This is a genomic window from Pseudomonas sp. GL-RE-29, assembly GCF_019947275.1.
GTDB lineage: Bacteria > Pseudomonadota > Gammaproteobacteria > Pseudomonadales > Pseudomonadaceae > Aquipseudomonas > Aquipseudomonas fluorescens_A.
The window spans coordinates 1-114388 of the sequence record NZ_JAGYGD010000020.1; the positions used below are offsets into that span (position 1 = coordinate 1).

Annotated in this window: 106 protein-coding genes, 4 tRNA genes and 1 pseudogene (1 of these 111 cut by a window edge); 57 read left to right on the forward strand and 54 right to left on the reverse strand. The window is 59.1% G+C overall.

Features of this window, described 5'->3' with window-relative positions:
• Positions 1 to 495 precede the first annotated feature (495 nt).
• Both KGB21_RS17300 and KGB21_RS17305 read right to left on the reverse strand, forming a co-directional pair.
• Positions 496 to 837 carry a carbohydrate-binding protein gene (locus KGB21_RS17300; RefSeq protein ID WP_223505958.1) on the reverse strand — a complete coding sequence of 114 codons (342 nt, stop codon included), beginning with the start codon at positions 835 to 837 and terminating at the stop codon, positions 496 to 498.
• Entirely contained in the window at positions 806 to 1852 is a 1047-nt protein-coding gene (locus tag KGB21_RS17305) for a lytic polysaccharide monooxygenase (protein ID WP_223505960.1), read from the reverse strand. The genes KGB21_RS17300 and KGB21_RS17305 overlap by 32 nt, the downstream gene beginning before the upstream one ends.
• 352 nt (positions 1853 to 2204) lie before the next feature.
• Between KGB21_RS17305 and KGB21_RS17310 the strand changes: the two genes are divergently transcribed.
• Genes KGB21_RS17310 through KGB21_RS17320 form a run of 3 tightly spaced genes read left to right on the forward strand, consistent with a single transcriptional unit; the run spans position 2205 to position 7680 of the window.
• Positions 2205 to 3449 carry an exonuclease SbcCD subunit D C-terminal domain-containing protein gene (locus KGB21_RS17310; protein WP_223505962.1) on the forward strand — a complete coding sequence of 415 codons (1245 nt, stop codon included), beginning with the start codon at positions 2205 to 2207 and terminating at the stop codon, positions 3447 to 3449.
• Positions 3446 to 7087, forward strand: coding sequence for an AAA family ATPase (locus KGB21_RS17315; protein ID WP_223505964.1), 3642 nt, complete (start codon positions 3446 to 3448; stop codon positions 7085 to 7087). The genes KGB21_RS17310 and KGB21_RS17315 overlap by 4 nt, the downstream gene beginning before the upstream one ends.
• Complete coding sequence (locus KGB21_RS17320; protein WP_223505966.1) at positions 7084 to 7680, forward strand: glutathione S-transferase; 597 nt, start codon at positions 7084 to 7086, stop codon at positions 7678 to 7680. Before KGB21_RS17315 ends, KGB21_RS17320 begins: the two co-directional genes overlap by 4 nt.
• A 115-nt stretch (positions 7681 to 7795) precedes the next feature.
• On the opposite strand, the gene KGB21_RS17325 is transcribed toward KGB21_RS17320, so the two are convergent.
• From KGB21_RS17325 to KGB21_RS17345, 6 genes are all read right to left on the reverse strand, one after another.
• Positions 7796 to 8053, reverse strand: a complete 258-nt coding sequence (locus KGB21_RS17325; RefSeq protein WP_223505968.1) for a hypothetical protein — start codon at positions 8051 to 8053, stop codon at positions 7796 to 7798.
• Positions 8050 to 8262, reverse strand: coding sequence for a hypothetical protein (locus tag KGB21_RS17330; protein ID WP_034146693.1), 213 nt, complete (start codon positions 8260 to 8262; stop codon positions 8050 to 8052). The genes KGB21_RS17325 and KGB21_RS17330 overlap by 4 nt, the downstream gene beginning before the upstream one ends.
• A gap of 115 nt (positions 8263 to 8377) precedes the next feature.
• Entirely contained in the window at positions 8378 to 8503 is a 126-nt protein-coding gene (locus tag KGB21_RS29395) for a hypothetical protein (protein ID WP_263386248.1), read from the reverse strand.
• Positions 8504 to 8710: 207 nt separating this feature from the next.
• Positions 8711 to 8890, reverse strand: a complete 180-nt coding sequence (locus KGB21_RS17335; protein ID WP_034146694.1) for a hypothetical protein — start codon at positions 8888 to 8890, stop codon at positions 8711 to 8713.
• Between the two features lie 156 nt (positions 8891 to 9046).
• Positions 9047 to 10216, reverse strand: a complete 1170-nt coding sequence (locus KGB21_RS17340) for a lactonase family protein (protein WP_223505970.1) — start codon at positions 10214 to 10216, stop codon at positions 9047 to 9049.
• A complete protein-coding gene (locus KGB21_RS17345; protein WP_223505971.1) occupies positions 10209 to 10547 on the reverse strand; it encodes a DUF5629 family protein in 339 nt (112 codons plus the stop codon). The genes KGB21_RS17340 and KGB21_RS17345 overlap by 8 nt, the downstream gene beginning before the upstream one ends.
• A 215-nt stretch (positions 10548 to 10762) precedes the next feature.
• On the opposite strand from KGB21_RS17345, the gene KGB21_RS17350 reads away from it, so the two are divergent.
• From KGB21_RS17350 to KGB21_RS17360, 3 genes are all read left to right on the forward strand, one after another.
• Positions 10763 to 11293, forward strand: a complete 531-nt coding sequence (locus KGB21_RS17350; protein ID WP_223505972.1) for a tetratricopeptide repeat protein — start codon at positions 10763 to 10765, stop codon at positions 11291 to 11293.
• Between the two features lie 66 nt (positions 11294 to 11359).
• Complete coding sequence (locus KGB21_RS17355) at positions 11360 to 11845, forward strand: sigma-70 family RNA polymerase sigma factor (RefSeq protein WP_223506066.1); 486 nt, start codon at positions 11360 to 11362, stop codon at positions 11843 to 11845.
• Positions 11842 to 12603, forward strand: a complete 762-nt coding sequence (locus KGB21_RS17360; RefSeq protein ID WP_223505973.1) for an anti-sigma factor family protein — start codon at positions 11842 to 11844, stop codon at positions 12601 to 12603. The genes KGB21_RS17355 and KGB21_RS17360 overlap by 4 nt, the downstream gene beginning before the upstream one ends.
• Before the next feature lie 1461 nt (positions 12604 to 14064).
• Here KGB21_RS17360 and KGB21_RS17365 read toward each other — a convergent pair.
• From KGB21_RS17365 to KGB21_RS17375, 3 genes are all read right to left on the reverse strand, one after another.
• The gene (locus tag KGB21_RS17365; protein ID WP_223505974.1) at positions 14065 to 14325 is read right to left on the reverse strand and encodes a hypothetical protein; all 261 of its coding nucleotides are present in this window, start codon (positions 14323 to 14325) and stop codon (positions 14065 to 14067) included.
• A 110-nt stretch (positions 14326 to 14435) separates the two neighbouring features.
• Positions 14436 to 15734 (reverse strand): ATP-binding protein, encoded by a 1299-nt coding sequence (locus tag KGB21_RS17370; protein ID WP_034151187.1) that lies wholly within the window; start codon positions 15732 to 15734, stop codon positions 14436 to 14438.
• 4 nt (positions 15735 to 15738) lie between these two features.
• Positions 15739 to 16440: a response regulator transcription factor gene (locus KGB21_RS17375; RefSeq protein ID WP_034151186.1), complete on the reverse strand. Its 702-nt coding sequence runs from the start codon at positions 16438 to 16440 to the stop codon at positions 15739 to 15741.
• A gap of 276 nt (positions 16441 to 16716) precedes the next feature.
• On the opposite strand from KGB21_RS17375, the gene KGB21_RS17380 reads away from it, so the two are divergent.
• The 10 genes from KGB21_RS17380 to KGB21_RS17425 all read left to right on the forward strand — a co-directional run bounded on the left by KGB21_RS17380 (position 16717) and on the right by KGB21_RS17425 (position 28862).
• Positions 16717 to 17874 (forward strand): efflux RND transporter periplasmic adaptor subunit, encoded by a 1158-nt coding sequence (locus KGB21_RS17380; RefSeq protein ID WP_223505975.1) that lies wholly within the window; start codon positions 16717 to 16719, stop codon positions 17872 to 17874.
• A gap of 15 nt (positions 17875 to 17889) precedes the next feature.
• Positions 17890 to 20988 (forward strand): efflux RND transporter permease subunit, encoded by a 3099-nt coding sequence (locus tag KGB21_RS17385; protein ID WP_223505976.1) that lies wholly within the window; start codon positions 17890 to 17892, stop codon positions 20986 to 20988.
• Between the two features lie 182 nt (positions 20989 to 21170).
• Positions 21171 to 21812, forward strand: coding sequence for a DUF1345 domain-containing protein (locus KGB21_RS17390; protein ID WP_223505977.1), 642 nt, complete (start codon positions 21171 to 21173; stop codon positions 21810 to 21812).
• A gap of 77 nt (positions 21813 to 21889) precedes the next feature.
• Complete coding sequence (locus KGB21_RS17395) at positions 21890 to 22729, forward strand: AraC family transcriptional regulator (protein ID WP_223505978.1); 840 nt, start codon at positions 21890 to 21892, stop codon at positions 22727 to 22729.
• A 53-nt stretch (positions 22730 to 22782) separates the two neighbouring features.
• The gene (locus tag KGB21_RS17400) at positions 22783 to 23391 is read left to right on the forward strand and encodes a LysE family translocator (RefSeq protein ID WP_223505979.1); all 609 of its coding nucleotides are present in this window, start codon (positions 22783 to 22785) and stop codon (positions 23389 to 23391) included.
• 140 nt (positions 23392 to 23531) lie between these two features.
• Complete coding sequence (locus KGB21_RS17405) at positions 23532 to 24557, forward strand: LacI family DNA-binding transcriptional regulator (RefSeq protein ID WP_317846733.1); 1026 nt, start codon at positions 23532 to 23534, stop codon at positions 24555 to 24557.
• A 166-nt stretch (positions 24558 to 24723) separates the two neighbouring features.
• The gene (locus tag KGB21_RS17410) at positions 24724 to 25506 is read left to right on the forward strand and encodes a sugar phosphate isomerase/epimerase family protein (RefSeq protein ID WP_223505980.1); all 783 of its coding nucleotides are present in this window, start codon (positions 24724 to 24726) and stop codon (positions 25504 to 25506) included.
• On the forward strand, positions 25499 to 26506 hold the full coding sequence (locus tag KGB21_RS17415) for a sugar kinase (RefSeq protein ID WP_223505981.1): 1008 nt from the start codon (positions 25499 to 25501) through the stop codon (positions 26504 to 26506). The genes KGB21_RS17410 and KGB21_RS17415 overlap by 8 nt, the downstream gene beginning before the upstream one ends.
• 68 nt (positions 26507 to 26574) lie before the next feature.
• Positions 26575 to 27870: an MFS transporter gene (locus tag KGB21_RS17420; RefSeq protein ID WP_223505982.1), complete on the forward strand. Its 1296-nt coding sequence runs from the start codon at positions 26575 to 26577 to the stop codon at positions 27868 to 27870.
• 14 nt (positions 27871 to 27884) lie between these two features.
• On the forward strand, positions 27885 to 28862 hold the full coding sequence (locus tag KGB21_RS17425) for a 2-hydroxyacid dehydrogenase (protein WP_223505983.1): 978 nt from the start codon (positions 27885 to 27887) through the stop codon (positions 28860 to 28862).
• Positions 28863 to 28943: 81 nt separating this feature from the next.
• On the opposite strand, the gene KGB21_RS17430 is transcribed toward KGB21_RS17425, so the two are convergent.
• Complete coding sequence (locus KGB21_RS17430; RefSeq protein ID WP_223505984.1) at positions 28944 to 30131, reverse strand: pyridoxal phosphate-dependent aminotransferase; 1188 nt, start codon at positions 30129 to 30131, stop codon at positions 28944 to 28946.
• Between the two features lie 243 nt (positions 30132 to 30374).
• On the opposite strand from KGB21_RS17430, the gene KGB21_RS17435 reads away from it, so the two are divergent.
• Positions 30375 to 30659 carry a helix-turn-helix transcriptional regulator gene (locus tag KGB21_RS17435; RefSeq protein WP_223505985.1) on the forward strand — a complete coding sequence of 95 codons (285 nt, stop codon included), beginning with the start codon at positions 30375 to 30377 and terminating at the stop codon, positions 30657 to 30659.
• 572 nt (positions 30660 to 31231) lie between these two features.
• On the opposite strand, the gene KGB21_RS29465 is transcribed toward KGB21_RS17435, so the two are convergent.
• Both KGB21_RS29465 and KGB21_RS17445 read right to left on the reverse strand, forming a co-directional pair.
• Positions 31232 to 32518, reverse strand: a complete 1287-nt coding sequence (locus KGB21_RS29465; protein WP_223505986.1) for a hypothetical protein — start codon at positions 32516 to 32518, stop codon at positions 31232 to 31234.
• Between the two features lie 62 nt (positions 32519 to 32580).
• Positions 32581 to 33009: a hypothetical protein gene (locus KGB21_RS17445; protein WP_223505987.1), complete on the reverse strand. Its 429-nt coding sequence runs from the start codon at positions 33007 to 33009 to the stop codon at positions 32581 to 32583.
• A gap of 552 nt (positions 33010 to 33561) precedes the next feature.
• On the opposite strand from KGB21_RS17445, the gene KGB21_RS17450 reads away from it, so the two are divergent.
• Positions 33562 to 33921 (forward strand): DUF6124 family protein, encoded by a 360-nt coding sequence (locus KGB21_RS17450; RefSeq protein WP_223505988.1) that lies wholly within the window; start codon positions 33562 to 33564, stop codon positions 33919 to 33921.
• A 118-nt stretch (positions 33922 to 34039) separates the two neighbouring features.
• On the opposite strand, the gene KGB21_RS17455 is transcribed toward KGB21_RS17450, so the two are convergent.
• Positions 34040 to 35182: a glycerate kinase gene (locus KGB21_RS17455; RefSeq protein ID WP_223505989.1), complete on the reverse strand. Its 1143-nt coding sequence runs from the start codon at positions 35180 to 35182 to the stop codon at positions 34040 to 34042.
• 203 nt (positions 35183 to 35385) lie between these two features.
• Positions 35386 to 36510, reverse strand: coding sequence for a sugar diacid recognition domain-containing protein (locus KGB21_RS17460; RefSeq protein ID WP_223505990.1), 1125 nt, complete (start codon positions 36508 to 36510; stop codon positions 35386 to 35388).
• A gap of 168 nt (positions 36511 to 36678) precedes the next feature.
• On the opposite strand from KGB21_RS17460, the gene KGB21_RS17465 reads away from it, so the two are divergent.
• The 3 genes from KGB21_RS17465 (at position 36679) to rarD (ending at position 40429) form a co-directional block, all read left to right on the forward strand.
• Positions 36679 to 37989, forward strand: a complete 1311-nt coding sequence (locus KGB21_RS17465; RefSeq protein WP_223505991.1) for an MFS transporter — start codon at positions 36679 to 36681, stop codon at positions 37987 to 37989.
• A gap of 195 nt (positions 37990 to 38184) precedes the next feature.
• Positions 38185 to 39198, forward strand: coding sequence for an aldo/keto reductase (locus KGB21_RS17470; RefSeq protein ID WP_223505992.1), 1014 nt, complete (start codon positions 38185 to 38187; stop codon positions 39196 to 39198).
• Positions 39199 to 39547: 349 nt separating this feature from the next.
• Positions 39548 to 40429 (forward strand): EamA family transporter RarD, encoded by an 882-nt coding sequence (gene rarD / locus KGB21_RS17475; RefSeq protein WP_223505993.1) that lies wholly within the window; start codon positions 39548 to 39550, stop codon positions 40427 to 40429.
• A gap of 96 nt (positions 40430 to 40525) precedes the next feature.
• Here the strand turns inward: rarD and hppD are convergent, their stop codons facing one another.
• A complete protein-coding gene (gene hppD, locus KGB21_RS17480) occupies positions 40526 to 41602 on the reverse strand; it encodes a 4-hydroxyphenylpyruvate dioxygenase (RefSeq protein WP_034147117.1) in 1077 nt (358 codons plus the stop codon).
• Positions 41603 to 42109: 507 nt separating this feature from the next.
• Here hppD and KGB21_RS17485 point away from each other — a divergent pair.
• Both KGB21_RS17485 and KGB21_RS17490 read left to right on the forward strand, forming a co-directional pair.
• The gene (locus KGB21_RS17485; protein WP_223505995.1) at positions 42110 to 43642 is read left to right on the forward strand and encodes an EAL domain-containing protein; all 1533 of its coding nucleotides are present in this window, start codon (positions 42110 to 42112) and stop codon (positions 43640 to 43642) included.
• Between the two features lie 232 nt (positions 43643 to 43874).
• Complete coding sequence (locus tag KGB21_RS17490; protein ID WP_008075430.1) at positions 43875 to 44240, forward strand: histone-like nucleoid-structuring protein, MvaT/MvaU family; 366 nt, start codon at positions 43875 to 43877, stop codon at positions 44238 to 44240.
• Between the two features lie 176 nt (positions 44241 to 44416).
• Here KGB21_RS17490 and KGB21_RS17495 read toward each other — a convergent pair whose 3' ends face one another.
• Positions 44417 to 44941, reverse strand: coding sequence for a DUF4946 domain-containing protein (locus KGB21_RS17495; RefSeq protein WP_223505997.1), 525 nt, complete (start codon positions 44939 to 44941; stop codon positions 44417 to 44419).
• 145 nt (positions 44942 to 45086) lie between these two features.
• Between KGB21_RS17495 and gloA the strand changes: the two genes are divergently transcribed.
• The 15 genes from gloA to KGB21_RS17570 all read left to right on the forward strand — a co-directional run bounded on the left by gloA (position 45087) and on the right by KGB21_RS17570 (position 65677).
• Positions 45087 to 45608 (forward strand): lactoylglutathione lyase, encoded by a 522-nt coding sequence (gene gloA / locus KGB21_RS17500; RefSeq protein ID WP_034147119.1) that lies wholly within the window; start codon positions 45087 to 45089, stop codon positions 45606 to 45608.
• 100 nt (positions 45609 to 45708) lie between these two features.
• Positions 45709 to 46605: a tRNA glutamyl-Q(34) synthetase GluQRS gene (gene gluQRS, locus KGB21_RS17505; RefSeq protein ID WP_223505999.1), complete on the forward strand. Its 897-nt coding sequence runs from the start codon at positions 45709 to 45711 to the stop codon at positions 46603 to 46605.
• A 77-nt stretch (positions 46606 to 46682) separates the two neighbouring features.
• Positions 46683 to 46859 (forward strand): hypothetical protein, encoded by a 177-nt coding sequence (locus KGB21_RS17510; protein ID WP_003176118.1) that lies wholly within the window; start codon positions 46683 to 46685, stop codon positions 46857 to 46859.
• Positions 46843 to 49797 (forward strand): sensor histidine kinase, encoded by a 2955-nt coding sequence (locus KGB21_RS17515; RefSeq protein WP_223506001.1) that lies wholly within the window; start codon positions 46843 to 46845, stop codon positions 49795 to 49797. Before KGB21_RS17510 ends, KGB21_RS17515 begins: the two co-directional genes overlap by 17 nt.
• Positions 49798 to 49819: 22 nt before the next feature.
• On the forward strand, positions 49820 to 51253 hold the full coding sequence (locus KGB21_RS17520; RefSeq protein WP_223506003.1) for a sigma-54-dependent transcriptional regulator: 1434 nt from the start codon (positions 49820 to 49822) through the stop codon (positions 51251 to 51253).
• A 736-nt stretch (positions 51254 to 51989) separates the two neighbouring features.
• On the forward strand, positions 51990 to 53390 hold the full coding sequence (locus KGB21_RS17525; protein WP_034148267.1) for a polynucleotide adenylyltransferase PcnB: 1401 nt from the start codon (positions 51990 to 51992) through the stop codon (positions 53388 to 53390).
• 2 nt (positions 53391 to 53392) lie between these two features.
• The gene (folK, locus tag KGB21_RS17530; RefSeq protein ID WP_034148266.1) at positions 53393 to 53878 is read left to right on the forward strand and encodes a 2-amino-4-hydroxy-6-hydroxymethyldihydropteridine diphosphokinase; all 486 of its coding nucleotides are present in this window, start codon (positions 53393 to 53395) and stop codon (positions 53876 to 53878) included.
• Positions 53879 to 54260: 382 nt separating this feature from the next.
• Positions 54261 to 55061, forward strand: coding sequence for a 3-methyl-2-oxobutanoate hydroxymethyltransferase (gene panB, locus KGB21_RS17535; protein ID WP_034148265.1), 801 nt, complete (start codon positions 54261 to 54263; stop codon positions 55059 to 55061).
• Positions 55058 to 55918 (forward strand): pantoate--beta-alanine ligase, encoded by an 861-nt coding sequence (gene panC / locus KGB21_RS17540; RefSeq protein ID WP_223506005.1) that lies wholly within the window; start codon positions 55058 to 55060, stop codon positions 55916 to 55918. Before panB ends, panC begins: the two co-directional genes overlap by 4 nt.
• Before the next feature lie 137 nt (positions 55919 to 56055).
• On the forward strand, positions 56056 to 56436 hold the full coding sequence (gene panD / locus KGB21_RS17545; RefSeq protein ID WP_003228271.1) for an aspartate 1-decarboxylase: 381 nt from the start codon (positions 56056 to 56058) through the stop codon (positions 56434 to 56436).
• A gap of 247 nt (positions 56437 to 56683) precedes the next feature.
• Complete coding sequence (gene pgi / locus KGB21_RS17550) at positions 56684 to 58348, forward strand: glucose-6-phosphate isomerase (protein WP_034148263.1); 1665 nt, start codon at positions 56684 to 56686, stop codon at positions 58346 to 58348.
• Positions 58349 to 58519: 171 nt separating this feature from the next.
• Positions 58520 to 60457, forward strand: coding sequence for an acetate--CoA ligase (gene acs / locus KGB21_RS17555; RefSeq protein ID WP_034148262.1), 1938 nt, complete (start codon positions 58520 to 58522; stop codon positions 60455 to 60457).
• A gap of 106 nt (positions 60458 to 60563) precedes the next feature.
• Complete coding sequence (locus tag KGB21_RS17560) at positions 60564 to 61436, forward strand: oxygenase MpaB family protein (protein ID WP_223506008.1); 873 nt, start codon at positions 60564 to 60566, stop codon at positions 61434 to 61436.
• A 176-nt stretch (positions 61437 to 61612) separates the two neighbouring features.
• Entirely contained in the window at positions 61613 to 62629 is a 1017-nt protein-coding gene (locus tag KGB21_RS17565) for a class I SAM-dependent rRNA methyltransferase (protein WP_223506010.1), read from the forward strand.
• 93 nt (positions 62630 to 62722) lie between these two features.
• Entirely contained in the window at positions 62723 to 65677 is a 2955-nt protein-coding gene (locus KGB21_RS17570; protein WP_223506012.1) for a DUF748 domain-containing protein, read from the forward strand.
• Between the two features lie 310 nt (positions 65678 to 65987).
• Here KGB21_RS17570 and KGB21_RS17575 read toward each other — a convergent pair whose 3' ends face one another.
• Entirely contained in the window at positions 65988 to 66341 is a 354-nt protein-coding gene (locus tag KGB21_RS17575) for a BON domain-containing protein (RefSeq protein ID WP_034148258.1), read from the reverse strand.
• Positions 66342 to 66649: 308 nt separating this feature from the next.
• Entirely contained in the window at positions 66650 to 67069 is a 420-nt protein-coding gene (locus tag KGB21_RS17580; RefSeq protein WP_034148257.1) for a pilin, read from the reverse strand.
• Positions 67070 to 67294: 225 nt separating this feature from the next.
• Between KGB21_RS17580 and pilB the strand changes: the two genes are divergently transcribed.
• From pilB to yacG, 5 genes are read left to right on the forward strand one after another with little or no spacing between them, the layout of a single operon-like run.
• On the forward strand, positions 67295 to 68995 hold the full coding sequence (gene pilB, locus KGB21_RS17585; protein ID WP_223506014.1) for a type IV-A pilus assembly ATPase PilB: 1701 nt from the start codon (positions 67295 to 67297) through the stop codon (positions 68993 to 68995).
• 2 nt (positions 68996 to 68997) lie between these two features.
• Positions 68998 to 70215, forward strand: a complete 1218-nt coding sequence (locus KGB21_RS17590) for a type II secretion system F family protein (RefSeq protein ID WP_223506016.1) — start codon at positions 68998 to 69000, stop codon at positions 70213 to 70215.
• Position 70216: 1 nt separating this feature from the next.
• A complete protein-coding gene (locus KGB21_RS17595; RefSeq protein ID WP_223506018.1) occupies positions 70217 to 71089 on the forward strand; it encodes a prepilin peptidase in 873 nt (290 codons plus the stop codon).
• Positions 71086 to 71709, forward strand: coding sequence for a dephospho-CoA kinase (gene coaE, locus KGB21_RS17600; RefSeq protein ID WP_034148253.1), 624 nt, complete (start codon positions 71086 to 71088; stop codon positions 71707 to 71709). The genes KGB21_RS17595 and coaE overlap by 4 nt, the downstream gene beginning before the upstream one ends.
• A complete protein-coding gene (yacG, locus tag KGB21_RS17605; RefSeq protein WP_034148252.1) occupies positions 71706 to 71906 on the forward strand; it encodes a DNA gyrase inhibitor YacG in 201 nt (66 codons plus the stop codon). The genes coaE and yacG overlap by 4 nt, the downstream gene beginning before the upstream one ends.
• Before the next feature lie 25 nt (positions 71907 to 71931).
• On the opposite strand, the gene KGB21_RS17610 is transcribed toward yacG, so the two are convergent.
• Positions 71932 to 72621, reverse strand: a complete 690-nt coding sequence (locus KGB21_RS17610) for an energy-coupling factor ABC transporter permease (protein WP_034148251.1) — start codon at positions 72619 to 72621, stop codon at positions 71932 to 71934.
• Positions 72618 to 73085 (reverse strand): FAD/FMN-containing dehydrogenase, encoded by a 468-nt coding sequence (locus KGB21_RS17615; RefSeq protein ID WP_223506020.1) that lies wholly within the window; start codon positions 73083 to 73085, stop codon positions 72618 to 72620. Before KGB21_RS17615 ends, KGB21_RS17610 begins: the two co-directional genes overlap by 4 nt.
• Before the next feature lie 128 nt (positions 73086 to 73213).
• On the opposite strand from KGB21_RS17615, the gene KGB21_RS17620 reads away from it, so the two are divergent.
• The 4 genes from KGB21_RS17620 to KGB21_RS17635 are packed head-to-tail and all read left to right on the forward strand — an operon-like array spanning position 73214 to position 75948.
• Positions 73214 to 73840, forward strand: a complete 627-nt coding sequence (locus tag KGB21_RS17620; protein WP_007970534.1) for a DUF1780 domain-containing protein — start codon at positions 73214 to 73216, stop codon at positions 73838 to 73840.
• Positions 73837 to 74364 carry an MOSC domain-containing protein gene (locus KGB21_RS17625; protein ID WP_223506021.1) on the forward strand — a complete coding sequence of 176 codons (528 nt, stop codon included), beginning with the start codon at positions 73837 to 73839 and terminating at the stop codon, positions 74362 to 74364. The genes KGB21_RS17620 and KGB21_RS17625 overlap by 4 nt, the downstream gene beginning before the upstream one ends.
• 51 nt (positions 74365 to 74415) lie before the next feature.
• Positions 74416 to 74589 carry a DUF3094 domain-containing protein gene (locus KGB21_RS17630; RefSeq protein ID WP_007970531.1) on the forward strand — a complete coding sequence of 58 codons (174 nt, stop codon included), beginning with the start codon at positions 74416 to 74418 and terminating at the stop codon, positions 74587 to 74589.
• 60 nt (positions 74590 to 74649) lie between these two features.
• Positions 74650 to 75948, forward strand: coding sequence for an NAD(P)/FAD-dependent oxidoreductase (locus tag KGB21_RS17635; protein ID WP_223506023.1), 1299 nt, complete (start codon positions 74650 to 74652; stop codon positions 75946 to 75948).
• Between the two features lie 99 nt (positions 75949 to 76047).
• On the opposite strand, the gene KGB21_RS29635 is transcribed toward KGB21_RS17635, so the two are convergent.
• From KGB21_RS29635 to rluD, 9 genes and pseudogenes are all read right to left on the reverse strand, one after another.
• Positions 76048 to 76911 (reverse strand): methyl-accepting chemotaxis protein, encoded by an 864-nt coding sequence (locus KGB21_RS29635; RefSeq protein ID WP_411741402.1) that lies wholly within the window; start codon positions 76909 to 76911, stop codon positions 76048 to 76050.
• Positions 76903 to 77673, reverse strand: a pseudogene (locus KGB21_RS29640) (MCP four helix bundle domain-containing protein); the annotation flags it as partial. The gene KGB21_RS29635 and the pseudogene KGB21_RS29640, both read right to left, overlap by 9 nt.
• A 419-nt stretch (positions 77674 to 78092) precedes the next feature.
• Positions 78093 to 78169, reverse strand: a tRNA-Pro gene (locus tag KGB21_RS17645).
• 96 nt (positions 78170 to 78265) lie between these two features.
• A tRNA-Lys gene (locus tag KGB21_RS17650) sits at positions 78266 to 78341 on the reverse strand.
• A 5-nt stretch (positions 78342 to 78346) separates the two neighbouring features.
• Positions 78347 to 78423 (reverse strand) — tRNA-Pro (locus KGB21_RS17655).
• Between the two features lie 9 nt (positions 78424 to 78432).
• Positions 78433 to 78508, reverse strand: a tRNA-Asn gene (locus KGB21_RS17660).
• 300 nt (positions 78509 to 78808) lie between these two features.
• Positions 78809 to 81373 carry an ATP-dependent chaperone ClpB gene (gene clpB / locus KGB21_RS17665; RefSeq protein ID WP_034148246.1) on the reverse strand — a complete coding sequence of 855 codons (2565 nt, stop codon included), beginning with the start codon at positions 81371 to 81373 and terminating at the stop codon, positions 78809 to 78811.
• 130 nt (positions 81374 to 81503) lie between these two features.
• Positions 81504 to 82229 carry a peptidoglycan editing factor PgeF gene (gene pgeF / locus KGB21_RS17670; RefSeq protein ID WP_034148245.1) on the reverse strand — a complete coding sequence of 242 codons (726 nt, stop codon included), beginning with the start codon at positions 82227 to 82229 and terminating at the stop codon, positions 81504 to 81506.
• Positions 82226 to 83188 carry a 23S rRNA pseudouridine(1911/1915/1917) synthase RluD gene (gene rluD / locus KGB21_RS17675; RefSeq protein ID WP_034148244.1) on the reverse strand — a complete coding sequence of 321 codons (963 nt, stop codon included), beginning with the start codon at positions 83186 to 83188 and terminating at the stop codon, positions 82226 to 82228. Before rluD ends, pgeF begins: the two co-directional genes overlap by 4 nt.
• Before the next feature lie 151 nt (positions 83189 to 83339).
• On the opposite strand from rluD, the gene KGB21_RS17680 reads away from it, so the two are divergent.
• The 4 genes from KGB21_RS17680 (at position 83340) to KGB21_RS17695 (ending at position 87642) form a co-directional block, all read left to right on the forward strand.
• Positions 83340 to 84362 carry an outer membrane protein assembly factor BamD gene (locus KGB21_RS17680; RefSeq protein ID WP_223506028.1) on the forward strand — a complete coding sequence of 341 codons (1023 nt, stop codon included), beginning with the start codon at positions 83340 to 83342 and terminating at the stop codon, positions 84360 to 84362.
• A 136-nt stretch (positions 84363 to 84498) separates the two neighbouring features.
• Positions 84499 to 84732: a PP0621 family protein gene (locus tag KGB21_RS17685; RefSeq protein ID WP_034148242.1), complete on the forward strand. Its 234-nt coding sequence runs from the start codon at positions 84499 to 84501 to the stop codon at positions 84730 to 84732.
• Complete coding sequence (locus KGB21_RS17690) at positions 84722 to 86311, forward strand: sensor histidine kinase (RefSeq protein ID WP_223506069.1); 1590 nt, start codon at positions 84722 to 84724, stop codon at positions 86309 to 86311. The genes KGB21_RS17685 and KGB21_RS17690 overlap by 11 nt, the downstream gene beginning before the upstream one ends.
• A 2-nt stretch (positions 86312 to 86313) precedes the next feature.
• Positions 86314 to 87642: a sigma-54-dependent transcriptional regulator gene (locus KGB21_RS17695; RefSeq protein ID WP_223506030.1), complete on the forward strand. Its 1329-nt coding sequence runs from the start codon at positions 86314 to 86316 to the stop codon at positions 87640 to 87642.
• A 186-nt stretch (positions 87643 to 87828) separates the two neighbouring features.
• Here the strand turns inward: KGB21_RS17695 and thiO are convergent, their stop codons facing one another.
• Genes thiO through KGB21_RS17730 form a run of 7 tightly spaced genes read right to left on the reverse strand, consistent with a single transcriptional unit; the run spans position 87829 to position 94579 of the window.
• Positions 87829 to 88929: a glycine oxidase ThiO gene (gene thiO / locus KGB21_RS17700; protein ID WP_223506033.1), complete on the reverse strand. Its 1101-nt coding sequence runs from the start codon at positions 88927 to 88929 to the stop codon at positions 87829 to 87831.
• 58 nt (positions 88930 to 88987) lie between these two features.
• Positions 88988 to 89389 (reverse strand): type IV pilin protein, encoded by a 402-nt coding sequence (locus KGB21_RS17705; protein WP_034148238.1) that lies wholly within the window; start codon positions 89387 to 89389, stop codon positions 88988 to 88990.
• 14 nt (positions 89390 to 89403) lie between these two features.
• On the reverse strand, positions 89404 to 92487 hold the full coding sequence (locus KGB21_RS17710) for a pilus assembly protein (RefSeq protein WP_223506035.1): 3084 nt from the start codon (positions 92485 to 92487) through the stop codon (positions 89404 to 89406).
• Entirely contained in the window at positions 92474 to 92938 is a 465-nt protein-coding gene (locus KGB21_RS17715) for a PilX N-terminal domain-containing pilus assembly protein (protein WP_172668663.1), read from the reverse strand. The genes KGB21_RS17710 and KGB21_RS17715 overlap by 14 nt, the downstream gene beginning before the upstream one ends.
• Before the next feature lie 11 nt (positions 92939 to 92949).
• Complete coding sequence (locus tag KGB21_RS17720; RefSeq protein ID WP_223506037.1) at positions 92950 to 93663, reverse strand: prepilin-type N-terminal cleavage/methylation domain-containing protein; 714 nt, start codon at positions 93661 to 93663, stop codon at positions 92950 to 92952.
• Entirely contained in the window at positions 93660 to 94109 is a 450-nt protein-coding gene (gene pilV, locus KGB21_RS17725; RefSeq protein WP_034148234.1) for a type IV pilus modification protein PilV, read from the reverse strand. The genes KGB21_RS17720 and pilV overlap by 4 nt, the downstream gene beginning before the upstream one ends.
• Positions 94106 to 94579 carry a GspH/FimT family pseudopilin gene (locus tag KGB21_RS17730; RefSeq protein WP_034148233.1) on the reverse strand — a complete coding sequence of 158 codons (474 nt, stop codon included), beginning with the start codon at positions 94577 to 94579 and terminating at the stop codon, positions 94106 to 94108. The genes pilV and KGB21_RS17730 overlap by 4 nt, the downstream gene beginning before the upstream one ends.
• A gap of 127 nt (positions 94580 to 94706) precedes the next feature.
• On the opposite strand from KGB21_RS17730, the gene KGB21_RS17735 reads away from it, so the two are divergent.
• Positions 94707 to 95264 carry a GspH/FimT family pseudopilin gene (locus KGB21_RS17735; RefSeq protein ID WP_223506039.1) on the forward strand — a complete coding sequence of 186 codons (558 nt, stop codon included), beginning with the start codon at positions 94707 to 94709 and terminating at the stop codon, positions 95262 to 95264.
• On the opposite strand, the gene ispH is transcribed toward KGB21_RS17735, so the two are convergent.
• The 6 genes from ispH to murJ all read right to left on the reverse strand — a co-directional run bounded on the left by ispH (position 95233) and on the right by murJ (position 102722).
• Entirely contained in the window at positions 95233 to 96180 is a 948-nt protein-coding gene (gene ispH / locus KGB21_RS17740; RefSeq protein WP_223506041.1) for a 4-hydroxy-3-methylbut-2-enyl diphosphate reductase, read from the reverse strand. The genes KGB21_RS17735 and ispH overlap by 32 nt on opposite strands.
• 141 nt (positions 96181 to 96321) lie before the next feature.
• Positions 96322 to 96759: an FKBP-type peptidyl-prolyl cis-trans isomerase gene (gene fkpB / locus KGB21_RS17745; protein ID WP_172668667.1), complete on the reverse strand. Its 438-nt coding sequence runs from the start codon at positions 96757 to 96759 to the stop codon at positions 96322 to 96324.
• Positions 96760 to 96766: 7 nt separating this feature from the next.
• On the reverse strand, positions 96767 to 97279 hold the full coding sequence (lspA, locus tag KGB21_RS17750; protein WP_034148230.1) for a signal peptidase II: 513 nt from the start codon (positions 97277 to 97279) through the stop codon (positions 96767 to 96769).
• Positions 97272 to 100103, reverse strand: coding sequence for an isoleucine--tRNA ligase (ileS, locus tag KGB21_RS17755; RefSeq protein ID WP_223506043.1), 2832 nt, complete (start codon positions 100101 to 100103; stop codon positions 97272 to 97274). Before ileS ends, lspA begins: the two co-directional genes overlap by 8 nt.
• Positions 100104 to 101054, reverse strand: a complete 951-nt coding sequence (gene ribF, locus KGB21_RS17760) for a bifunctional riboflavin kinase/FAD synthetase (protein ID WP_034148228.1) — start codon at positions 101052 to 101054, stop codon at positions 100104 to 100106.
• 129 nt (positions 101055 to 101183) lie between these two features.
• Entirely contained in the window at positions 101184 to 102722 is a 1539-nt protein-coding gene (gene murJ, locus KGB21_RS17765; RefSeq protein ID WP_223506045.1) for a murein biosynthesis integral membrane protein MurJ, read from the reverse strand.
• A 252-nt stretch (positions 102723 to 102974) separates the two neighbouring features.
• Between murJ and rpsT the strand changes: the two genes are divergently transcribed.
• The gene (rpsT, locus tag KGB21_RS17770) at positions 102975 to 103253 is read left to right on the forward strand and encodes a 30S ribosomal protein S20 (protein WP_020798646.1); all 279 of its coding nucleotides are present in this window, start codon (positions 102975 to 102977) and stop codon (positions 103251 to 103253) included.
• Positions 103254 to 103432: 179 nt separating this feature from the next.
• Here rpsT and KGB21_RS17775 read toward each other — a convergent pair whose 3' ends face one another.
• From KGB21_RS17775 to rplU, 5 genes are all read right to left on the reverse strand, one after another.
• The gene (locus tag KGB21_RS17775) at positions 103433 to 103900 is read right to left on the reverse strand and encodes a CreA family protein (protein ID WP_223506047.1); all 468 of its coding nucleotides are present in this window, start codon (positions 103898 to 103900) and stop codon (positions 103433 to 103435) included.
• A 12-nt stretch (positions 103901 to 103912) separates the two neighbouring features.
• Positions 103913 to 105031 carry a glutamate 5-kinase gene (gene proB / locus KGB21_RS17780; RefSeq protein ID WP_034148225.1) on the reverse strand — a complete coding sequence of 373 codons (1119 nt, stop codon included), beginning with the start codon at positions 105029 to 105031 and terminating at the stop codon, positions 103913 to 103915.
• 137 nt (positions 105032 to 105168) lie between these two features.
• Positions 105169 to 106392 carry an Obg family GTPase CgtA gene (gene cgtA, locus KGB21_RS17785; protein ID WP_034148224.1) on the reverse strand — a complete coding sequence of 408 codons (1224 nt, stop codon included), beginning with the start codon at positions 106390 to 106392 and terminating at the stop codon, positions 105169 to 105171.
• Positions 106393 to 106587: 195 nt separating this feature from the next.
• Positions 106588 to 106845 carry a 50S ribosomal protein L27 gene (gene rpmA, locus KGB21_RS17790; RefSeq protein WP_003281574.1) on the reverse strand — a complete coding sequence of 86 codons (258 nt, stop codon included), beginning with the start codon at positions 106843 to 106845 and terminating at the stop codon, positions 106588 to 106590.
• A gap of 35 nt (positions 106846 to 106880) precedes the next feature.
• Complete coding sequence (gene rplU / locus KGB21_RS17795; protein WP_003176051.1) at positions 106881 to 107195, reverse strand: 50S ribosomal protein L21; 315 nt, start codon at positions 107193 to 107195, stop codon at positions 106881 to 106883.
• A gap of 240 nt (positions 107196 to 107435) precedes the next feature.
• Here rplU and KGB21_RS17800 point away from each other — a divergent pair, with 240 nt between their 5' ends.
• The 3 genes from KGB21_RS17800 to KGB21_RS17810 all read left to right on the forward strand — a co-directional run bounded on the left by KGB21_RS17800 (position 107436) and on the right by KGB21_RS17810 (position 109379).
• Positions 107436 to 108404: a polyprenyl synthetase family protein gene (locus KGB21_RS17800; RefSeq protein WP_015096895.1), complete on the forward strand. Its 969-nt coding sequence runs from the start codon at positions 107436 to 107438 to the stop codon at positions 108402 to 108404.
• Positions 108405 to 108572: 168 nt separating this feature from the next.
• On the forward strand, positions 108573 to 108914 hold the full coding sequence (locus KGB21_RS17805) for a zinc ribbon domain-containing protein YjdM (RefSeq protein WP_034148223.1): 342 nt from the start codon (positions 108573 to 108575) through the stop codon (positions 108912 to 108914).
• 207 nt (positions 108915 to 109121) lie between these two features.
• Positions 109122 to 109379, forward strand: a complete 258-nt coding sequence (locus KGB21_RS17810; protein WP_034148222.1) for a hypothetical protein — start codon at positions 109122 to 109124, stop codon at positions 109377 to 109379.
• A 111-nt stretch (positions 109380 to 109490) separates the two neighbouring features.
• Here the strand turns inward: KGB21_RS17810 and KGB21_RS17815 are convergent, their stop codons facing one another.
• From KGB21_RS17815 to KGB21_RS17825, 3 genes are all read right to left on the reverse strand, one after another.
• Positions 109491 to 110108, reverse strand: a complete 618-nt coding sequence (locus tag KGB21_RS17815; RefSeq protein WP_034148221.1) for an FKBP-type peptidyl-prolyl cis-trans isomerase — start codon at positions 110106 to 110108, stop codon at positions 109491 to 109493.
• Positions 110109 to 110229: 121 nt separating this feature from the next.
• Entirely contained in the window at positions 110230 to 110538 is a 309-nt protein-coding gene (locus KGB21_RS17820) for a DUF6482 family protein (RefSeq protein WP_223506049.1), read from the reverse strand.
• Positions 110539 to 110751: 213 nt separating this feature from the next.
• Positions 110752 to 111240, reverse strand: a complete 489-nt coding sequence (locus tag KGB21_RS17825; protein WP_034148219.1) for a TIGR00645 family protein — start codon at positions 111238 to 111240, stop codon at positions 110752 to 110754.
• A 171-nt stretch (positions 111241 to 111411) separates the two neighbouring features.
• On the opposite strand from KGB21_RS17825, the gene KGB21_RS17830 reads away from it, so the two are divergent.
• Complete coding sequence (locus KGB21_RS17830) at positions 111412 to 113241, forward strand: hypothetical protein (protein WP_223506052.1); 1830 nt, start codon at positions 111412 to 111414, stop codon at positions 113239 to 113241.
• Positions 113242 to 113246: 5 nt separating this feature from the next.
• Here KGB21_RS17830 and KGB21_RS17835 read toward each other — a convergent pair whose 3' ends face one another.
• Both KGB21_RS17835 and KGB21_RS17840 read right to left on the reverse strand, forming a co-directional pair.
• Positions 113247 to 113588 carry a hypothetical protein gene (locus KGB21_RS17835; RefSeq protein WP_223506054.1) on the reverse strand — a complete coding sequence of 114 codons (342 nt, stop codon included), beginning with the start codon at positions 113586 to 113588 and terminating at the stop codon, positions 113247 to 113249.
• A 314-nt stretch (positions 113589 to 113902) separates the two neighbouring features.
• On the reverse strand, positions 113903 to 114388 hold the final stretch of the coding sequence (locus tag KGB21_RS17840) for a Lon protease family protein (RefSeq protein WP_034148216.1). The gene runs 1953 nt beyond the window's last position; only the last 486 of its 2439 coding nucleotides appear in the window; its start codon lies off the right edge, out of view — the gene reads right to left on this strand; it ends in the stop codon at positions 113903 to 113905.

A 114388-nucleotide genomic window follows, 5' to 3' on the forward strand; every position in this document is an offset into this window, starting at 1 on the left:
TGAAAAACGGGTATCCGAATGAGGGGCCGCTTCGCAGCCCAGCGGGAGCGAGCTCCCTCGCCACAGGTTAAGTGGTGTGATCGTATCTATCGGCGATTCGGAAGACGCCAATAGCTTGCCGCCGCTGAACCCCAATTAACCCGCGATATTCCGGGCAGCGCTATTTGTGGCGAGGGAGCTTGCTCCCGCTCGGGTGCGAAGCAGCCGTAGACAAGTGACCCGGTGCCCTTGAAAAACGGGTATCCGAATGAGGGGCCGCTTCGCAGCCCAGCGGGAGCGAGCTCCCTCGCCACAGGTTAGTGGTGTGATCGTATCTATTGCGCGAATCGGACGATGCCGACTGTAGAACGAGTTCAGGACCCGACGGGTGATAGCAGCTTTCCGCCGCTTCATCCGAAGTAAGATCGAAGAGCGAATGGCAGACCAAACGGTCCGCCATTCATTTGTTGCTAAGCTGGAATGTTCATCCTCAAGATAAATAGTCCAGTCGCTTGCTCAAGTATGTTCAACCCAAAGCGTCACACTTGATTCCTTACCTGGCTCCCAATCAACCGTGTACGACGTGTGCAGCTGCAAGCAGCGCCAATGCTTGCCAATGTTACTCACCAGTACCCCGGTCGCATAGAGCGTGTTGAGCGTCCATGCCGGATACGATTCACTTCCTTGAGTCTTGACGCTCAGCACGTTGCTCGGTAACGACAACTTACCGTCCAGGTCGCGTGCTTTCACAAAGTAGCTGTAACGGGTATTTGCCATTAGTCCCGTATCGTTGAAAGAGGTCTGATTAGCACTCACAGATGCAATTTCAATACCGTCGCGATAGATCAGGAAATTCACAATCGGCGCCGTGCCTGTGGCCCCCCCCCCACATCAGCCTGATACTTCGATCAGTCTCGTCCATGCTGTGCAAGTTAGTCGGGGCAGTAGGTCCCACTCCACCTTCGGGCAACGTATGCACTTGAATAGGACGGCTCGTTGCTGAGACATTGCCCCGATCATCGACTGCGCAGATGGCAAAGGTGTACTGCGTGTCAAACGCCACGCTGTTATCGGTAACCGTAAGATTCGGCGAATCTACCTCGACAAAAAAGGCTCCATTTCGCCAAATACGGTAGGACTTAATCGGATGCGGACCGGATGCTGCATTCCATTTCAGCACGACCTGTTTGTCAGTGACTGTTTCGGCGGCCAGCCCGGTCGGTGTATCAGGAAGCTCGCCGCCCCCATCCGGTGGCACAAAATTCAGATCAATCACCTGATAGAAAGCCATCGATGTATTGGCAACTTCCCATACGGCCAGGCATACATGGTATCCGTCACGCTTAGGCAGTGGGACGCTATGGATGGTGGGTGAAGCGGGCAGCATCTGCTCGCCGTGGGCCCAATGCGGTTGCAGATTAATTTGCACTGTATAAAACGGCTCAGCTTCAAACTGCGCGCGCGACAACACTTCGTCAGGGTTCCAACCGTCCTTCGTCAAGAAATAGTTCCAGCGCCGAGAGGCGTGCTTCGCGCTGAAAAACCAGGAAAAATCCAGTATTTCGCCACTACGCACATCATGCTTTTGCCAGTGACTCCCTGGTGCATCCAGCCGAGCACCGGTCAGTTGATTTGCACTGGCAATTTTGCCATCTGGAGGCGGCGGGACGTTGGCATCGTCATCTTTGGCAAAGGCATCTCTGATTCCGCCGGCAGTCAGAGGAAAAAATTTACCGGACTCGCGTTGATTCAAGGCTCCTTCGTCGAGCCTCCCGGCCAGCCATTCAAAATGCGCCCGCGAAGAGGGTGAAAAAACATGGCCATGACGCGGGTTGTTGCTTCGACTGATAGTGTTCGGACGACGTTGTGACATGATCATTCTCCATTAAAAATCGTTGCAGCTTCGATAGTCCCTAAATCACATGTGACGCCCCAACCACATCAGTCACTGCTCGACTTGCCTCGCCCTTTCGATTGAGCGGCACATTCCGTCGCTTGCACTGTAAGGCTCCATGCTCACATTCATTAGATACCCGGTCTGCGAGAGTGACCACTGACAGAACTGACAGGAAGGGACAGACGGTCGCAAGTTTTTCTCACTGTTTGCCGTCGTGGTGACCGACAAAGGTGTTCAGCAACCACAGTCGTTTGCCAGTAAACTCTCTGCCCTTTCGCCGCTGTCATCTTTCCTCGCGGCCATCACCTTTTATGTAGCGGAGTTGCCCTTGCGTCTGTTTCACACCTCCGACTGGCACCTCGGGCAGAACCTGCACGGCCAGGATCGCGATTTCGAGCACGGTTGCTTTCTCGACTGGCTGTTGCGTCAGCTCAAACTGGATCAGCCCGATGTGCTGCTGATCGCCGGCGACATCTTCGACACGGTCAACCCGCCGGTCAAAGCCCAGGAACGCCTCTACGATTTCATCGTCAGCGCCCACGAACAACAGCCGTTGCTGACCATCGTGATGATTGCCGGCAACCACGATTCCGGCTCGCGAATCGAACTGCCCGCGCCCTTGATGCGCCGTTTGCGCACCCATGCGCTGGGTCGCGTGCTGTGGCTGGATGACGGGCAACTGGACGCCGAACGCCTGTTGCTGCCACTGCCCGACGCCCAAGGCGAAATTGCCGCGTGGTGCCTGGCGCTGCCGTTCCTGCGCCCGGCCGAAGTGACCGGCGCACATTTGGGCGACAACTACCTGCGCGGCATCGGCCAGGTTCACGAATGGCTGATTGAAGCGGCCAATGCCAAACGCCAACCGGGTCAGGCGCTGATTGCCATCAGCCATGCGCACATGGCCGGCGGTTCGGTGTCGGAAGACTCCGAGCGCAGCCTGATCATCGGCAACGCCGAAGCCCTGCCCGCCAGCCTGTTCGGGCCAACGATCAGCTACGTTGCCCTGGGCCATCTGCACAAGCCACAGAAGGTCAACGGCGAAGAACGCATTCGCTACAGTGGTTCGCCGATTCCGTTGTCGTTCTCCGAGATCGGCTATCAGCACCAGATTCTCGACATCACCCTCGACGGCGAAACCCTGCTCAGCGTCGAACCGAAACTGATTCCCCGCGCAGTTAATCTGCAACGGATCGGCCCTGCGCCATTGGCGGACATCTTGTTGCAACTGGCCGACCTCCCGAACATCGATCTGCTGGCCGACTACCAGCGCCAACCCTGGCTGGAAGTCCGTGTGCGCCTCGACGAGCCGCAGCCCGACTTGCGCCATCAAGTGGAAACTGCCCTGCAAGGCAAGGCCGTGCGTCTGGTGCGCATCGCCGCCGAATACGCGGGCAACGGCAGCCGCGAAGGCGCCGATGACGGTGCTGCATTGGTCGAACTGGACCAGCTCACGCCCCAAGAACTGTTCAGCCGCGCCTGGCAGGACAACTACGGCAGCGAGGTCGACGAGCAAACCCTCAAGGACTTTTCCGAGCTTTTGCAGGACGTACAGATGGAGAGCGAACAGCCATGAAAATCCTCGCGATCCGCCTGAAAAACCTCGCGTCCCTGGCCGGGCCGTTTGAAATCGACTTCACCGCCGAACCCTTGGCCAGCGCCGGGTTGTTCGCCATTACCGGGCCGACCGGCGCGGGCAAAAGCACCTTGCTCGACGCCCTGTGCCTAGCGCTGTTCGGTGCCGTGCCGCGTCTGAATAACACCGGGCGCGACGCCAAGGTCCCGGACGCCGATGGCGAAATCGGCACCGGCGACCCCCGCACCTTGCTGCGGCGCGGTACCGGTGAAGGCTATGCCGAAGTGGATTTCGTTGGTGTGGATGGCCGCCGCTATCGAGCACGCTGGGAAGCCAACCGCGCCCGGGAAAAGGCCGGTGGCAAACTGCAAGCCAGTCGCCAGAGCCTGCGCGATATCGATCAGGATCAACTGCTGGCGAGCCAGAAAGGTGAATACAAAGCTCAACTCGAAACCGCACTGGGCCTGAACTTCGAACAGTTCACCCGCGCCGTGCTGCTCGCGCAAAGCGAGTTCAGCGCGTTCCTCAAGGCGGACGACAACGACCGTAGCGAACTGCTGGAAAAACTCACTGATACCGCGCTTTACACACGACTGGGTCGCCGCGCCTTCGACAAGACCAAAGAAGCCCGCGAAGCCCACAAGCTGTTGCAGGATCAGGCCAGCGGTGTCACACCGCTGCCGCCCGAGGCCCGCGCCGAGCTCGACGAACGCTTCAACGCCGCGCAACAACAACAGAAGTTACAACAGGCGCAACTCAAGCAGCTTGAGCTTCAGGACGCCTGGCTGAAAGAACTGCGCCGTTTGCATGACGCGCAACTGGCCGCCGCCGAACAACTGCACGGTGCCCAACAAACCTGGGAAAGCTTGTCCGGCGAGCGCTTGAAACTGACCCGCCTCGAACAACTCGCCCCGCAACGGCACCAGTTCGCCCGCAAGGCCGAGGTCGATTCGCTACTGACGCCCCTGGCAGCGCGAATTGCCCAACATACCCGGCAGCATGGCGAACTCAGCGAACGTCAGGCACAACTGGAGCAACAGCTCAGCGTAACCCGGCTCGCCTTGAGCGAAACGCAGCAACAGCAAACCGAATGCGCGCCGTTGTTGCGTCAGGCCTTTGAGGAACAAAGCACCCTCGCCCGCCTGGCCAAAGACGCCACCCTCAGCGCTGAAGCCAGGCACAACGCCGAACAGGCTTGCACCCAGGGCCAGAGCGCGATCCAGACCTTGCACGAGCAACAGACCCGAGCTGCCGAACACTTGCAGCGCATGGCGGCGGAGCTTGCACAAAGCGCTCATCTGGCGCCGTTGAGCGATGCCTGGAATGCTTACCGTGATCGTCTGCAACAGCTGATGTTGATCGGCAATCGTCTGAACAAAGGTCAGGCCGAACTGGCGGGCCTGGAGCAAAATGCCACGCGAAGCGCTGAAGCGTTCACCGCGCAGAAACAGCAACTGGAAGTGCTGTTCAAAGAGGCCGGCGCCGAACCGGATGCTGTCGCCGAGCAGATTGGCATTCTCGGCAGCCTGTTGCAGGACAACCGCAAGCAACTGCGCGCCATCGAGGACCTGACACGCCTCTGGGACCGCCAGCAAGACCTCGACAAACGTGGCGCCGAGCTGCAGCAACGCCAGATCGCCGCGCAACTGGAACGTGAGCGCCTGACGCAGGAAGGGGTAAAAGCCAAGGCTGAACTCGCCGTGGCTGAGCAGACCCTGACCGTCACCCGCGAACTGCTGGAGCGCCAGCGTCTGGCCCGCAGCGCCAGTGTCGAAGAGCTGCGCGCGCAGCTACAGGATGACCAGCCTTGCCCGGTCTGTGGCAGCAACGAGCATCCTTATCATCAGCCCGAAGCGCTGTTGCAAAGCCTTGGCCGCCACGATGAAGGCGAACAGGCCACGGCACAAAAAGCGGTCGATCAGCTCAAGGAAAAGCTCACCGAACTGCGTGCGGAAGTGGGCGGACTGATCGCTCAGCAAAAGGAACTGCTGCAACAGCAGGAACACCTGGCGACCCAGCAGCAAGCGCTTGCGCCGAGCCTTGCAGCACATCCGTCAGCCGCTCAGCTACTGAATCAGGACACCGAACAACGCAGCGCCTGGCTCAGCCAGCAAAACAGTCAGTTGAACCAAAGCATCAGCCAGGATGAACAACGACAAACCGCCCTGCTCACCCTGCAACAGGATGCGGCGCGCCTGACCCAACAATTGCGTCACGCCGAAACCGCGCACCAGCAAGCGGCCCAGCAGCTGGACAATCAACAGCGCGAGCTGGGCAACGATCGTCAGCGCCTGGACGAAGAACTCTGCGCGTTCGCCAGCCTTTTGCCGGCGGACACATTGGAAGCGCTTCGCGTTGAGCCCGCCGCGACCTTCATGCAGCTTGATCGACAGATCGCCGAGCGTCTGGCTCAACTTGATCAACAAAAGGAAGAGCTGACCGAACAGCAGCAGCGTCAGCAAAACCTGGAGAAGGAACAGGATCGGCAGCAGACCCGCGTGCAGCAACTGCAATCCGCCGAGCAGCAGTTCAATGCCCTGGCCGAGCAACAACAGGCATGCCAACACGCACTCGAACAATTACTCGGCTCCCACAGCAACGCCGAGCAATGGCAGCAGCAACTGGAACTGGCCGTGGAACAGGCGCGCAATGCCGAAACCACCACGGCCACGGAACTGCAAAACGTACTCACACAACTCGTACGAATCGCCGCCGAGCTGAAGGCACAGCAAGAACGCTTGCAAGCATTGGAAAACGAGAACGGCGAGCTCGCCGACAAAATCACCGACTGGCGCGCCCGCCATCCGGAGTTGGATGACGGTGGTCTTGAAGACCTGCTACGGATTGACGACCCCCAGGTCAGCGACCTGCGCCAACGCTTGCAGCACAGCGAAAAGGCCATTGAACAGGCCAGTGTCCTGGTACAAGAGCGCGACAAGCGTTTGCTCGATCATCAGGCGCAACATAACGGCAATCTGGACGACGAACAGCTTGTCAGCGCCCTCGCCGAGTTGCAGAACCAGTTCAACGTCAGCGAGCATCTATGCGCCGAACTGCGCGCCGAGCAGGCTGAAGACCAGCGCCGGCAGAACGCCAATCAGGCCCTCGCGCAACAAATCGCCGACGCTTACTCCGAGTACCAGCGCTGGGCGCGCTTGAACGCGTTGATCGGTTCGGCCACCGGCGACACTTTCCGCAAGATCGCCCAGGCCTACAACCTCGACCTGCTGGTGCACCACGCCAACGTGCAGTTGCGGCAACTGGTGCGACGTTATCGCCTGAAACGCGGCGGCAGCATGTTGGGGTTGCTGGTGATGGACACCGAGATGGGCGACGAACTGCGCTCGGTGCATTCGTTGTCCGGCGGCGAGACGTTCCTGGTGTCGCTGGCCCTGGCTTTGGGGCTGGCGTCGATGGCGTCGAGCACGCTGAAAATCGAATCGCTGTTCATCGACGAAGGCTTCGGCAGCCTAGATCCGGAATCCCTGCAACTGGCCATGGACGCCCTCGACGGCTTGCAGGCTCAGGGACGCAAGGTCGCGGTGATTTCCCACGTGCAGGAAATGCATGAGCGAATTCCCGTGCAGATCCAGGTGCGCCGTCAGGGCAACGGCCTGAGCACGCTGGAGGTGAAATGACCACGCTGTATTCCTTCCGTCGCTGCCCGTACGCCATGCGGGCGCGCATGGCCCTGCGCTATTCGGGTGTCGCCGTGGATATCGTCGAAGTCAGTCTGAAGGCCAAGCCCGCCGAGATGCTTGCGCTGTCGAGCAAGGGCACGGTGCCGGTGCTGAGCGTTGACGGTCAGGTGATCGATGAAAGCCTGGCGATCATACGCTGGGCACTGGCCCGGCATGATCCTCAGGATTGGTTGCTCAAGGATGATCCGCAGGCACAGCAGGCCATTGCCGACCTGATCGACGAGAACGACCAGGTCTTCAAGGTGCATTTGAATCGCTACAAATATGCCGAACGCTATCCAGAGCAGCCGATGACGTTTTACCGGGCCGAGGGCGAGGTGTTTTTGCGGCGGCTTGATGAACTGTTGGAGGGTCGCGATTACTTACTGGCGCAACACCCGAGTCTGGCGGATGTGGCATTGATGCCGTTCGTACGGCAATTCGCCCATGTTGATCGCGAGTGGTTTGCGCAGACGCCCTATCGGCGGTTGCAGGCCTGGTTGCAAAGGTTTCTGGAGTCTGAATTGTTCACATCAATCATGAAGAAATAACACGGCTTTCGTGGCGAGGGAGCTTGCTCCCGCTCGGCTGCGCAGCAGTCGTAGATTTTTTAGGGCCGCTTCGCGGCCCAGCGGGAGCAAGCTCCCTCGCCACAATGGTTAGTGCTTACGCCAGGACTTCGCACATGCCCAAGGCCGAGCAATCGACCTGGAACGGGCCAAAAAAACCTTCCTCAGGCTTGAGCGGCGGATTACCGGCCAGCATCCCCATGGCCTTGGCGGTCTCAATGCTGCGCGCGATGTTGTGGTTGGCCTCCATCGCCCGTGCCACCCCACCTATCGAACCTTGCCCGATCCCCAGCAACGAAAATCCATTGGTGATGAAGGCCAGGAAGGCGATGATCAAAAGCTTGCATCTGTTCATGCTCCGCCGACTCCTGCGAGTTCAGCCTGATCAACCATCGCGTTTTGCGCGCGGTGTTCAAACTGGATGCCAGGATGTGCGACTTGAATAGGCGCTTCGACAGATTGCCGCGACTGCGGCGAGAGGCTGATAACCAGCACCATGACCAGGTAAAGACCAATAGCCACATAGGCGCCGTGTTTGGCAGAAGTGATGATTGCGCGGGCCATGATGAACTCCGTGGACATGTTTCAGAGTCCACAGGATCGTTCAAAAAAGCATCAGTCACCAACAACGCTTGTCTATAGCGATTATCAGCGGCGTTGATCATTAAGCCGCGCTATCTCAGTCTTCGATAAAACTCATCAAGCGCTCACGGGTAGCCTCAGGCTCACCGGAAATGGGCTCCGCTGCGGACAAAATCGGGGTGGAATAGAGAAACAGAAGTACCACAGCCAGACGCATTGCCATATTGTCGATCCTTTTCTAGTGAAGGAGTCAATAAATCCGCGTCAAATTTAAACGCGAGGCAATGTGATATCAAGCAATGGATTGATGGCAATATGATGCTGTCGTAAATGCGTTATGCAGGAGCGACATCACTTTAGTGCTTATCCACCGTTAACGGTTGATCGGCAAGTGACTTCGCTCCTGCATAAAAGGTGCAGGGATAAACTTTCAGTGCTGGGTTTTGTGGTCCAGCGCGGCGTAGAAGTTGGCGCTCTGTTGCAGGTATTTCTGGGTGTAGCTCTGGGTGTGGGATTTTTTGTCGCTGATTTCAACGCTGGCACTGGCAGGCAGGGCAACGGTGGCAGAGATGGCGGACGCGGCAATTACGGAGAAGAGATTGAAGTTCATGTGGGTATTCCTCGGAGTCAGTTGGCTTGCTTGCCCGGTGGGGCCGTGAAGCAAACTTAACCCTCGAGGAACGAGGCCTTGAAATGCTTTGTAGCATTACCACATATCAGCCTCATTGATAGAAAGCTACAGGCCCCAAGAACCGGGGCCTGCGGTCTATTGTCGCAGGAGAAACTTGAGGTCGCTCGGCGCGTCCATGGGCAGTTTCTGTACGGTTTTACCCAGCAAACCGGTCTTGGCATCGCGTTCGACGACGACAATCTGGTTGCTCTTCTGGTTGGCGATCAACAGAAACTTGCCACTCGGATCGAGGCTGAATTCCCGTGGATGGTCGCCTTCTACCGCGCGTCGTTGCAATTCCTTGAGATGGCCGGTCGCCGGATCGATAGCAAATGTCAGCAACTGATTGGCGGTGCCACGGTTGCTGACGTAGAGGAACTTGCCATCGGTTGATGCGTGCAGCGCGGCCGCCGCCTTGTCGGAAACCGGCTGACCAGCCGCCAGATCGACCATCTGCGTTTGCTCAAGCGTGCCGTCGCGGTAATCGAATACCGCCACTTGCGCGCTCATTTCCATGGTCAGCCAGGCATGCTTGCCATCGGCACTGAACAGCAAATGACGTGGTCCGCTGCCCGGTGGTAACTGCACGAATGCCGGTGTGGCCGGGGTCAATGGCAGATCGGGATTGGCCTTGGGATCGAAGCGGTAGACAAAAATCTTGTCTGCCCCCAAATCATTGGAGAACACGTATTTGCCGTCCGGCGAAGGGATCGTCGAATGCACATGCGCCGACATCTGCCGCTCGGGGTTGACCCTGCTGGCCGGGTGGCTGCTCATCTGCACCACCGGTTTGAGCGTGCCATCCGCGCCCACCGGCAACACCGCCAGGGTGCCACCCGGATCTTCAGCCACCGAATAATTGCTGACAAACAAATGGCTGGCATCGGTACTGAGGCTGGAATGGGTCGGCTCGTTGCCTAGGCTCTGGACCTGATTGATCAGACTCAGCTCATGGGTCTTGGGATCGATCGCATAACTGCTCACGCGCCCTACTGGATCGGCCTGGCCCGGACCGTTTTCATTGACCACGAACAACCGGCGCTGATCCATGGACAGGGTCAGCCAGGACGGGTTTTCGCTGTTGATCACTTGCAAGGGTTTGCCGTTGATCTGGCCGGTGGTGCTGTCGAAGTTCAGGCGATAGATGCCCTGGCTTTGACCGGCGGTGTAAGAACCCACGAGCAATTGATAGTCGTCGGCGGATGCGGACTGAACGCCCATTGCGCCGATGCTGCCAGCGATCAACAGTGGCCAGAGGTTACGCATCGTGTTGGTCATCGTCGTCGTTGTCACCGCTGATGACGTCGCCGAGGCAGACCAAGCGGTGTTCGCCGGACTCACCGGTGATCAACCAGCTTTGCAACGCACTGTCGAAGGTTGCGGCCTGAACCTGCGCCGGGGTGAACTCCCAGTGCTTGGCCGCCCGGCCGTCCATGCATTCGATGTGCAGATTATCGAACTCATCAAGTGAGAACTCGAAAGCGTGCAGGCCATCGATTTCCACCATTCCACAGTGTTCGAGGACGTTAAGCAGAGTGTCTGTTTCAGCAGTCATGGCCGTAAATCTTTGAATGGGAAAGACGCAATGATAGCTCATGCCCCCATTGATCGTTTACCTCCCGCAACAGCGGGTTTGCAGCAAGCCTCACGCTGGCTCCACAAGCGTAAACCCTCGAAATGAGCTTCTTATAAAGAACAGCCGAAACAAATGAATAATTGTCCACGCTGTGGTGTTCATGTTCGCTGGGCACCAAAAAGATCTTTTGCGACCCGTTCGACGTCCCAAGCCCGATGACCTGTGGAGCCTTTTCCATGAATTGCCGATTTTCAATTTTCGCCGCGCCACTGGCGCTTTTCGTCGCGTTGTCCAGCACGTTGGCCCTGGCCAATGGGGAGGAAGACACACCCGCCAAACCCCAGTGCCCCAAAGGTCAGGTTTTCGACAGCAAGGCGCGCAAATGCGTCTTGCAGACCAGCAAACGGGTACCGGACGCCGACCGGACCGATTACGCCTATCAATTGGCCAAGGACGGGCGGTACGAGGAAGCCCTGGCCCTGCTTGATACACTCCAGCAACCCAACACCGCCGAAGCCCTGAACTATCGCGGCTACGCCACGCGTAAACTGGGGCGCACCGATGAAGGCATCGGTTATTACCTGGAATCGGTCAAACTCGATCCGCAGTACGCCAAAGTCCGCGAATACCTGGGTGAAGCCTACGTCATCAAGGGTCGGCTGGACCTGGCCAAGGAACAGTTGCAGCGCATCGAATCCATTTGCGGCAACACGTGCGAGGAGTATCAAGACCTCGCCGAAGCCATCAACGACTCATCGAAAACCTGACACCCCGAGCGGACGGAGGTCCCTATCGCCAGCGATCAGGCAATACGCACAGAACTGAGTCAGCACCTGGCGTGTTTATGGCGCTACGGCCTGCTGTTGTCTCGACAACGGCATGTCGCCGAAGACCTGGTGCAGGCGACCTGCGTACGGGCGCTGGAACGTGCCGGGCAGTTTGTGGCGGGCACCCGCATGGATCGCTGGCTGATGAGCATTCTGCATTCGATCTGGATCAACGAAGTGCGCGCACGACGGGTGCGCCACGGCCAGGGCAGCATCGATGGAGAGGAAGTCTTGTCGTTCGACGGTGAACAGGTAGCGCAAACCCATGTCCTCGCGGCGCAGGTCATTCGCCGCGTCGACGCGTTGCCCGAAGCCCAGCGTGAAACGGTGTTTCTGGCTTATGTCGAAGGCCTGTCCTACCGCGAAGTGGCCGACGTGTTGCAAGTGCCCATTGGCACCGTCATGAGTCGCTTGGCAGCGGCCCGGGTCAAACTGGCCGAATACCCGCCGTTGCAAGCCGTGCCCAACCCTTTCACCGGAGAACGTCGATGAACGCGAAACTCTCGGATGAGCAACTGGTGGCCTACCTCGATAACCAGCTCGATACCGAACAGCGCCAGCGCATCGACGCCGCCATTGCCGAGGACCCGATGCTCGGTCTGCGCCTGCAATGGCTGAACCGCAGCAGCTTGCCGTTCAAGGATGCCTACAAGGATTTGAGTCGGCAGGCACCGGTCGATCGCCTGCAAGCCATGCTCGACACCCTGCCCTCGCCCGCCCGTCCGCAGCTCAGTCGACGCAGATTCCTCGCGGTCGCCGCCGGATTGGTGGTCAGTGGCGTCCTCGCGGACCGTCTTTTCCTCGGCTGGCAAGCCAGCCAGGAAGACAGCAACTGGCGCGGACTGGTCGCTGATTACATGGTGCTCTACGTGCCGCAAACCCTGGATCACTTGCCCAACGATGAAACCGCGCAACAGTCGCAACTGCGCACCATCGATACGCTCCTGGGCTTGAACCTGAAACCGGCGCAACTGACCCTGCCACGGGCAGAATTCAAACGCGCGCAAATCCTCGAATACGACGGCGTGCCGATTGCCCAGATCACTTATCTGGACCCGGTCCACGGGCCTATGGCGTTGTGTGTGACGCTGTCCGACACGGGCAGTCGGCATTTTGCCCGGGAACGTCGGCACGGGATGAACATTGTCCATTGGGCGGACATGCAGCATGCGTGGATGCTGATCGGGCACAACCCGGTGACAGAACTGGAGGCCATGGCCAAGACATTGCGCGGCCGCCTGAGTGCATGATCAATCGACCCCTGTGGCGAGGGAGCTTGCTCCCGCTCGGCTGCGCAGCAGTCGTAAATCCTGCAAACCGGATGTGATTGTAAAAACGCCGGGGCCCGCTTCGCGACCCAGCGCGAGCAAGCTCGCTCGCCACGGAACAGTCGGCCAGATCTGCTGTGGTTAACCCGCCACCTGTGGCGAGGGAGCTTGCTCCCGCTCGGCTGCGCAGCAGTCGCAAATCCTGCAAACCGGATGTGATTGTAAAAACACCGGGGGCCGCTTCGCGACCCAGCGCGAGCAAGCTCGCTCGCCACGGAACAGTCGGCCAGATCTGCCGTGGTTAACCCGCCACCTGTGGCGAGGGAGCTTGCTCCCGCTCGGCTGCGCAGCAGTCGTAAATCCTGTGAACTCGATGTGATTGAAAGAATGCCAAGGGCCGCTTCGCGACCCAGCGCGAGCAAGCTCGCTCGCCACGGAACAGTCGGCCAGATCTGCCGTGGTTAACCCGCCACCTGTGGCGAGGGAGCTTGCTCTCGCTCGGCTGTGGTTAACCCGCCACCTGTGGCGAGGGAGCTTGCTCCCGCTCGGCTGCGCAGCAGTCGTAAAACCTATGAACCGGATGTGATTGGAAGGACGCCGAGGCCGCTTCGCGAGCAAACTCGCTCGCCACGGAACAGTCGGCCAGATCTGCTGTGGTTAACCCGCCACCTGTGGCGAGGGAGCTTGCTCACGCTCGGCTGCGCAGCAGTCGTAAATCCTGCAAACCGGATGTGATTGTAAAAACGCTGGGGCCCGCTTCGCGACCCAGCGCGAGCAAGCTCGCTCGCCACGGAACAGTCGGCCAGATCTGCTGTGGTTAACCCGCCACCTGTGGCGAGGGAGCTTGCTCCCGCTCGGCTGCGCAGCAGTCGTAAATCCTGCAAACCGGATGCGATTGTAAAAACACCGGGGGCCGCTTCGCGACCCAGCGCGAGCAAGCTCGCTCGCCACGGAACAGTCGGCCAGATCTGCTGTGGTTAACCCGCCACCTGTGGCGAGGGAGCTTGCTCCCGCTCGGCTGCGCAGCAGTCGTAAATCCTGCAAACCGGATGCGATTGTAAAAACACCGGGGGCCGCTTCGCGACCCAGCGCGAGCAAGCTCGCTCGCCACGGAACAGTCGGCCAGATCTGCTGTGGTTAACCCGCCACCTGTGGCGAGGGAGCTTGCTCCCGCTCGGCTGCGCAGCAGTCGTAAATCCTGTGAACTCGATGTGATTGAAAGAATGCCAAGGGCCGCTTCGCGACCCAGCGCGAGCAAGCTCGCTCGCCACGGAACAGTCGGCCAGATCTGCTGTGGTTAACCCGCCACCTGTGGCGAGGGAGCTTGCTCCCGCTCGGCTGCGCAGCAGTCGCAAATCCTGTGAACTCGATGTGATTGAAAGAATGCCAAGGGCCGCTTCGCGACCCAGCGCGAGCAAGCTCGCTCGCCACATCGGTGATCGGCTATCCCCCGAACTTCACAAGTTCCTGCGCCTTTGGCAACTCTCCCGCCGGCCCCATCAGCACGGTGTATTTCACCTTGTCGCCGACCCGAAACCAGTCACGGCCGTCCGCGGTGAGATTAGGCCCGATGCGGATGGCCAGCCTGGCACAACCGTCATCCGGCAGAACCATCGCGAACTGGGTCGACGTTGCGTCGACCCAGACTTTCCTGATCGCGTTGATCGTGCCGTTGCCCGTTCTTTTTATTGTCGGTGCTCCCATCATTCGCCTCCAGTCTTCAGTGCATGGCGCGACAACCTGACTGCGTGGGGTCAATGAAACGCCGGATTGGCAAGGGTGGCTACTGTCAGGTTTGACAGGTGCGCGAGGTGTCAAACCGGCGTTGGCAACCACAACCGAAACCGCGCGCCGCCCAACGGCGACGCTTCGACCGTCAAGGTACCGCCCTGCGCTTCCAGGGCTCGGCGACTGATCGCCAATCCCAAGCCAAACCCACCGGTTGCGCGATCACGGCTACGATCGAGCCGATAGAACGGTTCAAAAATCCGTTCACGCTCATCCTCCGGAATACCGATCCCGTCATCATCAACCCAAATCTCGCAACCTTTCGGGCACACCCGCACGCCAATCTGAATGCGCTTTTCGCAGTAGCGCATGGCATTGCGCAACAGGTTTTGCAGGGCGCGGGCGGTCAGGCGCGGGTCGAGGCTGAAGCGTTCGAGTTGGCCGTGGAGCAGCACGTCGATGACGATGTCCGGAGATTGTTCTTCATCGACGCTGCCCAAAATGCTGTCGATGAATTCATCCAGCGACACCTCGACCTGTTCCGGCACCCGCGCCGGGTTTTGCAAGCGGCTGTAAGACAGCAACTCCAGCACCAGCTCATCGAGTTCACGGATGTGGTCGACCAGCCCTTGCAGACGCTCGCGGCTGGTGGCCGGCAAGTCGTCGGACAGCGCGAGGGCCAGGCCGAAATCCAGACGCGTCAGCGGTGTGCGCAGCTCATGGGAAACCGCGTTGAGCAGGTCCCGCTGCTGGTTCAGCAGGTTCTCGATGTCGCCGGCCATGGTGTCGAAAACGTTGGCCAGGCTGCCGATGTTGGAGCTGGCGGCGATTTGCGTGCGCTCGCTCAGGTTGCCCTTGCCGAAGCGTTCAGCCGCACGCTTCAGGCGCTCCAGGTCGCGCCAGTGCGGACGTAGCCACAGCAACAGGCACGCGAGCATGGTCGCGCCGATCAGCACGTTGATGCTCCAGTACAACAGGTTGACGTCCATCGGGTCCGGCGGCACCACCATTTGCACCACCGTATGCTCATTCAACGGCGCCACTGCCAGGGTGCGCCAGCCCCAGTCACCGATGCGTACGATGTTCTCGCCACGTTGCAAACGTTGCTGCTCGTCCAGAGAAAAGTCGGCGTCGTCATTGCCGCTGAGGACGATGTGCAGCGGATGAAAATCCTTGTCCATTTCCGCGGCCAGCGCCGGCCATTGCTCGGTGGGAACGGCCTTGAACTGCTTGACCATAAGGGTTTGCAGGCCGCGGGAATAGTCGAGGTTGTAGGTGACGAAGCGCTCCTGGAAGACCTTGACCACCAGATCCGGCACCAGATAGATCGCCGCGCTGTACGAAACGATGGTCACCACATACAGGCGAAAGAGGATTCTGAACATCGCTTCAGCATTCCCACTCGGAACGGCTGAACAGGTAACCCTTGCCCCACACGGTCTTGATCTTGCGCGCCTCGCCCGCGTTGTCGTCGAACTTGCGTCGCAGCTTGGAGATCGCCACGTCCACCGAGCGGTCGGTGCCGTTGAATTCGATGCCGCGCAGGCGTTGCAGAATCTGGTCGCGGCTGAGTACTTCGCCGGCATGTCGGGCCAGCACCACCAGCAAATTGTATTCGCCGCTGGAGAGTTCCACTGGATGACCGCGCCAGGTCACTGTGCGTTCGGACAGGTCGATGCACAGGTTACCCATCAGGATACGATCATTGGCGGTCTGCGGTTCGCCGAGGCTGCTGCGCCGCAGCAAAGTGCGCACCCGAGCGAGCAGCACACGCGGCTCGCAAGGCTTGGTGACGTAGTCGTCGGCGCCCATTTCCAGGCCCAGTACCTGATCGTGGCTGTCGTCGCGGGCGGTGAGCATCAGGATCGGCAGCGTCGCCGAATCGGCGCGCAGCAAGCGGCAAACCTGCAGGCCATCAAGCCCCGGCAGCATCAGGTCGAGGATCACCAGGTCCGGCGGATTGAGCCGCGCCCTGTCGCGCACCTGATCACCGCGACTGATGACGCTGACGGAATAACCGTTGCGTTCCAGATAACTGGCGATCAGCTCGGCGAGTGCGGTGTCGTCTTCGACCAGGAGGATGTTGGGCATGGGGTGTTTCCAGCAAATGCAGTGGTGACCAGTTGATCGCTATCGCTGGCAAGCCAGCTCCCACAGGGTTCTGATGCGAACACACATTGCGTGAACGCCACCAACCACTGTGGGAGCTGGCTTGCCAGCGATCAAGCGCGAAGCGGTTGTCAGGATATACGCCCGCACGCGAGTCTGAGTAAAACCCTTACACAATTTCACACAGCACCAACAAAGCTTCACCGCTACCCTCGCCGACGCCCAGTAGGATGCTGGGAGTCATTATCGGGGTCATTCATGTCAAAAAATCTGCTTGCCAGGCTCAGCCTGATCGCACTGGCGTTGACGCTGAGCGCGTGCGACAAGGCTCCCACCGCCGAAGAACAGGCGCCTCTGGCCACCGTGCGCATCGAAACCATCGAAGCCCGACCGCTGGCCATCAGCAGCGAACTGAGCGGGCGGATCGCCGCGCCGCGCATCGCCGAAGTGCGTGCACGGGTTGCAGGCGTGGTGTTGCAACGGACCTTCCGCGAAGGCAGCGACGTGAAAAAAGGTGATGTTCTATTCCGCATCGACCCGGCACCGTTCAAGGCTGACCTGGACAGCGCCGAAGCCGCACTGCGCAAGTCCGAGGCCAATGCGTTTCAGGCGAAGCTGCTGGAACAGCGTTACGCCCAATTGATCGAAGGCAACGCCATCAGCGGCCAGGACTACGACAACGCCCGGGTCGCCGTACGGCACACCACCGCCGATGTCGCCGCCAACAAAGCCGCTGTCGACCGGGCGAAACTGAACCTGGGCTACGCCACCGTCACCGCGCCGATTTCCGGGCGCATCGGGCGCGCATTGGTCACCGAAGGCGCGCTGGTCGGGCAGAACGAAACCACGCCGCTGGCATTGATTCAGCAACTCAATCCCATCCACGCCGACCTGACCCAATCGACCCGCGAACTCAACGACCTGCGCCGGGCGTTCCGTTCCGGTCAGCTAAAAGAAGTCGGTCAAGGCCAGGCCAACGTCACGTTGATTCAGGATGACGGCAGCCTCTATCCGTTGCCGGGCAAGTTGCTGTTCACCGACATCACCGTCGATCCGGGCACCGGCCAGATCATTCTGCGCAGTGAATTCCCCAACCCGAACCTCGACCTGCTGCCCGGCAGTTTCGTCCGCGTGCGCCTGGAGCAAGCGGTCAATCAGCAAGGCATCAGCGTGCCGCAACGGGCTATCCAGCGTGACAGCGCCGGCATCGCCCAAGTGTTATTGCTCGATGACCAACAGCGCGTCGGCCAGCAACCGGTCGAACTAGGCCCGGTGCAAAACGATCGCTGGGTCGTCACCGGCGGCCTCAAGCCCGGCGACCGCATCGTCATCGAAGGCCTGCAACACGCCCGTCCCGGCGAGAAAGTGCAGATCGACGACACCCCTCTTCCACTCGCCCAGGTTTCTGGTCAGTAAGCAGGACGCTTGTTTATGCCGCAGTTCTTTATCGACCGCCCGGTGTTTGCCTGGGTGGTCGCGTTGTTCATCCTGCTGGCCGGTGCCTTGGCCATTCCGCAATTGCCGGTGGCGCAATACCCCGACGTCGCCCCGCCGCAAATCGAAATCTATGCCGTGTACCCCGGCGCTTCGGCGCAGACCGTAGACGAGAGCGTGGTCAGCCTGATCGAGGAAGAACTCAACGGCGCCGATCATCTGCTGTACTTCGAATCGCAAAGCAGCCTCGGCAGTGCCACGATCAAAGCCACTTTCCAACCGGGCACCGACCCGGAAATGGCCCAGGTTGACGTGCAGAACCGCCTGAAAGTCGTGGAGTCGCGCCTGCCACAAGCGGTGAACCAGCAAGGTTTGCAGGTGGAAAAAGTCTCCGCCGGTTTCCTGCTGCTGATTACCCTCACCTCCAGTGACGGCAAACTCGACGATGTAGCGCTCAGCGATTACCTGGCGCGCAACGTGATGAACGAGATCAAGCGTCTGGACGGCGTCGGCAAGGCGCAGTTGTACGGCGCGGAACGGGCGATGCGCATCTGGATCGACCCGCAAAAACTCATCGGCTTCAACCTCCCCCCCGCCGACGTCAACGCCGCTATCGTCGCGCAAAACGCCCAGGTCTCGGCCGGCAGCATCGGCGATCTGCCGAGCCGCACCACCCAGGAAATCACCGCGACCATTCTGGTCAAAGGCCAGTTGTCGACGCCGGAAGAGTTCGCCGACATCGTGCTCAAAGCCAATCCCGATGGCTCCACGGTGCGCATCGGCGATGTCGCCCGGGTCGAGATCGGTAGTCAGGACTATCAGTTTTCCACGCGTCTGAACGGCAAGCCGTCCACCGCTGTCGGTGTGCAATTGTCGCCGGGCGCCAATGCCCTGAGCACCGCGACACTGGTGCGGGCGAAAATGGATGAACTGTCGCGCTACTTCCCGGCCGGCGTGGAATACAAAATCCCGTACGACACTTCACCGTTCGTCAAAGTCTCGATCACCAAAGTGGTCTACACCCTCGGCGAGGCAATGCTGCTGGTGTTTGCGGTGATGTTTCTGTTCCTGCAAAACATCCGCTACACCCTGATTCCGACGCTGGTGGTGCCAGTCGCGTTGATGGGCACCTTCGCGACCATGCTGGCGTTGGGTTTCTCGATCAACGTGCTGACCATGTTCGGCATGGTGCTGGCCATCGGCATTCTGGTGGACGACGCGATTGTGGTGGTGGAGAACGTCGAGCGGATCATGGCTGCTGAGGGCCTGTCGCCCAAGGACGCAACGCGCAAGGCGATGAAGCAGATCACCGGCGCCATCATCGGCATCACGTTGGTACTGGTGGCGGTGTTTATTCCGATGGCGTTCATGCAGGGTTCGGTCGGGGTGATTTACCAGCAGTTTTCGCTGTCGATGGCCACCTCGATTCTGTTCTCGGCGTTCCTCGCCCTGACCTTGACCCCGGCGCTGTGCGCGACGTTGCTCAAGCCGATTGCCAAGGGCGAGCACCACGAAAAGACCGGTTTCTTCGGTTGGTTCAATCGCCGCTTCGAGCAACTGACTGACCGCTATCAGGGTTGGGTTGCTTATGCGTTGAAACGCAGCGGTCGCTACCTGTTGATCTACGGCGTGCTGTTGATCGGTCTGGGGGTTTGTTTCAGTCGCCTGCCCTCTTCGTTCCTGCCGGTTGAGGATCAGGGCTACACCATCACCGACATTCAACTGCCACCGGGCGCGAGCAAGAACCGCACGGTGCAGGTGGTCGAGCAGATCGAAGCGCACAACGCCACGGAACCGGGCGTCGGCGACAGTACGGTGATCCTCGGTTTCAGTTTCTCCGGCAGCGGCCAGAACGCGGCGTTGGCGTTTACCACGTTGAAAGACTGGTCCGAACGCGGCAGCGATGACTCGGCGAGTTCAATTGCCGACCGCGCCAACATCGCCCTGAGTCAGATCAAGGACGCGGTGACCTTCGCGGTCCTGCCGCCACCGGTGGACGGCCTCGGAACGTCCAGCGGTTTCGAGTTCCGTTTGCAGGACCGCGGCGGCCTCGGTCATGCCACGCTGATGCAAGCCCGCACCGAGTTGCTGGCCGCCGCCGAGAGCAGCCCGATCCTGATGAACGTGCGCGAAAGCGCCTTGGCCGAAGCGCCGCAGGTACAGTTGATCGTCGACCGTAAACAGGCGAATGCGCTGGGCGTGTCCTTCGCCGACATCGGCAGCGTGCTGTCCACGGCCGTCGGTTCGGCCTACATCAACGACTTCCCCAACCAGGGGCGGATGCAGCGGGTGGTGGTGCAGGCGGAAGGCGATCAACGCAGTCAGGTTGAGGATCTGCTGAAGATCCACGTGCGCAATAACGCCGGAAAAATGGTCCCGCTGTCGGCGTTTGTGCAGGCCAAATGGACCCAGGGTCCGGCGCAGTTGACCCGCTACAACGGTTATCCGGCAGTCAGTATTTCCGGAGAGCCGAAACCCGGCCACAGCACCGGCGAAGCCATGGCGGAAATCGAACGGCTGGTGGCGCAAGGTCCATCGGGACTGGGTCAGGAATGGACCGGCCTGTCGTTGCAGGAACGTTTGTCCGGCAGTCAGGCGCCAATATTGCTCGGTTTGTCGCTGCTGATCGTGTTCCTGTGCCTGGCGGCGTTGTACGAGAGCTGGTCGATTCCGACCTCGGTGCTGCTGGTGGTGCCGCTGGGCGTGCTCGGTGCGGTATTGGCCGTGACCTTGCGCGGGATGCCTAACGATGTGTTCTTCAAGGTCGGGCTGATCACCATCATCGGCCTGTCGGCGAAGAACGCGATCCTGATCATCGAGTTCGCCAAGAGCCTGTACGACGAAGGCCATGACTTGATCGACGCCACGCTGCAAGCGGCGCGCCTGCGTCTTCGCCCGATCGTGATGACGTCGCTGGCGTTCATCCTCGGCGTGGTGCCACTGGCCATCGCCACCGGTGCCAGCTCGGCGAGCCAGCAAGCCATCGGTACCGGGGTGATTGGCGGGATGATCACGGCGACCCTGGCCGTTGTGTTCGTGCCGGTGTTTTTTGTGGTGGTGATGAAGCTGGTACGCAAGCGCCACAAAAACATCTAGGCAACACATCCCCCTGTAGGAGCCCGGCTTGCCGGCGATGGCGGTCTTAAGAACGGTGCAATGTTCGAAGCCCAATCGCTGGCAAGCCAGCTCCTACAAGGTAAGTGCTGGCCTGATGGTTGTGGTCACACCTCGCCACCCTGGGCTAAGGTGTTTGCAATACCCTGGCCGATCGAGCGCTCATGCCCTACCTCACCCACACCCACCCGCGCCTGTCCGCCGCCACGACGCTCGGTATCGCCGCGGGCATCCTGATTCCAGCGGACTCGGTCATCAGCAAAATACTCATCGGCTGGAACGTCGGGGTCTGGACTTATCTGTTCCTGATGGCCTGGCTCGTGGTGCGCTCGAAAGCGGCGGATGTGAAGCGCATTGCCGAAATCGAAGACGAAAACGCCGGGCTGGTGCTGTTGGTGGTGTGCATTGCGGCGATGGCTAGTTTGGCGACCATCACCTTCGAACTGGCCGGCAGCAAAGACCTGGAAACCACCCGCAAGCTTATGCATTACGGTTTCACTGCGCTGACAGTGTTCAGTTCTTGGCTACTGATCGGGGTGATTTTCAGCGTGCATTACGCGCGGTTGTTTTACACCTGGGAAGGCAAAGACCCGGCGCTGCGTTTTTCTGAGGGCCTGACAACGCCCAATTACTGGGACTTCCTGTACTTCTCGTTCACCATTGGCGTGGCGGTGCAAACTTCGGATGTTGGTGTGGCCACCCGTGATTTGCGCAAGATCGTGCTGGCGCAGTCGCTGATCGGGTTTCTGTTCAACACGGCCATTCTCGGGTTTTCGATCAACATCGCCGCCGGGCTGTTTAACTGACGTCTGCACAAACGTTCTAGCCATGGCCCTTGGCGCGGGCGTTAAATGGCTCGGTAAATCCGCCGTTCAGGTGCTGCATGACTTCTCACAACTGGCTCGATCTGGCCCAGGACGCCGACACCGGCATCGAGACCTTGCGCGCGCATTTCGAGGGCCATGCCTACGATCCGCACTGGCATGACAGCTATCTGGTGGGTGTCACCGAGCAAGGCGTGCAGCAATTCAATTGTCGGCGGGCAAAGCATCAAAGCACGCCGGGCAAGGTGTTTTTGTTGGAGCCGGGGGACATTCACGACGGCGAAGCGCCGACCGCGGACGGTTTCACCTACCGCATGCTGTACCTCGACCCGCAGTGGTTGAAACGCGAACTCGGCGCCATGTTTGACAAGGCCCCGGACAACAGCGAATTGAGTTTCGCCAACACCTTGGCCAGTGATGAGCGTTTAGCTCAGGCCACCAGCCTGGCCTTTGAAACCCTGCATCGCGGCGAACTGAAAATCGTCCGGCAAACCGCTCTCGACCATTTGCTTGAACGCCTGACCAGTCACCTGCACTGGCGCGAACGCTATGGCGAAGATCCACGACTGCCACGGGTGGCGCAAAAGGCCCGAGAATATCTGCACGCCAACGCGCAATACGACATCGGCCTCGATCAACTCGCCGCCGTTACGGGGGTCGACCGCTTTCGCCTGACCCGCGCGTTCAAGGCCGCATACGGCATCGCGCCCCACGCGTATCTGGTGCAACTTCGTCTGGCCACGGCCCGGCGCCTGCTGGCCCGAGGCGAACAACCGGCGTCAGTGGCCATGACCCTCGGCTTCGCCGACCAGAGCCATCTGGGCCGCTGGTTCGTGCGCGCTTACGGCCTGACGCCGGCGCTGTACCGCAAGCGTTGCTCAAACGTTCCAGACAGGTAACGTCGGGGCTTGTGAAGATCGGGTTCACTGATCTTTACCGGAGTTTGCCCGCGATGCTCTCTTCTTTCCCGACGTTGTTGCCCTTCCTGCTCTTCGCCTTCGTGGCTTCGATCACTCCCGGTCCGACCAACATTCTGGTGCTCAGCAACAGTGCCCGCTACGGCTTGGGCGCCGCCGTGCCAATTATCTTCGGCGCCTGCGCCAGTGCCGCGATTCTGGTGTTGCTGGTGGGCGCAGGCGTCGGTTCGTCACTGACGAGCTGGCCCGCGTTGCAAACCGTCATGCAATGGTTCGGCGTGATGTGGCTGAGTTATCTGGCCTGGCAGATTTTCCGCGCCCCGGCCGAAGCCATCAGCACCCGGAAACCCGAGGCTCGACTGGGCTGGATGGGCGCTGCCAGCCTGCAATGGATCAACCCGAAAACCTGGATGATGGCGCTGGCCGTGGTCAGCGTTTTCGCCGGAGCGGGCGAAGATCGGTTCGCCCATGTGATTCATCTCTCAGTGGTGTTTTTCCTGATTTCCTTGCCTTGCCTGGGTGTTTGGGCGCTGCTCGGAGCAGGCTCAAGTCGCTGGTTGCGCTCGCCCCAGGCCATGCAACGTTTCAATCGTTGCATGGCCTTGTTGTTACTGGGTTCGGCGTGGTTGAGCGTGTTGGCTTGAGCGCCACCCGTCGGTGATTGTTCGACAATCCACAATCCGGGGCTTGACGGCGAATTGGCTTTTGGTGTCTTCTGAAACCGGTTTCAGTGCTGTCTCACGAAGCACTCGACCTTATAAATCCAATAAGAAGGTTTCAGACCGTGAACGATTTTTCCGCCGCCCAGCGCAGCCGCGTGACCATGCTCGACGTGGCCGAACACGCCAAGGTCTCCAAGGCCAGCGTTTCGCGGTTCATTGGCGATGACCGCGCCTTGCTTTCCGATGCCATTGCCCAGCGCATCGAACAGTCGATTGCAGAATTGGGCTATCGCCCGAACCAGATGGCCCGTGGCCTGAAACGCGGGCGTACCCGCCTGATCGGCATGCTGGTGGCCGATATCCGTAACCCTTATTCGATTGCCGTGATGCACGGCGTGGAAACCGCCTGCCGTCAGCACGGCTACAGCCTGGTGGTGTGCAACACCGACCGCGACGACGAGCAGGAGCGCCAACACCTGGCCCTGCTGCGCTCGTACAACATCGAAGGCTTGATCGTGAACACCCTCGGCCATCACCGCGACGAGTTGCACGAACTGCACCGGGAAATGCCCTTGGTGCTAGTGGATCGCAAGGTCGCGAACCTCAATAGCGACTTGGTCGGTCTGAACAACGCGCAGGCCATCGACATGGCACTCACCCACCTTGAGGAGCGCGGTTATCGCGACGTGTTGCTGGTCACCGAACCTCTTGACGGCACCAGTTCGCGGGTCGAGCGGGTCAGCAACTTCAAGGCGCAAATCGAACAGCGCCCCTCTCTTCGCGGCGCGCACATCGAAACCGGCAGCGATCTGACGGCACGACTGAAGACCTTCCTCGACACGCCGGGCCCTGGCCCGAAAGCGCTGTTTTGCGCCAACGGGATCGCGGCGCTGTCCAGCACCCATGCGTTGCGTGAACTCGAATGCAAACTGTTTGAAGACGTGGGCCTGATCGCCCTCGATGACCTGGATTGGTACCCGCTGGTAGGCAGCGGCATCACCGCCCTCGCCCAACCGACCACCGAGATTGGCGCCAGCGCCTTCGAGTGTTTGCTCAAGCGTTTGCGGGGTGATGACGGGCCGGTGCGGACGCTGGATTTTCCGGCGCGGTTGATTGTTAGAGGGTCAACCCTGGGAATTTTCGAGTGACTCTACTGGCCCCATCGCTGGCAAGCCAGCTCCCACAGGGATCTGATGTGAACAAAAATCTTGTGAACACCACCGATACTGTAGGAGCTGCCTTGCCAGCGATGAGGCCCTAATGGTCACCCTTTTTTTGAACAAAAATGAAACCGGTTTCAGAGGTAGAAAAACAATGAAAAAACCAGCCGTTTCCATCAGCCTCTCCAGCTACGGCGCCGACCTTGTGCGCCAACGCGGCCAGGGCAGTTTCATCGACATCCTGGCTGCCGCCGGCGCCACGTGCATTGAATGGCGTGAAGAGCTGCTGACCGACGAAGACCCTGCCCGGTTATCCGATGCCACCCAAGCGGAAGGCCTGGAGAGCGTGTATTCCTCGCCAATGGAGCTGTGGCTGGCCGGTCAGTCCAAACCCAACTCCGAACTGATCACCGCCCTGCAGCGAGCGCAGGCTTTCGGCGCCAAATGGCTGAAAGTCTCGCTGGGTTACTTCACCGACAACAGCGACCTGCACACCCTCGCCCGCGTTCTGAGCGAAAGCCCCGTGCAACTGTTGGTGGAAAATGACCAGACCTTGCACGGCGGCCGTATCGAACCGTTCCAGCGTTTTTTCGCCGACATCGAGCAACACAAACTGCCAATCAAAATGACCTTCGATATCGGCAACTGGCACTGGCAAGACCAGTCCGCCGCCAGCGCCGCGCGACTGCTCGGGCGCCACGTCGGCTACGTGCATTGCAAAGCGGTGACACGCCGCGCGGACGGCAAACTGGTCGCCATCCCGCCAACAGCCATTGACTTGCAAGCGTGGGAACAGCTGCTGCGGCACATGGCCCAAGGCGTTATGCGCGCAGCGGAATATCCGCTGCAAGGCGATGACCTGGTGCAACTGACCCGCGAGCATATCTCCGCCCTCGCCCACCTCGGCCAATCGCAACTGGAGAAAGCTCATGTCTGAGATCGATATCCTGTCGTTCGGCGAAACCATGGCGATGTTTGTCGCCGAGCAGGCTGGCGATCTGGCCAGTGTCAGCGCGTTTCACAAACGCATTGCCGGGGCGGACAGCAACGTCGCCATCGGCTTGTCGCGCCTGGGCTTCAAGGTCGCGTGGCTGAGCCGGGTTGGTGCCGATTCACTGGGCCGGTTCGTAGTCGATACCTTGGAGAAAGAAGGCCTGGATTGCCGTCACGTCGACATCGATACGGCCCACCCCACCGGTTTTCAGTTCAAGTCGCGCACCGACGATGGCAGCGATCCAGTGGTCGAGTATTTCCGTCGCGGTTCCGCGGCCAGCCATCTGTCACCGCATTCAATCGTCCCCGAATTGCTCAAGGCCCGGCACCTGCATGCCACCGGAATTCCGCCGGCGCTGTCGGAAACGGCGCGGCAGATGTCGTTCGAATTGATGACGCGCATGCGCGAGGCTGGCCGCAGCGTGTCATTCGACCCGAACCTGCGCCCGAGCCTATGGGCCAGCGAACAGCAGATGATCACCGAGATCAACCGCCTCGCCGCCCTCGCCCATTGGGTGTTACCGGGGTTGAGCGAAGGTCGCTTGCTCACCGGTTTCGAAGACCCGGCCGACATCGCCGCGTTCTACCTCGACCAGGGCGCCGAAGCGGTGGCAATCAAGCTGGGGCCGCACGGTGCTTACTACCGCACTCATCTTGACCAGGGTTTCGTCGCTGGCGTGCCGGTGGCAACGGTGGTCGATACGGTGGGTGCCGGCGATGGTTTTGCCGTCGGCATGATCAGCGCACTGCTGGAAAACCACAGCTTTGCCGACGCCGTGCAGCGGGCCAACTGGATTGGCAGTCGGGCGGTGCAGAGTCGGGGGGATATGGAGGGGTTGCCCACTCGATCTGAAATGGTCGGCGAATTTGAGGCCGCCATCGCGGGCAAGCCCGCTCCCACAGGTACTGCATCGCCTATGTTGGAGCGGGCTTGCCCGCGATGAGGCCAGCACAGTCAATGAAGATCTAAACACCTGCTGCGACAAAAACAACAAGCTCAGGAGCATCACCCATGAAAACCGCAACGCTCGCCACCCGCCGCTGGTGGTACATCATGCCCATTGTGTTCATCACCTATAGCCTGGCGTACCTCGATCGCGCCAACTACGGTTTCGCCGCCGCCTCCGGCATGGCGGCGGATTTGATGATCACCCCGGGCCTGTCATCGATGCTCGGCGCTTTGTTTTTCCTCGGCTACTTTTTCTTCCAGGTGCCCGGCGCGATCTACGCGCAAAAGCACAGCGTGAAGAAGCTGATCTTCGTCAGCCTGATCCTCTGGGGCAGCCTGGCGACCTTGACCGGGATCGTCTCCAACGCCTACTGGCTGATCGTCATTCGCTTCATGCTCGGCGTGGTCGAGGCGGCGGTGATGCCGGCGATGCTGATCTACCTGTGCCACTGGTTCACCCGCGCCGAACGCTCGCGGGCCAACACCTTCCTGATCCTCGGCAACCCGGTGACCATGCTCTGGATGTCGGTGGTGTCGGGATACCTGGTGCAGCATTACAGCTGGCGCTGGATGTTCATTGTCGAAGGTTTGCCGGCGGTGCTCTGGGCGTTTATCTGGTGGCGTCTGGCCGATGATCGGCCGGCGCAAGCCAAGTGGCTCAGCGATCAGGAAAAACAGGATCTGGAAAGCGCACTGGCCGCCGAACAGGTTGGCATCAAGGCAGTGAAAAACTACGCCGAAGCTTTCCGCTCGCCGAAAGTGATCATCCTCGCCTTGCAGTTTTTCTGCTGGAGCATTGGCGTCTACGGCTTCGTGCTGTGGCTGCCTTCGATCCTCAAGGCTGGCGCAAAAATGGACATGATCGAAGCCGGCTGGCTCTCGGCGCTGCCGTACCTGGCGGCGGTGATCGGTATGCTGTTGGTGTCCTGGGGCTCGGACAAACTGCAAAAACGCAAACGTTTCGTCTGGCCGCCCCTGCTGATTGCCTCGATTGCTTTCTACGGTTCTTACGCCTTGGGCGCTGAACATTTCTGGTGGTCCTACACCTTGCTGGTGATTGCCGGCGCCTGCATGTACGCACCTTACGGACCGTTCTTCGCGATCATTCCGGAGATCCTCCCGGCCAACGTCGCCGGTGGCGCCATGGCGCTGATCAACAGCATGGGCGCGCTCGGTTCGTTCGGCGGTTCCTATCTGGTCGGTTACCTCAACAGCTCCACCGGTTCGCCCGGCGCGTCGTACCTGTTGATGAGCGGCGCGTTGATGCTCTCGGTCGTACTGACGATTTTCCTCAAGCCCGGTGCCAGTGATCGGGAGCGGCCCACGGTCGCCCTAAAGCGCACCGCTGCCCATTCCTGATTGAGATGATGACCATGAAAAAGCAGGTTGTTCTGTACAAGAAACTCTCGCCGCAGCTGATGGCTCGCCTGCACGATCAGGCTGAAGTGACGCTGATCGAAAGCCTGGATGCCGAGGGCCTGGGCAAACTGCGCGACGCCCTGCCCCGCGCCCAAGGCTTGCTCGGCGCCAGCCTGAAACTGGATGCCGGACTGCTGGATCTGGCGCCCCAGCTGGAAGCCATCGCCAGCGTTTCGGTGGGCGTCGATAACTACGACATCGACTACCTCACCGAGCGGCGCATCCTGCTCAGCAACACGCCGGATGTGCTCACCGAAACCACCGCCGATACCGGTTTCGCGCTGATCCTGGCAACCGCCCGCCGCGTCGTGGAACTGGCCAACATGATTCGCCAGGGCCAGTGGACCCGCAACATCGGCCCGGCGCATTTCGGCAGCGATGTGCACGGTAAAACCCTGGGCATCATTGGCATGGGCCGCATTGGCGAGGCCTTGGCCCAGCGCGGGCATTTCGGTTTCGGCATGCCGGTGATCTACCACAGCCACTCGCCGAAACCGGCGGTGGAACAACGGTTCAACGCGCAATACCGAAGCCTGACCGAGCTGTTACAGCAAGCGGATTTCATTTGCCTGACCTTGCCGCTGACGGCCGAAACCGAAGGGCTGATCGGCGCCGAGGAGTTCGCCACGATGCGCCCAGAAAGTATCTTTATCAATATTTCCCGGGGCAAAGTGGTCGATGAGGCGGCGCTGATTGAAGCCTTGCGCACCGGCCAGATTCGCGCGGCGGGGCTGGATGTGTTTGAGCGTGAACCGTTGAATCTGGATTCGCCGTTGTTGCAGTTGAACAACGTGGTGGCGACCCCGCACATCGGCTCGGCCACCCATGAGACTCGGGAGGCCATGGCCACGTGTGCGGTGGACAATCTGCTGGCGGCGCTGGCGGGTGAGCGGCCGCCTAATCTGGTGAATGGGGTTGCCTGGAAGGGTTGAAGATCAAAAATCGCAGTCTACGGCAGCTCCTACAGGGGAACGCATTTCAATGTAGGAGCTGCCGCAGGCTGCGATCTTTTTTCAGGCCCGCCGCGCCTCAAGCAAATCTGTCGCGCACAACGCAATCCGCCGACACGCATCCGCCAGCTGCACCTGATCCACCACCAAGCCGATCCGGATATGTCCCGCCGCACTCGGCCCGAACGCCTCCCCCGCCAACACCGACACGCCATAACCTTCCAGCAGCCGCTCGGCGAAGCGTTGCGCCGTCAGCCCGGTCTGGCGGACATCGGCCATCACGAACATGCCGCCATCCGGGCGAATGGCGCGGATGCCCGGGCATTGGTTCAGGCTGGTACACACCAGGTCGCGACGCTGGCGATACTCCTCACGCATCAACGCCACTTCTGGCAGGTTTTCATCAAGGGCCAATTGCGCGGCGTTCTGGATGAACTCCGGAATGCCAAACAACATGCACAACGACAGATGTTCGAGGTGGTCAGCCATGGTTTTCGGCCCGATCACCCAGCCCACTCGCCAACCGCTCATGGCGTGGGATTTGGACAGGCTGTTGATCGTCGCGGTGCGCTCCCCCATACCCGGCAGGCTTGCCGGACTGATGTGTTCACCCTCGTACAACAAGTCGCTGTACACCTCGTCACTGATCAGCCACAGGTCGTGGCGAATGCACAGTGATGCCAATTCCTGCCAGATCTTCAGCGACAAACTGGCGCCGGAAGGATTGTTCGGACTGTTGAGCAGAATCGCCCGTGTTTTAGGCGTGATACAGGCCGCGACATCCAGCGGATCGACGCGAAAGCCGTTCTCGGGCCGCACCGGCACCGGCACCACTTTCGCCCCGCAGGCGCCGATCACGCCTTCATAGGTCACGTACATCGGTTCGGCAACAATCACCTCATCGCCTGGATCCAGCAGGCATTGCGCAACCGAATACACCGCGCATTGCGCGCCGGGCATGACGATCACGTGGTCAACATCGACCGCCTGACCACTGCGCTGCCGATGTTGACGGGCAATGCTGTTGCGCAGCCCTCGACTGCCGCGCACTTCTGGATAGTGGGTGTCGCCGGCCAACAAACTGGCAATGGCGGCCTGAACGATGGGCGCCGGCGTATCGAAATCCGGATCGCCAATCGACAACAGCAGCACATCGACACCCTGTTCGCGCAATTGCAGCGCTCGATCATGAATCTGCCAGGCCGCCGCTCCGTCACCGGCGATTCGTTGGGTCAAGGCTGAATAGCGCATGTGGTTCTCCTGTCGCGCGGGTATCCAAGCCTCAACCCTATCTCAAATCAACCAATACGCCACCATCAGGCGTGCAAAACCGTGCCGGATTTTCACTGCAAAACTGGTACTTCTAACAGGTCTCAAGGCGCGGGAACCACGCTATAAACGGGGCTGAGCCTATTCGCTGGACGCTGGAACCAAGCCCCCACCAGGAAGGAACCGCCGCGCCCGCCTTATCGATTGAAAATGGGAGTGCCTGTCATGAACCCTCGGACCCCGAACACCGCTAACGCCCGTTCAACCCAACCTGAATACCCCGCCATAACCGCAAAAACGCAGCCAGGCATCGCACTGACTACCCGGGAAAAAGAAGCACTGCTTTGGAGTGCCAAAGGCAAATCGTCCTGGGAAATCAGCCGGATTTTCAATTGCACGGAAGCCGGGGTGAATTATCACTTCAGTAATATCCGGCGCAAGTTTGGGGTGAGTTCGAGGTGGGCGGCGGTGATGATGGCGTTGGAGTTGGGGTTGATTCAGTTGCATTAAGGCGATACCCATCACTCCAACTCATGCAAATCAATAAACAGTCTGGTAACACGCGAGCGTCTCATCGTGTTACCAGAGATTGTTGCTAGTACGAAATGGCGCTCCTTATGTCATTGACCCTTTGTTCTGCCATTTGCGCAGCTCTCGCTTTTGTCTTATCTCGGTAATATTCAACAGGTTTGCCTGCTCGGCGTGGGCGCTGGGAATTCGATACATTTACTCCTCTGGTTGGAGCACTTTGTACGGGGCTTGGGCTTTGAGGATACGGTTTGATTTCCTCGTATGTATGCCCGGCTATAGAGTTGCGTCTACTGGAGGATATGGATGAAGTGTCATCAAGGAAATTGAACGCCTTCATCGCTTTATCACTAGGCGAAGTTGAAGGAAGGCTATCCTGGCGTTGAACTAACGATGATCTTCCGCCACTCGCACGCCAGACGGGTTCCCACTTTTTATATCCGAAATCGCCACCCACTTTTTCGCCCCCTGCCCCTTGCAACTCTATTCTCTTTTGAAGCACCCAATTGTTAGTGACGTCAACATTTCTCGATGCCGCAGTCTTGGCCGGAGCTTTAGCTACGCCCGTGGAAAACACCCTTGAGATCCTCGATGCCAATTTCATGAGCCATCCAAAGCCGCAGGGGATCGTAGCTGTAACTTCCCGGGGTTTCCCCGGGTGCAGCGCTGACGCTGATCAACCGACCCAGCGCGTCATATTCCAGCGTGCGTTGTTCTTCGTCGCTGATCAGGTGACCGTCCAGGTTGTAGTCCAGTGTGATCTCTTTGGGGTAATCCGCATGGGTGTTGGCCACTTTGCGCAGTTGCGTCGGGTCAACGGTGTCATAGGTATAGGTCGCCCGATTGTTGCCCCCTGCGAACGTAGTGAGCACGATCCGCATGTTGTCCAGCTCGCTGAAAGTAAACGCCTGGCTGATGATGGCTTTGTTATAGGGATCAACGGGCGGCTGGGTGCCTGTGCAGTCGTAGCGGGTCAAACGCCCGCGCGGGTCATACCTATAGGTTTCGTCACGCAGTACCACGCCCCCTTCCTCCAGTGTTCGCTGGTCCAGGCCGTCGACATCGTTGTAGACCTGACTCAGTTGTTGCTTGACGCCATTGAGGTCGAATTCGCGCAAGGTTTCCCGATCGAACTCATCGTAAGTCAGGGTGATGCCCACACTCTGCACGCTGGCACTGTCGCTGGTGCGAATCGTTGCAGTGCGCCCCAACGAGTCGTAGGTAAACGTCGAAGTGGTGGTGCCCAGTTGCGTGTGCTCCAGACGCCCCTTGGCATCGTATCGATAGGTTTGTTTCTGGCCCAGGACATCGATGTAACCCGACAAACGACCGAGGCGGCTGTACTCGTAGTTCATGGTGTATTCAGTGCCCTCCACCGTGCGCGTCTCGCTTTTCGGCTCGCCGGTACTGAAATAATCGCGCTTGAGCTGAATGCCCTGCTCCTGGCAAGAAAGTAGACGCGCGTTGTCCTTGTCGTATTCATAGGTGGCCTCGTCGAACAACCCCTCGGCTGCAAACCGGGGAAGCCGGCGCATGACAGGCTCGCTACCCAGTTGCGGCATATACCTGTATTCAATGACCTTACCGCCAGGGGTGGTGACGGTCTTGGGCTCGGTTTGCCCGGGCTCGTAGTCGAACACTTGCTCGCGACCGCCGGTGATCGCCTTGGTTCGACGATCCAGACCGTCGAAAACCTGTTCCCCGAGCACGATGTTGTTGACGCTGATCAGCGTCGGCAAATCTTCGCGACTGTGAGAGGCAAAGTTGCGCCGAACCACGGCGTTGTCCGGCAGGGTGTTTTCGATCAGCCGATCAAAAACGTCGTAGCCGTAGAGCGTCACGCGTTGAACCTGGTCGAATCCAACGGTCTCTTTTTGAGTGCGGCCCAGTCCGTCAAAAAGATTCAGCTGGGCACCCGAGCGGAGTGGTCCGTCACAAAGTTATAGTTCTCATGTTCGTACCTGAGGTCAAATCCGCCTTCGTTCTCCGGCTCCAGCATGAACGTGCTGGGCAAGGTGAATAGCAGTGGCTGCCAGGAAGTACCACCGGTATACGTGCGCTCGGGAAGTAACGTCTCCCACTCGTTGCTCCCCTTGCGGGCGATCTGCAGTCTGAATTTATCTGTTTCGCCGTCGGGCGGATTGCCGCCGAACCACGCGGCAAGGGTGATGGTTTGATCGGTATCGAGTTTTGCCCTGAGAATAAGCCCGGATGCGTCCCCGTCAATCACAATATGCTTCACGTCCGGGGGCTGGACGTCCAGCGGCGTTGCCCCGCCGGAGGGGGTTTGGCCTGTCGCAAGCTGCTGCTCTTTTTTATCTGAACCAGCCATGTTGTCGCTCTCCGTATTCAAAAACCTGGCGCCATGAATTGCCATGGGGCTTGGGCCGGAAAAGCAGACCGAATACAAACCGGGCACTACCCAAACGCATCCCGTCGTTCTGCGCTTGGGAGGAGTAAACCGTGTTTTACGAAAGTGCGTAACTGTCAAAGTTGACAGGTAGCGCTACTTTTTTTGCGCGTTGGGGAGGACTGCGATGCGCCCGTTTAAAGGCGTTTAAGGATACTTCCTGAAAGCCACAAGACCTTGCGCCGTTGCCTACGGGTACGCCAGAATCCGCCGGCTTGTGCGCTCTGGGGGTCATCGGTAACTTGATTCGTGTCACTGATTGTCAGTGATCGGGTTTAGCAGCCCGGTGGTTTTCTAGTGAAATGCACAAGCACTATCAGTCAGGCATTCCCGTGTCTGCACTCGATGGTAGCTGTGCGCAGGGCGCCTTCGGGCGCGCCGGTTTACTAGATCCCCGGTCTGCTAACCTGCGTACAGCTGCCACCCCTTCCGTTTAGCAGCAAAAGGGATAGCACTCCATGTAAGGATCTAGTTATGTTCAAAGTAACGCCGAACCCGCCCGAAACCGATCCAACCTCCCCGTACGAATCCGACTCAACAAAACTCAACGAAGCCGCCGAACGCGCCCTCGACTTCCACTTCCCCTCGATTGCCGACATCAAAGCCACACCGCGCACGGTCAGCACGCTGTTCACCGTCGACCCCGAAGCCTCGTGCGAAACCCTGATGGTGTACCTGGTGGAAACGCTGGCCTCGGTGGACGTGATGGTTCATCAGTTGGTCGATCATCTGGACGGCGGCTCACGCAATGCGCTGCTGGGCATTTCCAACAGTGTGATGCTGGCGGAGATCACGGCGAACCGAGTGCTGGATCAGATTGATCCACCGGAATAGTCAACGTTAACGGAGCTTTTGTGGCGAGGGAGCTTGCTCCCGCTCGGTTGCGCAGCAGCCGCTGATTGTAGGGCCGCTTCGCAGCCCAGCGGGAGCAAGCTCCCTCGCCACAGTTGAGTCAGCGTTGGCGGACAGCCACTTGCCAGACTCGAGCAATGTCCGTCGCTCGCTCACGCAGCAAACGCGGCGCGTCGGCACAGGCCTGTTCCAACGTCATCGGCCCGCTCGCCAGGGCAAACGCGGCATCGATGCCGTGGGCATACAGTTGCTGATAGCCATCGCCCAACGTCCCGGCGATGACAATGACCGGCACGCCATGTTGCCGAGCAATGCGCGCCACACCAAACGGTGTCTTGCCGCGCAGGGTTTGCGCATCGAAACGCCCTTCCCCGGTGATCACCAGATCGGCATTTTTTACCGCACCCGCCAGGCCCACCAATTCGGCCACCACCTCAACCCCGGCCGTGAAATGCGCGCCCAAAAACGCCTTGGCGCCAAACCCCAATCCGCCCGCCGCACCGCTGCCGGGTTCGTCGCGCAGGTCTTTTTCCAACACCTTGGCGCAGTGATCGGCAAAGTGCCCCAGCGCCTGATCCAGTTGCTGAACCTGCTCGGGGGACGCACCTTTTTGCGGACCAAAAATCGCCGAAGCGCCGTGAGGGCCGCACAGTGGATTGTTCACATCCGCCGCGATGTCGAAGCGCACGGCGGCCACGCGTGAATCGAACTCGCTGAGATCAATGCGCACCAATTGCGCCAGCGCCAAGCCGCCCGGCGCCAAAGACTCACCTTGTGCATCCAGCAGCTTCACGCCCAACGCCTGCATCGCGCCGGCGCCGCCGTCATTGGTCGCACTGCCACCAATGGCCAGAATCACCCGTTGTGCGCCAGCGTCCAGCGCCGCGCGAATCAACTCACCCGTGCCGAACGTGCTGCCAATGCGCGCATCGCGCTGCCCCAACGGCACCAACTGCAAACCGCTGGCTTCGGCCATTTCGATGATGGCGGTGTGGCTGTCGGGCAACCAGCCCCACGCGGCATTCACCGGCGCGCCCAATGGCCCGCGAACCACAGTGCGGCGCAATTCGCCATTGCACGCCGCCAGCACCGACTCGACCGTCCCCTCCCCGCCGTCAGCCATTGGGCATTTGATCAGTTGCGCGTCGGGCCAGACGTCGGCGAGTCCAAGGGCGATGGCATCAGCAACGCCTTGCGCACTCAGGCTGTCCTTGAACGAGTCGGGGGCGATGACGATTTTCATGGGTACTCTCCGGTTGTTATGGAGATCATGCTGCCAGTCGACCCGAACAATAACGCCGGGCTGCTGCACAAGCCGCACAGAGGATTATTGTTCATTCCCACAAAAACGACGTAATACCCGTGGGAGCCGGCTTGCTGGCGATGGCGTCGGAACCTTCAACATCAACGTTGTCTGACCCACCGCTATCGCCAGCAAGCCGGCTCCTACAAGGGAATTGTGTCGGTTTGCGGGAGGAGCTGTACGCCAAGATACAGCGCCAGCATCCCGTCCAGCTTCAACGGATCAACGCCGCTAAGCTCAGCAATCCGCTCCATCCGATAACGCAAGCTGTTGCGATGAATGCCCAGCGCTTCAGCACAGGCCTGACTTTGGCCGTCGTGTTCGCACCAACTGCGCAAGGTCGCCAACAACTGACCGTTGTTGTCCTTGGCGATGACCTTGCGCAACGGGTTGAGCAATTCGTCCAGCGCATCGTCGTTGCGATGCCGCCAGAGCATCACCGGCAGTCGATAACGGGTCAGCGTCAATAAGCGCGATTGGGGCAAGACATCGCGCCCATAGGCCAGCAAGTCGCCGACCCGACGATAACAACGGCGCAATCCCGTCAACCCATCAGCCTGCCCGCCCACGGCAATGCGCAGGATGTTCCAGCCGAGGCCGTCGAGTTTTTCCAGCAACCGATCATTTTCGATGTTCTGATTGGCCGGCCGGCACCAGAGCAACGAAGACTTGGCCGAACTCACGCACCAGCTGTCCGGGTAGCGCGAGGTCAGCCAGGCACTGAGTGCTTCGACGGTTTGCCCCGGGCCGTGTTCCAGGCCTAATTCAAACAGGTACGGCACCCGCGTCATTTGCGGTTTGAGGCCAAGTTGTTGCGCTTCGTCGATCAATCGCGGAGAACTGCCGGCATCGCTGAGCAGCAACGCCAGCAGATCATCGCAACGCTGGCGTCGCCATTGTTGCTCGGCCTGCTGATTGCGCTGGCCCACCAGCATCTCGGCGGTCATGCGCACCAGTTCGGCGTAGGTGCGCAATTGCTCGGGTTCGCCGGTGATGCCGAGTACGCCGATCAAACGCTGGTCGAGCATCAGCGGCAGGTTGATGCCCGGCTGCACGCCTTTAAGGTGGATTGCGGTTTGCGCATCGATTTCCACCACGCGGCCGTTGGCCAACACCAGTTGCGCGCCCTCATGCCGGGTGTTGACCCGCTCCGGCTCGCCGCTGCCGAGGATCAGGCCCTGGCTGTCCATGACGTTAACGTTGTACGGCAGGATGGCCATCGCCCGGTCGACGATGTCCTGGGCCAGGTCGTGATCGAGTTCGAACATAGCGGGTTCCTTGAAACGGATGTGGAACGGGTTGTTCAGCCGCACAGGCCTTGGTGGCAAACCCTGTGCTCAGGCACAAAGACAGCAGCCCCGAGGGTGGTCGAGACTCTCTGGGCGATCAACGTTACCCTTTGCATCGCAAAAAATCATAATAAAGAGAGAGCCGCCATGTCACAGAGCGCCGTAGCGTCCCAGGCCATCGCTGACGATAAAAACGCCGTCTACAAGCGCATTACCTTGCGTTTGATCCCCTTCATCTTCATCTGCTACCTGTTCAACTACCTCGACCGGGTGAACGTTGGATTTGCCAAGCTGCAGATGCTCGACGCACTGAAATTCAGCGAAACCGTATACGGCCTCGGGGCCGGAATCTTCTTCATCGGCTACGTGCTGTGCGGCGTACCGAGCAACCTGGCGTTAACCAAATTCGGTCCTCGGCGCTGGATTGCGCTGATGATGATCACCTGGGGCACGCTGTCGACCTGCCTGCTGTTCGTCACCACGCCAACCGAGTTCTACACCTTGCGCCTGTTCACCGGCGCGGCCGAAGCCGGGTTCTTCCCGGGCGTGGTGTTGTACCTCTCGCAGTGGTTCCCGACCTTCCGCCGTGGCCGCATCATGGCGCTGTTCATGTCGGCGATCCCGGTGTCCGGCCTGCTCGGCAGCCCGTTCTCTGGCTGGATTCTGAATCACTTCGCGGCGGGTCAAGGTGGTTTGGCCGGTTGGCAGTGGATGTTCCTGCTGCAAGGTATTCCGACGGTGATCCTCGGTGCGCTGGCGTATTTCCTGCTCAGTGACAGTTACGCCAATGCCAAATGGCTCACGCCGTTCGAGCGCTCGGTGCTGGAAGCGGACCACGCTGAAGATCTGGCCAACAAGCCGAAAACCACCACCGACTCGCTACTGGCGGTGTTCAAGAACCCGGCGATCTGGGCGTTCGGTTTGATCTATTTCTGCATCCAGAGCGGTGTCTACGCGATCAACTTCTGGCTGCCGTCGATCATCAAGAACCTGGGCTTCGGCGATAACCTGGTGATCGGTTGGTTGAGTGCGATTCCGTATCTGCTGGCCGCGCTGTTCATGTTGTTTGTCGGTCGCTCGGCCGACCTGCGCAAAGAACGCCGCTGGCACTTGGTGGTGCCGATGCTGATGGGCGCTTTGGGCTTGCTGATTGCGGTGAACTTCGCCGCCAACCCGGCCATCGCCATCCTCGGTCTGACCATCGCCACCATGGGCGCCCTCACCGGCCTGCCGATGTTCTGGCCGGTGCCGACGGCGCTGCTCAGTGCTGGCGCTGCTGCGGGCGGCCTGGCGTTGATCAACTCCATGGGGCAAATGGCCGGGTTCCTCAGCCCGTACCTGGTGGGTTGGGTCAAGGACAGCACCGGTTCGACCGATGCGGCGTTATATCTGCTGGCGGGTGTGATTGTTTGCGGGAGTTTGTTGGCGTTGCGCATGACCCGTACCCTGCGCGCCTGATCAACACAAATCCCTGTGAGAGCGAGCTTGCTTGCGATTGCGGTTTAACATTCAACATCTTTGTTGACTGACACTGCGCCATCGCGAGCAAACTCGCTCCCACAGTTTGATCTGCGGTGCTTGATATTTCTGTTTGATACCCGCGATTGTTCTGGTATTTGATTGAGCCTTTCCCTCCGGCAAAAGGATTTCCTCATGAGCTACCGCACGCTGGGTCATTCGGGTTTGCAGGTGTCCACCCTGACCCTGGGCACCATGATGTTCGGCGAACAGACCAGCACCGAAGATTCCCTGCGGATCATCGACAAGGCCTGGGATCAGGGCATCAATTTCATCGACACTGCCGACGTTTACACCAACGGCCACTCCGAAGAAATCGTCGGCGAAGCCATCGCCAGTCGCCGCCACGAATGGGTGCTGGCGACCAAGGTCGGTTTCGGTCCGGTGGACGGCGTGCCGAACCGCAGCGGCTTGAGCCGCAAGCACATCTTCAACGGCATCGACGCCAGCCTGACGCGCCTGGGTACCGACTATCTCGACATCTACTACCTGCACCGCGAAGACCACAACACGCCGCTGGAAGTGACGGTGTCGGCCATCGGCGATCTGATTCGCCAAGGCAAAATCCGCTATTGGGGCTTGTCGAATTACCGTGGCTGGCGCATCGCCGAGGTGATTCGCATCGCCGACAAACTCGGTGTCGACCGTCCCGTCATCAGCCAGCCGCTGTACAACATCGTCAATCGCCAGGCTGAAACCGAACAGATCACCGCCGCGCAAAACTACGGACTCGGCGTCGTGCCTTACAGCCCGTTGGCGCGCGGTGTGCTCAGCGGCAAGTACGCGCCCGATGTAAAACCGGACGCCAATAGCCGAGCTGGTCGAGCCGACAAGCGCATCCTGGAAACCGAATGGCGTGTGGAGTCACTGCGCATTGCTCAGCAGATTCAGCAATACACCCAAGAGCGTGGCGTCGGCATTGTTGAATTCGCGATCGCGTGGGTTCTCAACAACAGCGCCGTCACCTCGGCCATCGTCGGCCCGCGCACCGAACAACAGTGGGATGCCTACACTAAGGCGCAGGCGGTGAAGATTACGGCTGAGGATGAAGCGTTTATCGATTCGCTGGTGACACCGGGGCATGCCTCGACACCGGGATTCAACGACGTGAGTCATTTTGTGTCTGGCCGTAAACCACGCGCTAACTGAAGCAACACAAAACCCACTGTAGGAGCGAGCCTGCTCGCGATGGCGGTACTACATTCAACAGAGATGTTGATTGGAAGATCGCTATCGCGAGCAGGCTCGCTCCCACAAGGTCCGTGTTGATTGATCGTTCAATACTCGTCTGAAATCTGTGGGAGCTAGCCTGCTCGCGATAGCAGATTCACATTCAACATCAATGTTGGCTGATTCACCGCCATCGCGAGCAGGCTCACTCCTACAGGGTTTTGAGTCCTGGCAGCAATGTTGAAAATATCGATCAACCGGCCAATATTCAGCACAAAAACCACGTATCCTCCGCAGCCCGTTTTACCGTCTACTTCGCGAGGACAGTTTGTCTAAAGGTATCGCTTTATCGGTCACAGCCTCGGTGCTGTTTGCCGTCATGTATTACTACACATCGCTGCTCACCCCGTTGAGTGGCGTGGAAATTTTTGGCTGGCGGATGTTGCTGACCGTGCCGTGCATGACGGTGTTCATGGTCGTGTCCGGGGAATGGAAACGGGTGGCCGAGATTGTGCGACGCGTCATGGCCAAGCCAAAACTGATGGCCGCGCTGATCGCCTCCTCTGCGCTGCTCGGCGTGCAACTCTGGCTGTTCATGTGGGCGCCGCTCAATGGCTACAGCCTGGATGTGTCGCTGGGTTATTTCCTGTTGCCGCTGACCATGGTCCTGACGGGCCGGCTCGCCTATGGCGAACGCCTGTCTTACCTGCAAAAGATCGCGGTGTTTTTCGCCTGTCTCGGGGTTATCAATGAGCTGTACCAGGTCGGCGGTTTTTCCTGGGCGACCTTGCTGGTGTGCATTGGCTATCCAACCTATTTCGTCCTGCGCAAGCGTCTGGCAACGGACAACCTCGGCGGGTTATGGATGGACATGGCCCTGACGCTGCCCGTGGCATTCTGGTTCGTGCAGAGTGGCGAACAAGGCTTCAATGTGTTTGATCAGCACCCGTGGCTGTCGCTGCTGATCCCGTTGCTTGGCGTGATCAGCGCCTCGGCGATGGTGGTCTACATCATCGCCAGTCGCTTGCTGCCGTTCAGCCTGTTCGGGTTGTTGAGCTACGTCGAACCGGTGTTGTTACTCGGCGTCGCGTTGTTGCTGGGGGAAAGTATCAAGGCAGGAGAATGGCTGACCTACATTCCGATCTGGATGGCGGTGCTGGTGTTAGTGTTTGAAGGGTTCAAGCATTTGATGCGGCAGCGCAGGCCTTAAAAACAAAAGATCGCAGCCTGCGGCAGCTCCTACATGGGTTTTACATTCCCCTGTAGGAGCTGCCGCAGGCTGCGATCTTTTGATCTTTACCAAGAATCAGTCGGTGGAAAGAACACCACGACGAACCTGGTCACGTTCAATCGACTCGAACAACGCCTTGAAATTGCCCTCACCGAAACCATCGTCGCCTTTGCGCTGGATGAATTCGAAGAACACCGGCCCCATTAGGGTTTCCGAGAAGATCTGCAGCAGCAGGCGCTTGTCGCCCGACTCGGACGAACCGTCCAGCAAAATGCCCCGCGCTTGCAGTTCGCCCACTGGCTCGCCGTGGTTCGGCAAACGGCCTTCGAGCATTTCGTAGTAGGTGTCCGGCGGCGCGGTCATGAAGCGCATGCCGATGCTTTTCAGGTGATCCCAGGTCTTGATCAGGTCATCGGCCAGGAAAGCAACGTGCTGGATGCCCTCGCCGTTGAACTGCATCAGGAACTCTTCGATCTGCCCGGCGCCCTTGGACGACTCTTCGTTTAACGGGATGCGGATCATGCCGTCCGGCGCGGTCATCGCCTTGGAGGTCAGGCCGGTGTATTCGCCCTTGATGTCGAAGTAGCGGATCTCGCGGAAGTTGAACAGCTTCTCGTAGAAGTTCGCCCAGTAGGCCATGCGCCCACGGTACACGTTGTGGGTCAGGTGATCGATGATCTTCAGACCGGCACCGACCGGGTTGCGGTCAACGCCTTCAATGAACACGAAATCGATGTCGTAGATCGAGCTGCCTTCACCGAAACGGTCGATCAGGTACAGCGGCGCGCCGCCAATGCCTTTGATCGCCGGCAGGTGCAGCTCCATCGGGCCGGTTTCGATGTGGATCGGCTGGGCGCCGAGTTCCAGGGCACGCTTGTAGGCTTTTTGCGAATCCTTGACGCGGAACGCCATGCCACACACCGACGGACCATGCTCGGCGGCGAAGTACGAGGCGACGCTGTTCGGTTCGTTGTTGAGGATCAGGTTGATCGCGCCCTGGCGATACAGGTGCACGTCTTTGGAGCGGTGGGTCGCCACCTTGGTGAAGCCCATGATCTCGAAGATCGGCTCCAGGGTGTTCGGGGTTGGCGATGCGAATTCGATGAACTCAAAGCCCATCAAGCCCATTGGGTTTTCGTATAAATCTGCCATTTTGGCGCCTCATCATGCTTTTAGAATTAACAAATGTCAGTTGCTAGCAATGCTGAGACCGGTGGGTGGCGCGCAGGAGATGCCCCGCACGCTGCGGGCGAGGAAGTCACCGTAGATCAATTGGAACCCAAATATCTTCATTGTCGACCCAAGGCTCTTGCGGGCGAGGCTTCTGCTGCCAGAAGACGATTATTCTTGTATGCGTAACCTGATTCTACACAGCGTAACTTGGTTTGTCCGCCTTCTGTATCAAATCCCCTTTTTCACTGCCTGCGCAAGGGGTTTGTTGCAGAGGAAAATCCCCACCAGGATCAGCCCTCCTTCCAGGCATATCGGCAGCGTCAGCGCTGCCGCTTGCTTTCATCTACCTCGCCGAGCGCTTATGCTCCGGATGAACGGCACAAGTGCCAAGCGCCAACTATCATGGCCCGTACTTGAACTCTTTTTGGGAGGCGTCGTGACCTGCCAGCATTTGAGAGCCCGACTTCATTTACACAGGTTTCGCAAATGCCACTGAAATCCACACGCCGAAAACACAGCACAAAGGTGGCTATCACGCTGTTGAGCGGCTTGCTCCCGGTGATGCTCGGATTTGCCATCCTTTATATGCAGGCCGAACGCGTACTCGACCACAGCACTCGACACACCGCTGAAGAAGCCATACGCCAGTTCGACCTGATGCTCGACAATACGGCCCAGGCTGCGCGTGAATTACTGCCGTTGGCGGGGCAAAGTTGCCTCGACGTCAACCTGGCCTTGCGCGAACAAGTCACCCGTCGCCCCTTTGTGCGCTCGACCAATCTGGTCTGGGACAACACCATCTACTGCAGTTCCTTGTTCGGCGACATCGACGAAAAGATCACCCCCGGTGACTACACCCAAGGCCAGTTGCTGCTGATGAAGGGCAACCCGGTCACGCCCGATACCGCGCTGCTGGTCTATCGGCTCAGCGAAGGCAAACAAGGCGCGATGAGCGCGCTGGATGGTTACCACCTGAGCAATGTTTTGCGCTTGATAGGTCGCCAGACATTGCTGGTATTGGAAGTCGGCCCCCATTGGTTGAGCGCCGACGGCAAGTTCCACGAAGACGCCCTGCCTACGTTTGCGGTCGCACAAAACAACCTCGCCTCTTCACGCTATGCCTTCAGCGTGGCGGCCGGTTTTCCCGACGGGGAAATCTGGCGTTACATGAGCCGTGAGTATCCGCCACTGTTCAGTTTGTTGATCTTTTTCGGCGTGCTTGCCGGATCGATCGGATACTTTTTACAGAAACGCACCTCGTCCCCCAGCCATGAAATGCAGCGGGCGCTGGAAGCAGCGGAATTCATTCCGTATTTTCAACCGGTTGTGCACGGCGACAGCAAAAAGTGGTCGGGCATGGAAGTGTTGATGCGCTGGAAGCATCCGCAAGAAGGCCTGGTTCGCGCCGATCTGTTCATTCCATTTGCCGAACACTCCGGTCTGATCGTGCCAATGACTCGCTCGATCATGCAGCAAACCGCCCGCTTGTTTGCACCGCTGTCCGCGTCTTTCGAAGAACCCTTTCATATCGGGATCAACATCACTGCCAGTCATTGCCAGAACCTGGAACTGCTGAAGGATTGCCGGGCGTTTCTCGATGCGTTTGCCCCCGGTTCTATCCATCTGGTGCTGGAATTGACCGAGCGCGAACTGATTGAGCCCACGGCCCTCACCCATCAACTCTTCGAGCAACTTCATGAAATGGGCGTGAAGATCGCCATCGACGACTTCGGCACCGGTCATTCCAGCCTTGGCTACTTGCGTCAGTTCAATGTCGACTTCCTGAAAATCGACCAGACCTTCGTCGCCATGATCGGCATCGATACCCTGTCCAGCCATATTCTGGACAGCATCATCGAACTCGCGGCCAAGCTTGACCTGGCAATGGTTGCCGAAGGTGTGGAAACCCAAGAGCAAAGTGATTACCTGTCCGCTCATAACGTTAATTTCTTGCAAGGTTATCTTTACGGCAAACCGATGCCTGGCGCGGAATTCATTAGTGCATTAAGCGACCATTAACTAGCGATTTTATGTGACGAGACAACGATATACGCACCAAATTGAATCAAAAGACTACACTTGTTACATGAAGAAAAAGTCATGATTTACTCTTGGCCAATTAACTACTACAATTTTTCATGCCTGCGATAATTTGTCAGGTGAGCCATTATCACCGAGTCGCTACAAGGCTCTTGGCTTATAGCTTTGTTTGCGGTTGGTTTCAGCCAAACACACTATTGGAGTAAAGATATTGTCCAGACTCGCTGAATTTCGTGCAGCTGAAAAGGCCCTTCAAGAACAGCTCAAGCAGCTTGAATCCCTGAAGAACGATGCCGGGCTCAAGAAAGAAATCGAATTCGAAGAAAAGCTCCAGGGGCTGATGAAAACCTACGGCAAAAGCCTGCGCGACATCATCGCCATTCTCGATCCGAACCCGGCAAAATCCGGTCTGCAACAGGCCGCTGCGCCTAAAACCCGTCGCGCTCGCGTGGTCAAGGTTTATCAGAACCCGCACACCGGTGAACTGATCGAAACCAAGGGCGGCAACCATCGCGGCCTGAAAGCCTGGAAGGAACAATACGGTGCCGCCACCGTTGACTCCTGGCTGCGCGGCTAACCACTCGCGCTGAAAAAACAAAGCCCTGCCAATGCAGGGCTTTTTCATGAACACCATCTAAATGCAACGATGTGGGTCGATCAACTCGCTACTTGCCGACCAACTTTGTGCTTAACCCTTTCGGGTATCTAAATATTTCAGCATGAGCTGAAAACCACTGCCATTGAAGTCTTCAACTAAAGTTTCAAGCCGTTACGAGCCGCCTCTATTTCGTCCTGGCTGGCCTTATAAGCCTGCGCCTGCCCCGCGTAGGAAAGAACGTAGGCTTTATCGCCATCCACTGCGGCGACCAATGTTTGAGAGAGCACGTGACGACCGTTTTGCGTGATGGTGCAGGTTGTTTCCAGCGCCGATAAGCGGCTTAAGGTAGCCGAATGAATCTTGTTGCAGGCACTTTGATATCCGCCCTGAAAGAAGTCTTTCTGCACCGACTTGCGCATCTCCAGTAACACGCCTTCGAGGTTTACCTGATGACCACTTTCGACCTGGGTCATGGTCAACTCCATGACCATCACAGGCGTACCACCCTGGTCGTTTTTCACTGCGCGCTGACGGCTGACCGTAGAAGCGGCATCACCTTGCGGAACCTCTTCGACCTGCCAGCCAACTGGCCACGTAATGACCGGTACATCGGCGTGAGCGCTGACAGCGACTGAGAGCACACCCACCAGGACGAACAGCGTTTTACAGAATCGAATCATTGCAATGAGCACCCACCAATTGTGCCCTGAAGTCTGAGCCTCGACCGACCGTCAGGCAATAGCCGACGGTTTTGGTTTGGTGATGTCAGAGCCCTTGCGTATCATTGTCGCCATTCGTTAGCCCCACTTATTTTCCGGAGGGCCCATGAGCCTGCAAGAATTGAACACCTTCCCCGGCGTCACCGCACAACCGGACACCGCGACCCAGAAGTTTGTCTTCAACCACACCATGCTGCGGGTCAAGGACATTACCAAGTCCCTGGACTTCTACACGCGCATCCTGGGTTTCTCGCTGGTGGAAAAACGCGACTTCCCGGAAGCGGAATTCAGCCTGTACTTTTTGGCGCTGGTCGACAAAAACCAGATCCCGGCGGATGCCGCCGCTCGCACCGAGTGGATGAAATCGATCCCCGGCATTCTCGAACTGACCCATAACCATGGCACCGAGAACGACGCGGATTTCGCCTACCACAACGGCAACACCGACCCGCGCGGTTTCGGCCACATCTGTATTTCGGTGCCCGACATCGTTGCTGCGTGTGAGCGTTTTGAAGCACTGGGCTGCGACTTCCAGAAGCGCTTGACCGATGGCCGCATGAAGAGCCTGGCGTTCATCAAGGACCCGGATGCCTATTGGGTCGAAATCATCCAGCCAGCGCCGCTGTAAGACGTCCCGTAGGAGCCGGCTTGCTGGCGATGGCGATTTCAAAGACGCCATCGCCAGCAAGCCGGCTCCCACGAAATGCTGATCGCGTAATATCTGGCCCATGACCTCCACCACTTCCCCCACCTACATCGGGCGCTTCGCCCCCACGCCGAGCGGCCATCTGCATTTCGGTTCGCTGGTTGCTGCGCTGGCCTCGTATCTCGACGCGCGCTCGGTGGGGGGCCGCTGGTTAGTGCGCATGGAAGACCTTGACCCGCCGCGAGAAGAACCCGGCGCTCAGGCGGCGATTCTCAAGGCTCTGGAAGGCTACGGCTTTGAGTGGGATGGCGAAATGGTCCGCCAAAGCGATCGCCACGATGCCTATGCCGAAGTGCTCAATCGCCTGTTCAATCACGGCCTGGCCTACGCCTGCACCTGCTCGCGCAAACAGCTGGAGCCGTATCACGGCATTTATCCGGGACTGTGCCGCAATGCCGGGCATGGCACCGAAGACGCCGCCATTCGCATACGCGTCCCCGAACTGGACTACCACTTCATAGATCGGGTGCAAGGCGAGTTCCATCAGCACTTGGGCCGGGATGTCGGTGACTTCGTGATTCGCCGCCGTGACGGGCTCTACGCCTATCAACTGGCGGTGGTGCTGGACGATGCCTGGCAAGGCGTCACCGACATCGTCCGTGGTGCCGACCTACTGGACTCCACGCCGCGCCAGCTCTACTTGCAGGAACTGCTCGGCCTGCGCCAGCCGCGTTACCTGCACATCCCGCTGATCACTCAGCCCGATGGCAACAAACTCGGCAAGTCCTACCGCTCACCACCGTTGATCGAAGATCAAGCCACGCCGTTGCTGCTGCGGGCACTGCGCGCATTAGGGCAGAAGCCTGGCGTCGAACTGGCTTACGCCACGCCGCGCGAGGTGTTGAACTGGGGCATCGCTCACTGGGACGCCTTGCTGATCCCGCGCACACTGACCCTGCCCGAGGCCCAGCTACAGTGATCGTACTTGCAGTGACGCGCCCATCCGTTACCATCGCCCCACGTTTTCGGGCACGCGCATAAAAAAGAGAGGCCGGGATGTACATCTATCGCTTGGTCCTGCTTTTGGTAGTGGGGATTTATCTGTTTTCCCCAGCCATCATGGATTGGTGGATCGACGCCACTGGCGCCTGGTATCGCCCTTATCTGCTCTGGCTGATTCTGATCGTCGTGACCTTCATCCTGCAGAGCCAAAAAGATGCCGATGAGCTTTAGCCTGACCCAGATGATCCTGATCAGCGCCGCGTACCTGGCGGTGCTGTTCGGCGTGGCCTGGATCAGTGAAAGGGGCATGATCCCCCGGGCGATCATTCGCCACCCGCTCACCTACACCCTGTCGCTGGGGGTCTATGCCAGTGCGTGGGCGTTTTATGGCACGGTCGGCCTGGCGTATCAGTACGGCTACGGCTTTCTGTCCAGCTATCTGGGCGTTTCCGGGGCGTTTCTGCTAGCGCCGGTTCTGCTCTACCCGATCCTGAAGATAACTCGCACCTATCAGCTGTCGTCCCTGGCCGATTTATTCGCCTTCCGCTTCCGCAGCACCTGGGCCGGTGCACTGACGACAATTTTCATGCTGGTCGGCGTGCTGCCGTTGCTGGCGTTGCAGATTCAAGCGGTGGCCGACTCCATCGGTATTTTGACCCGCGAGCCGGTGCAACATCGCGTCGCCCTGAGCTTCTGCGCGCTGATTACGCTGTTCACGATTTTCTTCGGTTCCCGCCACATCGCCACCCGCGAGAAACACGAAGGCTTGGTATTCGCGATTGCCTTCGAGTCGGTGATCAAGCTGATCGCCCTCGGCGGTGTCGGCCTGTATGCGTTGTACGGCGTGTTCGACGGCCCGCAACAGCTGGAGTTGTGGCTGCTGCAAAACCAGACCGCCCTCGCCGCGTTGCATACGCCATTGCAGGAAGGCCCGTGGCGCACGCTGCTGCTGGTGTTCTTCGCCTCGGCGATCGTGATGCCGCACATGTACCACATGACCTTCACCGAAAACCTCAACCCGCGCTCGCTGGTCAGCGCCAGCTGGGGTTTGCCGCTGTTCCTGCTGTTGATGAGCCTAGCGGTGCCGCTGATTCTCTGGGCCGGCCTGAAACTCGGCGCCACCACCAACCCGGAATACTTCACGCTGGGCATCGGCATCGCCGCCAACAGCAAGGCCTTGGCATTGCTGGCGTACGTCGGCGGGCTGTCGGCTGCCAGTGGCCTGATCATTGTTACCACCCTGGCACTGTCGGGGATGGCGCTTAACCATCTGGTGTTACCGCTGTACCAGCCTCCCGCCGAAGGCAACATCTACCGCTGGCTGAAGTGGACGCGCCGAGCGCTGATCGTTGCGATCATCATGGCCGGCTACGGCTTCTACCTGCTGTTGGGGGCCGAGCAAGACTTGGCCAACCTCGGCATCGTCGCCTTCGTTGCCACCTTGCAGTTCTTGCCCGGCGTGCTGTCGGTGCTGTACTGGCCGACCGCCAACCGTCGCGGCTTCATCGCCGGGTTGCTGGCGGGGATTCTGGTGTGGCTGGTGACCATGCTCCTGCCGCTGGTCGGCAATCTGCAAGGCTTCTACATTCCACTGCTGAACATGATCTACGTGCTCGACGACACCAGTTGGCACATGGCAGCGATCGCTTCGCTGGCCGCCAACGTGCTGATGTTCACCCTGATCTCGCTGTTCACCAACGCCAGCACCGAGGAAGCCAGCGCCGCCGAAGCCTGCGCTGTGGACAACGTGCGTCGCCCGCAGCGCCGCGAATTGCACGCCGCCTCGCCCCAGGAATTTGCCACGCAACTGGCCAAACCGTTGGGCGCCAAGGCTGCGCAAAAGGAAGTCGAGCAGGCGCTGCGCGACCTCTACCTGCCGTTCGACGAACGCCGACCTTATGCCTTGCGTCGCTTGCGTGACCGGATCGAAGCCAACCTTTCCGGCCTGATGGGCCCGAGTGTGGCTCAGGACATGGTCGAGACGTTCCTGCCTTATAAGGCGGGCGGCGAAAACTATGTCACCGAGGACATCCACTTCATTGAAAGTCGCCTCGAGGATTACCACTCGCGCCTGACCGGCCTGGCCGCCGAACTCGATGCCCTGCGCCGCTATCACCGCCAGACCCTGCAAGAATTGCCGATGGGCGTCTGTTCGCTGGCCAAGGACCAGGAAATCCTCATGTGGAACAAAGCCATGGAGGAACTCACCGGCATCGCCGCGCAGCGCGTGGTCGGCTCGCGCCTAAGTACCATTGCCAACCCATGGAAGGAGTTGTTACAAGGCTTTATCAACGTCCCGGACGAACACTTGCACAAACAGCACCTGGCCCTCGACGGGCAGACCCGCTGGCTGAACCTGCACAAAGCAGCGATCGATGAACCGCTCGCGCCGGGCAACAGCGGCCTGGTGTTGCTGGTGGAAGACCTGACCGAAACCCAGATGCTCGAAGACAAATTGGTGCACTCCGAACGTTTGGCCAGCATCGGCCGACTGGCGGCCGGCGTGGCCCATGAAATCGGCAACCCGATCACCGGCATCGCCTGCCTGGCGCAGAATCTGCGCGAAGAGCGTGAAGAAGACGGCGAACTTAAAGAAATCAGCGGGCAGATCCTTGAGCAGACCAAACGTGTGTCGCGCATCGTCCAGTCGCTGATGAGTTTCGCCCATGCCGGCAGCCACCAGCACAGCGACGAGCCCGTTTGTCTGGCCGAGGTCGCTCAAGATGCCATCGGCCTGCTGGCCCTGAACCGACGCAATTTCGAAGTGCAGTTCTACAACCTGTGCGACCCCGATCACTGGGTCGAAGGCGATCCGCAGCGGCTCGCCCAGGTGTTGATCAACCTGCTCTCAAACGCCCGTGACGCCTCGCCTCCCGGCAGTGCGGTGCGGGTCAAGAGCGAAGCCGGCGAGCACACGGTCGATCTGATCGTGGAGGACGAAGGCAGCGGTATTCCGAAGAACATCATGGACCGATTGTTCGAACCCTTCTTCACCACCAAGGATCCTGGCGAAGGCACCGGTCTGGGCCTTGCACTGGTCTATTCCATCGTTGAAGAGCATTATGGACAAATCACCATCGACAGCCCGGCTGATGTTCAGAGCCAACGCGGCACCCGTATCCGGGTGACATTGCCGCGTCATGTCGAAGCGACGTCCGCTGTGAACTGAGACCGTCGAGAGTATCGAATCAATGCCCCACATTTTGATCGTCGAAGACGAAACCATTATCCGCTCCGCCTTGCGCCGCCTGCTGGAACGTAACCAGTATCAGGTCAGCGAAGCCAGTTCAGTGCAGGAAGCACAAGAACGCTTCACCATTCCCACGTTCGACCTGATCGTCAGCGACCTGCGCTTGCCTGGCGCGCCTGGCACCGAGTTGATCAAACTCGGCCAGGGCACTCCTGTGCTGATCATGACCAGCTACGCCAGCCTGCGCTCAGCCGTCGACTCGATGAAAATGGGCGCGGTCGATTACATCGCCAAGCCTTTCGATCACGACGAAATGCTCCAGGCTGTCGCGCGAATCCTGCGTGATCGGCAAACCGTGCAAGCCAGTGAACCGGTTGCCGGCAAAGTCGCCAATGGCGCGGCAAAACCGGGTGTCGACAACAGCAACGGCGAGATCGGCATCATCGGCTCATGCCCACCCATGCAGGATCTGTACAGCAAGATTCGCAAAGTGGCACCGACTGACTCCAACGTTTTGATTCAGGGTGAGTCCGGCACCGGTAAAGAGCTGGTAGCGCGTGCGCTGCACAACCTCTCAAAACGCGCCAAGGCACCGATGATTTCGGTGAACTGCGCGGCCATTCCGGAAAGCCTGATCGAGTCCGAACTGTTCGGCCACGAAAAGGGCGCGTTTACTGGCGCCAGCGCCGGGCGTGCCGGTTTGGTGGAAGCGGCGGACGGTGGCACCCTGTTCCTCGACGAAATCGGTGAACTGCCACTGGAAGCCCAGGCTCGCCTGCTGCGCGTATTGCAGGAAGGTGAAATTCGTCGCGTGGGCTCGGTCCAGTCGCAGAAAGTCGATGTGCGCCTGATCGCCGCGACGCACCGTGACCTCAAGAGCCTGGCGAAGATCGGCCAATTCCGTGAAGACTTGTATTACCGCCTCCACGTAATCGCCCTGAAACTCCCGGCCCTGCGTGAGCGCGGTGCGGACGTCAACGAAATCGCCAATGCGTTCCTGGCGCGACAGAGCGCGCGGATCAACCGCACCGACCTGAAGTTTGCCCCGGATGCCGAGCAAGCGATTCGTCATTACTCGTGGCCGGGTAACGTTCGTGAGCTGGAAAACGCCGTCGAGCGCGCCGTGATTCTGTGCGAGAGCCCGGAGATTTCCGCCGAGCTACTGGGTATCGACATCGAACTGAGCGACCTGGAAGACGACGAGTTCATCGGCCTGGCGCCGCAACAGGGCAACACTGCCGCCAACAGCAGCCATGAACCGACCGAAGACCTGTCGCTGGAAGACTATTTCCAACACTTCGTGCTCGAACACCAGGACCACATGACCGAAACCGAGCTGGCGCGCAAACTCGGGGTCAGCCGTAAATGCCTGTGGGAACGCCGTCAGCGTCTGGGCATTCCGCGACGCAAGACCGGGGTGGCCAGCGAGAGCTGAACCGCGCCTGTCTGATGTGGGGGTAACACGTGACTTTGTGAAAAAACTGTTACCTCAGCTTTTTCACGTAACAGAAGCCGGGGCTTACGGTAACGAAGCCCCGGCTTTTTTTGGCCTGCTAAAACCCCACCAGCATGCCTAACCCCTTGTTTTACTGGGGTTCGCAAAAGTTGGCACGCACCCTGCTATATGTTTGGTACAAGAACAATAACAAGCAATGCACAAGACAATAAAAATAAGACGAATCGACTCACGCACAATAAAAACAAGACGGCGAGAGGCGCAGCTAACTGATTCTTTTGGAGAGGCGTTGTATTTGGGGCTTGCCCCACGACCAGGCTGAGAACAACAAAAAACTGTCACTCAGACAGAGCCTGTACTGGTTGGATCGAAAGATCACTGCAATTCAGCGACCAAAGCAATCCGTTTGCTCTTGGCTCCCGATTGGGAGGGTCATGAAGGAAGCTTCATGGCGAGGGCACTTAACAAAAACAAAAAGCCCGAAACCAATAACAAAAATAGAGCATGCAACTACTTCTTGGGGAGCTTCGGCTCCCCTTGTAGTTTCCGCGATTTGGAAATCCCCGCGAATCAGCCCGTTTCTGCCTTGAAGCATGCGGCTTACAGCTCATATCTGCTGCGTCCTACACCATCCCCCGACTAAATGCTAGAATCCCCGCCCATCATGCGGTCATTCTTCGTTTTTGGCCGAACATTCCTTCAAACAGTGCATCCCATGCTGAAGAAGTTGTTCCAGTCATTCCGCACTCCCGTGCGTCGTACGCAACACATCCGCAGCACGCCTGAAGTGCTTAATAGCGGCCAACATTCGCTGCAAAAGGCGCAATTCAGCCGTTACGCGGTGAACATCGTCGAACGCCTGCAGGGCGCCGGTTACCAGGCCTATCTGGTCGGCGGTTGCGTGCGCGACATGCTGCTCGGCATCACGCCGAAAGATTTCGACGTCGCCACCAGTGCCACGCCTGAACAGGTACGGGCCGAATTCCGCAACGCGCGGATCATCGGTCGCCGGTTCAAACTGGTGCACATCCACTTCGGCCGCGAAATCATCGAAGTCGCGACCTTCCGCGCCAACCACCCGCAAAACGAAGAAGAGGAAGACAGCAACCAGTCTTCTCGCAACGAGAGCGGGCGCATCCTGCGCGATAACGTCTACGGCACCCTGGAAGAAGACGCGCAGCGCCGCGATTTCACCATCAACGCCCTGTATTACGATCCGGTCAGCGAGCGCATCCTCGATTACGCCAACGGCGTACACGACATCCGCAATCATCTGATCCGTCTGATCGGCGATCCAAAGCAGCGCTACCAGGAAGACCCGGTACGGATGCTGCGCGCCGTGCGTTTCGCCGCCAAGCTGAATTTCGGCATCGAAAAACACAGCGCTGCGCCAATCCGCGACCTGGCACCAATGCTGCGCGAGATTCCGTCGGCCCGCCTGTTCGAAGAAGTACTCAAGCTGTTCCTCTCCGGCCATGCCGCGGACACCTTCGAGATGCTGGTCGACCTGCAGTTGTTCGACCCACTGTTCCCGGCCAGTGCCGAGGCGCTGGAATACAACCCGACTTACACCCACACCCTGATCAGCGAAGCACTGATCAACACCGACCTGCGCATCAAGCAGAACAAGCCGGTGACCCCGGCGTTCCTGTTTGCGGCCCTGCTCTGGCCAGCCCTGCCCGCCCGCGTCCTGCGCCTGCAAGAACGCGGCATGCCGCCGATTCCGGCAATGCAGGAAGCAGCGCACGAGTTGATTGCCGAGCAATGCCAGCGCATCGCGATCCCGAAACGCTTCACCATGCCGATCCGCGAGATCTGGGACATGCAGGAACGCCTGCCCCGCCGCAGCGGCAAACGCGCCGATCTGCTGCTGGACAATCCACGCTTCCGCGCCGGTTACGACTTCCTGCTGCTGCGCGAAAGCGCCGGCGAGCAGACCGATGGCCTGGGCGAATGGTGGACGGATTATCAGGACGCCAACGAAAGCGAGCGTCGCGACATGATCCGCGACCTCAGCGGCAAGGACGAAGGCACCGGCGCACCGCGCAAACGTCGCCGTAGCAGCGGTTCCAAGCGCAAACGCGTTGCCGGCGCGCCGAGCGCTTCGGGCGAGTAGTCATGGAGCGCATCTACATCGGCATGGGCAGCAATCTGGCTGAACCCGCCGAACAACTGCGCAGCGCTGTCGAAGCGCTGTCGCGGTTGCCGCAATCGAAACTGGTCGAGGTTTCGGCGTTTTATCAAAGCGACTCGCTGCTCCCCGGCCAACCGCGTTACACCAACGCGGTCGCGGCCCTCGACAGTGCGTTGGCGCCGCTGGATTTGCTGGACGCCTTGCAAGCCATCGAGAACGAACAGGGTCGCGAGCGTCTTGAACGTTGGGGACCGCGCACGCTGGACCTCGACATTGTGTTGTTCGGTGACCGTCTGATCGACGAGCCTCGCCTCAAGGTGCCGCACTATCACCTGCAGGAACGGGCCTTCGTCCTGTATCCCCTGGCTGAATTGGCGCCTGCTGATTTGCGTCTGGCGGACGGTCGCCATCTCAGCGAGTTGCTCGCTGACTGCCCGTTCGTCGGGTTGGAACGCCTAACTACAAATTGACACAAATCCCTGTAGGAGTGAGCCTGCTCGCGATTAGCGATCCGGCATTCAGCAGAAATGTTGACTGCCATTACGCCATCGCGAGCAGGCTCGCTCCTACATTGGTTTGTAGAGGACGAAAATCCGCGACAAACCCCACCCAGCCTGCTGAATCGCATCAGTCCCCACCGGTAACACCCCCGACGTAACAATGCGGTAACACATGCAATTGACTTCCCGAGTTCTCCTCACGACTATAGGCGTCCCGCTGCCGCCAACACGGCGTTGAAGGGCGCAATCCAGGCCTTACAAGCACGACAACAGACCGTGCGCCTGTATTTAACGAAGAATCACGCGCGTTACTCGCAGTAGTTTCCACAGCGCCTGAATGAGGAACATTTTCATGCCAGCCATCACCCTGACCACCCTGCAAGGTCTCAAGCAAAAAGGTGAAAAAATCACCATGCTGACCTGCTATGACGCGACCTTCGCCCACGCCTGCAATCAGGCTGGCGTTGAAGTGCTGCTGGTGGGCGACTCCCTCGGCATGGTTTTGCAGGGCCACGACAGCACCCTGCCCGTCACCACTGCCGACATGGCTTACCACGTGGCAGCCGTCAAACGCGGTAACACCGATGCGTTGATCCTCGCCGACCTGCCCTTCATGGCTTATGCCACCACCGAGCAAGCCATGATCAACAGCGCCCTGTTGATGCAGGCCGGCGCGCACATGGTCAAAGTTGAAGGCGCATTGTGGCTGGCGGACTCGATCCGCCTGCTCGCCGAACGTGGCATTCCCGTCTGCGCGCACCTGGGTCTGACGCCGCAATCGGTGAACATCCTCGGCGGCTACAAGGTTCAGGGCCGTAATGAAAACCAGGCGCGGCAGATGCGTGCCGACGCGATTTCCCTGGAACAGGCCGGCGCGGCGATGCTGCTGCTCGAATGCGTGCCGAGCGAACTGGCCGAAGAAATTACTCAGGCGGTGAAAATTCCGGTGATCGGCATCGGTGCCGGCAACCGCACCGATGGCCAGGTGCTGGTCCTGCACGACATGCTCGGCCTGTCGATTACCGGTCGCGTACCGAAATTCGTGAAGAACTTCATGACCGGCCAGGCAACCATTCATGCCGCCCTGAGCGCTTACGTCACTGAAGTCAAAGCGGCGACATTCCCTGGCATCGAACACGGATTCTCTGCATGAACACCGTAAAAACCGTACGCGAACTGCGCGCCGCCGTGGCCCGCGCCCGTGGCGAAGGCAAGCGCATCGGCTTCGTGCCGACCATGGGCAACCTGCACAGCGGCCATGTCGCGCTGATTACCAAAGCCACCCAACGGGTGGATTTCGTAGTCGCGAGTATTTTCGTCAACCCGCTGCAATTTGGTGCCGGTGAAGACCTCGACAAGTATCCACGCACCCTCGCGGCCGATCAGGAAAAACTGCTCGAAGCCGGTTGCGACTTGCTGTTCGCGCCGACCGTTGAAGAAATGTACCCCGACGGCATGGCGGGCCAGACCCGAGTCAGCGTTCCGCAATTGTCCGAAGGCCTGTGCGGCGCCAGCCGTCCGGGGCATTTCGAAGGCGTGGCAACGGTGGTCAGCAAGCTGTTCAACATGGTCCAGCCGGACCTGGCGATTTTTGGCCAGAAAGACTTCCAGCAACTGGCGGTGATTCGCGCATTGGTCCATGACCTGAACATGCCGATCCAGATCATTGGCGAGCCGACCGTTCGCGCGGCCGATGGCCTGGCGCTGTCGTCGCGCAATGGCTTCCTCAGCGAAGATCAGCGCACCGTTGCGCCGGTGGTGTATCGCACGCTGAGCGAGATCGCTGATTCGATCAAGCAGGGTCAACGGGATTTCCCGGCGCTGATCAACGCACAGGTAAAGCAGCTCGAAGCCGCTGGCCTGCGTCCGGATTACCTGGAAATCCGCCATGCGCTGACCTTGCGCCCGGCGACTCCCGAAGACCGCGATCTGGTGATTCTGGTGGCGGCCTTCCTGGGCTCGACGCGGTTGATCGACAACTTGCATCTGAACCTCGATACGCCAGCTTAAAGACAAGATCAAAAGATCGCAGCCTTCGACAGCTCCTACATGGATTTGCGCAAGGCTGCGATCTTTTGTGGCGTATTGCCGCCCCCAATACCATTGGGCACAATGCCCGCCGTTCGATTCCGACCTGGGAAACACTCATGCACGCCATCATGCTCAAAGCCAAGCTGCATCGCGCCGAAGTCACCCACGCTGTTCTCGATTACGAAGGCTCTTGCGCCATCGACGGCGAATGGCTGGACCTGTCCGGCATCCGTGAGTACGAACAGATCCAGATCTACAACGTCGACAACGGCGAACGCTTCACCACCTACGCCATTCGTGGCGAAGAGGGTTCGCGCATGATCTCGGTCAACGGTGCCGCCGCGCACAAGGCCAAGGTCGGCGATCGCGTAATCATCTGCGCTTACGCTCATTACAGCGAAGCCGAACTGCTCAACTTCAAGCCGCGCATGCTCTACATGGCGCCGGGCAATGAACTGAGCCACACCAGCAACGCCATTCCGGTTCAGGTCGCCTGATCGAACCCGCCATTCTCCTCCCCGGAAACCCCCTCTATTGTCCTCGCCTGCCGTACCGGTATAAAAAAGTACCGGTCGCAGGTCAGACAAAGCCAAGACAGATCACCCCGCGAGGTTTACTGTTACCGGTCTGCGCTATTTAATCGTGTGCACGCAGGCTGACCGGACTTCGCCCAATCAGTGGTCGAGACATTCCGGGACTTTCAGTGTCATAAAAGCCGTTCAAGTAAAAAGGAAACCCGCAGCGATGGCGTATTACCGCACCCCTCACGACGTTACCGCTCTGCCTGCCTGGCAAGCGTTGAAAGACCACCGCCAAGCCATGCAGGATTTCAGCATGCGCGAGGCCTTCAATGCCGACCCGCAGCGCTTTACTCAATTTACCCTCAGCAGTTGCGGCCTGTTTCTCGACTATTCGAAAAACCTGATTAACGCCGAGACCCGCGACTTGCTGGTGGGCCTGGCCAATGAAGTCGATCTCAAGGGCGCGATCAAGTCGCTGTTCGACGGCGAAATCGTCAACGCTTCCGAGGGTCGCCCGGCCCTGCACACCGCGCTGCGCCGTCCAGTCGGCGACAAGCTGTCGGTCAATGGCGTCAACGTGATGCCTGAAGTGCACAAAGTGCTGAACCAGATCACTGACCTTGTGGGCCGCATCCACGACGGTCTGTGGCGCGGTTACACCGAGAAGCCGATCACCGACGTGGTGAACATCGGCATCGGTGGCTCGTTCCTCGGCCCTGAACTGGTGTCCGAAGCGCTGCTGTCCTACGCCCAGAAAGGCGTGCGTTGCCATTACCTGGCGAACATCGACGGCAGCGAGTTTCACGAACTGGCCATGAAGCTGCGCGCCGAGACCACGCTGTTCATCGTCTCGTCGAAATCCTTCAACACCCTCGAAACCCTGAAAAACGCCCAGGCTGCCCGCGCGTGGTACCTGGCCCAGGGCGGTTCGGAAGCCGAGCTGCACCGTCACTTCATCGCGGTATCGAGCAACAATGCCGCTGCCATCGCCTTCGGCATCCGTGAAGAAAACATCTTCCCGATGTGGGACTGGGTCGGCGGCCGCTACTCGCTGTGGTCCGCCATCGGCCTGCCGATTGCCCTGGCCATCGGCATGTCGAACTTCAAGGAACTGCTGTCCGGTGCCTACACCATGGACCAGCACTTCCTGACCGCCCCGTTTGAACAGAACATGCCAGTGCTGCTGGCCTTGCTCGGCGTGTGGTACGGCAACTTCTGGGGCGCACAGAGCCACGCGATCCTGCCGTATGACCACTACCTGCGTAACATCACCAAGCACTTGCAACAGCTGGACATGGAATCCAACGGCAAGAGCGTGCGCCAGGACGGCACTCCCGTCAGCACCGACACCGGCCCGGTCATCTGGGGCGGCGTGGGTTGCAACGGTCAGCACGCCTACCACCAGTTGCTGCACCAGGGCACCCAACTGATCCCGGCCGATTTCATCGTGCCGATCGTCAGCTTCAACCCGGTGGCCGACCACCATCAGTGGCTGTACGCCAACTGCCTGTCGCAGAGCCAGGCGCTGATGCTCGGCAAAACCCTTGCCGAAGCGCAAGCCGAACTGCGCGACAAAGGCATGAGCGAAGAAGAAATCCAGAAACTCGCGCCGCACAAGGTGATCCCGGGCAACCGTCCGAGCAACACCCTGGTGGTGGAACGCATCAGCCCGCGTCGTCTCGGCGCTCTGGTGGCGATGTACGAACACAAAGTTTTCGTGCAAAGCGTGATCTGGGGCATCAATGCCTTCGACCAATGGGGCGTGGAGCTGGGCAAGGAACTGGGCAAAGGCGTCTACAACCGTCTGGTCGGCAGCGAAGAAGCGCCGGCTGACGACGCGTCCACCCAAGGGCTGATCAACTACTTCCGTGGTCGTCACCGCGGGTGATCTGACGCGACCCTGCGTGTGGTACTAACCTTGTAGGTGCCGGCTTGCTGGCGAAAGCGGTGTCTCAGTCGACAAAAATGTTGAATGACACATCGCTTTCGCCAGCATGCCGGCTCCTACGAGGGTCGCGCAGCTCCCCTCTTGTCGCCAAAACAACAAGAAGGAACCGTCATGTTCGATATCAGCACGTTCCCCAAAGCCGATGCCGTCCGCCGGGCTGCACAACTGAGTCAAGACGACTACCACCGTCTGTACCGCGAATCCATCGAACACCCCACCACGTTCTGGGCCGAACAGGCCACCCGCTTCCTCGACTGGAGCGCTCCGTGGGACACCGTCCAGCGCTATAACCTGAAAACCGGTGAGGCCAGCTGGTTTGCCGGCGGCCAGTTGAACGTCAGCTATAACTGCATCGACCGTCATCTGGATAAACGCGGCGATCAAATCGCGATCATCTGGGAAGGCGACGACCCCGCTGAATCCACGCAAATCACTTATAAAAAACTGCATCACTACGTCTGCCGCCTGGCCAACGTGCTCAAAAGCCGTGGCGTGAAAAAAGGCGACCGCGTGTGCATCTACATGCCGATGATCCCCGAAGCGGCCTACGCCATGCTGGCCTGTACGCGCATCGGTGCGGTGCATTCGGTGGTGTTTGGCGGTTTCTCCCCGGATTCCTTGCGTGACCGGATTCTCGATGCCGATTGCCGCACGGTGATCACCGCCGATGAAGGCGTGCGCGGCGGCAAATTCGTGCCTCTCAAGCAGAACGTCGACAAGGCACTGCAAAGTTGCCCGGACGTCAGCACCGTGGTCGTGGTCGAGCGCACGCAGAACCCGGTGAACTGGGTCGAGGGCCGCGACCTCTGGTATCACCAGGCACTGCGCGACGTCAGCGACGATTGCCCGCCCGAACCGATGGACGCCGAGGACCCGCTGTTCATCCTCTACACCTCCGGCAGCACCGGCAAACCCAAAGGTGTGTTGCACACCACTGGCGGCTACCTGCTGCAAGCGGCGATGACCTTCAAATACGTGCTCGATTACCGCGACGGTGAAGTCTTCTGGTGCACCGCCGATGTCGGCTGGGTCACCGGCCACAGTTACATCGTCTACGGTCCGCTGGCCAACGGAGCCACCACGCTGATTTTCGAAGGCGTGCCGAGCTACCCGAGCACTTCGCGTTTCTGGCAAGTGATCGACAAACACAAAGTGAACATCTTCTACACCGCCCCCACTGCCCTGCGTTCCTTGATGCGTGAAGGTCCCGGACCGTTGAAGGAAACGTCCCGCGCCAGCGTCAGACTGCTCGGCACTGTAGGTGAGCCGATCAACCCGGAAGCGTGGGAATGGTATTTCCATGTGGTCGGCGAAGAGCGTTGCCCGATCGTCGATACCTGGTGGCAGACCGAAACCGGCGGCATCATGCTCAGCCCGCTGGTGAGCGCGCAACGGATCAAACCCGGCTGCGCCACACAACCGATGTTCGGCGTGCAACCGGTGCTGCTCGACGAACAGGGCAAGGAAATCAAAGGCGCCGGCAGCGGCGTTTTGGCGATCAAGTCCAGCTGGCCGGCGCAGATCCGCAGCGTCTACCGCGACCCGCAACGGATGGTCGACACCTACTTCAAGCCCTACCCCGGCTATTACTTCACCGGTGACGGTGCACGCCGCGACGAGGATGGCGACTACTGGATCACCGGGCGTATAGACGACGTGATCAACGTGTCCGGACACCGCATCGGTACCGCTGAAGTGGAAAGCGCATTAGTGCTGCATGACAGCATTGCCGAGGCCGCCGTGGTCGGCTACCCGCATGACGTCAAAGGCCAGGGCATCTACGCCTTTGTCACGCCCATGAACGGCACCGATCCCAACGATGAGCTGAAGAAAGAATTGCTGGCCCACGTCAGCAAGGAAATCGGCAGCTTCGCCAAACCGGACCTGATCCAATGGGCTCCGGCCTTGCCGAAAACCCGTTCGGGCAAGATCATGCGGCGTATCCTGCGCAAGATCGCCTGCAATGAATTGGATAGCCTTGGGGATACCTCGACCCTGGCCGATCCGAGCGTGGTACAAGGTTTGATCGAAAAACGCCTGAATCAGTAAATTGCTTTTCGTAGGAGCCGGCTTGCTGGCGATGGCGGTCTTGAGGACGCTATCGCCAGCAAGTCGGCTCCTACAGGTTGTTATTAATCTTCGCCACTGAGTCGCCATGGAATTCATCCGCACCCGCATCGAAACCCAAGTCATGAGCCTGACCGGTCTGTCCCTGGGCAAGCTTGATCTGGAAAACCCCAAGGGTGATCCCGGGCTGTTCGGGCCGGATTCGGTGAGCTGGCAAGTGCACGGCGATTTCAGCAGCATGCTCATCGGCGGCATCAGTGCCCTGATGCTGCAAGCGCTGCATCCGCTGGCCCTGGCTGGCGTGTGGGACCACTCGAATTTTCGCGAAGACATGCTCGGCCGCCTGCGCCGAACCGGGCAGTTCATCTCCGGCACCACCTTCGGTTCAAAGCAGGACGCCGACTGGCTGATCGAAAAAGTCCGCACCATTCACCTGCAAGTCACCGGCACCGCGCTCGATGGCCGACCCTACGCCGCCAGCGATCCCGACCTGCTGACCTGGGTACACGTGGCCGAGGTCAGCAACTTCCTCGCCGCGCATTTGCGCTATCGAAATCCGCACTTGTCCCTGGCCGATCAAGATCGGTATTACGCTGAAATCGCGCTGGTGGCAGAACGTCTTGGCGCCCGTGACGTGCCGCGCTCACGGCAGGAAATTTCCGATTACCTGGAGAGCATTCGTCCGCAACTGCTGTGCGACGCGCGCAGCCGTGAAGTGCTGCGGCTGTTATTGAACGCCCCGTCGCCCAGCCGTTTGGCCAGGCCTTTTGGTGGTTTGATGATGCAGGCCGGCATTGACCTGCTGCCGGACTGGGCCAGTGACATGCTCGGCGTGAGCCAAGGCCCATTGCAACGCAAACTGATCCGCGCCAGCGTCAATCGCAGTGCGCCGATGTTGCGCTGGGCAGTGCGCAATGGCTCGGTGCAGCGGGCCAAGCGGCGGATGGGTTTGCTGACCTGACCTCCGGACTCTGTGGCGAGGGAGCTTGCTCCCGCTGGGCTGCGAAGCGGCCCCAAAATTCCGGGACATTTCGATTTTTTGCGAGCGCTGCGCACTCGAGCGGGAGCAAGCTCCCTCGCCACAGGTGCAATACTGTTAAACTCCCGCGCCAAATTACCTCCTGCAAGGCGCTCAGCATGTCTTCCTTGAATCAGGCGCTGCGCGCCGCCCTCGATCATCGTCAGGACTTGCTCGCCGAGCTGCACAGCCAGGGCACCGACTGCTATCGCCTGTTTCACGGCAGCCAGGAAGGCGCTGGTGGCCTGACCATCGACCGTTACGGTCCGCAACTGATGGTGCAAAGTTTCCATCAGTCGCTGGAACGCGAAGACCTGCTGCACCTGCACGAAACGATCAACAGCCATTTGGGCCTGGAAACCCTGTTGGTCTACAACGACCGCTCCCGCGGCAACTCGCGCATCGACCGCGAAGATACCGTCTACCGCGCCGACGAAGCCGCGCTGCAGGACCTGGTTGGCCACGAATGGGGTCTCAATTACCGGGTCCGTGGCCGTCACGCCGGGCAGGATCCGCTATTGTTCCTCGACCTGCGCAACACCCGCGGCTGGGTCAAGGACCACAGCAAAAACAAAAGTGTGCTCAACCTGTTTGCCTACACCTGTGGCGTCGGCCTCAGTGCGGCGGCCGGTGGCGCCAGCGAGGTGTGCAACCTCGACTTCGCAGAAGGCAACCTGGCGGTCGGTCGTGAAAACGGCCTGCTCAACCCGCAATTGCCAACCATGCAATTCATCCAGTCCGATTACTTCCCGGCGATCCGCCAATTGGCCGGTCTGCCCATCAGCCAGCGTCGCGGGCAAAAACTGCCGAGCTATCAGCGCCTGGATCAGCGCCAGTACGACCTGGTGCTGCTGGATCCGCCAGCCTGGGCCAAGAGTGCTTTCGGCACCGTCGACCTGCTGCGCGACTACCAGAGCCTGCTGAAACCGGCCCTGCTGACCACGGCCGACAACGGCGTACTGATCTGCTGCAACAACCTCGCAAAAGTCAGCATGGACGATTGGCGCGAGCAGGTTTTGCGTTGCGCGGAGAAAGCCGGTCGCCCCGTACGCGAGTGGACGGTGATGAAACCGGGCGGCGATTTCCCGTCGATGGATCAGCAACCACCGCTGAAAACCTTGATTCTGCAGCTCTGAAGGACGTCGGACTAATCTGAAAGATCGTCAATCGGCGGATTGCTTCGGAACCGGAATCGCGTGCCATACTCCAAGGCACTCCGATTCAGACAGATGAAGCCATACATGTACAAAGGATTGATTCGCGCCCTCGGCGCCTTGTTGACTGCTCTGGCTCTCTACAGTCTGCTGGGCTTTCTGATTTTGCCGGGCATCGCGTTGCGCGTTGCCAACCAACAATTGGCCAACTACGCCACGACGCCCGCCACCATCCAACGGATCGAACTCAATCCGTTCAGCCTCGAACTGACCGTTTGGGGCCTGAACATCGGCGACCCCGGCAAGGAACAGATCGGCTTCGAACGCCTGCACGCCAACTTGCAGATCGACAGCCTCTGGACCAAGGCGCTGCATCTGTCCGACATCGAACTGGAAAAATCCAAGACCGAAGTCATCTTCACCAAGGACGGCAAACTCAATCTGCGCAGCTTGTTCAAACTGCCAGTGAGCGAGCCAACGCCGGACGACCCCAATGCCAAGCCGTTCCCGCTGCGCATTGACCGGATCAAACTGGCTGGCGGCGCCTTGCACTTCAAGGATGAACGCCCCAGCGAACCCATCGAATTTCTCTACGACCAACTCGACTTCGAACTCAAACACCTCAGCACCCTGCCCGAAGACAGTGCGGACATGGAGTTGGTGGCTGTCGGCCCCAATGGTGGACAAGTCGACTGGACAGGCAACTTCAGCCTGATTCCGTTCGCCTCTGAAGGTAAGTTGAAAATTACCGATGGCAAGATGAAAGCCTTTTGGCCCTATGTTCGCGATGCGGTGCCTCTGGACCTCGAAAGCGGGGTAATGAGCCTCAGCACTGACTACAAACTCAGCCTGGCCAAGGAAACCGAACTGCTGCTGAGCAATGTCGCCGTCAGCGTGGCGCCCTTCGCCATCAAGGCTCCGGACGGTCGGCCGCTGGTGAAACTTGAGCGACTGGACGTCAGCGAAACCACCATCGACCTGGCCAAGCAGCAGGTAGTGGTCGGCAAGGTCCGCAGCCATAAACTCGAAACCTGGGCCGCCCTCGAAGCCGACGGCCAACTCGACTGGCAAAAATTGTTCGCCAGCCAACCGTCCAGACCGGCCGCCAAGGCCAACGCCGAGCCCATCAGCGCGCCGGCCGCCGCCGATTCTCCGAAACCTGAGCCGGCGGCACCGAGCAAACCCTGGCAAGTGCTGCTCAACGATGTGCAATTGCGCGATTACCAGGTGCATCTGGCCGACCGCAAGGCGCAACCCGCCGTGGCGCTGGAACTGGGCCCGCTGAACCTCGACTTGCAGAAATTCGACAGCCTCAATGGCTCACCCTTTACGCTCAAGCTCGATACCGGGGTGGGCAAGCAAGGCAAGCTCACGGCGGACGGCGAGGTCAATCTGGCGCCGGTCAGCGCCAAACTCAATGTACAGACCAAAGACATCGACCTGCGCGTCGCCCAGTCTTACATCAACCCGTTCATTCGCCTGGAACTGCGCAGCGGCATGCTCGGCAGCGATCTGGCGGTCAACCTGAAAAGCACCGAACCGCTGGCCTTGACTGTCACCGGCCGCGCCCAGGTCGATCAACTGCACACCCTCGACACCTTGAAAACCCGCGACTTCCTCAAATGGCAGCAGCTGGTGGTTGAAGGTCTGAACTATCAGCACGGTGACAGCCTGTCGATCGACAAGGTCAACCTGTTCCAGCCCTATGCGCGCTTCATGATCAACGACGACCGCACCACCAATATCGATGACTTGCTGATCCCGCAACCGCCCGATTCCGCGGCGAAGACCAACGGCGCGAAACCCGCCGCCAGCAAAGACAAGCCACTGGGCATCCACATCGGCGGCATCGCTATCAATGACGGCTCGGCCAACTTCGCCGACTTCAGCCTGACGCCGAACTTCGCCACCGCCGTCCAACAACTCAACGGGCAGATCGGCACCATCGACAGCCGTCAGGCGAAACCGGCGAGCGTCGACATCAAAGGCAAGGTCGACCGCTATGCACCCGTGACCATCAAGGGCGCGGTCAACCCGTTCGACCCGATGGCCAGCCTCGACATCGCCACCAGTTTCAAACGCGTGGAACTGACCACGCTGACGCCCTACTCCGGCAAATTCGCCGGCTACCGCATCCGCAAGGGCCGGCTCAATCTCGACCTGCATTACAAGATCACCAAGGGCCAGCTCCAGGCCGAAAACAAAGTGGTGGTCGAACAACTGCAACTCGGTGAAAAAGTCGACAGCCCGGACGCCGTGAGTCTGCCGCTGAAACTGGCGATTGCCTTGCTTAAGGACGTCGACGGCAAGATTTCCATCGAACTGCCGGTGACGGGCGACTTGAATAACCCGCAGTTCAGTGTGATGCCGATTGTCTGGCAGACCCTGCGCAACCTGATCGTCAAGGCTGCCGCAGCGCCGTTCAAACTGATTGGCGGCCTGGTCACCGGCGGTGGTTCGGAAGACTTGGGCACCGTGTCCTTCGCACCAGGCTCAAGCGACCTGAGCAAGGACGCCGAAACCGCGCTGGTCAAGCTGTCCCAGGCGCTCAAGGAACGCCCGGCCCTGCGCCTGGAAATCGAAGGCACCGCCGCCAAGAGCAGTGACGGCCCGTTGATTGCCGAACAACGACTGGAGCGTGAATACCAGTACAACTACTACAAAATGCTCCAGCGTCGCGGCGATAAGGTGCCGGCGAAAGCGAATCTGCTGGAAGTGCCCGACAGCGAGAAAGGTCCGCTGCTGGAAGGGATCTACCGCACACGCCTGAAAACCCAACCGCCGGCCGAATGGAAAGACCTGGGCAAAGAAGAACGCACCGCGAAAATGCGTGCTGACGTGATTCAGTTCTGGAGCTCCAGTGAGGTGCTGTTGCGGGAGTTGGGTCAGGAACGCGCCAGCAGCATCAAGGACTATCTGGTCGACAAGGGTCAACTGGCCGATGACCGTGTGTACTTCATCGATGCCCAGTTGGGTGAGGCGGAGAAGGACGGCAAGGTCATTACGCCGATGCACCTGGACGCCGAGTGATGGGTACCGATTGGTACAGATCAACAATAGACGCGGCAGTTGAATACAACACATAACCATGTGGGAGTGAGCCTGCTCGCGATAGCGGTGTATCAGTCAACGTAGATGTTGGCTGATACATCGCTATCGCGAGCAGGCTCACTCCCACACTTGTTTTGTGCAGTCCACAATAGAACAGGCCCCGACACGAATGCCGGGGCCTGTAATGGCCACATCCCTATGGCCGTTCGCATGAACTCCTCAGATGCGGCAGACGTATGACTCGGCCCGTCTACCGCGCCTTCTCCCGGTTCAGGCGAGAAGTCTTGCCTTACTCGGCTTTCAGGCCGTCAGCGGAGACCGCTTTAACGCCTTTGATTTTCTTGGTGATCGCCACGGCAGTAGCTTTCTGACTCTCAGTCACTGCAACAGTGGAGGACAGGGAAACCACACCTTTGTTGGTTTCAACCTTGATGTCAGTGCCAGGAATGCCTTTTTCGGTTACCAGGTCGGTTTTGACTTTGGTCGTGATCCAGGTATCGGAAGTGGCTTCTTCGGCTTTGGTGACTTCACCGGTGGCCACCATCAATGGAGCTTGTGTGGCCTGAGTCTGGGCAAATGCAACGTTGGCCATGGTCAGGGTCAGCGCGGTAGCAGTAGCGGCAGCGATAGCGAACTTCTTCATACGAGTAACTCCTGTTTTTCTGGAAAGTCTGCTGGGTTGATTGTCAGCAGGGTTACCAGAGATATTGCGAACGCTGTGCCAACTTTGAAACACTCAACAAATCGTTATAAATCAATAGGTTATAAAATCACTCAATTTTCGGAATCATGCAAAATGCAAGACTTCGACATTCTCTACATGCAAGTTGCCGGTTTTGAGCAAGGCCTAAGGCCATGAATTATCGAAACTTTCTCATTTACATCGGATTTTCATCCGCTGAATAAAAAATACCCCGCGCAAGGCGGGGTATTTGGCTACAAAACGCTGGATCAGACCTTCGGAACAACACCTGCACAGCCTTTAGGCGCGTAGTCCTGATCGACGCCGGTGGCGCATGTCCAGCCAGCCAATGTGCGCGTCAGGGTAATGGTTTTGTTCAACACCGGCCCCGGAGCATTGAGAATCGTGCAAGCGATCGTACCCGTGCCGTCAGCCGCCTTGCCCGAAGCCGTCGTGGTGCAGTTGGAAGTCGTTGCTGTACCGCCAATTTTGGTCAGATCTGGATCGGTCCCTTGATTCAGCACGTCTTCAAACGGCACCTTCAATGCCGAAATCTCCGCCAGACCCGCCGTCACTTTGGCCCGCGCCTGATACTTCGAATAAGCCGGGATCGCAAACGTTGCCAGAATCCCGATGATCGCCACCACGATCAACAGCTCGATCAGGGTAAAACCTTTTTGATTGTTCATAGACAGCCTCCGTGCATGAGTCGAAATCTCATGATCTGGATCTGTATCAGCACAGCCCATGCCAAGGTCCACGAGGCTTGTTCACTGGGAGCGCGTTGGCGGCAGCGCCCTTTCCTACCCCCAGGATCCGCACTATCTGACAGTTTTTGTCACCTCACCGCCCCTGGTTTGGTTACGCCCGTTGACTAGGCTATAAGTCATGAATTGTCTGCGTCCGGTATCTCAATGAATGACATCGCCCTCAGCGGTCTGGCCAAGCAATTGGTCCTGGCCGAGCTGCTCACTGACAAAAGCGCGCAACAGGCGTATCAGCAAGCTCAACGCAATCACCTGTCCCTGGTCAGTTACCTGGTGCAGAACAAACTGGTGAAAAGCCGCCAAGTCGCCGAGATTGCTTCGGAACACTTCGGCATGGCCCTGATGGATCTCAACACCCTGGACAGGGAAACCCAGCCCAAAGACCTGGTCAGCGAGAAACTGGTGCGCAAGCACCACGCCCTGCCCCTCTGGCGTCGCGGCAACAAACTGTTCGTGGGGATCTCCGATCCGACCAACCACCAGGCCATCAACGACATCCAGTTCAGCACCGGGCTCACCACCGAAGCCATCCTGGTGGAAGACGACAAGCTCAGCGACGCCATCGAGAGATTCTTCGACACCCCTGGCACCGGCCTGGAAGACATGGCCGACGTTGACCTCGACAGCCTCGATAGCGAAGCAACCGACGACAAGCGCCAGGACGCCATTGTCGGCCAGGATGCCGATGACGCGCCGGTGGTGCGCTTCGTCCACAAAATGTTGCTTGATGCGATCAGAAGCGGCTCTTCCGACCTGCATTTCGAGCCCTACGAGAAGATCTACCGTGTGCGGATGCGCACCGACGGCATTTTGCGTGAAGTGGCCAAGCCACCAATCCAACTGGCCAACCGCATCGCCGCACGCCTGAAAGTCATGGCCAGTCTCGACATCTCCGAGCGCCGCAAACCCCAGGACGGGCGAATCAAGATGCGCCTGACCAAGAGCAAATCCATCGACTTGCGGGTCAACACCCTGCCAACCCTGTGGGGCGAAAAAGTGGTACTGCGGATTCTCGACCCGTCCAGCGCGCAAATCGGCATCGACGCCCTCGGCTATGAACCCGATCAGAAAGACCTGTACATGACCGCCCTCAGGCAGCCACAGGGGATGATTCTGGTGACAGGCCCCACCGGCTCGGGCAAGACCGTATCGCTCTATACCGGGCTGAACATTCTCAACACCGTGGACATCAACATCTCCACCGCCGAAGACCCGGTGGAGATCAACATGGAAGGCATCAACCAGGTCAACGTCAATCCGAAGCAGGGCATGGATTTCGCCCAGGCACTGCGCTCCTTTCTGCGTCAGGACCCGGACGTGATCATGGTCGGCGAGATACGCGACCTCGAAACCGCCGAAATCGCCATCAAGGCAGCCCAGACCGGTCACCTGGTGCTGTCGACCCTGCACACCAACAGCGCCGCGCAAACTCTGACCCGCCTGCACAACATGGGCATTCAGGGCTTCAACATTGCCACCTCGGTCAGCCTGATCATCGCCCAGCGTCTGGCGCGCAAGTTGTGCAGTCATTGCCGCGTGCCGCTGGAGATTCCCCGCGAGACGCTGCTCAAGGAAGGCTTCCCCGAGGAACGCATCGGCACATTCACGATCTATGAGCCGGTCGGTTGCGATCACTGCAACGGCGGCTACAAAGGGCGAGTGGGGATTTATGAAGTGGTGAAGAACACACCGGACTTGCAACGCCTGATCATGGCCGAGGGCAACTCACTGCAAATCGACGAGCAGATGCGCAAGGACGGATTCAATGACTTGCGCACTTCCGGCCTGCTCAAAGCCATGCAGGGCATTACCAGCCTTGAAGAAATCAACCGGGTCACCAAGGACTGAACATGGCGGTCAAAGCAGCGAAAATCAGCGTGTACGCCTGGGAAGGCACCGACCGCAAAGGCACGAAAATCAACGGCGAACTGACCGGCCAGAATCCCGCGTTGATCAAAGCGCAATTGCGCAAACAAGGCATCAAACCCGGCCGGGTGCGCAAGAAAACCGTCTCGCTTTTCAACATGGGCAAACGCATCAAGGCCCAGGACATCGCCCTTTTCACCCGTCAGATGGCGACCATGATGAAAGCCGGCGTGCCGCTGTTGCAGTCGTTCGACATCATCGGCGAAGGCTTCGATAACCCAGCCATGCGCAAGCTGGTGGACGAGGTGAAACAGGAGGTCGCGGCGGGCAACAGCTTCGCTGCGGCACTGCGCAAAAAACCTCAATACTTCGATGAGTTGTACTGCAACCTGGTGGACGCCGGCGAGCAGGCGGGTGCGCTGGACACCCTGTTGGAACGGGTAGCGACCTACAAGGAAAAGAGCGAAAGCCTCAAGGCCAAGATCAAGAAAGCCATGACCTACCCGCTGGTGGTGGTGTTCGTGGCGATCATCGTCACTGGCATTTTGCTGGTCAAAGTGGTGCCGCAATTCCAGTCGGTGTTCGAAGGGTTTGGCGCGCAGTTGCCCGCCTTCACGGTGATGGTCATCGGCCTGTCGCGGTTCATGCAGGACTGGTGGTGGATGATGCTCGGCGTGTTGATCGTTGGGTTCTTCACTGCCCGCCACGCCGTCAAGACATCGCAGGTTTTTCGCGACCGGATGGACACCTGGCTGCTGAAACTGCCGTTGGTGGGCACTTTGATGTACAAGTCCGCCGTGGCCCGTTATGCCCGCACGCTGTCGACCACTTTCGCCGCCGGCGTGCCCTTGGTGGAAGCCCTTGAGTCGGTGGCCGGTGCCACCGGCAACGTTGTGTTCAAGCGTGCGGTGCTGCGCATCAAGCAGGACGTTTCGACGGGCATGCAGCTGAACTTCGCCATGCGCACTTCCGGTATTTTTCCGAACATGGCGATACAGATGACGGCCATTGGCGAAGAGTCCGGCGCCCTTGACGATATGCTCGACAAGGTCGCGGGCTTCTACGAGGACGAGGTCGACAATATGGTCGATAACCTCACCAGCCTGATGGAGCCGTTCATCATGGTGGTGCTGGGTGTTATTGTCGGCGGCCTGGTGGTTGCGATGTACCTGCCCATCTTCCAACTTGGCTCAGCGATCTGACATGCCCTTGAACGAAATTCTCGCTCACAACCCGCTGGTCTTCATCATCATTGCCGGGGTGATCGGCCTGTTGGTCGGCAGCTTTCTCAACGTGCTGATCTGGCGCCTGCCGAAAATGCTCGAACGCGATTGGCGCGTGCAGGCCCACGACATTCTCGGGCTGCCCGGCGAAACGCCGCTGCCGACCTTCAACCTGATGCTGCCCCACTCCCAATGTCCCAACTGCGCTCATCGGATTCGCGCCTGGGAAAACATTCCCGTACTCAGTTTTATGTTCCTGCGTGGACGCTGCTCGGCCTGCAAGGCGCCAATCAGCAAACGCTACCCGCTGACCGAACTGGCCTGCGGCCTGCTGTCGGCATTCATTGCCTGGCATTTCGGTTTCGGCTGGCAAGCCTGCATGACGCTGCTGCTCAGCTGGGGCCTGTTGGCCATGAGCCTGATCGACGCCGAGCATCAACTGCTGCCGGATGTGCTGGTGCTGCCGCTGATGTGGCTGGGGTTGATCGTCAACAGCCTCGGTTTGTTCGTGCCATTGCATGAAGCGTTATGGGGCGCAATTGCCGGCTACATGGCGCTGTGGTCGGTGTTCTGGCTGTTCAAGCTGATCACCGGCAAGGACGGCATGGGCCATGGCGACTTCAAGTTGCTGGCGATGCTTGGCGCCTGGGGCGGCTGGCAGATCTTGCCGCTGACCATCCTTTTATCGTCCCTGGTCGGGGCAGTGGTCGGCGTGATTTACCTGCGTTTGCGCAACGCGAAAACCTCGACACCCATCCCCTTCGGCCCGTATCTGGCCATCGCTGGCTGGATTGCCTTGCTCTGGGGTGTTCAAATAACCGACTTCTATTGGCAGTTTGTCGGTTTGAAATGAATACCCCTGTGGAAAAACCCTGGATTCTCGGCCTGACCGGCGGCATCGGCAGCGGCAAAAGCGCGGCGGCCCAACACTTCATCGATCTCGGTGTGCATGTGGTCGACGCCGATCACGCCGCACGCTGGGTCGTAGAGCCTGGCCGTCCGGCGCTGGCAAAAATCGCCGAGCACTTCGGCCCCGGCGTGTTGCAGGCTGATGGGCAACTGGACCGCGCCGCGCTGCGCAAGCTGATCTTCGAAGTGCCGGATGAACGCCGCTGGCTCGAAGCCTTGCTGCATCCGCTGATCGCAGAAGAAATCGCTCATCATCTGGCGCTGGCAAAATCACCTTACGCGATTCTGGTTTCGCCACTGCTGATTGAATCCGGGCAGTACGCCATGACCCAGCGGGTACTGGTGATCGATGCCCCCGAACAGCTACAGATCGACCGCACCCTGCAGCGTGACCAGACCAGCGAAGAGCAGGTCAAGGCGATCCTCAAGGTTCAATCCAGCCGGGAGGACCGCATAAGCCATGCCGACGAGGTGCTGGTCAACGATCGCGACCTCGCCTGGCTGCACAGTGAGGTTGAACGCCTGCACCACCTTTACCTAACTTTGCCTGGAGGCCAGTCATGAGCCAGATCCCAACCGTCGAATGCCCGACCTGCGGCGCCCCCGTCGAATGGAGCGCCGAGAGCAAATTCCGGCCGTTCTGTTCCGACCGTTGCAAACTGATCGACCTCGGCGCCTGGGCGTCGGAAGAGCACAAGATCCCGGTGGCACCGGATGCCGAGGACGAATTGTTCAGCGGCGATTTCGATCCGCGTCACTGATTCACGGGAACGTCGACGATTTCAATCAAGACTTGGGATCGTCGTCTTTCCAGGGCGCCGACAGGTAGCGCGTGCGGTTGAAGGTTTCCAGCCATTCCGGGCAGAACACCACCAACGCACTGACCACCATGCCGTTGATAAAAGCCTCCGGAAAAACCAGCAGCCATAGATAACCGACAAAATCTTCCAGCCAGTACGGCATGGCAAATATCCCGTCGAACCAAAGCAACCAAAGCGCCAGCAACAGGCACAGCAACGCCGACAACGCCGCTGCAAAAAAACCGGAAACGAAGATATACACAAAGGGATTACGCGGCTGCGCACGCTCCACCAGGATCGCGCAGCACTCGGTCACCAATACCGGCAGCACGATCAATAGCGCGCCATTGACTCCCATCGCCATCAGGTCCTGACGACCCAACAGCATCAGGCCGGTTTGTGCCACCAGTCCACCGACAATCGCCAGCGGCCAGTCCAGCAACAACGTCACCGCCGTCATGCCGATGAAGTGATAGGACACGCCGGTATCGAAATCCCGCCGCACCAGCCACAGCATGAACAACGCGAATACCGTGCCGAACAGCAAATGCTGACGACGACTGTCGGTGAACAACTCGACCCACGGCGCGCGCCAGATCGCCCACAGCACCACTGGCCCGAAAATCAACCAACCGACCGTCAGGCTCTGCGGTGACAGCAGTTCGGCGCCGATCATGGGCGAGACATCTCCAATGCCTCATGCAATTGCGCAGCGGTGGCGTACTCATGCTGTGCCACCACCTGGCCGTCCTTGAGTTGTAGCCACAGCACTTTATCCACAGGGCCGGGATAGCGCGGTGCGACGCGCCCTTCTCGATCCAGCATCACCCGATAGTTGTAATCACGCATGGCCGGTACCGCGAACATCTTGGCGACGAGCCGTGGCATGCGCTGAATATCAGCAACAAACACTGCGTGACGGGCCTCCAGATAGCCTTTGGGCTGACCTTGCAGCGCAGCATCGACCACCTTCGCCCCATCCATGCTGCGAGCCACCAGCAGCGTCTCAGTGCGACTATCGAGGGTGAACGCCTGATCGAACTGATCGAGCAACGTCCACGGGGCCAGCCGATCGCCCACCTCAAGCGCATTGGCCCACAGCGGCAGAAGTCCAAGCAGCAACACCGTCCAAAATTTCACATTCGACTCCTTGTTCGATCGCACAGGTAGTGGCCATCAGTCTACACCGCCACCTTCGAGCGGCCTGTAATGCTGTTTTACCGCTGAACGCTTTCTGCTTGTCGCATTTGAACGCTAAGCTTGGGCCTATGGATGACTCAGATTATTTACGCCTGCTGACCATCGCGGCCGAGCAAGCCAACGCGTTCCTGTCCAATGCCCGCAAATGGGAGCGTGAGCGTTGGGTCTGCCAGCGCCTGCTGCAAGGCTTGAACATTCCTTATCGCGCCGACGAATTCGCCCCGGCCGGCGAGCCGCCGGACGTGTTGTTTCGCGATGCCAGTTTCGAGGTGTTCTTCGTTCTTGACGAGGGCCGGCGCCTCAACGACGAATGGCGCGACGAGTTGCAACGGCGGCGCAGTGCGTTCTCCCTGAGCCAACTGGTTCGGCGCGAGGCCAAGCCCCGACGCATTCCGGCCAACGAGTTCTTGCTGCGACTGGCACCGACCTTGCGCAAAAAAGCGCACAACTACAAAGAACGCGGCATGGATCTGGGCGAACTGGACATCATTGCCTTCGCCAGTCTCAAGCGTGAAGTTCTTGACCTCAATAGCCATTTCCCACCACCCACCGAATACCTGCGCCAGGGCTGGCGTTCTCTGTCGCTGGTCGGTCCGACCTTCGCCCGTGTGTTGTTCGCCCATCCCGACGCCCCGGATTTCCTGCGCAGCAACCTGGGACGAAGCATCGTCTTCGATGTCGGGATCAGCCTGTGAGTCCATTGCAGGAGCTGATTGCCGATGTCCCGCAAACCGGCCGCGTACGCTGGATCGGCGTGCGCCCGGAGCGTCACGCGCCGATGATCGAACTGGATGCAGTGGAAGCGCGACTGGAGGCTGGCTTGACCGGTGACCGCGCCCGGCCGGGCGTACGCAATGCGCGGCAGGTGACGCTGATTCAGTGGGAACATCTGGCGGTGATCAGTTCGCTGATGGGCCGCCCGCATGATCAACCGATCAAACCTGAAGATCTGCGGCGCAATCTCGTTATCAGTGGGATCAACCTGTTCAGCCTCAAGGGCCGGCGTTTCCGGATCGGCCAGGCGATTTTCGAAACAACGGGCTGGTGCCAGCCTTGCGCACGCCTGCAAAACAACCTCGGCCCGGGCACCTTTCAAGCCGTACGCGGACATGGCGGAATCACTGCCCGAGTGTTACAAAGTGGCATCATTCGCCTGGACGACACGGTGAGCGTCGAGCCCATTCCGGACACCGGCTATGCTCCGTTCAGCGTTCGTTAAATCAGCCTGTAGCTTCTACACATTCAGCAACGTCTACCTGACGAGGCCTTTATGACCAGCCGCCTGAACCCCGACGACCAGAAGCATGTCGAAGAGTACCTGCAACTGTCCCAGCACCAAGTCGAGCGCCGGCCTTTCCGGCCGTGGATGCTCCTTGTACTGGTATTGGCAGTGACCATTGGTTTAGGCCTGTTGAGCCGACTTATCAGTTATCTGACGCTATGAGCTGCCTTGCGCTCGCTCGGTTGACTGCACCGATTTCCTTTAGCCTTGCGAGTTATCCCCATGTCCCATCGTATTGTTATTGTCGGCGGCGGCGCCGGCGGTCTGGAGTTGGCTACCCGTCTGGGTAAGACTCTGGGCAAGCGCGGCACGGCCAGTGTGATGCTGGTCGATGCGAACCTGACCCACATCTGGAAACCGTTGTTGCATGAAGTGGCGGCCGGCTCCCTGAACTCTTCCGAAGACGAACTTAACTATGTGGCCCAGGCCAAATGGAACCACTTCGAGTTCCAACTGGGTCGCATGAGCGGGCTCGATCGCACGCAGAAAAAAATCCAGCTCGCTGCCACTTATGACGACGCCGGCCTGGAACTGGTGCCTGCGCGGGAAGTGGCATACGACTCGCTGGTGATTTCCGTCGGCAGCACCACCAACGATTTCGGTACCCAGGGCGCGGCGCAGCACTGCCTGTTCCTCGACACCCGCAAACAGGCTGAACGCTTCCACCAGCAATTGCTCAACCACTACCTGCGCGCCCATGCCGGGCAGACGGACAAGGTCGAGCAAATCAGCGTGGCGATCGTCGGCGCCGGTGCCACCGGGGTTGAACTGGCTGCCGAACTGCACAACGCCGCCCATGAACTGGCGGCTTACGGGCTGGACCGGATCAAACCGGAAAACATGCACATCACCCTGATCGAAGCCGGGCCTCGGGTACTGCCAGCCCTGCCGGAGCGGATCGGCGGACCTGTGCATAAAACCCTGGAGAAACTCGGGGTCAACGTCATGACCAATGCAGCGGTCAGCGAAGTCACGGCAGACAGCCTGATCACCGTTGATGGCAAAGTAATTAACGCCAGCCTGAAAGTCTGGGCCGCCGGGATTCGCGCACCGGGTTTCCTCAAGGACATCGATGGCCTGGAAACCAACCGCATCAATCAGCTGCAAGTATTGCCAACCCTGCAAACCACGCGCGACGAAAACATCTTCGCCTTCGGTGACTGCGCGGCCTGCCCGCAACCGGGCACCGACCGCAACGTACCGCCGCGCGCCCAGGCCGCGCATCAACAGGCATCGTTGCTGGCCAAATCGCTGAAGCTGCGGATCGAAGGCAAGGCGTTGCCGGAGTACAAATACACTGACTACGGCTCGCTGATCTCGCTGTCACGTTTTTCGGCTGTGGGTAACTTAATGGGCAACCTCACCGGCAGCGTGATGCTAGAAGGTTGGTTGGCGCGGATGTTTTACGTGTCGCTGTACCGCATGCACCAGATGGCGCTGTACGGACCGTTCCGCACGGCGATGCTGATGCTCGGCAGCAAGATCGGCCGCGGGACCGAGCCACGCCTGAAACTGCACTAATACCGCTCCCTGTAGGAGCTGCCGCAGGCTGCGATCTTTTGACTTTGCTTTTTGAAGGCAAGATCAAAAGATCGCAGACTTCGGCAGCTCCTACATTTTTTACACGCGGAAACGCCGCACCATCCCCTGCAAGGCATTCGCCAGTTTCGACAATTCATGGCTCGACGCGCTGGTTTGATCAGCCCCGGCAGCCGAACCCACCGACAGATCACGAATGTTCACCAGGTTGCGATCAACCTCCCGCGCCACTTGCGCCTGTTCCTCAGCCGCGCTGGCGATCACCAGGTTGCGCTCATGAATTTCGTGCACCGACGCGGTAATGGTTTGCAGCGCCTCACCTGCCCGCTCAGCCAGAACCAATGTGCTGGCGGCACGGGAGGCACTGGCGTTCATGGCATCCAGGGCCAAACTCGAGCCGTTGCGCATGCCCTGCACCATTTGCTCGATTTCCTGAGTTGATTGCTGTGTGCGATAGGCCAGTGCACGCACTTCATCAGCCACCACCGCAAAACCTCGACCGCTCTCCCCCGCGCGCGCCGCCTCAATCGCCGCATTGAGCGCCAGCAGGTTGGTTTGCTCGGCAATCGCACGAATCACATCCAGCACCTTGCCGATGTCCTGGGACTGATTGGCCAGGGACCGAACCAACTCACCGGTGCTTTGCACTTCATTGGCCAACGAACTGATAGCGCTGGCGGTTTCGCTGACCCGCTCTTGCCCCAGATGCGCCGATTCACTGGACTGGCGGGTTGCGTCGGAGGTGGACACCGCGTTGCGTGCGACCTCTTCCACAGCAGTGGTCATTTCATTGACTGCCGTCGCGGCCTGTTCAATCTCGTTGTTCTGTTGTTGCAGACCTTGGGTGCTATCGAGGGTGACAGCGTTCAACTCATCGGCCGCCGTAGCCAATTGCGTGGCCGAACCACTGATGCCCTGCAGGGTTTCCCGCAGGTTTTGCTGCATGGTTGCCAAGGCCTTGAGCAAACGGCTGACTTCGTCACTGCCATGGGTTTCGATCGGCCGGGTCAGATCGCCCTGCGCTACATGTTCTGCGGCGCTTACGGCTTCGATCAGAGGACGGACGATGCTGCGGGTCAGCAGCATGGCCAGGCCAACGGTCGCCAACGCGGCAAGCGCGATGAACAGGCTGACGATCGTCCGCGATGTTTCGTAGTGAGCCGCGGACTTCTGACTTTCCGCGGCGACCTGCTTGGCGAACAGATCGGCCAAGTCGTTGAGCTGTTTGCCCGAACCATCGACTACAGTCTTCATGTCGACCAACAGCAGTTTGGTCAATTCGTCACGGCGACCTTGCTCGGCCAGGGTGAACGACTGGGCGATGCCAGTGCGGTAGGCAGCGAAGGTAGTTTTGAAATGGTCATACAAGGCCTGACCTTCGGCGGTGTCCACCAGCTTGTCGTAAGCGGCAATCTTCTCGCTCAGCTCTTTATCGCGGGTGTCCATCTGGCTGCGATAGACCGGAATATTCTTCGGGTCCTGATCCAGAGCCATGCGCAAGGAAATGGTGCGGATGCGCAGCATTAACTCGCGGATCTCGTCACCGCCGCGAATACTTGGCAACCATTGTTTCTCCACCGCCACCTCGCTCTCGCGAATACTCGACATTTGCCCCAGGGCAAAAATCCCGAGCAATGCTACGAGCACTGCGATCAGGGCAAACCCCAGTGCGGCACGAGGGGCAATATTCAACTGGCGAAGAAACATAACGAGTGCCTTTATTTTTGTTGGCTTTTGTGGAGGGCGATGCCCTGACAGCTCGTTATCGGCAAGTTGTACGATGACTTGAAAAGCGACGGACAAAAAAGGGGCTTCATGCAATCCCGCAAGACACGGATACCGCAAATCTCGTAGGAGCCGGCTTGCTGGCGATGGGTGCCTCGCGTTCACCCAGTCATCACGCGCTATCGTTATCGTTAACGCGCATCACGGGGTACGCATTCCCATGTAGGAGCTGCCGAAGGCTGCGATCTTTTGACTTTGCTTTTTGAAGGGCAAGATCAAAAGATCGCAGCCTTCGGCAGCTCCTACAGAGGGACGTGGGGCGGAACGATTGCGGTCGCAGTGCTCACCAGAAAAAAAGGCAAAAAAAATCCCCGTATCTTTCGATACGAGGATTTTTAATATGGTCGGGGTAAGGGGATTCGAACTCCTGACATCCTGCTCCCAAAGCAGGCGCGCTACCGGACTGCGCTATACCCCGGTAAAAAAAAGGCGACCTTTACAAGTCGCCTTCTTCGATCAGCGCTTTTGGCCTCTGATCTTAAGATCTGATCCCAGCGTTAACTGGTTTCAAAAATGGTGGGTCGTGTGGGATTCGAACCTACGACCAATTGGTTAAAAGCCAACTGCTCTACCAACTGAGCTAACGACCCAAAAATGGTCGGGGTAAGGGGATTCGAACTCCTGACATCCTGCTCCCAAAGCAGGCGCGCTACCGGACTGCGCTATACCCCGGTTTGAAATTGGCTCCGTGACCAGGACTCGAACCTGGGACCCAATGATTAACAGTCATTTGCTCTACCGACTGAGCTATCACGGAACTACATATTTCAATTTACAACTTTGAAGCTTTACTGCGTTCTCTTCGACCCGTTCGCATCGCTGCGTTCGTGTGTCTGAGGCGCGCTATTCTACAATCTTCAGAACCTCTGTCAACCCCCTAAATTGCTTTCAAGTTAATGATTTGCAACTTATTTTGGATTCCTGCTTGGGGAGCGGAAACCCTGGCGGGTGACTTACTGCGGGGCGCACTTTACAAGCCTTTTCCTTTGAGTTCAACAGCCTAACGAAAAAAAGGCCTCGCAATGCGAGGCCTCTTTCATTTTGCTGCCGTCGTGGATCAGACGAAGACGATTTCGTCGTTCTCCACAACCCCCTTGGCGGTCTCTCCGGGCATGAAACGACCCGACAGAATCAGCTGTGCCAACGGGTTTTCGATCCAGCGCTGGATCGCACGTTTCAGCGGCCGTGCGCCGTACACCGGGTCGTAACCTACTGCGATCAGCTTATCCATGGCCTCAGGGCTGAGTTCCAGCGTCAGTTCGCGCTCGGTCAGGCGACTGCGCAGACGACCCAACTGGATCTCGGTAATGCCAGCGATCTGATCCCGCGCCAATGGCTCGAAGATCACCACTTCGTCGACCCGGTTGATGAACTCCGGCCGGAAGTGCGAGGAAATCGCGTCCATTACCGCCGCACGCTGCGCTTCTCGATCACCCACCAGCTCCTGGATCTGCACCGAGCCCAGGTTGGAGGTCATGACGATCACGGTGTTCTTGAAGTCCACCGTACGGCCATGACTGTCGGTCAGACGGCCATCTTCCAGCACTTGCAGCAAGATGTTGAACACATCCGGGTGCGCCTTCTCGACCTCGTCCAGGAGGATCACCGAGTAAGGCTTGCGACGCACCGCCTCAGTCAGGTAACCGCCCTCTTCATAGCCTACGTATCCCGGTGGCGCGCCAATCAAGCGAGCCACGGAATGTTTCTCCATGAACTCAGACATGTCGATGCGCACCATTGCCTCTTCAGTATCAAAGAGGAATTCGGCCAGCGCCTTGCACAGTTCGGTTTTACCAACACCGGTCGGGCCGAGGAACATGAACGAGCCGCTCGGGCGATTCGGGTCGGACAACCCGGCACGGGAGCGCCGCACTGCGTTGGAAACTGCGACCACCGCTTCGTCCTGGCCAATCACACGCTGGTGCAACAGGCTTTCCATCTTCATGAGCTTGTCGCGCTCGCCTTCGAGCATTTTCGATACGGGAATGCCGGTCCACTTCGACACGACTTCCGCGATCTCTTCTTCAGTTACTTTGCTGCGCAGCAACTGGTTTTCGCTTTTGCCGTGCTGGTCGACCATTTGCAGGCTGCGTTCCAGGTCCGGGATTACCCCGTACTGCAATTCGGCCATGCGGTTCAGGTCGCCTTTGCGGCGTGCGGTTTCCAGTTCCTGACGGGACTGTTCGATTTTCTGCTGAATCTGAGCAGAACCTTGTACCTCGGCTTTTTCCGAGTTCCAGATTTCTTCCAGATCCGAATACTCACGCTCAAGACGAACGATTTCTTCCTGGAGTTTTTCCAGACGCTTGATCGCCGCTTCGTCGCTTTCTTTCTTCAGCGCCTGGGATTCCACCTTCAGCTGAATCAGGCGACGTTCCAGACGGTCCAGCACTTCCGGCTTGGAATCGATCTCCATACGGATGCGGCTGGCGGCTTCGTCGATCAGGTCGATCGCCTTGTCCGGCAGCTGACGATCAGTGATGTAGCGATGGCTGAGCTTGGCCGCCGCGATGATTGCACCGTCGGTGATCGCTACCTTGTGGTGAACCTCATAACGCTCTTTGAGGCCACGCAGGATGGCGATGGTGTCTTCTTCGCTCGGTTCGTCCACCAACACTTTCTGGAAGCGTCGCTCGAGCGCGGCGTCCTTCTCTATATATTGGCGGTATTCGTTGAGCGTGGTCGCGCCGACGCAGTGCAGCTCACCGCGAGCCAAGGCTGGCTTGAGCATGTTGCCCGCATCCATCGATCCTTCGCCTTTACCGGCGCCGACCATGGTGTGCAGTTCGTCGATGAACAGAATGATCTGCCCTTCCTGCTTCGACAGTTCGTTAAGCAGGGATTTCAGGCGCTCTTCGAACTCACCGCGATACTTGGCACCGGCAATCAACGCCCCCATGTCCAGGGACAACAGACGCTTGCCCTTGAGGCCGTCCGGCACTTCGCCATTGATGATGCGCTGGGCCAGGCCTTCGGCGATGGCGGTTTTACCCACACCAGGCTCACCGATCAGGACCGGGTTGTTCTTGGTGCGGCGTTGCAGCACCTGAATGGTCCGGCGAATCTCGTCGTCACGGCCGATCACCGGATCGAGCTTGCCGTCTTCGGCGCGCTTGGTCAGGTCAACGGTGTATTTATCCAGGGCCTGGCGCGACTCTTCGTGGTTGGGGTCATTGACCGCCTCGCCACCGCGCAGGTTGTTGATCGCGTTTTCCAGGGCTTTCTTGCTCACGCCCTGGCCGAGCAACAGCTTGCCGAGCTTGCTGTTCTCATCCATGGCGGCGAGCAATACCAGCTCACTGGAAATGAATTGGTCGCCCTTTTGCTGGGCCAAACGGTCGGCCTGATTGAGCAGACGTGCCAGATCCTGCGACATGTTCACGTCGCCGGTCGGGTTCTGGATTTTTGGCAGCTGATCGAGTTCTTTGGTCAGCTCTTTACGCAGGCTGTTGATGTCGAAGCCCACCTGCATCAACAGGGGCTTGATCGAACCACCCTGTTGTTCGAGCAGGGCTTGCATCAAATGCGCCGGCTCGATGGCCGGATGATCAAGACCGACGGCCAGGGATTGGGCGTCGGACAAGGCTAACTGCAACTTGCTGGTTAAACGGTCTATACGCATGGGTCACCTTCCTTTTGAGCAGGCCGGACCTATAAAACATCCTGAATGAAGAAACCTGCCAGATACCACAATAGATGTGGTCGATTCTGGGAGTTTCAAGCGTCGAGACGTTGATGCAGGTCAGACAAGTCTAGCGTTCGAGCCAGATAAGAGAGGCGAATCGACCGGTGCGAGGCGCACGACGATAAGAAAAGAAACGTGGATCGGTCACGGTGCAGAAACCGCCGCCGTAAACAGCAGTTACACCGCGAGCCGCCAGACGCAGTCGCGCGAGCATATAGATGTCAGCCATGAACTTACCGGCGTTTTGACTGGGCACAAAAGCTTGCGCCGCTTGCGGCAATTGCTGGACGAAGGTCTCGCGCACTTCCGGGCCGACTTCAAACGCTTGCGGGCCAATGGCTGGGCCGAGCCAGACCAATACTTCGGCAGGTGGCACGTCAAGGCAGTCGAGCGTGGCTTCAAGCACACCCGACGCCAACCCGCGCCATCCCGCATGAGCTGCGGCAACGCGAGTGCCGGCGCGGTCGCAAAACAGCGCTGGCAGGCAATCGGCGGTCATCGCCGCACAGGCGATGCCGGGGGTTGCCGTCCAACTGGCATCGGCAGTCACTACCTGGCTCGGGTCCGCGTGCGCCACGACAATGCCGTGGACCTGCTGCAACCAGGCCGGTTGAATGGAAAATTGATCGGTAAGACGACGGCGATTTTCGGCGACAGCTTCGGGGCTGTCATCGACATGATCGCCGAGGTTGAGGCTGTCGAACGGCGCCAGACTGACGCCGCCCGCACGGGTGGTGACGCAAGCTTTGACCCCGGCCGGCGCGGGCCAGTCAGGAATCAGCCAGTCATTCATCCGATGAACGCCTCGCGGTCTTGCTTGAGCAGGGTCAGCAACCAGACGAAGTCTTCCGGCAACGGCGACTCCCAGCTCATGCGCTGACCGGTGGTCGGGTGATCCAGTTCCAGGAAACGCGCATGCAGCGCCTGACGCGGGAAGTTTTTCAGGGATTCGACCATGGTTGGGTTAGCCGCTGGCGGAATGCGGAAACGACCGCCGTAGGCAGGATCTCCGACCAACGGGTAGTTGATGTGCGCCATGTGCACGCGAATCTGGTGGGTACGACCGGTTTCCAGCTTCACCCGCACGTGGGTGTGGGAGCGGAAACGCTCGAGCACGCGGTAATGGCTGACGGCTTGCTTGCCACCTTCCATCACGGCCATGCGCTGGCGTTGCTGGCCATGACGACCGATGGGCGCATTGATCTTGCCGCCCGCCGTCACCACGCCGATCACGATGCACTCATAGATGCGGCTGACGCTGCGGCTCTGCAACTGTGTAACCAGCTGCGTCTGCGCCTGGATGGTCTTGGCCACCACCATCAGACCGGTGGTGTCCTTGTCCAGGCGATGCACGATACCGGCGCGGGGCACATTAATAATGTCCGGCACGTGGTGCAGCAAGGCGTTGAGCAAAGTGCCATCAGCGTGGCCGGCAGCCGGATGCACCACCAGGCCCGCAGGCTTGTTGATCACCAGGATGTCGTCGTCTTCATAGACGATGTCCAGCTCGATGTCCTGAGCGATCCATTCGCCCTGAGCTTCCTGCTCGGCAGTGAGTTCAAGAATGGCACCACCGTGAACGATGTCTCGCGGGCGGATAACCGCCCCATCCACAGTCAGGCGGCCGTCTTTGATCCAGGCGGAAAGGCGCGAGCGCGAGTGCTCAGCGAATAATTGTGCGGCGACTTGATCGAGGCGTTGGCCGCCCAATTCGGACGGCACCTCTGCGCGAAGTTCAATTTTATCGGACATGCTCAGACTAGGCGTCGGCACAGCTTTTGGTTTCGGCTGCGCGCTTGTGGTTAAATACGGCGTCTTTTGCCCCGAGGCTATTCAACGGGGCGCTCATCATAACAGGACGGCCACGCCCAAGACAGCGGCCGTCATAGGGACGCAAGCCGCCATGCAAGTGAAACACCTGCTGCTGATCGCCATCCTCGCATTGACCGCTGCTTGCTCATCGAAGGAAGTCGTAGACGAAAACCTGAGTGAAGTCGAGTTGTACCAACAGGCTCAGGCTGATCTGGACAACAACAGCTACACCAGCGCTACCGCCAAGCTGAAGGCTCTGGAATCGCGTTATCCGTTCGGTCGCTATGCCGACCAGGCGCAACTCGAACTCATCTACGCCAACTACAAGAATGCCGAGCCTGAGGCTGCGAAAGCCGCTGCCGAGCGCTTCATTCGCCTGCACCCGCAGCATCCGAACGTCGATTACGCCTACTACCTCAAGGGCCTGACTTCTTTCGACCAGGACGTGGGCCTGCTGTCGCGCTTCCTGCCGCTGGACATGACCAAGCGTGACCCGGGCGCCGCTCGCGACTCCTACAACGAGTTCGCCCAGCTGACCAGCCGCTTCCAGAACAGCCGCTACTCGCCGGACGCCAAGCAGCGCATGATCTACCTGCGCAACCTGCTGGCTGCCTATGAGATTCACGTTGCCCACTACTACCTGACCCGTCAGGCCTATGTTGCTGCCGCGAACCGTGGCCGTTACGTGGTGGAAAACTTCCAGGAGACCCCTTCGGTGGCTGACGGCCTGGCGGTGATGACCGAAGCCTATCAGCGTCTGCACCTGGACGAACTGGCGGCCACCAGCCTCGAAACCCTGAAGCTCAACTACCCGAACCACCCAAGCCTGGTGGACGGCCAGTTCGTGCCGTCGATGGACGAAGCCGACAACCGTTCGTGGCTGAGCAAGGCGACCCTGGGTCTGATCGAATCCCGTCCTCCGCTGCCACCGGGAGAAACCCGCGCCAACCAGGACGTGCAGAAGCAGTTCCAGGATGCCAAAGACGCGATTCCGAACGAACTCAAGCCTAAAGATGCAGACGGCGATGTGATCGAGGAAGAGGAACACGAAGCGGAAGGCAACAATGAAGACCGCTCGTGGTTCAGCTACATGACCTTCGGCGTGTTCGACTGACACGACCGGCGGTGCAGAAAGGGAGACTCTTGAGTCTCCCTTTTTTATTGCGCCGTTTTTATGCCGCGCGAATACGCTGTGCGCCTGTCATGTCCTTGGCTAAACTGGCGATTCATCCGTCATAAAGCAGCTCACCATGCTTCGTTTACTATTCTGGATCGCCGTGATTGCCGCCGCCGTGTGGTTCTGGCGCAAGTACAAGGGCCAGGCTTCGGCACCCAAGTCCTCCGCCGAGCTGGAAGCGGCGCCCATGGTCCGCTGCGCCCATTGCGGCGTTCACCTGCCCCGTGACCGCGCGCTAAGCCTTCAACAACAGTGGTACTGCAGCCAGGCTCACCTTGAGCAAGGCCCCGGTCCAAGTGATCGCTGAGGCCTCCAGTCCCCGCGGCAAACAGGCCCAGCGACTGCTGCGCCTTTATCACCTCTACCGTTTAAGCGTCGGCATTACCCTGGTGTTGTTGATTTCCAGCAACATGGACAACCGGCTGTTGACCTCCGCCAATGACGACCTGCTGCGCATTGGCAGCTGGTTGTATCTGGTACTGAACATCCTGCTGGTGGTCTTCTTCGAGAACACCCGCCGCCCGACGCAATTATTTAGCCTGGCGCTGATCGATGTCCTGCTCTTGTGCGGCCTGTTCTACGCCGCCGGCGGCGTGGCCAGCGCCATTGGCAACTTGCTGATCGTCTCGGTGGCCATCAGCAATACCTTGTTGCGAAGGCGTATCGGCCTGCTGATTGCCGCTGTTGGCGCGCTCGGCATCGTCGGTTTGAGCTTCCTGCTGAGCTTTAGCTATCCCGCCAATCCCAACGACTATCTGCAAGTCGGCACCCTCGGCGCCCTGTGTTTTGCCGCGGCTTTACTGGTGCAAGCCTTGATCCGACGACTGGAAGTCAGCGAAACCCTGGCCGAACAAAAGGCCAGTGAAGTCGTCGGCCTGGAAACACTCAACGCGCTGATCTTGCAACGCATGCGCACCGGTATTTTGGTGCTCGATGAGCAACGACGCGTGCAATTGGCCAACCATAGTGCCCTGACCCTGCTCGATTGCGAGCGTCTCGAAGGCCGGCTGATAGACGATCACTTCCCCGCCTTGGTAGAACGCCTGCAACTGTGGCTCAACAACCCGACGCTACGCCCGCAGAGCCTGAAAATCCCCAGCAGCGGCCAGGAGCTGCAACCGAGCTTCATCGCGCTGGACACAAGCCCGAATCACCAGACGCTGATCTTTCTCGAAGACCTCGCCCAGATCGCTCAACAGGCCCAGCAGCTGAAGCTTGCCGCCCTCGGTCGCCTCACCGCCGGCATCGCCCATGAAATCCGCAATCCGTTGGGCGCCATCAGTCATGCCGCGCAGCTATTGCGCGAATCCGAGGAACTGAACGGCGCGGATCGACGTCTGACGCAGATTATTCAAGACCACTCTCAGCGAATGAATCGGGTTATCGAAAACGTCCTGCAACTGTCCCGGCGCCAGCAAACCTTGCCACAACGACTCGACCTCAAGCCGTGGCTGGAACAGTTCGTGGCCGAAACCCGTGAGCGAGCGACCGATCGCCAGCAGCTTCACCTGCGCATCGCTGCGGGAGACCTCAAGACCTTGATGGACCCCAACCAGCTTCACCAGATTCTCGACAACCTGATCCGCAATGCATGGCGTCACAGTGCGCAGCATCACGACTTGGCACAGGTTTGGCTCGAGTTATTCATCGATCCAACCAGCCAATTGCCAATCCTCGAAGTCATCGACGACGGCCCCGGCGTGGCCCCCGATCTTCAAGCGCAATTATTCGAGCCCTTCTTCACCACCAGTCACCAAGGCACTGGCCTGGGGCTGTATCTGTCCCGTGAGCTGTGCGAAAGCAACCAGGCCCGCCTAGACTTCAAACCACGCCAAGGCGGCGGCTGCTTTCGGATCACCTTTGCTCACGGACGGAAACAAAGTTGAACATGTCACGGCAAAAAGTCCTGATCGTCGACGACGAACCGGATATTCGCGAACTCCTGGAAATCACCCTGGGACGGATGAAACTCGACACCTTCTGTGCCCGCAACGCTGGCGAGGCCCTAGCCCTGCTCAAGCGCGAGACATTCGACTTGTGCCTGACCGACATGCGCCTGCCCGACGGCACCGGCCTTGAACTGGTGCAGCACATCCAGCAACGCTACCCACAAACCCCGGTGGCCATGATCACCGCCTATGGCAATGTCGAAACGGCGATCAACGCCCTGAAGGCCGGTGCTTTCGACTTCCTGAGCAAACCGGTGGACCTCACCCGCCTGCGGGAACTGGTCGGCAGCGCCCTGCTGTTGCCTGCACCGGGCGCGGCCATCGATCGTCGCTTGCTTGGCGATTCACTGCCCATGCGCATTCTGCGCAAACAGATCGACAAACTGGCGCGCAGCCAGGCGCCGGTTTACATCAGCGGCGAGTCTGGTAGCGGCAAGGAGTTGGTCGCACGGCTGATTCACGAACGCGGACCGCGCGCCAATCAAGCGTTTGTACCGGTCAACTGTGGCGCGATTCCGTCGGAGCTGATGGAAAGCGAGTTTTTCGGTCACCGCAAAGGCAGCTTCAGCGGCGCCATCGAGGACAAGCCCGGCCTGTTCCAGGCAGCTCATGGCGGTACCTTGTTTCTCGATGAAGTGGCTGATCTGCCGCTAGCGATGCAGGTCAAACTACTGCGGGCCATTCAGGAGAAAGCCGTACGCAGCGTCGGCGGGCAACAGGAAGAAGTGGTCGATGTGCGCGTTCTTTGCGCCACCCATAAAGACCTCGATGCCGAAGTCGCCGCCGAACGCTTTCGTCAGGATTTGTACTACCGCTTGAACGTGATCGAGCTGCGAGTTCCGCCCTTGCGCGAACGCCGCGACGACATCGAGACGCTGGCCAGCCATGTACTCACGCGGCTTGCGGCGGACACCGGCCAACCGGTGGCAAAGCTCCAGCCACAAGCCATCGATGCGCTGAAAAGCTATCGCTTCCCGGGCAACGTGCGGGAGCTGGAGAACATGCTCGAACGAGCTCACACGTTGTGCGAAAACAGACAGATCGAGGACAGCGACCTGCGTTTGGCTGAAGGCAACTGTGCGGTAGAAGACGGAGTGCCGGATCTGACGCAGATCGACAACCTGGAGGTCTATCTGGAGAACGTCGAACGCCAGCTTCTCCTTCAGGCCTTGGAGGAAACCCGCTGGAACCGTACGGCGGCGGCTCAGCGGTTGAATTTGTCGTTTCGCTCGATGCGTTACAGGCTGAAGAAGCTGGGCCTGGATTGATAGCCTTAAAAGATCACAGCCTGCGGCAGCTCCTACATTGGAATGCGTTCCCCCTGTAGGAGCTGCCGAAGGCTGCGATCTTTTGCCCTTGCTTCAAATCCGCCCAATCGGCGCATACGGCGCCGGATCAATAAAATGCGTTCTCCCTGTAGGAGCTGCCGAAGGCTGCGATCTTTTGCCCTTGCTTCAAATCCGCCCAATCGGCGCATACGGCGCCGGATCGATGATCGGCGCCCTGCCCAGCATCACATCCGCAAACAACTGACACGACGCCGGCGCCAGCACCAACCCGTTGCGGAAATGCCCGCAGTTAAGCCAAAGCCCATCAAACCCCGGCACCCGGCCAATGTAGGGAATGCCTTCAGGCGAACCAGGGCGCAACCCGGCCCAATGCCCCACCACCTCGGCATCCGCCAACGCCGGAATCAACTCCACCGCCGATGCCTTCAGGCTTTCCAGTGCCGACTCGGTGGGCGTCTTGTCGTAGCCTTCGTGCTCCAGCGTACTGCCAATCAGGATATGTCCATCGCGCCGAGGAATCGCATAACGCCCCTTGGCCAGCACCATGCTTGGCAGGAAATCTGCCGCGCATTTGTAGAGAATCATCTGCCCTTTCACCGGCTCGACTGGCAGCTCGAGACCGAGACTCTTGAGCAAATCGCCGCTCCAGGCGCCAGCGGTCAGGACCACTTGGTCGCCGTGGATGGCACCTGTCGAGGTCTGCACACCGATGACTTTATCGCCCTCACGAACAAACCCGCTGACTTCACATTGCTCATGAATCGTCACGTTCGGCAGCGCCAACAACGCAGCCTTGAGCGACTTCACCAAACGCGGATTGCGCACGTTGGCCACATCAGCCATGTAGATCGCCCGGGAAAAACCGTTACCCAATACCGGCACCGCATCGTGGGCCGCCGAGATATCCACAGCCCGCAACGGGCGATTCTCCCGCACGGCCCAAGCCAGCGCTTCAGCCTCGTCATCCAGATCCAGCCAATACAGGCCGGTGGTATGCACCTCGGGATCAACGCCAGTGGCGGCAAACAAGCGCTCGCCCAGCTGTGGATAAAAATCCTGTGACCAATGGGCCAACGCAGTGACCGCCGGGTTGTAACGCCACGGATAGAGCGGCGAAACAATCCCGCCACCGGCCCAGGACGATTCCTGACCGACGTTCGAACGATCCAGCAACACAACGCTTTGCACTTCGGACGCCAGATTGAATGCCGTCAGCAGACCGATTACCCCGCCACCGACAATCACCACTTGCTGTTGCCTGGTCATGTTCTGATCCAACCGTTAAATAGACAGAGGGCGCAAAAGGCGCCCGAAAATGAAAAACTCAGCGACCCCAGCAATCTTTGGTAGTCAAACCCGCCGTCGCGTTGACCATGCTACGGACACCGGTATTGGTGATAGTGAAATCACCACACTTGTCAGTGGCCATGCTTGTGCCTGGCTTGCGTACCGCCGTCAGCAAAAAGGTCTGGTCGGTCAGGGTCGGGGTAATGGTGTAATAGTCATTGCCGGCGCTCAGGCCGGTGGCATTGGTGTAGACATTTTTCTGCGAATAAAAGCGCTCAAGGATCTGCGCCTGTTCGGAGAGCAGGCCAGCCACTTCGGTGCGACGCCCTTTATTCAGATACTCGGTGAAACTCGGGGCGGCAATGGTCATGACGATCCCGATGATCGCTATCACGATCATGATTTCGATCAGGGTAAAACCGCGGTTGGATCTGTGCATGCCTCAACTCTCACTTACTGTATTTGTCGCCACATGATGCGACGGCTGCCGCCGCCGGATTTTTCCACCAGCGTGGTGATGCCGCCACTGGAATCGTTCACGATCTTGCGGGTCGCGCCATTGACGATGGCGTTCAAGGTCGGGATACCGCCGGTGAAGATCACGCCGCTGGACACCGTATCGGTACTGTCGATCAACCCGTCGCCATTGGTGTCGAGCACCGCGTAGTTGAGCATCTTACCGCTGAACGCATCGAGTTCGACCAGTTTGCCGGTGCCGAAACTGGCGCAAGGGTCCGTGGTGTCCACACTGGCGGTGGTAAACACGATTCGCCCGAGTACCAGACTGGCCTGATTGATCACCCGCTCGCCCGTTAGCGCGTTGTTATACACCAGTGGCAAGTACCAACCTTTCTCCGCCGGGTAAGTCACCTCATTCTGGCTGGTGGTGATGAACTGCCCCGAACCGCCCGAGAACACACCGGTTACCGCCTGGGCCTGCAAACTGGAGGTGGTGATCTGACCCGAGCCGCCGTCCGCATCCCACACCGCATAAAACGCCTGCAAATCCTTGTTGGTCTTGTCCGCGGTTTCGTTGAATTTCCCGGTGCCGAAGAAGACTTCCTTGCCTCCCAGCGAATTGTCCGCCAGCAATGGCTGCGCGGTGATCGGTTGAGTCGCACCGTCCGCCGTCGTGAATAGCGGCTTGCCGGAAAACGCCACGCCCCATGAATCGGTGCTGGTGCCACTCAAGTCAAATTTCCACAACCTCCCCTTGAGGTCGCCACCATAGGCTGCCTGCACCACGTTCTGCGAATTGACCTTGAGCTTCACCGAGGACAATCCGTTCGTGGATTCGCTGCTGTCGATGACGATTTTCCTGATCAGCGAACCGTCGCGGATATCCACCACGTACAACGCCGCCACCCCGGAATGGCTGCCATAGCCATTGGAAATGAACGCCGCCCATCGACCGTCGGCCAAGCGTGCCACTTCCGGGCGGGCATAGGCGTAACCCAGGTCATTGAAAGCGTTAGCCGTGTTGGCCGCGGCCGGCGCGCTGATTTCCCACAGTGCCTTGGTCACGTTGCCCGCCGAAGCGTCGAACAGTTGCAGCGCATAGAAGGTCCGCCCACCCGCGCCCGTCCCGCCCAGCGCGAGGGTTTTCCAGGCACTGTTGAGTTGGGCATCGAATACACCCACCTGGCCGTCCACCAGAAACTTGTGACTGACGCCGTTGATGTAGGTGGTATCAGCGATGTAACGCAGTGAAGGCAACACGCTCGACGGCATGTAGGCGTAACGCCGGATGCCGTTGCCGGTATTGATGACATTGACGAAACCGTCGTTGGCGTTGACCACGAGACTGGCATTCATGTTGGCTGCTTTGGTAGCCAGATAGGTGCTGTAGGTGGTGTCGCCTGAAAGGTCGGAAGCGGTTTTATCCGAGGGTGACGCGAGGGCCAGCGGCGAGTTGATGATGTCGCCCAGCAACACGCTGCGCACTTTCAGGCCGGTCTTGTTGATGCCCTTGCTCCACTCCACCAGATCGCTGCCGGTGATGCCGGTCGGCAAACCCTGATTGAGGGTGGTTTGCTGGGCCGGAGAAAAATTTGTGTAGGCCAGCGTCACCGCCGTGTTGGTCTGGTTGTTCCAGGATTGATAGGTAGGTGCCGTGGCCCCAGGCACAATCGCCGTGTCCGATGTCCACAGTACCGACCCGGTATTCACCGCACCGCTGGCAGTAAAGCCATAGGCCTTGATGGTGCCGCGCCAGTCCTTGGGGTCGTAACTGGTCTGGAAGTAACTGGTGCCGCTGCCGAGGATGGTGCCACTGGTGACACCACTGCCGCCGGAGCCGGCCTTGGAGGTAATGTCGCTCAGGGCTGAGGACAACGCGGCGTTGAGTCCGGTGCTGTCCGTCGCCTGGTAGTACTTGCCTTGTCCGTAATTAGCAGCGTCGGACAGCATCTGATTCGCCGCGGTAAAACCCACGGTGTAGGTGTTCATGTTTTGCTTGGGAAAATCCGTGGCGTTCCAGCTTTTGCCGGCCAGGTCGGTTCCGGTGGCGCGCATATCGATATCGAATGCGAATTTCGCGATGTCATCCAGGTAAAGGGTGTCACCTTCGCTATCACCATTGAGGTTGTCGCCGTCGTTGGTGCTGTTGCCGTCCCAATTCGGCAGACGGCTACCGCCAAGCGCGTCGTTGCTCGGGAAGGTCCGGTCGTACGTGGGCAGACCATCGGTGATCACTACTCCATAGTTTTTCTGGCAGCGGTACTGAATCGGGCTGGTATAGGTTGCAGGCGTCGAGTTGTAGTACGGCGCCATCCCACGCAGGTAACGGGTCACTTCGTAATAGGTTTCCGCCAGCGGTGTGTTGGCCACGGCACTCAAGCCGTTGATCGAGGCAACCAACGCGTTGTAGTTGGCATCCACCGACAAATCGCTGATAGCGCGGGCGATGTAGCCACCGTTGCCCGGATTGTTACCGGCTGGCGGATTGAAGGTCGCCAGACCGATGCGCAGCGAGCGATTGCTGGAAACCAGGTTGTTGGAAACGTCCTGCGCCACACTGATGCGGTAATCGTTGGGGATCGCATTGGCCCCCGTGGTGAAGTCTCGGCTTGAACCGTTGGCCAGCCCTAGCAAATACGCCAGGTAGTTAGCCGTGTAACGGGTGTTTTCATTGCCCACCGGGTCCGGCAGCTTGAGGCAGATTGGCGTCAACCCGAGAAAACCACGATAGAAGCCGTACCAGTTACCGTTACTCGAACAACCGCCGCGATTCAGGCTCGACAGGGCAATGTTGGCATCACTCATGTCGAGGTTTTGACCACCGATGCATGACAGGTTGGAATTGCACATCGCGATCTGCGCGCGGTTGACCGTGGGATCAAAACCCGGCGCCCAAATGATGTTGTTCATGCTTCCCGAATTGTCGATCATCAGCATCACGTTCGGCGCAACGGCTGCCGCGCTCAATAGCGGCGAATCCGACGGCGTGAAGGCATAGACCGGCGCCGCCAGATACAACCCCAAAGCAACACCACACAACATCCGCCACAACCCGGCGCGCCCCTCAGTACTTCGCATAAATACTCTCCACCACACTGCGCGAGTTCCCCGCGATACCCACTGCGGTGACCCGGTACAGCGTCGCCGAGGTGTTGCTCGGCACGTTCACCGCCGTCAGGGTGGTACCGATGTTTTGCACGCCATAAAAGCCGCTGCCGGAGGCGATCCAGGTCACCCCCGAGGTGGAGTTGAAGCCAGCGGCTTTGACGGTCGATGACTCGGACGGCGGTGCGCATTGGCTGGTGCCGCTACACACTGCCAATGAATAACTATCAAGTTGCACCACACTTTCGCCCACCCGCAACGCGGCTTCGGCGGTCTGGAATGACTGATTACGCAAGCTAACGCTGCCGGCCATTTTTTCCTGCAAGGTCGCGTTCTGCATCGAAGAAAGACCGATCAGCGTCAGCAACAGCAGGAACACCAGACTGACCAGCAAGGCCATGCCGCGTTGGGCTTGAACAGTCATTCGCCCTCCCCTCATGGCAGGCGGTTGCGCAGCGCGGCAACCACGTTGAAGGTTTGATTGCTCACCCGATTATTCGGATCGGTGAAGGTCAGGCTCAGACGTACGCTGCGAATGCGTGCCGGGTCGGACGGGTTGCTGCTGTAGCTGGAGGCCGCTGAGTCCGCTGCGGAACTGGCAAGGCCGAAGCTGACGTTGAAGGCACTGACGTTATCTATCAGCACTTGCTGGGCCGGCGTACCTCTGCCGACGCCCATCGTCAGCTGACCGTTTTTCAGGCTGTAGACAAACCGCCGAATCGGAAACGCCAGCTGCCCCGTCGCCGGTGTCCGCGCTTCGGTATAGGCGGTCGCGCTGCTTCTGCAATCGGAAATCACTGTCCAGGTCGGCGTCCCGCCACTGTTACCCACGTCCGCCGTTACCAGCGTCAGCTTGAGGCTGGCATTGTCCCAACTGATCGGCGTGATCTGTGCGGCATTGAAGTCACCTGCCGAGCTGGCGTCGGTGATTGTCCCCAGGCAACCAAACATGCCAACCATGCGGATTTCCTGAATCATTTTGCTCAGCACGAAACGCGCATCTTCCTGCATGGTGGCCGAGGCGTTCTGGCTGACAAAAGTGTTCTTGGCGGCGATGAAAACCTGCACCACGCCCAACACCACAACCAGACTCAATGCCAGGGCGATCAGCAATTCAATCAGACCAAACCCTCTGCTTAAGCGGCTCATGGCGTCGCCACCGGATCGACGGTCGCGCGACTGGTCAGCACAAAACTGCGTCGGGAGTTGGCGCTGTTGGCCGCGCGTGAATCGTCCCAATTGATGGTGATGGTGTACACGCGCTGATTGAGAGTGATGCTGCCGGTAGCCGTAGGGCCACCGAAATTGACGATGTTGCTGGTGAAGTCGTAGAGGTCCTGGTCCCGGGCGACGCTCAGGTTGCCCGAGGTCGGTGGCGTCACCGTGTAGTCGGCAGCCGCGTTGGCGCGGATGCGGTCCATCATGTCGTAGGCGATAAAACTGGCCTGACTGGCCATGCGCGCACTGTCCGTGTACTTCAGCGCATTCAGTTGAAACGCCGCCGCCCCCAACAACCCCACACTCAGAATCAACAATGCAACCAGGACTTCGATCAACGTCATGCCTTCCTGTGCACGCTTGCTCCATTCCCTCATCCGCAACTTCCACCCGATAGAATTCGTCCGTTCAAACACACGTTCAGCGTCCTGCTTTGCGTGCCCAGCACATAGTTGATCACCACCGCCGTCGAGGATGACGACAAGCCGCCGAGATTGTTGAAATCGATGGCGGTCACTCCTGAGGTTAGCGTCAGAGTTGCGCCGCTGCTCATCGCTGGAACAACCCGCAATACATTCGCCGGAGTGCCAGTACCGTCATAAACCGTCAACTCCCCGGTCCAGACGCTGCCGCCCGCGGTCGGACGAACGCGCGTGGTCATGCCCCGATCAATCGCCTCCAATCGGGCGAAATTCAGGCCACGTTGCAGATCACCGACCTCGATATCGGCCTTGGTGATTTGCGTCGAACGGGTGAACGCCGGGACCGCCAGAGTGATCAGGACCAGGAAGATCCCCAACGCGACCAGCAACTCGATCAGCGTGAAACCTTTTGTACGATCTTCCATCGTTGCCCTCCGTTGCCGTCGGCTATACCTGCTTTACACGCTAGAACATTCGACCGCCGAGATGCGGTTGGTCTGCCATTGCGTGCACGAATCGCACGGGCCACGACATTCCAGGGAGGAAGGTGTCATGCATCAGCAAGGTTTCAGCCTGATCGAACTGCTTATGGGACTGACGATTGTCGGGATTGTTCTGCATTTGGTCAGTCCGGCGCTTGCGCAAGTCACCGAATCGAACCATCGCGAACTGGCTGCGCAGTCGCTTTTCAGTGACATTCGCAACGCCAGGACTGAAGCGATCGCACGCCATCAGGCCGTTGTGATTCACGCCATCAACGGCGACTGGGGCCAAGGCTGGCGGATCATTCTGGACATAAGCGGCAAGGGATATAAGGACAGCAACAATCCGTTGCTGGTCGAGCGCCAAAACGCCTCAGGGCTGCCGATTGTTGGCAATGGACCTGTCAGGACTTCGGTAAAATTCAGCAGTCTGGGCGAACCACAATTAGGCAACGGTGCGTTTCGGGCGGGGACACTGCACATTTGTGCAAGCCGCGAGCCGGTGAGCCAGCATCAGGTAGTGCTGGCCCCATCAGGCCGCGTCAGCCTGCGCAGCATCAAAGCTGAACAGGCATTGTGCGCAGAAGAGAAAGGATTCAGAGCAGAGAGCGAACGCGCAACTCTTTAGGCATGGAGAACGTAATGTTCTCCTCGCGACCGGCCAGCTCATCGGCACCGGTAGCGCCCCACGCCTGCAACTGCTGGATCACGCCACGCACCAGGACTTCCGGAGCAGATGCACCAGCGGTGATGCCGATACGCTCGACGCCGTCGAACCAGCTCTTCTGCAGATCTTCGGCACCGTCGATCAGATAGGCCGGGGTGGCCATGCGCTCGGCGAGTTCACGCAGGCGATTGGAGTTGGAACTGTTCGGGCTGCCGACCACCAGCACTACATCGCACTCGTCAGCCAATTGCTTGACCGCGTCCTGACGGTTTTGCGTGGCGTAGCAGATGTCGTCCTTGCGCGGGCCACCGATGGCCGGGAAACGCGTACGCAGTGCGTCGATAACGCGGCTGGTATCGTCCATGGACAGGGTGGTTTGGGTGACGAACGCCAGTTTTTCAGGGTTGTTCACCTGAAGTGCAGCGACGTCTTTTTCGTCTTCGACGAGGTAGATAGCGCCGCCATTGCAGGCATCGTACTGGCCCATGGTGCCTTCGACTTCCGGATGACCGGCGTGGCCGATGAGGATGCATTCACGACCGTCACGACTGTAGCGTGCGACTTCGATGTGCACCTTGGTCACCAGCGGGCACGTGGCATCGAACACTTTCAGGCCACGACCGGCGGCTTCAGTACGTACGGCTTGGGAAACGCCGTGAGCACTGAAGATCACGATCACGTCGTCCGGCACCTGATCCAGTTCCTCGACGAAGATCGCGCCACGATTGCGCAGGTCTTCGACGACGAATTTGTTGTGGACCACTTCATGGCGCACGTAGATCGGCGGCCCGAAGACTTCCAGGGCGCGGTTGACGATTTCGATCGCCCGGTCCACGCCGGCGCAGAAGCCACGGGGGTTGGCGAGTTTGATTTGCATGCTGTGCCTCGTGTCTTGCGCGCAAGAATTCAGATCATTACAACTTACTGCAGGAGCCGGCTTGCTGGCGATGAGGCCATTGGACTCACCGCAAGGCTTCATGGCCTCTTCGCCAGCAAGCCGGCTCCTACAGAAAAGCGATTACAGCGCTTTGACAGAGATGATTTCCACGTCAAAGGTCAGGGTCTTGCCTGCCAGCGGGTGGTTGAAGTCGATGGTCACTTGCGCGTCATCGAACTCTTTGACCACACCCGGCAATTCAGTATTGGCCGCATCGTTGAAGATCACCAGCAAACCTGGCGACAGGTCCATGTCCTGGAACTGCGAGCGCGGGATGATCTGCACGTTTTGCGGGTTGGGCTGACCGAAAGCGTTTTCCGGCTCGATGCTCAGTGTGCGCTTGTCGCCAGCCTTGAAGCCGAACAGCGCCGCTTCGAAACCTGGAAGCAGGTTGCCATCACCCACCTTGAAGGTCGCCGGGGCTTTATCGAAGGTGCTGTCCACCGTGTCGCCGTTCTCCAGGCGCAATGCGAAATGCAAGGTGACTTCCGTGTTCTGGCCGATGCGTTGCTCAGCCAATACCTGTTCAGTCATGAACGGCTTCTCCGGTCTTTTTACTTTTGAACATATCCAGTGCCAGCATGACAGCGCCCACAGTGATTGCACTGTCGGCAAAGTTGAACGCCGGGAAATGCCAGCTGTTCTGCCAATGCACCAGGATGAAATCGATCACATGGCCCAGGGCAATGCGGTCATACAGGTTGCCTAGCGCACCGCCGAGCACCAGCGCCAGCGCAATGGCCAGCCAGGTCTCGTTGCGCCCCAGACGCTTGAGCCACACCACCAGCACCGCACTGACCACCACGGCGATCAGGGCAAACAGCCAGCGTTGCCAGCCGGAGCTGTCGGCCAGGAAGCTGAACGCCGCACCGGTGTTATAGGCCAGGGTCCAGCTGAACAAATCGGGAATCACCACGATTTGCTGATACATCTCGAGCTTGCCTTCGAAGTAGAACTTGCTGGCCTGGTCGATGACCAGAACCAACAAGCTCAACCAGAGCCAGCCCAGCCGTCCGAAACGGCCAACGGCATTAGGCATAGTGACGTACCTCGCCCGCACCGCTGATGTTGTCGACGCAACGGCCGCAGATTTCCGGATGCTCCGGGTTCACGCCGACGTCTTCACGGCAGTGCCAGCAACGGGCGCACTTGGCGAAGGCCGACTTGACGATTTTCAGCTTCAAACCGCTGACTTCGGTGACTACCGCGTCCGCTGGCGCCTGAACAAAAGGCGCAACGCTGGCGGTCGAAGTGATCAATACGAAACGCAGTTCGTTGCTCAGCTTGGCCAGATCGGCAGTCAGGGCGTCTTCGGCAAACAACGTGACTTCGGCTTGCAGATTGCCACCGACGGCCTTGGCCGCACGCTGGATTTCCATCTCTTTGTTGACCGCGACCTTCACTTCCATGATGCGATCCCAGTAGGCGCGACCCAGCTCGAAGCCTTCCGGCAGTTCGGTCAGACCTTCGTACCAGGTGTTGAGCATGACCGATTCGTTACGCTCGCCCGGCAGGTATTGCCACAGTTCGTCAGCGGTGAACGCCAGGATCGGCGCGATCCAGCGAACCAGCGCTTCAGAGATGTGGAACAGCGCGGTCTGGCAGGAACGGCGAGCCTTGCTGTCGGCGCCAGTGGTGTACTGACGGTCTTTGATGATATCGAGGTAGAAACCGCCCAGCTCCTGCACGCAGAAGTTGTGGATCTTCGAGTAGACGTTCCAGAAGCGGTACTCGCCGTAGTGCTCTTGCAACTCGCGTTGCAGCAACAGGGTGCGATCCACAGCCCAACGGTCCAGCGCGAGCATTTCTTCGGCCGGCAGCAAGTCGGTGGCCGGGTTGAAACCGGTCAGGTTGGAAAGCAGGAAGCGCGCGGTGTTACGGATACGCCGGTAGGCGTCCGCACTGCGTTGCAGGATCTGCTCGGAAACCGCCATTTCACCCGAGTAATCGGTCGACGCAACCCACAGACGCATGATGTCGGCGCCCAGGGTGTCGTTGACTTTTTGTGGCGCGATCACATTGCCCAGGGACTTGGACATCTTGCGGCCAGACTCGTCGACGGTGAAACCGTGGGTCAGCAGCTCGCGGTACGGGGCGTGGTTGTCGATGGCGCAACCGGTCAGCAGCGACGAGTGGAACCAGCCGCGATGCTGGTCCGAACCTTCCAGGTACAGGTCGGCGCGTGGACCGCTTTCGTGGCCCATCGGGTGCGAACCGCGCAGGACGTGCCAGTGCGTGGTGCCCGAGTCGAACCAGACGTCGAGTGTGTCGCTGATCTTGTCGTACTGCGGTGCTTCAGCGCCCAGCAGTTCGGCGGCATCCAGCTTGAACCAGGCTTCGATGCCTTCGACTTCGACGCGCTTGGCGACTTCTTCCATCAGCTCAACGGTACGTGGGTGCAGCTCGCCGCTTTCCTTGTTCAGGAAGAACGGGATCGGCACGCCCCAGTTGCGCTGACGGGAAATGCACCAGTCCGGACGGTTGGCGATCATCGAGTGCAGGCGCGCCTGGCCCCAGGTCGGAACGAACTTGGTGTCTTCGATGGCTTTGATCGAACGCTGGCGCAGGGTGTCGCCGGTGGTTGGCTGCTTGTCCATGCCGATGAACCATTGCGCGGTGGCGCGATAGATCAGCGGAGTCTTGTGGCGCCAGCAGTGCATGTAGCTGTGTTCGATGATGGTGGTGTGCAGCAGCGCACCGACTTCGGTCAGCTTGTCGACGATGGCCGGGTTGGCCTTCCAGATGAACTGCCCGCCGAAGAATTCCAGCGAGGTCGCGTAAACGCCGTTGCTTTGGACCGGATTGAGGATGTCGTCGTTGACCATGCCGTATTTCTTGCAGGTCACGAAGTCGTCCACACCGTAGGCCGGTGCGGAGTGAACCACGCCCGTGCCCGCGCCCAGTTCAACGTAGTCAGCCAGGTAAACCGGCGACAGACGGTCGTAGAACGGGTGACGGAAGTTGATCAGCTCCAGCGCTTTACCGGTGGTGGTCGCAATGACCGAACCTTCCAGCGAGTAGCGCGCCAGGCAGGATTCGACCAGCTCTTCGGCCAGCACCAGCAGCTTGTCCCCGACATCGACCAGGGCGTAGTTGAATTCCGGGTGGACGTTCAGCGCCTGGTTGGCCGGGATGGTCCACGGGGTGGTGGTCCAGATCACGATCGAAGCAGGCTTGGTCAGCGCTGGCAGACCGAACGCGGCAGCCAGTTGGGCTTCGTCGGCGATCGGGAACGCCACGTCGATGGTCGAGGACTTCTTGTTCTCGTACTCGACTTCCGCTTCGGCCAGGGCCGAACCGCAGTCGAAGCACCAGTTCACGGGCTTGAGGCCCTTGAACACAAAACCGCCTTTTACGATTTCAGCCAGGGCACGGATTTCACCGGCCTCGTTCTTGAAGTCCATGGTCTTGTACGGGTTGGCGAAGTCGCCCAACACGCCCAGACGGATGAATTCGGATTTCTGGCCTTCGATCTGCTCGGTGGCGTAGGCACGGCACAGTTCGCGGGTCTTGTCCGCGCCCAGGTTCTTGCCGTGGGTCACTTCGACTTTGTGCTCGATCGGCAGGCCGTGGCAGTCCCAGCCCGGAACATAAGGCGCGTCGAAGCCCGACAGGGTCTTCGAGCGGATGATCATGTCCTTGAGAATCTTGTTCAGTGCGTGACCGATGTGAATCGTGCCGTTGGCATACGGAGGACCGTCGTGCAGGACGAACTTCGGACGATCCTTGCCAATCTCGCGCAACTTTCCGTACAGGCCAATACTGTCCCAGCGCTGCAGAATCTGCGGTTCGCGCTGTGGCAGGCCGGCCTTCATTGGGAAGGCGGTGTCCGGAAGGTTTAGCGTGGATTTATAGTCGGTCATTTAAGGCTCTTCATTAGCGATTGGCGCTAGGTGCGACAGGGCACGGGCGGCGGCGACATCCGCATTGATCGCCGTCTTAAGCGCCTCCAGAGAGGCGAAACGCTGCTCTTCACGCAGCTTTTGGTGGAAAACCACCGTCATACGCCGGTCATACAGATCGCCGGCAAAATCTAAAAGATGGACTTCGAGGTGGGCTTTGCCATCCCCTTGGACCGTGGGCCGCACGCCGATATTGGCGACACCTGGCCAGGTCTTGCCGTCGAGGTCGACGCTGACCAGATAAACCCCGGTCAACGGTACGCGACGGCGCTTGAGCTGAATGTTGGCGGTGGGCGTACCCAACTGCCGCGCCAGTTTCTGGCCGTGCAGCACGCGACCGGCAATCCGGTACGGGCGCCCGAGGAGGCGTTCGGCGAGGGCAAAGTCAGCGGCAGCCAGTGCATTACGCACCTGGGTGCTGCTGACGCGAATGCCGTCGAGCTCGACGGTCTGCGCCGCTTCGACGGTAAAGCCCTGCATGACGCCCGCCTGTTGCAGGAAATCGAAATCCCCTACCCGGTCACAGCCGAAACGGAAGTCATCGCCGACTTCAAGGTGCTGCACGCCGAGGCCGTCAACCAGAATGGTATCGACGAACTCACTGGCGCTGAGCTTGCTCAGGCGTTGGTTGAAGGCCAGGCACAGGACCCGGTCGACCCCTTCGGCGGCCAGCAGCTGAAGCTTGTCGCGCAAGCGTGCCAGTCGGGCAGGCGCAGTGTCCGGCGCGAAAAACTCTCGCGGCTGCGGCTCGAAAATCACCACGCAGCTGGGCACGCCCAACTCGAGCGCACGCTCACGCAGCCGCGCCAGGATAGCCTGGTGGCCACGGTGTACACCGTCAAAGTTGCCAATAGTGGCGACACAGCCCCGATGCTGGGGGCGCAGATTGTGGAGGCCTCGAACCAGCTGCATAACGCGCTTCTTGCTCATAAAGTGGTCGATTATAACCACACCCGGCGGCCGACGACAGGCAACACCGTATCCCAAAGTAATCGAGCCGACAAAAACGCCGGCCCGCCCGTACTTATCGAGGCCTTGACCTCAGCCAAGCGCCTTGCGATTGAAGTCGCGCAAGCGGAAGCCCATCAACACTAACATGCCGAAATACGCCACCACACCAGCGACCACCAAGGCACCCAGGCGCAGGAAGCGTTCAAGCATCTGCCCCTCGCCCCAGGCCGGCATGAAGTGCATCCCGGCCAGCAATACTGCGGACATCACCGTGACCGCGATTACCAGCTTGAAACTGAACTTGGCCCAACCCGGTTGCGGCTGATACATCTGCTGCTTGCGCAGTTGATAGAAGAGCAGCCCGGCATTGAGACAGGCTCCGGCGCTGATGGCGAGTGCCAGACCTGCGTGAGCCAGCGGGCCGATCAGCACCAGGTTGAACAGCTGCGTGACGACCAGCGTGAAAATCGCAATTTTTACCGGCGTGCGGATGTTTTGTTGCGCATAAAAGCCAGGAGCCAGCACTTTAATCACAATAATCCCGAGCAAACCGACCGAATACGCAATCAAGGCACGCTGGGTCATGGCCGCGTCATGTGCATCGAACTGACCATACTGGAACAACGAGACCGTCAGTGGCTCAGCCAGAATCCCCAACGCCAGAGCGCAAGGCAACACCAGCACGAAGCACAGGCGCAGGCCCCAATCGAGGATGCGCGAGTACTCCTGGCGATCCTTGCTGGCGTAGGTCTTGGCCAGGGTTGGCAACAGAATCGTCCCCAACGCCACGCCGAGCACACCGGACGGCAGCTCCATCAAACGGTCGGCGTAGTACATCCACGACACGGAGCCGGCGACCAGGAACGAGGCAAAAATAGTGTTGATGATCAGCGAGATCTGACTCACCGACACGCCGAGTATCGCCGGCAGCATCTGCTTCATCACCCGCCAGACGCCGCTGTCGCGCAGATTCAGGCGCGGCAGCACCAGCATGCCGATCTTTTTCAGATGCGGCAGTTGATAGAGCAGTTGTGCCAGGCCGCCCGCCAATACCGCCCAACCCAGCGCCATGACCGGTGGATCGAAGTACGGCGTCAGGAACAGCGCAAAGATGATCATGCTGACGTTAAGCAGGGTCGGCACGAATGCCGGCACCGAAAAACGGTTCCAGGTGTTGAGGATCGCGCCCGCCAACGAAGACAAGGAGATCAGCAATATGTAGGGAAATGTTACCCGCAGCAGACTGGAGGTCAGCTCGAATTTTTCCGGAGTATTGGTGAAACCCGGCGCTGTCACCCAGATCACCCACGGCGCGGCAATCATGCCCAGCACAGTGACTAAAGCCAAAACCAGTGTCAGCAGGCCCGAAACGTAGGCAATAAATGTTCGCGTCGCTTCATCGCCCTGTTGGCTTTTGTATTCCGCGAGAATCGGCACGAACGCCTGGGAAAAAGCCCCTTCGGCAAAGATTCGCCGCAACAGATTGGGCAATTTGAAGGCAATGAAGAAGGCGTCGGTCGCCATTCCCGCGCCAAATATGCGCGCAATGAGGGTGTCACGAACGAACCCCAGAACCCGGGAAATCATCGTGATAGAGCTGACGGCGGCCAACGATTTGAGCAGATTCATTGAAAGAGTTTGTGCCTGTCGATAAACAGCAGGCGAACAATGCGCCTACTTATGCGATACTCCGCGCCGCAACAGCACTGAGCCAAAGCTCGCGAGTTTACAGGTCGTACGCTGGAAAGAAATATCCAGTCGTGCAGCACCTACCACTTAGCGGAACGTCTCAACCGCCCTTGACAACACCTCAACTCATCGGCATGATTCGCGGCCTATTTTGTTTGCTATTTCCTAAAAAGTCTTTCGAGGAGCTCGACGGTGGCCAACTCACCTTCCGCCAAAAAACGTGCAAAACAGGCTGAGAAGCGTCGCAGCCACAACGCCAGCCTGCGTTCCATGGTTCGTACCTACATCAAGAATGTAGTTAAGGCCATCGACGCAAAAGACGCTGAAAAAGCTCAAGCTGCTTACGTTCTGGCTGTGCCAGTTATCGACCGTATGGCCGATAAAGGCATCATCCACAAGAACAAGGCTGCTCGTCATAAGAGCCGCCTGAATGGCCACGTAAAGGCCCTGAACGTTGCCGCTGCTGCCTAAGCGACGCGTTCATTAAAAAACCGACCTCAGGGTCGGTTTTTTATTGCCTGCGATTTAGAAAATCACCGCAAAAAATGTAGGAGTGAGCCTGCTCGCGATAACGACGTGTCAGTCGACATCAAGTGTGACTGGCACACCGCTTTCGCGAGCAGGCTCACTCCTACAATGGTTTAGCGTTGTTATTGCTGGACTGGCGCCCACGGCAAGATCGGAATCGCCGTCACGGCATTCTGCGGACTGCCCTCGATCAAACGATCGCTATACACCAGATACACCAGCGTATTGCGCTTCTTGTCCAGGAAACGCACCACCTGCATGGTCTTGAACACCAGGGACGTGCGCTCCTTGAACACCTCGTCACCATCCTTCAGCTCACCCTTGAAGCTGATGGGCCCGACCTGGCGACAAGCAATGGAAGCCTCGGCTCGATCTTCGGCCAACCCCAAACCACCCTTCACACCACCAGTCTTGGCGCGCGACAGGTAGCAGGTCACACCTTCGACCTTCGGATCGTCAAACGCCTCGACGACGATCCGGTCGTTCGGGCCGACGAATTTGAACACCGTCGACACCCGGCCAATTTCCTCGGCCGAGGCCAGCAGAGGCACCGCCAGCAGCAACCCCAATAGTCCTTTTGCTACACGCATTCAGGTATTCCTTCAGACCAGAATCAGGTTATCGCGATGAACCAGCTCTGGCTCCGCCATGTAACCCAGCAAACCGACAATCGCCTCAGACGACTGACCGATGATTTTTTGCGCTTCCAGCGCACTGTAGTTAGCCAGGCCACGGGCAATCTCACGACCATCCGGCGCCACGCAGACCACCATTTCACCACGACGGAAGCTACCCTGAACCAGTTTCACACCCACCGGCAGCAAGCTCTTGTTGCCTTGCGACAACGCCGTCACCGCACCCTCATCGAGCACCAGGGTGCCACGGGTTTGCAGATGCCCGGCCAGCCACTGCTTGCGCGCCGCCAGCATGCCGCGCTCAGGCGAGAGCAAGGTGCCGATGCGTTCGCCCGCCTTGAGGCGATCCAGCACACGCTCAAGACGCCCACCCACGATGATCGTATGAGCACCGGAACGCGCCGCCAGACGCGCCGCACGCAGCTTGGTCTGCATGCCGCCACGCCCCAGCGCACCACCCGTACCGCCCGCCACCGCATCGAGCGACGGATCATCGGCACGGGCCTCGTAAATCAGCTGGGCATCTGGATTGTTGCGCGGATCAGCGTCGAACATGCCATCGCGATCCGTCAGGATCACCAGCAAGTCAGCCTCGACCAGGTTGGCCACCAGCGCCGCCAGGGTATCGTTGTCGCCGAAACGGATTTCGTCGGTGACCACAGTGTCGTTTTCGTTGATCACCGGAATGACCTTCAACTCAACCAACGCGCGCAAGGTACTGCGAGCGTTCAAGTAGCGCTTGCGGTCAGACAGATCATCGTGAGTCAGGAGAATCTGCGCAGTGTGCCGACCATGCTCGGCAAAGCTCGACTCCCAGGCCTGCACCAAGCCCATCTGGCCGATTGCAGCAGCAGCTTGAAGCTCGTGCATCGCACTGGGTCGAGCGGTCCAGCCCAGACGGCTCATGCCGGCCGCCACCGCCCCGGAGGACACCAGCACCAACTCGACACCCGCCTCATGCAAGGCCACCATCTGCTCTACCCAGACACCCATTGCTGCGCGATCCAGGCCTTTGCCGTCCGCTGTCAGCAAAGCGCTGCCGATCTTCACGACCCAACGCTGCGCACCTGTCACCTTGCTCCGCATCATCTTCAACCTTAGCTTGAGGACAGCGCGACCTGGCACTGCCCGTGACGTTATTCGTGGTTATTCGTGACCAACGATCGATTTGCAGATACTAAAACGCCGCTCAATTGAGCGGCGCTTAAGTTTATCGCAACGAATCAGTCACGCACGTAAATGATTTCCGGACCGTCTTCGTCATCCACATCTTCTTCATCCCAATCATCGTCACCGATGTCGTGGACCGACTTCACGCCGCTGCGACGCAGGGCACGCTTGTCATCCAGCGCCTGCAGTTGCGCGCGAGCTTCGTCTTCGATGCGCTGATCGAGATCTGCCAGCTCTTCCTTGTAGGCTGGGTCGTTGGCCAGGCGATCGGCACGATCTTCCAGGTAACGCATGATGTCGTGGCACAGACGCTCGGTGTTCTGCTTGGCAATAGCCGAGATCACGTAGACCGGACCAGTCCACTCCAAACGATCAACGATTTCCTTGACGCGAGCATCGTGCTCTTCATCAAGAATCTGGTCGCACTTGTTCAGGACCAGCCAACGATCACGCTCCGCCAGGGACGGACTGAACTTGATCAGCTCATTGACGATCACTTCAGCGGCATCCGGTGCACTGGTTTCATCCAGTGGCGCCATGTCCACGAGGTGCAGCAGCAAACGGGTACGCGACAAGTGCTTGAGGAAACGAATCCCCAGGCCCGCGCCATCGGAAGCACCTTCGATCAGACCCGGAATGTCCGCAACCACGAAGCTTTTCCAGCGATCGACGCTGACCACACCCAGGTTCGGCACCAGTGTGGTGAACGGATAGTCAGCAACTTTAGGCTTGGCAGCCGAAACCGAGCGGATAAAGGTACTTTTACCGGCGTTCGGCAAACCCAGCAGACCTACGTCAGCCAGAACTTTCATTTCCAGCTTCAGGTCGCGCTGCTCACCCGGCTTGCCCGGAGTGGTCTGGCGCGGTGCACGGTTGGTACTGGATTTGAAACGGGTGTTGCCCAGACCGTGCCAGCCACCCTGCACCACCATCAATTTCTGACCAGCCTTGGTCAGGTCGCCGATGACTTCCTGAGTCGCGGAGTCGATCACCGTGGTGCCGACCGGAACGCGCAGGATCAGGTCTTCACCCTTCTTGCCGGTGCAGTCGGTGCTGCCGCCGTTGGAGCCACGCTCGGCATCGAAGTGCCGGGTGTAACGGTAGTCCACCAGGGTGTTGAGGTTTTCGTCGGCCATCATGTAGATGGAACCGCCATCACCGCCATCACCGCCGTTCGGGCCACCGTTCTCGATAAATTTTTCCCGACGGAAACTCATGGCGCCATTGCCGCCATCACCAGCCTTTACGCGAATCGATACTTCATCAACAAACTTCATAACAAACGCCTCTCGCCATACGGACGAGCCGAAAAACAATCAAGACATAAGACTCTTGCAAAAATGAGCGCAGCGACCCCAAAACACGACATCTACATCGTACGCCGACAGCCCATACAAACAGCTTTGCAAGAGACTCACCCCACAAACGAAAAAGCCCCGTCGCGAGACAGGGCTTTTCCAGCGATCGCGCGATTAAGCCGCGACTACGCTCACGTAACGACGACCGAAGGCGCCTTTTACTTCGAACTTGATCACGCCTTCGACTTTAGCGAAGAGGGTGTGATCTTTACCCATGCCAACGCCGTAGCCAGCGTGGAATTGGGTGCCGCGCTGACGCACGATGATGTTGCCTGCTTTGATAGCCTGGCCGCCATACATCTTCACGCCAAGGCGTTTGGCTTCTGAGTCGCGACCGTTACGGGTACTACCACCAGCTTTTTTGTGTGCCATGAGTTCAATTCTCCTAGTGAGGAATTAGGCTGAAATTAAGCCTGAATACCGGTGATTTTGATCTCGGTGTACCACTGGCGGTGGCCCATACGCTTCATGTGGTGCTTACGGCGACGGAACTTGATGATGCGGACTTTATCGTGACGACCTTGGGAGATCACTTCAGCCACAACGGTAGCGCCAGCAACAACTGGAGCGCCGATATTCACGTCGTCGCCATTGGCAACCAACAGAACGCGATCAAAGGTAACGGATTCGCCGGTAGCGATTTCCAGTTTTTCGATCTTCAGGTATTCACCTGGGGCGACTTTGTACTGCTTGCCGCCAGTAACGATTACTGCATAAGACATGGTATTTCTCCGATAATCCTGCTCACCCAGCTCTTTATAAGAAGAGGTATTGGCTGGCATGGCTGCATGGGGCTGGAAGGCCCGCTTGCAATTGCGTAAGGCAGGTGCTGCCCAGGAAGTTCAGGGTGCGCGATTGTACGCAAGGCACGAGCGCCTTGCAATAGGCCGTCCATCGCGCCTTGACAGGCCCGGACGTGAGTCCTAGCATGCCGCGCAACCCTTCTGGAGCGACTGTCGCTGATGCAACCCCAAGCTTTCTACCGCGCGGTGGCGGACGATTTTAGCGCCGTCGACGGCATCATCAAGAAGCAGCTGACTTCCCGAGTGCCGCTTGTATCGAAAATCGGCGACTACATTACCTCGGCCGGCGGCAAACGCCTTCGTCCTTTATTAGTGCTGCTGTGTGGCAAGGCTCTTGGCCGCGAAGGCGACGACCTGCGACTTTTGGCCGCGACCATCGAATTCCTGCACACCGCCACCCTGCTGCATGACGACGTGGTCGACATGTCCGGCATGCGCCGTGGCCGCTCGACCGCCAATGCCATGTGGGGCAACGCACCCAGCGTCCTGGTGGGCGACTTCCTGTATTCGCGCTCTTTCGAAATGATGGTCGAACTGGGGTCCATGCCAGTGATGAAAATCCTCTCGCAAGCCACGCGCATCATCGCCGAAGGCGAAGTGTTGCAGCTGTCGAAAGTCCGTGACGCCAGCACCACCGAAGAAACCTATATGGAAGTCATCCGCGGCAAGACTGCGATGCTCTTCGAGGCCTCGACCCACAGTGCTGCGGCCCTGTGCGAAGCCACGCCGGAACAGGCTGAAGCCCTGCGCACGTTTGGCGATCACCTGGGTGTTGCCTTCCAACTGGTCGACGACCTGCTGGATTACAAAGGCGATGCCGAGACCCTGGGCAAGAACGTCGGCGACGATCTGGCCGAGGGCAAACCGACCCTGCCGCTGATCTACACCATGCGCGAAGGCACGCCGGAACAGGCAGCCCTGGTGCGCAAGGCGATCCAGAAAGGCGGCATCGAAGACCTGGAAAGCATCCGCGAAGCCGTGGAAGCCTCGGGTTCGCTGGAATACACCGCGCAACTGGCCCGCGACTACGTGGCCCGTGCGATCAAATGCCTCGAAGCGCTGCCGGCCAGCGAGTATCGCGATGCGTTGGTTGAGTTGAGTGAGTTCGCGGTAGCCCGCACGCACTGATTCACCCTTGTAGGAGCCGGCTTGCTGGCGATCGCAGCTGCGGTGTGTTCCAGGCACACCGAGGCGTATGCATCGCCAGCAAGCCGGCTCCTACAGGTCCCCGCCCCCTCCCGCCTAAAACCCTATATAATGTGCGCTTTTTAGCGATCCTGAATCCAAGGAGCTTTAGTGAGCACGTTGCCACCCTGCCCGAAATGCAATTCCGAATACACCTATGAAGACGGCGCCCAGCTGATCTGCCCGGAGTGCGCCCACGAATGGTCCGCCAGCGGCGAAGCCGAAGCTACGTCCGATGACGCGGTGAAAAAGGATTCGGTGGGCAACGTCCTGCAAGACGGCGACACCATCACAGTGATCAAGGACCTCAAGGTCAAAGGCACGTCGCTGGTGGTCAAGGTCGGCACCAAGGTGAAAAACATCCGTTTGTGCGATGGCGATCACGACATCGACTGCAAGATTGACGGCATTGGCCCGATGAAGCTCAAATCCGAGTTCGTCAGAAAAGTCTGATTCTGCTGTATTCCATCCCGCGACCTGTCGCGGGATGGTGCGTCACCCTCCCCCGCCTTGCCCAACAAATCCTCGCGATAGCCAAACGCCAGCTGTTTTGACCTTACTCAATCTTTACCCTGAAAAAATCGTAATCCGCCAATAGGCCCTTGCTATTTGATGAATAAGAATTATTCTCATTGAAACCCAAATCAATGGAGATGAGGCATGACTTATTTGATCGACGCGTGGCTGGACCGCCCACACCCCTACCTCAGGATCCTGCATCGGGAAACCGGGGAAGTCTGTGCGGTGCTTGAGGAAGAAGCCTTGAACGAATTACAGGATCAGGGTGATCTGGACGTCAACGGCTTAAGTTCCAGCGAGCCGGTGGTGCTCAAGGAACTGGTGCGAAATCTGTTTCTGTTCTGCTATGCCCGGGCGCTGCGCCCGTCGCACGAAATGCATCACAAGATCGAAATATGAGTCACGCAAAACCTGTAGGAGCCGGCTTGCTGGCGATTGCATCACCGCGGTGCAACTGAAACACCGAGATGCTTGGATCGCCAGCAAGCCGGCTTCTACACGTCGACGGGATTACAAAACGTCGAGCAGCTCGACGTCGAACACCAGTACGCTGTGCGGCGGAATGCTGCCAACGCCTTGAGCGCCGTAAGCCAGTTCGCTCGGCACGTACAGACGCCATTTGCTGCCAGCATTCATCAGTTGCAGGGCCTCGGTCCAGCCAGCGATCACGCCGCCAACCGGGAATTCTGCAGGCTCGCCACGCTCGTAGGAGCTGTCGAACACGGTGCCGTCGATCAGGGTACCGTGGTAGTGAGTACGCACGGTGTCTTCACGGGATGGCTTGGCGCCTTCACCAGCAGTCAGCACTTCGAATTGCAGGCCGGAAGCCAGGGTGGTGATGCCGTCACGCTTGGCGTTTTCAGCCAGGAAAGCCAGGCCAGCGCCAGCGGCCGCTTCAGCCTTGGCTGCTGCTTCGGCTTGCATGATTTCGCGGATGACCTTGAAGCTGGCGGACATTTCTTCCTGACCCACACGGCTTGGCTTACCGGCGAATGCGTCGGTCAGGCCGGCCAGGATTGCGTCCAGGCTCACGCCCGGGGGCGGGTTGTCGCGCAGTTGGTCGCCCAGCTGACGGCCAATACCGTAGCTGACGCGGGTTTCGTCGGTGGACAGATTTACTTCGGACATGACACTGCTCCGCTGTGCGGACGGCCCGGGAACTTGCCGTGCGTGCACAGCGCGTCCCGGAGCGCCCGGAACCAAAAGGGCCAGCAGACTAGCACAGATGCCATAGTGTTGATGAGGGCCGTCAGGCCTGTCGCGTGGAACGGATGTCGATCGGCACCTTCAGACTTTCTTCAATGCCGCCGAGCCCGCACATTTCGTCATGCACCAAGGTGTGCACCAGGTTGAAGTTCAGCTTGGGAAAGGAGCGAAGGACATCCCGGGCATGCTCAACCGAACGCAAACTCATGGTATGACCATGCGTATCGTTCAACGGATACGCCGCGCCATGCATCCGCGCCTCGAGCAGATAAATCCCACCTTCCATCGAGATCAGGTTCAGCTCATCGACCTTCCCGGCGACGGCATAGGCATTCAATTCTTGCAGGTTCATGAACGCACCTCACACAGTGGCGAGCCAAGACCCTTACAGGGATATGCCTCGGAGCAGCAAAGTACAACCCGCAAACGGTGCCGCCCGTCTGTTTTGAGCACATCCACTGTGGCGGGGTTGCTCGCGCTGGGTTGTGTTGCCGCCCCATAAAGAAGGGGACTGCTTCGCAATCCAGCGGGAGCGAGCTTGCTAGCCACAAGGGAGCTTGTGCAGTCAATGCTTGGTGAGCTTATCCAGGTAGCCCATGGCGAAGGCCGATACCACGAAGGTCATGTGGATGATCACGTACCACTTCAGATGCTCGGGATCGACGTTCTTGGCGTCCATGAAGATCCGCAGCAGGTGAATCGAGGAAATCGCCACGATGGAGGCCGCCACCTTCATCTTCAACGAAGAAGAGTCCATGGTGCCCAGCCAGTTGAGCTTTTCCTTGTTGTCGTCGATATCCAGTTGGGAAACGAAGTTTTCGTAGCCGGAAATCATCACCATCACCAGCAAACCGCCCACCAGCGCCATGTCGATCAGCGACAGCAGCACCAGGATCAGGTCCGATTCGGCCATCGAAAAGACGTTAGGGATGACGTGGAAAACTTCCTGGAAGAATTTCAGTGCCAGCGCCAACAGGCCAAGGGACAAGCCAAAGTAGATCGGTGCCAGTAGCCAGCGGGAGGCATACATTGCGTTTTCGATAAAGCGTTCCATTGAATCTCACACGTGGTCTGAAAATGGCCGCGAGTATAACAGCCACCTGTCTATACCCAGAAGCGGGCCATAAACCGTTGGTAAATCCGCCACCTGCGCCTATGTGTCAAAGTTTTTCTGCTAGTGTCCAAACCATTGACAGCGCAATGACATCGGACAGGAAGACTGGAAATGGATGTGCGATTGCCCTTAACGAGTGCCGGAATTTGCCTCGCGCTGCTGATGAGCGCTTGCTCGCCCAGCGACGAGAAGCGTCAGGTCAGCCTTGATGAAAGGACTGCGCAGTTCGAGAAGTCTCTTGATGCGATCCAGGACCCGAAACTCAAGGATGCCGTGGCCGAGCTTGGCGGCTCACTGTTATTGCTGGAGCGCGCACAACTCAAGCTCGACAGCAAACCCGTGGTCGCCGAATACGGCGAAGACGCCCTCGCCGTGCTCAAGCACTACCCTTCGCCGCAGGCCTTGGTCGACACCTACATCAACGGCCTGTTCGTGCTGCACAAAGAATCCAGCTCCGATTACCTGACGGACCTGCAACCGGTGTTTCCTTTCAACTTCAGCATTCCGGCGGCGTTTTTGTTTCCCCATGGCCTGGAATGGCAATCAGTGACCTTGAGCAACAAACGCGTCATCGCCTTCCAGCCGGAATGGTCAGAAACCGATCCCGGCATTCAGCTGAGTCCGTCGAGCTCCAACCTGACCAATCCCGATGATCTGACGGTGGCCTACCCGTTCATCGAAGGCCTCGATGTCGACATCAAGAACCAGCCGCAACCGGTGAGCCTGCAAGGCAAGGTGGAAGTCATTGCGCCGAATCGACTCTATAGTTTCGATCTGACGAAAAAGGACGTTGGCCAGACGCGCGTCAACGACAACCTCAGCGTCAAGTTGCTGAAGCTGACCAACAACTACGCCGAAATCGAGTTCAACAACAGCGCGCCACCAGCCCCCGAGGTAGGGGAAATCCCGCTGAATCCACTGATCGTCCAGGCCAGGGACGTCACGGGGCAATTCCTCACGCGCTCTGGTTCCATCAATGAAACCGCCGAGCAAATTGCCTTCTATCAGCGACAGCTGGAGAAAATGCAGCAACAGAACGTCTGGAGCGACGCGTTCGAAAAGCAGCTCGACGAAGAACACCGCAACTTCGAAAAACAACAGACCCACCGTTACTCGAAAGTGTATTTCAACGGACCGATCGAAACCCTCGAAGTCAGCCTGCTGGATTTTTCCGCCGCGACGGTGACGCGCAAGGACTTGAACCTGCCGGTCCGGCGCTTCGACCGCACTACCACGGCGAAAACCATCCAGCCGTTGAATTTGCCGGTGGTGGTGTACGACGACCAGGCCCCGACGTGGCTTAAAGGCGCGACGCTGACCGAGGAACAACTGAAAAAAGGTGTCAGCATCACGCAATCAGTGGAGGACCCCAGCGCTGCGCGAGTCGAGTTCAGTCACCTCAGAACCTTCAATGATGAGCTGCTCGGCACGTCTTTCAGCGCCGGTGATAGCCCGGTCAGTTTTTTCACCGAGGACTCCAGCGGCAAACGCGACGAGCCGATTGAGCTGCCGCCGGAGGCCTATCAAGTTGATCCCCTGCGCGGCACTATTACCTATGACCTGAACCTGTTTCCGGAAACCCCGGCTTACGTCGTGGGTTCCATACCGTTGTTCCTCGCCACGGTGGACCAAAAAGCTTTCGACGCCCATCAACTGCCCAAAGGCCTGGAGCTCAAGGGCAACGCGCTGGTGGTGGATCTGAAAGTGTTTCCCGATCAGGACTGGCGTTTTTTCGCCAGGGACGACAGCGGCAACTACCTCAAGGAAATCCTCGCGGTGACCCACCAGGCGAGCACGGATGGCCCGGCGTTATTCGCCGTGCATTATTTTTACGGTCAACCCACACGCCTGGAAAGCTATCAGCGAACCGACCTCGCCACCGTGCAATATGGTTACGAGGTCAAGCTCGACAAGGCGGATATGTCCCACCTGGCTCAGTAACCTGTTCAGTGCTCAGGCCGGAATTCGAAACCATTGACGTTCCGGCAACGGCCTCCGTTGATTTCCCGCAGCTGGGCTTGCAGGTGCAGGCACCAGATCTGCGGATCATCGGCCAGTTCATAGCCATGCAGCGTCAGGCTTTCAACGATGGTGTCGAGGATGGATTCCGCCACGAAAGGGCCATGAAATGGGCCTTGGGCTTTAACGGCTGATGGTTGTTCGCCGGCCATTCCGGCGGCGAAGAGCAACGTCCACATGCCTTTATCCCCAGCCAGTGGACGGACGGCGCATTCGATACGGGTCACAAGACCCAGGCATTGTCGGGTGAGGCAGAGGTTGCGCGACATGGCGGCGACCCTCGGTAGATCCGGTATTCAACCTCCACGGGAAGGCTGTCTCGATCCAGTGATTACTGTCGATATCCCTGAGCAGAGAATAGAAGAAAAGTCTGACTAGCACGTCAAGTAAGGCCAGAAGGCGCCGAATGGTCACTGTGTGAAGTTTGGCGTCAGAGTTGTGGCGTTTGTTTTGAATACACCGGATAAAAATGTGGGAGCGAGCCTGCTCGCGATGGCCGTGTGTCAGACACCACAACGTTGAATGTCAGACCGCTATCGCGAGCAAGCTTGCTCCTACAAGTAGATCGGTGTGAGCCTCAGATTCAAGCCGGTTTGGCCTCCACCAGCGCTTCGACCGCCATTTCTTTTTCGGCTTCTTTCAGATCTTCCTCGCTGATCATTTCCGCAATCACCCGCAGGCGCTCCACCACCCGGGCGTTGACGCTGCCTTCAGGGAATTCACCGTTCTCATCCGGCTCACCCGCCGGCTCGCCGACCAACAGGCTCAAGGCCTCGTCGGCCTGGCGCACCGCGTAGACGTGGAACTGCCCCGCGCGCACCGCGGCCAGCACTTTCTCGTCGAGCATCAGCGTGGCGACGTTGGCTTGAGGAATGATCGCCCCCTGTTCACCGGTCAGCCCGCGGGCTTCGCAAAGACGGAAGAAACCTTCGATCTTCTCGTTTACTCCGCCTACCGCCTGCACTTCACCGAACTGGTTGATCGAACCTGTGATCGCAAAGCACTGCTTGAGTGGGGTTTTCGACAGCGCCGAAATCAGCGTGCAGGCTTCGCCCAGCGACGCACTGTC

What these genes read in the sequence shown, in the direction of transcription:
- KGB21_RS17680 (WP_223506028.1), top strand. Translation starts at nt 83,340, where the DNA reads ATGCAAGTGAAACACCTGCTGCTGATCGCCATCCTCGCATTGACCGCT.
- KGB21_RS17370 (WP_034151187.1), bottom strand. Translation starts at nt 15,734, where the DNA reads ATGTTCAGAATCCTCTTTCGCCTGTATGTGGTGACCATCGTTTCGTAC.
- KGB21_RS17775 (WP_223506047.1), bottom strand. Translation starts at nt 103,900, where the DNA reads ATGCGTGTAGCAAAAGGACTATTGGGGTTGCTGCTGGCGGTGCCTCTG.
- KGB21_RS17610 (WP_034148251.1), bottom strand. Translation starts at nt 72,621, where the DNA reads ATGATCGGCGCCGAACTGCTGTCACCGCAGAGCCTGACGGTCGGTTGG.
- KGB21_RS17635 (WP_223506023.1), top strand. Translation starts at nt 74,650, where the DNA reads ATGTCCCATCGTATTGTTATTGTCGGCGGCGGCGCCGGCGGTCTGGAG.
- KGB21_RS17705 (WP_034148238.1), bottom strand. Translation starts at nt 89,389, where the DNA reads ATGCACAGATCCAACCGCGGTTTTACCCTGATCGAAATCATGATCGTG.
- KGB21_RS17510 (WP_003176118.1), top strand. Translation starts at nt 46,683, where the DNA reads ATGTACATCTATCGCTTGGTCCTGCTTTTGGTAGTGGGGATTTATCTG.
- pilB (WP_223506014.1), top strand. Translation starts at nt 67,295, where the DNA reads ATGAATGACATCGCCCTCAGCGGTCTGGCCAAGCAATTGGTCCTGGCC.
- gloA (WP_034147119.1), top strand. Translation starts at nt 45,087, where the DNA reads ATGAGCCTGCAAGAATTGAACACCTTCCCCGGCGTCACCGCACAACCG.
- KGB21_RS17595 (WP_223506018.1), top strand. Translation starts at nt 70,217, where the DNA reads ATGCCCTTGAACGAAATTCTCGCTCACAACCCGCTGGTCTTCATCATC.
- KGB21_RS17380 (WP_223505975.1), top strand. Translation starts at nt 16,717, where the DNA reads ATGTCAAAAAATCTGCTTGCCAGGCTCAGCCTGATCGCACTGGCGTTG.
- KGB21_RS17320 (WP_223505966.1), top strand. Translation starts at nt 7,084, where the DNA reads ATGACCACGCTGTATTCCTTCCGTCGCTGCCCGTACGCCATGCGGGCG.
- KGB21_RS17390 (WP_223505977.1), top strand. Translation starts at nt 21,171, where the DNA reads ATGCCCTACCTCACCCACACCCACCCGCGCCTGTCCGCCGCCACGACG.
- KGB21_RS17800 (WP_015096895.1), top strand. Translation starts at nt 107,436, where the DNA reads ATGCAACCCCAAGCTTTCTACCGCGCGGTGGCGGACGATTTTAGCGCC.
- KGB21_RS17360 (WP_223505973.1), top strand. Translation starts at nt 11,842, where the DNA reads ATGAACGCGAAACTCTCGGATGAGCAACTGGTGGCCTACCTCGATAAC.
- KGB21_RS17565 (WP_223506010.1), top strand. Translation starts at nt 61,613, where the DNA reads ATGTCTTCCTTGAATCAGGCGCTGCGCGCCGCCCTCGATCATCGTCAG.
- KGB21_RS17350 (WP_223505972.1), top strand. Translation starts at nt 10,763, where the DNA reads ATGAATTGCCGATTTTCAATTTTCGCCGCGCCACTGGCGCTTTTCGTC.
- KGB21_RS17695 (WP_223506030.1), top strand. Translation starts at nt 86,314, where the DNA reads ATGTCACGGCAAAAAGTCCTGATCGTCGACGACGAACCGGATATTCGC.
- KGB21_RS17520 (WP_223506003.1), top strand. Translation starts at nt 49,820, where the DNA reads ATGCCCCACATTTTGATCGTCGAAGACGAAACCATTATCCGCTCCGCC.
- KGB21_RS17495 (WP_223505997.1), bottom strand. Translation starts at nt 44,941, where the DNA reads ATGATTCGATTCTGTAAAACGCTGTTCGTCCTGGTGGGTGTGCTCTCA.
- KGB21_RS17345 (WP_223505971.1), bottom strand. Translation starts at nt 10,547, where the DNA reads ATGAGCTATCATTGCGTCTTTCCCATTCAAAGATTTACGGCCATGACT.
- KGB21_RS17825 (WP_034148219.1), bottom strand. Translation starts at nt 111,240, where the DNA reads ATGGAACGCTTTATCGAAAACGCAATGTATGCCTCCCGCTGGCTACTG.
- folK (WP_034148266.1), top strand. Translation starts at nt 53,393, where the DNA reads ATGGAGCGCATCTACATCGGCATGGGCAGCAATCTGGCTGAACCCGCC.
- KGB21_RS17835 (WP_223506054.1), bottom strand. Translation starts at nt 113,588, where the DNA reads ATGTCGCGCAACCTCTGCCTCACCCGACAATGCCTGGGTCTTGTGACC.
- KGB21_RS17410 (WP_223505980.1), top strand. Translation starts at nt 24,724, where the DNA reads ATGAAAAAACCAGCCGTTTCCATCAGCCTCTCCAGCTACGGCGCCGAC.
- KGB21_RS17335 (WP_034146694.1), bottom strand. Translation starts at nt 8,890, where the DNA reads ATGAACTTCAATCTCTTCTCCGTAATTGCCGCGTCCGCCATCTCTGCC.
- KGB21_RS17435 (WP_223505985.1), top strand. Translation starts at nt 30,375, where the DNA reads ATGAACCCTCGGACCCCGAACACCGCTAACGCCCGTTCAACCCAACCT.
- KGB21_RS17570 (WP_223506012.1), top strand. Translation starts at nt 62,723, where the DNA reads ATGAAGCCATACATGTACAAAGGATTGATTCGCGCCCTCGGCGCCTTG.
- KGB21_RS17395 (WP_223505978.1), top strand. Translation starts at nt 21,890, where the DNA reads ATGACTTCTCACAACTGGCTCGATCTGGCCCAGGACGCCGACACCGGC.
- KGB21_RS17815 (WP_034148221.1), bottom strand. Translation starts at nt 110,108, where the DNA reads ATGTCCGAAGTAAATCTGTCCACCGACGAAACCCGCGTCAGCTACGGT.
- KGB21_RS17430 (WP_223505984.1), bottom strand. Translation starts at nt 30,131, where the DNA reads ATGCGCTATTCAGCCTTGACCCAACGAATCGCCGGTGACGGAGCGGCG.
- KGB21_RS17365 (WP_223505974.1), bottom strand. Translation starts at nt 14,325, where the DNA reads ATGGGAGCACCGACAATAAAAAGAACGGGCAACGGCACGATCAACGCG.
- clpB (WP_034148246.1), bottom strand. Translation starts at nt 81,373, where the DNA reads ATGCGTATAGACCGTTTAACCAGCAAGTTGCAGTTAGCCTTGTCCGAC.
- pilV (WP_034148234.1), bottom strand. Translation starts at nt 94,109, where the DNA reads ATGAGGGAATGGAGCAAGCGTGCACAGGAAGGCATGACGTTGATCGAA.
- KGB21_RS17685 (WP_034148242.1), top strand. Translation starts at nt 84,499, where the DNA reads ATGCTTCGTTTACTATTCTGGATCGCCGTGATTGCCGCCGCCGTGTGG.
- KGB21_RS17515 (WP_223506001.1), top strand. Translation starts at nt 46,843, where the DNA reads ATGCCGATGAGCTTTAGCCTGACCCAGATGATCCTGATCAGCGCCGCG.
- KGB21_RS17560 (WP_223506008.1), top strand. Translation starts at nt 60,564, where the DNA reads ATGGAATTCATCCGCACCCGCATCGAAACCCAAGTCATGAGCCTGACC.
- hppD (WP_034147117.1), bottom strand. Translation starts at nt 41,602, where the DNA reads ATGGCAGATTTATACGAAAACCCAATGGGCTTGATGGGCTTTGAGTTC.
- KGB21_RS17465 (WP_223505991.1), top strand. Translation starts at nt 36,679, where the DNA reads ATGTCACAGAGCGCCGTAGCGTCCCAGGCCATCGCTGACGATAAAAAC.
- KGB21_RS29395 (WP_263386248.1), bottom strand. Translation starts at nt 8,503, where the DNA reads ATGGCAATGCGTCTGGCTGTGGTACTTCTGTTTCTCTATTCCACCCCG.
- KGB21_RS17315 (WP_223505964.1), top strand. Translation starts at nt 3,446, where the DNA reads ATGAAAATCCTCGCGATCCGCCTGAAAAACCTCGCGTCCCTGGCCGGG.
- KGB21_RS17710 (WP_223506035.1), bottom strand. Translation starts at nt 92,487, where the DNA reads ATGCGAAGTACTGAGGGGCGCGCCGGGTTGTGGCGGATGTTGTGTGGT.
- panD (WP_003228271.1), top strand. Translation starts at nt 56,056, where the DNA reads ATGCACGCCATCATGCTCAAAGCCAAGCTGCATCGCGCCGAAGTCACC.
- ribF (WP_034148228.1), bottom strand. Translation starts at nt 101,054, where the DNA reads ATGCAGCTGGTTCGAGGCCTCCACAATCTGCGCCCCCAGCATCGGGGC.
- proB (WP_034148225.1), bottom strand. Translation starts at nt 105,031, where the DNA reads ATGCGGAGCAAGGTGACAGGTGCGCAGCGTTGGGTCGTGAAGATCGGC.
- KGB21_RS17620 (WP_007970534.1), top strand. Translation starts at nt 73,214, where the DNA reads ATGGATGACTCAGATTATTTACGCCTGCTGACCATCGCGGCCGAGCAA.
- pgi (WP_034148263.1), top strand. Translation starts at nt 56,684, where the DNA reads ATGGCGTATTACCGCACCCCTCACGACGTTACCGCTCTGCCTGCCTGG.
- lspA (WP_034148230.1), bottom strand. Translation starts at nt 97,279, where the DNA reads ATGCCTAATGCCGTTGGCCGTTTCGGACGGCTGGGCTGGCTCTGGTTG.
- KGB21_RS17485 (WP_223505995.1), top strand. Translation starts at nt 42,110, where the DNA reads ATGCCACTGAAATCCACACGCCGAAAACACAGCACAAAGGTGGCTATC.
- rplU (WP_003176051.1), bottom strand. Translation starts at nt 107,195, where the DNA reads ATGTCTTATGCAGTAATCGTTACTGGCGGCAAGCAGTACAAAGTCGCC.
- KGB21_RS17425 (WP_223505983.1), top strand. Translation starts at nt 27,885, where the DNA reads ATGAAAAAGCAGGTTGTTCTGTACAAGAAACTCTCGCCGCAGCTGATG.
- coaE (WP_034148253.1), top strand. Translation starts at nt 71,086, where the DNA reads ATGAATACCCCTGTGGAAAAACCCTGGATTCTCGGCCTGACCGGCGGC.
- KGB21_RS17415 (WP_223505981.1), top strand. Translation starts at nt 25,499, where the DNA reads ATGTCTGAGATCGATATCCTGTCGTTCGGCGAAACCATGGCGATGTTT.
- ileS (WP_223506043.1), bottom strand. Translation starts at nt 100,103, where the DNA reads ATGACCGACTATAAATCCACGCTAAACCTTCCGGACACCGCCTTCCCA.
- KGB21_RS17305 (WP_223505960.1), bottom strand. Translation starts at nt 1,852, where the DNA reads ATGTCACAACGTCGTCCGAACACTATCAGTCGAAGCAACAACCCGCGT.
- KGB21_RS17375 (WP_034151186.1), bottom strand. Translation starts at nt 16,440, where the DNA reads ATGCCCAACATCCTCCTGGTCGAAGACGACACCGCACTCGCCGAGCTG.
- pgeF (WP_034148245.1), bottom strand. Translation starts at nt 82,229, where the DNA reads ATGAATGACTGGCTGATTCCTGACTGGCCCGCGCCGGCCGGGGTCAAA.
- KGB21_RS17450 (WP_223505988.1), top strand. Translation starts at nt 33,562, where the DNA reads ATGTTCAAAGTAACGCCGAACCCGCCCGAAACCGATCCAACCTCCCCG.
- KGB21_RS17735 (WP_223506039.1), top strand. Translation starts at nt 94,707, where the DNA reads ATGCATCAGCAAGGTTTCAGCCTGATCGAACTGCTTATGGGACTGACG.
- panC (WP_223506005.1), top strand. Translation starts at nt 55,058, where the DNA reads ATGAACACCGTAAAAACCGTACGCGAACTGCGCGCCGCCGTGGCCCGC.
- KGB21_RS17460 (WP_223505990.1), bottom strand. Translation starts at nt 36,510, where the DNA reads ATGTTCGAACTCGATCACGACCTGGCCCAGGACATCGTCGACCGGGCG.
- KGB21_RS17445 (WP_223505987.1), bottom strand. Translation starts at nt 33,009, where the DNA reads ATGGCTGGTTCAGATAAAAAAGAGCAGCAGCTTGCGACAGGCCAAACC.
- KGB21_RS17525 (WP_034148267.1), top strand. Translation starts at nt 51,990, where the DNA reads ATGCTGAAGAAGTTGTTCCAGTCATTCCGCACTCCCGTGCGTCGTACG.
- KGB21_RS17340 (WP_223505970.1), bottom strand. Translation starts at nt 10,216, where the DNA reads ATGCGTAACCTCTGGCCACTGTTGATCGCTGGCAGCATCGGCGCAATG.
- cgtA (WP_034148224.1), bottom strand. Translation starts at nt 106,392, where the DNA reads ATGAAGTTTGTTGATGAAGTATCGATTCGCGTAAAGGCTGGTGATGGC.
- KGB21_RS17575 (WP_034148258.1), bottom strand. Translation starts at nt 66,341, where the DNA reads ATGAAGAAGTTCGCTATCGCTGCCGCTACTGCTACCGCGCTGACCCTG.
- KGB21_RS17810 (WP_034148222.1), top strand. Translation starts at nt 109,122, where the DNA reads ATGACTTATTTGATCGACGCGTGGCTGGACCGCCCACACCCCTACCTC.
- KGB21_RS17420 (WP_223505982.1), top strand. Translation starts at nt 26,575, where the DNA reads ATGAAAACCGCAACGCTCGCCACCCGCCGCTGGTGGTACATCATGCCC.
- gluQRS (WP_223505999.1), top strand. Translation starts at nt 45,709, where the DNA reads ATGACCTCCACCACTTCCCCCACCTACATCGGGCGCTTCGCCCCCACG.
- ispH (WP_223506041.1), bottom strand. Translation starts at nt 96,180, where the DNA reads ATGCAAATCAAACTCGCCAACCCCCGTGGCTTCTGCGCCGGCGTGGAC.
- KGB21_RS17400 (WP_223505979.1), top strand. Translation starts at nt 22,783, where the DNA reads ATGCTCTCTTCTTTCCCGACGTTGTTGCCCTTCCTGCTCTTCGCCTTC.
- murJ (WP_223506045.1), bottom strand. Translation starts at nt 102,722, where the DNA reads ATGAATCTGCTCAAATCGTTGGCCGCCGTCAGCTCTATCACGATGATT.
- KGB21_RS17715 (WP_172668663.1), bottom strand. Translation starts at nt 92,938, where the DNA reads ATGACTGTTCAAGCCCAACGCGGCATGGCCTTGCTGGTCAGTCTGGTG.
- KGB21_RS17580 (WP_034148257.1), bottom strand. Translation starts at nt 67,069, where the DNA reads ATGAACAATCAAAAAGGTTTTACCCTGATCGAGCTGTTGATCGTGGTG.
- rluD (WP_034148244.1), bottom strand. Translation starts at nt 83,188, where the DNA reads ATGTCCGATAAAATTGAACTTCGCGCAGAGGTGCCGTCCGAATTGGGC.
- KGB21_RS17820 (WP_223506049.1), bottom strand. Translation starts at nt 110,538, where the DNA reads ATGAACCTGCAAGAATTGAATGCCTATGCCGTCGCCGGGAAGGTCGAT.
- KGB21_RS29635 (WP_411741402.1), bottom strand. Translation starts at nt 76,911, where the DNA reads ATGCAGCAAAACCTGCGGGAAACCCTGCAGGGCATCAGTGGTTCGGCC.
- KGB21_RS17830 (WP_223506052.1), top strand. Translation starts at nt 111,412, where the DNA reads ATGGATGTGCGATTGCCCTTAACGAGTGCCGGAATTTGCCTCGCGCTG.
- KGB21_RS17455 (WP_223505989.1), bottom strand. Translation starts at nt 35,182, where the DNA reads ATGAAAATCGTCATCGCCCCCGACTCGTTCAAGGACAGCCTGAGTGCG.
- acs (WP_034148262.1), top strand. Translation starts at nt 58,520, where the DNA reads ATGTTCGATATCAGCACGTTCCCCAAAGCCGATGCCGTCCGCCGGGCT.
- KGB21_RS17720 (WP_223506037.1), bottom strand. Translation starts at nt 93,663, where the DNA reads ATGAGCCGCTTAAGCAGAGGGTTTGGTCTGATTGAATTGCTGATCGCC.
- panB (WP_034148265.1), top strand. Translation starts at nt 54,261, where the DNA reads ATGCCAGCCATCACCCTGACCACCCTGCAAGGTCTCAAGCAAAAAGGT.
- KGB21_RS17385 (WP_223505976.1), top strand. Translation starts at nt 17,890, where the DNA reads ATGCCGCAGTTCTTTATCGACCGCCCGGTGTTTGCCTGGGTGGTCGCG.
- yacG (WP_034148252.1), top strand. Translation starts at nt 71,706, where the DNA reads ATGAGCCAGATCCCAACCGTCGAATGCCCGACCTGCGGCGCCCCCGTC.
- KGB21_RS17730 (WP_034148233.1), bottom strand. Translation starts at nt 94,579, where the DNA reads ATGGAAGATCGTACAAAAGGTTTCACGCTGATCGAGTTGCTGGTCGCG.
- KGB21_RS17630 (WP_007970531.1), top strand. Translation starts at nt 74,416, where the DNA reads ATGACCAGCCGCCTGAACCCCGACGACCAGAAGCATGTCGAAGAGTAC.
- KGB21_RS17325 (WP_223505968.1), bottom strand. Translation starts at nt 8,053, where the DNA reads ATGAACAGATGCAAGCTTTTGATCATCGCCTTCCTGGCCTTCATCACC.
- KGB21_RS17330 (WP_034146693.1), bottom strand. Translation starts at nt 8,262, where the DNA reads ATGGCCCGCGCAATCATCACTTCTGCCAAACACGGCGCCTATGTGGCT.
- thiO (WP_223506033.1), bottom strand. Translation starts at nt 88,929, where the DNA reads ATGACCAGGCAACAGCAAGTGGTGATTGTCGGTGGCGGGGTAATCGGT.
- KGB21_RS17470 (WP_223505992.1), top strand. Translation starts at nt 38,185, where the DNA reads ATGAGCTACCGCACGCTGGGTCATTCGGGTTTGCAGGTGTCCACCCTG.
- rpmA (WP_003281574.1), bottom strand. Translation starts at nt 106,845, where the DNA reads ATGGCACACAAAAAAGCTGGTGGTAGTACCCGTAACGGTCGCGACTCA.
- KGB21_RS17590 (WP_223506016.1), top strand. Translation starts at nt 68,998, where the DNA reads ATGGCGGTCAAAGCAGCGAAAATCAGCGTGTACGCCTGGGAAGGCACC.